Raw genomic sequence first — 115343 nt, 5'->3', positions numbered from 1 at the left:
GGCCCGTGCAAGTGCAGGCCGGCTCGTCCGAGGATGGCCGTGATTTCGCATCAAGGCACGCCGAAGCGATTTTCACCGCGCACCAGACCCTGCAAAGCGCGACCGAATTCGCCAACGATATCCGCGGGCGGGCGAGGGCAGTGGGGCGCGACCCGCGCCAGCTGAAAATTCTCCCGGGTATCAGCCCCTACATCGGCAGCACCGAAGCGGAAGCCCAGCGCAAGTTCGATGAACTCAATGACCTGGTACTGCCGCACGTTGCCCTGGGCCAATTGCGCCGACTGCTGGGTGTCGACCTGTCCGGTCAGGATCTGGATGCGCCTTTCCCTCGTCATTTGGTCAACTTTGAAGGCAGTGAGAGCCAGGCCAGTCGCTTCAAGCTGGTCATCGATATAGTCGACCGCGAGCAACCGACCTTGCGCCAACTGATCAACCGCCTGGCCGGTGCTCGCGGGCATTGGGTGCCGGTGGGCACACCGGTGCAAATCGCCGACCTGATCGAACAGTGGTTCCGCAGCGGCGCCGCCGATGGTTTCAACGTGATGCCGCCGGCATTTCCCGAGGGCTTTGAAGTGTTTCTCGATGAAGTGTTGCCGATCCTGCGCAAGCGCAGGCTGTTTCGCGAGGACTATACGGGTACCACGCTACGCGAGCATTACGGTCTGAGTCGCCCGGTTTCGCGGTTTGCGTTGAAGTCTGCCTGAGGGCGCGCAGCGATCGGGGGATTGTCTGAATGTACGCGTTGCCTCTGAGGGGGCAAAAGCCAAAACGAGGCGGCCTTAGAGCCGACCTGACTTTTACGGCTGTACCTGTGTGATCGTTCCCATGCTCTGCGTGGGAATGCCACCAGGGACGCTCCGCGTTCCGCTGACGACGCACGACGTGAGCCTTGCGCAACGGTGACGCGGAGCGTCACAGGCTGCATTCCCACGCAGAGCATGGGAACGATCACAAGTCAGGTCGGCTTTAAGGCCGCCTCGCTGATCGCGAGCGCCCCGTTAACCACGATTGCCAGTGGTCTAATAAAACCGCACACGCATTAGCCGAGTTGCTCCGCAAGCCCGACGATGATGCCCTCAGGCCCACGAATATAGGCGAGCCGGTACGATGTTTCGTACTGCATCTGGCCAATCAATTCGGCGCCATGGGCTTGCATCTGTGTCACGAGCGCATCGATGTCATCGACGGCAAACATGATGCGACGAAGACCCAGGGCGTTCATTGGTGTGTCCACGGGGCCAAACCGAACGGCCTCCGGGGTGTGGAACTTGTCCAGTTCAATGCCCTGTCCGTCGGCGGTGCGCAGCATCGCGAGGGTGGCTCGCACGTTGCCCAGTCCAATGAGGCTGCCGACAGCAGCCCCTTCAACGGTGGTTTGGCCTTCGAGCGTGAGACCCAACGCGATAAAGAATGCCTTCACCGCTTCGAGATCGTCGACAACGATCAGGACGTTGTCCATGCGCTTGATGGTCATGTCCTTCGCTCCCTGTTTTTAAACGAAGTCGCGTAGCCTGGCGCTAGCGACGATAGTAGCGGCGATCGTCGTCGTAGCGGTAGCGCGTGTCCCGGTCGCGGTGGCGCTCCCAATAGCGGTGGCGTTCGGCTTCCCGGCGGGCTTGCTCTCTGCGCCACTGGGCCCTGCGCCATTCGTCTCGACGCCATTCGTCCCGGCGATCGTGCCAACGACCGTCGTGCCAGTATCGATCGTCATGGGCAAGCAACGCTCCTGGCTGCTTGTCGGCCGTGCTGGCCAAGGTCGGCCAGGGGGTGTCGGCGGCCCGCACGGGCGCCTGGACGGCTGTGACTGGGGGGGCGGAAACAGGGGTTGAAGTCTTCATCTGTGTTGCTGATGCCGAGCCCATTGCCGCGAACGCGAACAGGCCGAGGAGCACCATCCGTGGGACATGGAATTTCATGAGCGAAGACAACCTCTGATTGGCAATTGGACGTGTGGCCATCTGGCTGCGCGAAGCCTGCGGGTTCGCGCCTACCGAGCGGATGAGCCTATCCAAATAGACCGACAATCAAGGAAAAGTTCTAGGCAGGCGTTGCAATTAGTGCAACGCCCGCCAGAGCGCCATGGCGTCGCTCAATCAGAATTGTTCAGCGCGCAGGCCATACAACGAGTCGCTACCTGCCCGAATGGATTGCTCAAGGCTCAAGGTGCGTGGAAGCAAGCGCTGGAAGTAAAAGTCGGCGGTGGCGATTTTCGCGTCGTAGAAATCTTCGTCTTCGCTGCGTTTTTGCCGCGCAACCTGAGCCATGCGCGACCAGAGCCAGGCGTAGGCGACGTAACCGAACAGGTGCAAATACTCCACCGACGCCGCGCCGACTTCGTTGCGGTTGCTTGCCGCTCTGTCGTGGAGCCAGTCGCTGATGTCCTCCAGCCGCTGCACGACATCCAGCAGTTGCGGGGCATAGGGGGCGTCAGGCTGTGCCGCGAAGCGGCGGATCTCGCCGGTGAACTGGCGCAGTGCGTGGCCTTTGTCGGCGAGCACTTTGCGCCCGAGCAAATCCAGTGCCTGGATGCCATTGGTGCCTTCGTAGATTTGCGCAATGCGCACATCACGGACCAATTGTTCCTGGCCCCATTCGCGAATGTAGCCGTGGCCGCCGAAAACCTGCTGGCCATTGATGCAGCTCTCCAGGCCGCTGTCGGTAAAAAATGCCTTGGCCACGGGCGTCAGCAGCGCCACCAGGACCTGCGCACTGTCGCGCTCGCCGGCATCAGCGGAAAACTTCGCCAGGTCCAGTTGTTGCCCGACATAGCTGGCGAACGCGCGGCCGCCTTCGGTCATGGCTTTCATGCCCAGCAGCATGCGCCGCACATCCGGGTGAACGATGATCGGGTCGGCCGGTTTGTCCGCCGCCACGGCGCCCGTGGGGGCTCGACTCTGAAGGCGTTCGCGCGCGTAGGCGACGGCACTCTGGTAGGACGCCTCGGCGCAGCCGATGCCCTGAATGCCGATGGACAGGCGTTCGTAATTCATCATGGTGAACATCGCCGCCAGGCCTTTGTTCTCTTCACCGATCAACCAGCCACTGGCACCGTCGAAGTTCATCACGCAGGTGGCTGAGGCCTTGATGCCCATCTTGTGTTCGATCGAACCGCAACTCACGGCGTTGGCAGTGCCAAGCGAGCCGTCGGCATTGACCAGCACTTTAGGCACGACGAACAGCGAAATGCCTTTCGGACCCGCCGGTGCATTCGGCAGTTTGGCCAGTACCAGATGAACGATGTTTTCGGTCAGGTCCTGGTCGCCCCCGGTGATGAAGATCTTGCTGCCGGTGATCTTGTAGCTGCCGTCAGCCTCAGGTTCGGCGCGGGTGCGGATCAGCCCAAGGTCGGTGCCTGCATGGGCTTCGGTCAGGCACATGGAGCCGGCCCAGCGGCCTTCATACATCGGTGGCAGATAGAGATTTTTCAGGGTGTCGCTGGCGTGGGCATCCAATGCCAGGCAGGCGCCAGCGCTCAAGGCCGAATACAGCGCAAAACTTGAGTTGGCGCCATAGAGCATCTCTTCGAATTGCACGGCCAGCATTTTTGGCATGCCCATGCCACCGAATTCGGCGTTGCCGGACAGTCCTACCCAGCCGCCTTTGATGTAGGTTGCGTAAGCCTGTTTGAAACCGCTGGGGGTGCTGACTCGCCCCTCATGCCACTGTGCGCCTTCTTCGTCGCCGCTACGATTGAGGGGCGCAATCAGGTGCTCGGTGACTTTTGCCGCCTCCTCAAGAATGGCATCCGCGGTGTCCGCGTCGATGCTGTCGGCCAAGGCGGGCAGGCGCGCCCACAGGGCCGGGGCCTCGAACACTTCGTGCAGCACAAAGCGCAAGTCACGCAGGGGGGCTTTGAATTCTGGCATAACGTAAACCTCGTTGGGACGGTTGTGTCACGGGCACAGCCGAATGTGGCCTGCACGACCCCCAAGCAGCAGGTGCAGACCTGCTGCTTGATGCAAGCATGGTAGAAGGGATTAGAGCGCCTTGGCCCGGTCGCGCAGCACGAACTTCTGGATCTTGCCAGTGGACGTCTTGGGCAAGAGCGTGAAGATCACGGTGCGCGGGACCTTGAACCCGGCCAGATGCTCACGGCAGAAAGCGATGATGTCAGCCTCTCGAACGTCCTGGTGATCCGCCTTCAAGGTGATGAAGGCGCAGGGCGTTTCGCCCCATTTCTCATCGGGACGGGCGACCACGGCGGCTTCCATCACAGCGGGATGGCGATAGAGCACGCCTTCGAGCTCAATGGTGGAGATGTTCTCGCCACCGGAGATGATGATGTCCTTGAGTCGGTCCTTGATTTCGACGTACCCGTCGGGATGCCAGACCGCCAGGTCACCGGTGTGGAACCAGCCACCTTCGAACGCTTCGGCAGTGGCGGTCGGGTTCTTCAGGTAGCCCTTCATCACCGTGTTGCCGCGCAGGAAAATCTCACCGATCGTCTGGCCATCGCGCGGGGTTGGCTCCAGCGTTGTGCAGTCGCCGACCATCACGCCTTCCAGTGTCGGGAAGCGCACACCCTGTCGCGACTTGATTTGCGCCCGCTGCTCCAGAGGTAACTCATCCCATTCGGCGTGCCAGGCGCAGACCGTCACCGGGCCATAGGTTTCGGTCAGGCCAAATACGTGCGTGACCTTGATGCCCATCTCTTCGACGGCACCGATCACTTTGGCCGGTGGCGCAGCGCCCGCGACCAAGGCATTGACCGGGTGATCGATGGCCGCTTTCGCCGACTCCGGCATATTGACCAATGCATTGAGCACGATCGGCGCACCGCACAGGTGAGTGACCTGATGCTCGCGGATCAACGTGAGGATTCTCTGCGGGTCGACCCGGCGCAGGAACACGTGCACGCCTGCCAGGGCCGTGATGGTCCACGGGTAGCACCAGCCGTTGCAATGGAACATCGGCAACGTCCAGAGGTACACCGGATGATTGCCGATGGCCCAGGTCATCTGGTTGCCCAGAGCACTCAGGTAAGCGCCGCGATGGTGGTAGACCACCCCCTTGGGATTGCCGGTGGTGCCTGACGTGTAGTTCAGCGAAATGGCCTGCCACTCGTCGAGCGGCCATTTCCAGTCAAACGCCGGGTCGCCTTCGGCCAACAGCGCTTCGTAGTCCAGGTCGCTCGCGGCCTGGCCTTCGCCGTATTCCGGGTCATTGACGTCGATCACCAGGGGTGGGTGATCGAGCATGCCAAGCGCCGCCTTGATCACGTCATGGAACTCGCGGTCGGTGATCAGCACTTTGGCTTCGCCATGCTGGAGCATGAATGCGATCGCTTCGGCATCCAGCCGGACGTTGAGCGGGTTGAGCACGGCACCGATCATCGGCACGCCGAAATGCACTTCCAGCATCTCGGGAATGTTGGGCAGCATCACCGCCACCGTGTCGTCCTTGCCGATGCCTCGACCGGCCAGCGCCGAGGCCAGGCGGCGGCAACGGGTGTAGGTCTGGGCCCAGGTACGGCGAATCGAACCGTGGATAACGGCAGGGTGGTTCGGGTAGGTACTGGCGGTGCGCTCGATGAAACTGAGCGGCGAGAGGGCAATGTGATTGACAGCCGAAGGGCCCAGGCCCTGGTCATAGATAGACATGTACGGATACTCGTTGGCTGATTGTTAGCTCTATGGCTGACCTGGCGGCGTAGTCGCCGAGGTCACCTTCTAAGTCCGGATGACGTTATATAATATTTTGTCTGTTATATGGAAGTACAACCTAAGCACTATAGTATATGTACTATATGTGATTCTTCTGATTCTGAGTCGACGCCACCGACCTTCCAAGTTGGTATAGGCTTGGTTTCCCTGACAAAGTGGGCGCGTAATGACCGTTACTCCCGTTCGATTGCACAGTTGGTTGCGCCTGCAGCGCGAGAGTGTGTCCCTGGCCGCCCGGGCTGATGCGTTGTGTCTGGCGCTGCAGGACTGTCCCGAAGTGCAGCGGGCGGTGTACCTGAGTTGGCAGCCGCCTTCGCGAATCTACCGCCATGAGGGCACGGCCCAGCAGTTTCCACCGGGACTTGGCGACCCTGCGCTGGCCAGCGACCAATTGCTCTTCGATCTTCTGGCAGACACAGGGCGCCTGGCCCTGGCTGAAGTGCGTCAACTCGATTGCTGGTTGTCCGGCCGGTTGCGCCGGGCCGCGATAAGCCATGGCCAGGTGTTCGACCTGGCCTTGACGCCCGGGCAGCCGGGCTTGTTGCTGGTGCAAGTGCGCGAGGGTGTGAGTCTCGATTGGCTGGGCTGGGTCCGGGATTTGCTGACGACGCTGCTGAGCAGTGTCAACGGCATGCTGCGCGGTTCGCCTCTGCTGGGCCTCGACCCGCAACCGAGCCTGTTGCTCGACGCGCAAGGTCGACCGCTGGAGTTCAACGCGACACTGATGGCGCTGCTCGCGGAAAAAACGCTGGGCGATGTGCTGGGTTTTTTACCGGTCAATCACCGAGAGCTGGTGCGTGCCTGCCTGACCCAGCAACGTGCTGTCGAAGGCGTCGAGGCTCAGTTTGAGAAACAGGTCCTGATCTGGACCTTCATCCCCGACCCACAGGAAAACCGGGTGCTCGCCCGTTGCCGCGACGCCACGGCGCAGGTGCTGGCAGAGCGTGAGGCGGCCACTGCACGACGGCTTTACCGGCTGATCATCGAAAACACCACCGACCTGATTTCCCGCCACACACCGGATGGGCGTGTGATCGATGCGTCACCGGCCTCCTGGACCTTGCTCGGCTATTGGCCCGAAGCACTGCGCGGGCAAATGGCCCAGGGCCTGTTCCATGGCCAGGACCTGGCCGGCCTCGTGCAGCGTGCACGCGATGCGCTGGAGCAGGATGGTTATCACACCATGACGTACCGCATCCGCCATCGCGACGGCCATTACCTGTGGTTCGAAACGGCCAGCCGGGCAATCCGGGAAACCTACACCGGCGCGGTGGTTGAAATCGTCTGCGTGTCCCGGGACGTTACGGCCCGCGTGCAGGCCGAGGAGAACAAGCGACGCCTGGCCGAAGTGGTCGAGGCCAACATCGATCCGGTGTTGTTCATCGCTCCCGGGGGCCTGGTCACTTACCTCAATCCAGCCGCACGCCGCATCCTCGGGATTGATGAGCAACAACCCATGCCGGCCCTGGCTACGTTGTTCGCCAGCGCTGACCTTGCGCGCCTGCAACGCGACGGTTGGCGTAGCGCCGAGCGCGACGGTGTCTGGAGCACCGATGCGCGCCTGCAACCACCGGACGGCGGCACATCGGTGCCGGTGTCGCTGGTGTTGCTGGCGCACCGTTCCGCCAGCGGCGAGCGCTATTACTCATTGGTCGCGCGTGACATGACCGAGCGCGAACTGCGCGAAGCGCAACAGCGGCGTCATCAGGACGAACTGGCGCACACCGCACGCCTGGTCACCCTGGGTGAACTGGCGTCGGGAATCGCCCACGAAATCAACCAGCCGCTGGCGGCCGTGGTCAATTATGCGAACGCGAGTCTGCGCTACCTGCAGACACTGGACTCCAATCCTCAAGCGGCAGCAAGAGTGACCCAGGGCCTGGAGCGCATTACCCATCACGCCACCCACGCCTCCGAAGTGATTCGGCGGCTACGCGCCTTTTTACGCAAGGGACAACGTCGCATGCAGGCGCTGAACCTGACTGACGTGGCCCGCGAAGCCGTGCGTTTATGTGCCTGGGAGGCGAGCAATTGCCAAGTGACAATCGAGGATCGACTGCCGGATAATCTGCCGCCCGTTTATGCCGACCGCGTGTTGCTGGAACAGGTGCTGCTCAACCTGTTGCGTAACGCCATCGACGCCAACCGTGAGCAACATCCCGGGCAGCCTTCGGTGATCGTGATGACCGTGGGGCAGGGCAGTGGCACGTGCGTGGAGATCCATGTGCAAGATCAGGGGCCGGGCGTCAGCGAACCGCAACTTCAGCAGATCTTTACCCCCTTCTACACCAGCAAGGCCGATGGCCTGGGGCTCGGTCTGTCCATGAGCCGCAGCATCATCGAAGGTTTCGGTGGCGAATTGAATGCCCGGCGCCAGCCTGTCGGGCTGCTGATGTGTTGCCGCTTGCCGCTGGCCGGCCTAACAAAACAACAATAGGAATCAGGTAATGGCAGGTGTAACGGAGCAGGTGGTGTACGTGGTCGATGATGACCAGGGCATGCTCGAGTCGACGGTCTGGCTCCTGGAGTCGGTCGGGCTCAAGGCCCTGCCGTTCACCAGTGGTGTCGCGTTCCTCGATGCCTGCGATGCGAGCCTCGACGCCTGCGTGCTGCTGGATGTGCGCATGCCCGGTATGGGCGGCTTGAACGTGCAGGAAGAAATGCGCGTGCGCCAACTGAACCTGCCGATCATCTTTGTCAGCGGGCACGCGGATGTGCCGATCGTGGTGCGCGCGTTCAAGGCCGGCGCCCATGACTTTATCGAGAAGCCTTACAACGAACAGCTGTTGCTGGACAGCGTGCAACAGGCACTCAGCAACTGTGCCACCCACCGTTCGGGTAACCAGGGCCACGAAGCCTTGCAGGCGCGCTTGCTGACCTTGACCCCGCGCGAGCGCGATATCCTGTTGCCGCTGGTGCAGGGTTACACCACCCGCGAAATCGCCGAGCAACTGGGCGTGAGTGCAAAAACCGTCGACCTGTATCGCGCGCGCGTCATGAAACGCATGCAGGCCAATACGTTGCCGGACTTGGTGGGCATGGCCATCGCGGCGCAGATGGTCGATCCGCTGAAGTTGCGTTGAGCCCTCGCCCTGGCCAGCATCTGCTTGATTGCGCTTATCGACACGCCGCTGAGCCTGCCAGTGTTTTTCCTGCAATGTAGCCGAACGTCATGCCCGGCCCGAGGGTAATGCCGCCGCTGGGGTAATGGCCGTTCATGATGCTGTTCATGTCATTGCCCACGGCGAACAGTCCTGGAATCGGCGCTTGATTGTCGTCCAGCACCCGGGCACAGGCGTCGGTGTGCAGCCCGGCGAAGGTGCCGAGGCTGCCAGGCACCAGCTTCACGGCGTAGAAGGGGGCTTGGCGCAGGCTGCCAAGGGACGGGTTGGGACCGTGGAGGATTTCCCCCTGGTTTTTGTTGTACAGCGACTCACCGCGACGAAATTGTGGATCGCAGCCTTTCTCGGCAAACTGATTGAACGTATCGACCGTGGCCTGCAGTTGCTGCGCATCGATCCCACACTGGCGTGCCAGTCCTGCCAGGGTCGAGTCCTTGAACAGATAGCCCATGCGCACATAGGACGCTGTCGGGAAGGGAAAGGGCCTGGACCAGCCCAGGCCATAGCGCCGCTGGGCGCGATGGTCGCAAATCAACCAGGACACTGGGGGTTCTCCCGGTCCGCAGGCATCGAACAGTGCGCACATGTAGTCATGGTAGGAGTCTGCTTCGTTGACGAAGCGTCGACCATCACGGCGCACGGCGAGAAAACCCGGTTTCGCCCGATCCATCAGATGGGGAAAGCCACTGAAACCGCCGTCCTCGCGCGGCACGCGAGACACCGGTGCCCACGCCGCGGCCTGCGCCAGGTCGCAGGCGACGCGGGCGCCGACGCTTTCAGCCAGGCGCAAGCCATCGCCGGTATTGCCCTTGGGCGCAGCGCTCAAGTGTGCGCTGCCATCAGGGGCGTGGGCGAACTGCTGGGCAATACGTTGCCGGTCGTGGGGGAAGCCGCCGCAGGCCATCACCACACCCCGTCGTGCACGAATCTCGAGCAGGCCTGCGCCGCGGTCGATACGCGCGCCGACCACATGTTGGTCCTCGCGCAGCAGCTCACCTACCTGTGTATCGGTCAGCAGGCGGACGTTGCGATCCAGGGCGCTTTTCAACAGCCGGGCGACCAGGGCATTGCCGTTCACCAAGTGCATGCCCCGGCCGTGGCACATCAGGTCCCGGGCATGGCGCAACAGGCGTTTGCCGACATACAGCAGTGAGCTTGCCGAGCGGGTCGCGTTGAGGAAGTGGTTGAGATCGGCGCCGCCGGCAATGCCCATTCCGGCGAGGCTGATGAGGTCCAGCGGACGCCGAAGCTTGTCGATCCACGTACCCAGTCGACGACCATCGAATGGCAGGGCGCAGAGCGAGCGGCCGCCTCGGGCATGACCTTCGCTGGCATGAAAGTCAGGCATCTTGCTGCCGGAGAAAAACTGCACTTCGGTATGGCGCTGAAAAAACTCGATCATCTTCGGGCCCTGCTCAAGGAACATCTCCATGCGCGGGTCGAGCACATCGCTGTGCAGCTCGTTGCGCAAATAGATTCGCGCCTGTTCGAGCTCTTCCACGACGCCTTCGGCGACTGCCAACGGGTTGCGTGGGACCCACAGCCAGCCGCCCGACCAGGCACTCGTGCCGCCGAGCACCGGCTCTTTTTCCACCACGATGACGTCGAGGCCGAGCTCGGCACAGGTGACGGCAGTCGCCAGGCCCGAGGCGCCGGAACCGATGACCAAGACATCACAGATAAGGTCGTCGACATTCATCGACGGCAAGACGCTCATGGCGACCTCCATATTTGGGCTTTTCACTGTAGGAGCATGCTCGCTCCTACAGGGGACGGTTATTGCAACGGTGAAAAGTCGGTCGGGCGCAGCAAGCGCGACTCCAGCGTCACCACGGCGTCGAGCGCCTTGTTCTGCCTGGCGAAGTCCTGCCAGCGCGGATCGGCGGCCATGGCGTTGCGGCGGTTCATGCGATCGTCGAGGCTGGTATAGGCCCAGATGTGCACCACCTGGTTGACCTCGCCGATTTCGGTGGTGAAGAAACCGACCAGGTTGCCCAGGTGCTCTTGTTGCACGGCCAGTGCCGCGGTTTTGTACAGGGCCAGCCAGTCGCCAAGGCGGGTCGGTTTAATCGTGTAGGTGCGCAGTTCGTAGTACATGCGGAGCTCCAGTTTGGGCGTGTGGGTGTGTGTTGTGCTCAAGACGGGCGGCGATATCACTGGCGGCGAGGTAGCCGAAGGTGATGCCCGGGCCGAGGGTGATGCCGGGGCCTGGGTAGGTGCCGTCCATGATCGAATTCATTTCATTGCCGGCGGCGTACAGGCCGGGGATCGGTGCACCGCTGCGGTCGAGCACGTTGGCCTGGCCGTTGGTGACCAATCCGCGGGCAGAGCCGAGGTCGCCGGTAAACAGGCGAATGGCGTAGAACGGCGCCTTGTGCAACGGCTTCAGGCACGGGTTGGGTCCATGGAGCGGGTCACCCATGTAGCGGTTGTAGGCGCTGCTGCCTTTGCCGAACTGCCGGTCGACGCCAAGCACTGCATCGGCGTTGAACTGCGTCAGGGTCTGCTCCAGGGCCGTGGCATCGATGCCCGCGATAAGGGCCAGTTCGGCGAGGCTGTCTGCGCGCAGCAGGTAACCGGCTTCGATCAATGCGCTGTTGTCGACCGGCCGCGGACGGGCCAGGCCCATGCCGTATCGGTTCAAGGCTTCGCTGTCACAGATCAGCCAGCAGGGCGCATTCGCGCCGCCGTTGGCGAACATGCCTTGGACGAAGCAGTGATAGGAGTCCGACTCGTTGACGAAACGTCGTCCGGCGCGGTTGACCGCGATCACACCGGGTTTGGCCCGATCGGTCACCAGGTGCGGAAAACGCTCGAGGCTGCCGTCGGCCTTGCGCAGGACCGAAACCGGCGCCCAGAAGAAGTTTGCCGACAGGTTGTCGCCAATGGCCGCGTTGACCGCAGCGGCCAGTCGTTGTCCGTCACCCACATTGGCCGCCGGGGACATGCTCCAGTGTTCCGAGTCGGTCGCTGGCCGCTGCGCCGCGGCTTGGGCGCCGGCGGCAAATCCGCCCATAGCCAATACCACACCGCCCTTGGCCAATACCTTGCGGGTTTGTCCCCGCCAGGTGATCTGCACGCCCTCTACGCGTCCCTGTTCGATCAGCAGCGCGTCGGGCGTCGCCTCGAGCCACAAGTCGACGCCGTTGGCGAAGGCGGTGGTCGCCAGCCGGGCGATCAAGGCATTGCCTACGGTCAGGCGCGTTCCGCGTGGATGGCTGAGGCGATCAATAGCATATCGGCCCATCAGTTTCAGGCAGTGCCAGAGCGATTGCGGCGAGCGCTTGAAGCTGAGGAAGTGCTGGATGTCGACACGATTGACCATCATGCCGCCGAACAGCAGCATGCCGTCCGGTGGCCGCTTCAGGTCTTTGAAGTGCTCACCGAGCTTACGCCCGTCGTACTCGTCGATTTCCAGGGCGCGACCGGTTTGCGTGCCACCGGGCAAGTCCGGGTAATAGTCGGGCGACAGTGGCCGCAGGCTGTATTTGAGTTCGCTGTGGGCCTGCAGAAAACTCAAGGCTTCGCGGCCATTGTCGATGAAGGCGTCGATCAGCGCCGGGTTGTAGCCAGCCCCGATCACCTCCTTGAGGTAGCGGCGCATTTCGTCGGCGCCCAGGTGATACCCGGCGGCCCGGGCCTGATCGGTGTCGTGCAGCCAGACCGCGCCACCGGAGATCGCCGAGGTGCCGCCGAAGGTTTCGGTCTTTTCCACCAGCAAGACCTGGAGGCCGCGGCAACTGGCGGTCACCGCCGCGGCGAAACCGGCGGCGCCGCTGCCCAGGACAATCACGTCGTAGACCCGGTCGGCACCGGCAGGGAGCTGGGTAGTCGTCATGTTCATCGTCTATCGCCTGTTAAGGACACGGCCGCAGATCAGATCTGCAGCGGTGTTACGCCCATGAAGTGGCCGAGGTTGCCCAGTTGCGCCAGGGCCATTTGCGGGCCGGTCTGGATCGCACAGCCACGCCCTTGGGCGAAGGCGAGAAACGGCGTCAGCGCTGGCGAAGTCACGACATCGGCAACCAGCGTCGACGCTTGCAAGCTTTGCATCAGGTCTTGCGGCAATGGCAGCGGACCTTCCTCGCTGGTGGCGCCCATGCCGACCGGCGAGGCGTTGACCACCAGATCGAAGTGCTCAAGCGAGGTGGGATTGGCGCTGATCACTGTCTCGGGAAACGTGTTGCGCAACAGTTCGCCGAGCATCTCGACGCGCTCCGCGCTCAAGTCGCTGATGACCAGATGACGGATCCCGGCCTGGCACAGTGAATAAGCAATCGCACTGCCGACACCGCCGGTGCCGATCACCAGCGCCTGTTTGTCTTGCGGATTGAAACCCTGCTGGCGCGCCGCACTGAGAAAACCTTCGCCGTCGACGATATCGCCCACCAGCCGGCCGTCGGCCTCGCGCCGGATCACGTTGACCGAACCCAGCGCCGCCGAGCGCGCACTGACACTGTCCAGGCGGCCGGCCAGTAGCTGTTTGTAGGGGACGGTGACCACGCAGCCGCGCAGGTTCTGCCAGCCACGCAAGGTCTCGACGAAGTTCTGCAGGGCGCTCGGCGCAAGGTCGATGGCCAGCATGGCAACGTTTTGCCGGTGCCCAGCGAACCATTGGTTGAAGTTTTCCGGTGATTTGACCTGTGTCACAGGCGAGCCGACGATGGCGACCAGTTCAGTCGAACCCTGAATCATTTGATGTACCCGCTTATTGGCTGTGTTGTGGGGCCGATAGTGCGAGCGGGGAGGGGAGCGGACAATCAGGCCGGCGGGCGTTTAAGTTGATAATCGCAGCATCAATGCGATAATCGCATTACTTGCCTGAATTAGAGTCGTCGCGATGAAGCAGCCCACCATCCATCAACGGGACCTGATCGTCGGCCTGCAAAAGGGCCTGGCGTTGTTGCAACTGTTTTCCCAGGAACATCCACGCCTGAGTGTGCCGGAGGTGGCACGCATGGCCGACATGACCCAGAGCGCCGCCCGACGTTTCCTGCTGACGCTGGTGCATGACGACTTCGCGCAGACCGATGGTCGTTTCTACTGGCTGACCGCCAAGACCCTGCGCATTGGCCAGGCCTATGTCGATTCGGCCGTGCTGCCGCGCATGCTGCGGCCGATCGTCGAACAGGTGGCGCGAACCACCCAGGAGCATGTGTCGGTGGGCATTCGCGACGGGGATGACATCGTGCATGTGGTGCGCAGCCGCTACAGCCACATCACCTCGATGTCGATTCGGCCTGGCTCACGGGTGCCCATGTATTGCACCGGCAGTGGCCGGCTCTGGCTGGCGAGTTTGTCTGGCGAAGCGCTGGACGGGTATTTCGCACGCAACCCGCCCCAAGCGATTACCCCCTACACGCTCACCGATGAAAAACAGATCCGCGCCGAAATCGCTTTGGCGGCGCAGCGTGGCTACGTCCTGGTGGATCAGGAATACGAAGTGGGCATGCGGGTGCTGAGCGTGCCATTGATTGATCGCGAAGGGCAGTTGCAGGCCACCTTGACGCTCACCACCCATGCATCGCGAATGACCGTGGAGCAAATGCGCGAACGTTATTTGTCTGCATTGTATGAGGGTCAGGCGTTGCTGCGGCCGATCATGACGTTGTAGGGCGATGGTGTTGCCTGTGGGGAGGGTTGCGATTGATCCGGCTTGGACGGTTGATAAGGGCAACAAGCGGCCAGAAGCGGAAGCTCGTTGCCAGCGTTAAACCCCAATAGACAGCGGGCCGCAATACATCAGGGTGTTGCACACCACCATCTGGGCGACCGTGAATCCCAATGCAGTTCCCAGAAAGCCAACGCCCGCGACGATCCAAGGCAAACTTGCTTTCACGCGGTACCTTAACAGCCAGGCCGACGCTGCTGCGCCAACCAACATGCCGGGCATGGAGAACACGTGCCCGAGCCCAAACAACCCTTCGGGGTGGTCGAGGCTGGCCATGATGTTCATGTAGATCAACAGCGTGGCCACCGCCGCGGCTGTCGTACCCGTCAGAAACAGGGCGGGCGTTCGGATAATCAAGCCCAGTACAAACACCGCCGCAGGTACTGCGACAAGGTACCCACTGCCTGTATACAGCGGGTTAGCACCTATGCTGGCGTAAAGGAGAACAGGAGTGATTAACAGGATGGAATAGGCAATATCATCTCTGCGACCAACTGTCATTCCTAGCCTCGCTTTCAGCATCGTGCTTGGTGGAATAGCGTAGCCGACGGGAACGTTCTTGCTCGGCGGGTCCACTTCGGGGCGACCGCGGTCCTTGCAATAGGCAGAAATCGGCCGATTCTGTTGAAAAAGTAGCTCCCCTGTCTGGCCTGCGGCAAAATCTCTACATTGGCCAGCAGGGAAGCACGCAGCATGATGGGACAGTTATCGAGTGGGCAGGAACGGCTGTTTGCCAGCGCTCGTGCCTTTGCCATTGACTGCCAGCGCTGGCAGCGCACTGATCTGTTAACGCATACCGCGCATCACTGCTGTTCTGTAAAGGGCGCTCGTTTGGCTAGCGGGCGCACTTTGTTTTTGGAAGCCCCCCGCTAGACCACCGCGCCAAACAAGTGCCCCACCAGGGCCGTAATGCCCATGGCCAGCGCCCCCCAGAAGGTCACCCGCCAGGCCCCGGTGATGACCTTGGCTCCGCCAGCCTTGGCGGCGATGGCGCCCAATGTCCCGAGAAACACCAATGACATGCCCGATATCCAGGGCACCACACTGTGCTCCGGCGCGACAAATGTCACCGCCAGCGGCAACGCGGCACCCACCACGAAACTGGCGGCGGAGGCGAGGGCGGCCTGCAACGGTTTGGCGGTGAGAGTGGCGCTGATGCCCAACTCGTCCCGGGCGTGAGAGCCCAGTGCGTCATGGGCCATCAACTGATCGGCCACTTGATGGGCCAGTTCGGGTGATACGCCGCGATGCATGTAGATGTTGGCGAGTTCAATGTGCTCGGCATTCGGGTCGCTGGCCAGTTCTGCCCGTTCGCGGGACAGGTCGGCCCGCTCGGTATCGGCTTGGGAGTGCACGGAAATGTACTCGCCAGCGGCCATGGACATGGCCCCGGCCATCAGCCCCGCCATTCCGGTGACCAGCAATGTGGCATGGCTGGCGTTGGCGGCCGCGACGCCGATCAGCAGGCTGGCGGTAGAGACAATCCCGTCGTTGGCCCCAAGGACGGCGGCGCGCAGCCAGCCGATACGATCGCTTCGGTGTGCCTCGGTGTGCCTGTGCATGAATTTCATTGTTTAACAGGACTCCCTGTCATTAGGCGGTTCACGTCGAACGGGTTCCGAGCGGGCCGGCAATCGGCGTCAGCGGGTTTCAATTTGCGCCTGCAACTGGCCGCCGACAATGGATATTTCTTTGAATTGTTCACCCTCGCGCAGCACGAACAACGCGTCCATCCCGCGTTCCTGAGCCAGACGTGGGCCCTCGGTTTCGCCCAGGACCATCAGCGCCGTGGCCCAGGCATCGGCGAGCATGCACGAGGCTGCCACCACGGTGACGGCGGCGAGCGGGTTGCACAGCGGCGCGCCAGTGGCCGGGTTCATGGTGTGAGTATAGGACTGACCCGCCACGTCGACCCAGTGTCGATAGTCCCCGGAGGTCGCGATTGCGGCATCGCTGAGTTCCATCACGCCCATGACTTCACGCACGCCCCGGTTGGGCTTCTCCAGGGCCACGGTCCAGCACTGGCCGTCAGGTTTGACGCCCCGGGCGCGCATCTCGCCATCGATGCCGACCAGGTAACGGGTGATGCCCAATCCCTCAAGGCAACGGGCCAGTTCATCCACGCCAAAACCTTTGGCGATGCCACTCAAGTCAAGGTTCAGCGGCACGCGTTTGCGCACCTGATTGCGTTGTGGCTCAACCACCAATGCGGCGCTGGCTAACAGCCGGGCCCGCGGCGCAATCGTGCCGATCGCCTGCTCTGTGACCGTCTGCTCCCCGGGGCCGAAGCCCCAGGCGTTCACCAGGTCACCGACAGCGATGTCGAAGGCGCCGCCGGATTGCTGACTGACGCGCAGTGCAGTAGACAGCACCGTGGCCAGTTCCTTGGGCACCGACACCCATTCCTGCTCGGGGGCGGCATTGAGGCGGTTGAGGTCCGAGTCGGGTTTCCAGGTGGACATTTGCTGGTCCACCCGGGCCACGGCGTGGGCCAGGCGCTGGCGAGCTTCGTCGGTATCGATCCCGGTCCCGGCATAAAACAGGGCGGTGTAGCGGGTGCCCATGGTTTCGCCGTTCAGGCTATAGCGCTGCAACTCAGTAGACATCTTCACGGTAGCGTCCTTGTGCCTTTAGGGTCAGCACACTCAGGTTGAGAGGCGCCAACACTTCATCAAGGGCCTGCATCACGCCTTTGGCCATCTCGCGACTGCCACACACCAGCACTTGGGCACCTTTTTCAATCAGCCGGCGCAAGGCCAGGGCATCGCTGATCAGCCGGTCTTGCACATAGCTGCGGTCCTGAGCCTGAGAGAAGGCGGCGCGCAATGCCGTGAGGCGGCGGTCCGACAAGTATTGGTTGAGCTCCGGCTCGTAGAGAAAATCCGAGGCCGGGTTGCGCCCGCCCCAATACAAGTGCATCGGGTGTCGGGCCTTGTTGTTACGGATAAACCCGGCCAGAGGACCGATGCCGGTGCCGGCACCGATCAGGATCACTGGGTGCGTGCCCGACGCCGGGCGAAATTGTGGGTTGGGTTGGATAAACGCTTCGATCGATGCGCCGATGTCCAGGTCATGAAGGAATTGCGAGCATATGCCACCGTTGTGTTTACGCACACAGATCTCCAGCACGCCGTCCTGGGAACCGCTGGCCAGCGAATAGAAACGCGGGATCGGGCTGCCCGGCGGCACAATCCCGACCAGGTCGCCGGCCAGAAAGGCCGGCAACTCGCCGCAGGCTTTGAAGCGCAATATGTGGGTTGGCGCATTTACCTGTTCACCATAGGCAATCCGCTCTGTCAGCTCCAATGGATGGGTGCGCGGATGCTGCGGGGTGTGAACCAGCGCCAGCTCCTGCCCCAACACGTCGCCCAATGCGTGGCCCCAGCGCGCAAACTCCTGAGGGGACTGACGGTTGACGGTTTCTAGCCCCAGCAGTGGCGAACCACCGGCCCGCAACATGGCGTCCTGCACTTGAAGGGCGTACTGACAGAACTGCGCAAACTGGCGGTCGCCCATGCCCAGCACCGCAAAGGGCAGGCCGGGCTTGAGGCCGGTTTTGGCCAGTCGCGCCAGGAACTGCGAAGCCGAGGACGGCGCATCGCCGTCACCGTGGGTCGCGGTGAGGATGAACACCCGTTGGGCATTGCGGTAATCGCCCACCCATTCATTCATCGCCGCGCTGTGCACCTGATGGCCACTCTGGTGCAAGGCGTCGTGCAAGGTTTTGGCAAAGCCCCAAGTGCTGTTATTTTCACTGCCCACCAGAATCACGCTGTCGGCGCAGTGGGCAGGGCTGTTGTGGCGAATGTTCGGGCCAGCCTTTCGGCGGCGCCACCACAACAGAATGCCGGTCACGCTCATCAACGGTATGCAGAGGGCGCAGAGCCCGAGCGGTAGGCCCAGCCACCAGAGGCCTTCGCCGGTGTGCAACTGATAGATCAATTCGTAGAGGTTGTGCATCGAGTCGTGGGCTTGATAGGACAGCAAGGCACCGCTGGCCTGATCCACGTAGCCGTCGCCCTGGGCCGTGCGCAGGGAAAACACATCGCGCGGGTTGCCGGGGCTCGGGTAGACCAGCTCGCGCAGGTCGTTGAGGTCGGTGGCCTGCAAGGCTTGCAGTGTAGCCACCGGCAAGGCCGGGCCGGCGCTGACGTGGGCGGGGAAGGCGGGTTCACTTTGACTGCCGTCGGCGATAAACCCAAAAGTGGTGGCGGACATGTAGAGCCCGCTCAATGCCGACAGCAGCAGCCCGGGCAAGGCCAGTCGCCCAACTTCAGCATGCCAGCGCTGGCTGACAGTGCCCCGTAGCGGCCGCAGCAGGTTGCGCCAGCCACCCAGGCGCCGGGCGAGCAATAGCGCGCCAGACACCGACAACATCAACATGAACAGCGCGCCGACACCCGATACTCCATGGCCTGGTGAGCCGAGGAACATCGAGCGGTGCAGCTCTTTCACCCAACGCGTGAACGCGGAGGGTGCATAGGGTGCCAGGCCTTCGCCGGTCAGTGGATCGACCGTTTCAACCCCGGCCTGACCGTTCTGGTTGTAGTAGACGATGACTGTCCCGGACGCTGTGCGCTGGATCTGCTCCACGCCCGGGAAGTGATTGGCCACACGTCCGGCCAATTGGCCGACGTTGAGTTGCCCGGTGGCGGTGCTGTGCAAGTGTTCCAGCGCCGGGTCGACCGACAGGATCGCACCACTGATGGCCAACAGCATGACCAACAGGGCCGCGATCAGGCCGGGCAGGGAATGGGACTGGCGAAGCATGTTCAGCCTCCAGAAATGGCAGGTGCTACAGATCGTAAGTAAAGGACTCGACATAGGTGCTACCGGTCACCGGCTGGCCTGCGCCCTTGGACGTGAGCGGCACGCTGACATCGGCGCGTGCGTCACGTTTGTCCTCAACGGCGCTGTCGATGCGGATCTGATACCCGGCATCAATCAGGGTGTCTGCCAGTTCGACGCTGACTTTGAGCGTGCGCCCACTGCCGACACTGGCGCCGCTGACCCCGTCAAACTCACTCGGGTTCATCCCGCTGCCACGGGCCCAGTCGCCCAGGTGTTTGTAATATTTGGCCTTCTTGCCGGCTACCCAGAGGGTTTTCTGGTATTGGCCATTGGTGTCGGTGACGTAGATCGCCAGGTAGGCATCATTGCCGCTGTAGTCCTTGAGCTGCGTGGTCAAGGTCACTTCACGGGCCTGGGCCAGCCCCGGCAGGGCAATGGCGCCGGCAAGGCAGGTGGCTGCGATGATCTTTTTCATGAGGGTGTCCCTTTGATCGTTAGGTCGAGAGCCTGGACCTGCTTGCTGACAGCAACCTGAAGCGCAGGAAAAACTCATCGACAGGTGAGGCGTCATTCGGTGAGCGGGCTGCCGAGGTAGTCCCTGACATCGCCGTCGTCGCGGAAATGGATCTCGAGTGTGCGCAAACGCAGCGAGGCCGGTGAGTAGCTGGCTTCGATGGCGTTGCCTTTTCGATCCAGCCCCTTGAGCTCATAACAACCGTCGTCGACCTTGATGCGTTGCACGCTCCAGCCGTATTGCCGCTCGACCTGCTGACGCAAGGTTTCGCGCGGTTGCCAGTCGCTCACCGGGTCGCTGCAATCGTCATCGGCCAGGGCGTAACCACTGAGCAGCAAGCTCAACAGCGTGGCATTGGCAATAAAACCTGTTTTCATGATCTGTCTCCTGCCGAGGTCGGCGCCTGTGGCATACCCTAAGGAGCATTCCTGACAACCAGCTGAATCTTCAGATTCACGTCAGGTAAGGCGATTAAGGTGCTGCACGACAACCATCACAGGAGGCGCCAGATGCGGGTCTTATTGGTCGAGGACGCTCAAGGCTTGGGGGAAGCGGTGCGCGAGCAGATTGCCGATGACGGCCACGCCGTCGATTGGGTGCAGCGTCTGGACCACGCGCGCAACAGCGTACGCACCACGCCTTACGACCTGATCCTGCTGGACCTGATGCTCCCGGACGGTCGCGGGCTGGATTTTTTGCGTCAGCAACGTTCGGCAGGGGACGTGACCCCGGTGATTATCCTGACTGCCCAGGATCAGATTTCCGATCGTATCGCTGGCCTCAACGCGGGCGCCGACGACTACCTGGTCAAACCGTTCGACCTGTTCGAGCTCTCGGCCCGTGTGGCGGCGGTGGCCCGGCGCTACAGCGGCAACCCCAATCCACAGATCAGACTCGGCGACTTGCAGGTCGACATGAGTGCCCGCACGGTGTTGCGGGCCGGTGCGACGGTGGACCTGACCGCGCGGGAGTGGGCGCTGTTCGAGGCGTTTGTGCAACGCCCCAGCGCGCTGCTTTCCAAGTCGCAGCTTGAAGAACGGCTGTATGCCTTCGGTGCCGAAATCGAGAGCAATACCATTGAGGTCTACATCAGCCGTCTGCGTAAAAAACTCGGGCGCGACCTGATTGAAACCGTGCGGGGCATGGGCTACCGGTTGATGTCCGCATGAAGCCGTCTTCGAGCCTGCAAAAACGCCTCGGCCTGGGGCTGACGTTGGGCACGACCTTACTGTGGCTGGCGGCGACCGTTGGCGCCTGGCTGGTGGTGCAGCATGAATTGAACGAGGCGTTCGACAGTGCGCTGGAAGAGACTGCGCAGCGCATCCTGCCTCTGGCCGTGCTGGAAATCAGCAACCGTGAAAGTCCTCGTGACGCCCAACACGTCGCCACCCTGAAAATGCACAAGGAATACCTGACGTACCTGGTGCGCGATGCCAAGGGGGAGATCCTGATGCAGTCCCACGACGCCAACCCGAAGATCTTCAACCAACAACCGGCCGAAGGCTTTTCAACCACAAAAAAATACCGTCTGTACGGCTCCAGTGCGCTACGTGAAACAGTGTTTATCGAGATTGCCGAACCTCTGGAACACCGCCGTGAAGCGGCACGTGAAGCGTTGCTTGCCTTGTTGTTGCCATTATTGGCGCTGATTCCCATCATTCTGTTGGGAACGTGGTTGTTTGTGCGCATCAGCTTGCGCAGTGTATTGGCCTATCGTCGTGCCGTGGAGACTCGTGGGGTGGGTGATCTGTCGCCGATCAGCGGGGCGCGATTGCCGGCGGAAATCGCACCACTGGCGGAGGCGGTCAATCATCTGCTGGAGCGCTTGCGCAAGGCCTTGGAGAGTGAACGCAGCTTTACTGCCAACAGCGCCCATGAACTGCGTACGCCACTGGCGGCGACCCTGGCGCAAATCCAGCGACTCCACCATGAGGCGCCCGAGGGCCCGTTGCGAGTACGTGCGGCGAAAATCGAAAACGCGTTGCGCGACCTGGCGCGGCTCTCGGAAAAACTCATGCAACTGGCCAAGGCCGAAGGCGGTGGCCTGTTGTCCGAAACGCCTCAGGACCTCATTCCGTTGCTTGCCCATGTGGTTGATGAGTGGAACAACCGCAGTGGGCACCGGATCAAGTTGCAGCTGCCAAACCAGTCCTGCTTGTACTCGACCATTGATCCGGACGCCTTTGGCATCCTGTTGCGGAACCTGATCGAAAATGCGCTGAAGTACGGGGCAGCGGATCAACCGATCGAAGTCAGCCTCACCGAACAGGCACAGCTACGGGTGGTCAATAGCGGCCCGGCGGTGCCGCAGTCGGTATTGCAGCACCTGACTGAGCGTTTTGTGCGCGGTCACAGTGAGATCAGTGGTTCAGGACTGGGCTTGGCGATTGCCAAAACCATAGTGCAGGGGGTAAACGCCAGAATGAAATTGTTCTCCCCGGCAACAGGTCGACAAGATGGGTTCGAAGTCTGCGTCTGGTTACCGCTTGCCCCATCATAAAAGACTGAGGGGCTCGCCAACGTTCTTTTATCGATGTGAATCTTGCAGCCATTACCTGGGCAGAATGGTGTTCAATGCACAGAATGCCGATGGTTTTGTTCTAAAGCATTGAGGGCGGTAGAAAAATACGCTGTCTCATGCATTTGATGACAATCTGCCTTAGTTGTGAATTTGATTGAATAGATTCAATGCAGTGACTGCTTTTGGCCGATTCTGTTGAAAGAGTAGGCTCTGATTTCCACGGTAGAAAAGTACGCGCTTGAGATTGAAATCTTTACATTGAGCAGAGGATTTCGGGGGCAGATTTCGTGTAGCGGCGCGCAAAAAAACGCATTTTCAGCGGTCAGTATGTGGGCGGTCTGTAAGAACCGACTTTTTCAACAGAATCGGCCGATTGCTGCCTGTCGCGATGGGCTGCAAGCAACCCCGAAGTCGACAGTCGGTAGTGCCACGACTTAGAGCCGGAGAGATGAAAAACCTATGTCATGGCATAAATGAGTGTGGGGCATATCCGGCTTTGCAACCTAACGCTAAAAGTGCACGAGTTCGATCGTCAGACGAGACCGTTTAGTTTTTTTTCTTGATTAGTTTATTGATGTAGTATTTTAGGCTCAAACGATCTTTAGGCCTTGGTTTGTAGTGGGTTTTGTTTCTTTGTGTGGGATCGATCGACATGGTTGCGGCGGTGTAATAGTAAAGCGCTATAGACCTGCGGCTGATGTGCTCTGGAGTAGTCAAAGGTTCTGGGTGCCCATGATTGCTGTCTTTGTCTGTGTTGAAAATGACGCAGCGATTGTAAACGGGTAGGACTTTCTTAAGGCAGATCCTCATGCCGGCATCCCAAAGTTCTAAGTTGCCGCCGTATTCTTCTCGCCAATCTTCATTCAGATAAATAATGACATTCAGTCTGCGCTCGACGTTCAGCTTTTTGTTGAGCCTGAAGTCCGAGTGCACGCCCAGAAAACCACCGCTTTTCGTTTCATGCAGGCCGCCACCGGTAAAGTAGGGGTCGGGTATCAAACCGTGAATGCCTGTGAGATTTTCAAGAAACTGCAACATGGGCGCCGAGTTAAAGGCGTTGAAAACAGTCTTCAAAAAGGGGGCACATTCGTTGGGGCTTATTTGACGTTTTAGTTGACCTTTATAGCCGCGCTCGTAGAGCATTTCATTGTTGGTCGGCTCGATTGGGAAGTGCGAGCAGATACTCGAAATCAGCTCTTCATGCAAGAAGTTGTCGATGACTATGTGCGGAAATGGCGCAGCCTGGACATAGTGACTGGTCAAAGAGTCGCCAAAGGTGCTGGCAGCGTTTTGGTCGAAATCAAGCTCCGGGGACAGGGTGAAAGGTAGTGCTTGAGTGATGGGTGCCATTACCGCTCCAATAACTTAATATAAGACTTGTGGGGCGCTTGAAGCAGCCTTGGGCAGGCTGCGTCTGCTCGTCGCTTAGCTTTTTCTGTCATCCTTGTTCAGGCGCTTAAGGATGTTGTTGTACATTTTGGTTCGTCTATGAGTCTTGTCATAGCCGCCAGCCGCTGCGACAGTGCCGGCTTGAATGTGATCCAGATAGCTGAAGATTTTACGCGGCGATAACATTTCTACGACATAGCCAAGCTCTGTCATGCGGTCTTGAAGAGTATATCCTGGTACGCGTTCATCCATGGAGAAATGCATGTTATTTTGCTTGATAAGTTTGCAGTTCCATAATGTGCAGAAACTTTTTAAGTAGACTTCTCTGTAAGGTTTTGGCTCTCTAGAGCGTAATCCCATAGAGATTTTCAGGTGTCTGTAATGATGTTTGAATAGTCGTGAGCTAAAGCGCCAAAGCGTTCTTGCGGTGCCACGGTTGATTTGCTCAACACAACCCACTGCCACGGCTTTCGGGTTATTCAAGCACTTATTCAACATCATTGGAAAAACATTTTTGTCGAAAACAAATGTATCTGTGTGCATCAGGAATAAATAATCAGTTTCAACTTGCTGCAAAACTAGATCCAGTGCCTTGCCATGTGCGATGTGGCCAGGTTCTGGTTCAGGGGCAGAGCGCTCGATCAAATTGATCCAATCGAGAGTTCGTAAGTAGTCAGTGCTTTCATCGGCAGAATTGTTGTCAACTACCCATATTGGGACGTTGTCGCTGCCTAGGTGTTGGTGTAATAAATCCAGGCATATCTTGGTGATTTCGGGTGTTTTGTAATTCACTATGACTATGCTGAAGGGTTTAAAACTTTCAGCTGGAAAACCCGGATTGATCATTGTTCATGTGCTCATGGTGTTGTATTTATTTTTATAAGTAACTTAACCTGCTTCCGGCTTGTGCTTGTTCTCCAAACCTGAAGGAGACTGAATCGGACTGCATCCTATAAGGATCTGCTCTACAGGTAAATATCCATGACTTGAATCGTTATATCAGTAGGCGGTAGGCGGTAGGCCGCATCAGTGAATGCAGCCTCAGTTGTAGACACTGGCAGGGTCAGCTCCTGGCCGTTTTCTGCCTGTCGCGTCCGGCTGAAAACGTCCCAAAGCTGACGTTGGTGACAGGCATAAATCGGCCAGTAGCGGCCGCATCCGGCCGTTTGTACTGAATGAGCTTTAGAGCACCAAGAACTATTCATTTACCAACTGGATTACCGTCTTGCCCTTGCCGCGACCTTCCGCGACCTGGCGAAACGCTTCGTTGACGTCTGGCAGCTCAAAGTGCCGTTGATCCACGCGGATAGTCAGTTGACCAGCGTTGGCCAGCGCGGCGGCCTCGCGAAGGATAGCGCCGTGGTGTTCGCGCCCCTTGCCGGTGAGCAATGGCGCTAGGGTGAATACGCCGGAATAGGTTGCACTTTTAAACGACAGCGGTGCCAGGCTGTGCTGCCCCCAACCCAGGCAGCTCAGCACGTGCCCTGTATAAGGCTTCACGGCCTTGAATGACGCATCCAACGTGCTGCCGCCTACGGTGTCGTAGACGATGTCGAAACCTTCACCAGCCGTATAATGCTCGACATAGTCCTCTACGCTCTGTGCCTGATAGTCGATGGCCGTAGCCCCCAGCGAGCGAATGAAGTCGAGACTCGCCGCCGAACCGGTGGCGTAGACATCGGCACCGCGAGCCTTGGCCAGTTGCACAGCCACTTGGCCGACCCCACCCGCGCCGCCATGAATCAGCACACGCTGACCGGCACGGACATTGGCACGATCTACCAAACCTTCCCATGCGGTAATGAATACCAAAGGCAATGCAGCTGCCTCACGCATGTCGAGAGTGTGCGGCTTTGGCGCGATGAGCCGGACATCCACGGCAATGTATTCGGCCATAGTACCCTGAGCACCGCCGATCCCGCCGGGCATACCGAAGACTTCCTGGCCTTGGGTGAAACTCTCAACCGCCTCGCCCAGTTCGATGACCGTGCCGGCGAGATCAAGGCCGAGCACTGCCGGCAGCGCCTGGCGGGCGTGAGCCCCTGCGCCGGCGGCGATCTTGGTATCGAGAGGGTTTACCCCTGCGGCGTGAACCCTGACCAGCACCTGTCCCTTGCCGGGAACGGGGCGATCGATTTGGCGGACAGCCAGAGGGGCCTGGGCGGACTCGGCGATAGCGGCGAGCATGAAGTGATTCATGGCGGGGAACCTTTGATTGAGTGGACGCTTACAGATTGCCGCGCTTTCATCATTCCGATAAGAAACTAAATTTGCATATAACTTATTCCACAAAGAGGTCTAATCGCAGATGGACTTGTTCGACAGCATGCACATCTTTGTACGCGTCGTGGAGCGCGGGTCGTTTTCTGCGGTTGCTCGCGAGCTGAACATGGGGCAGCCGGCAGTGAGCAAGCAGGTTCGCGCTTTGGAGCAGTATCTGGGCGGGCCATTGTTCGCCCGCAGCACCCGGTACCTGGCCCTGACCGACCAAGGGCAACGCTTCTACAGCCACTGCCAGGAAATTCTCGGCCACCTCGAAGCCGCCACGCGCAGCTTTACCAGCGGTCAGGAGCAGATCGCCGGCCCTCTGCGAGTCGCCGCACCGGTCAGCTATGGGAGGTTGTGCATAGCACCGCTGATAGGGCCTTTCTTGCAACGCCATCCAGAGGTCCGGATTGATCTGCGCCTGAGCGATCACAACGAAGACCTGCTCAAGGAAAATATAGACCTGGCTATCCGGATTGGCGTGGTGAAGAGCGAGGGATTGGTGGCAGTGCCACTGGGTACCAGCACGCGGCGGGTCTATGCCGCGCCCACCTATCTGGATCGACACGGCCTGCCATGCGAGCCCCATGAACTGACAGGCCACAACTGCATCGGTTTCACATTGCTGGAGCATTACGACAGTTGGCACTTCACTAACGGTGCGAAAGAGCTCGATGTGGCCATCAAAGGCAACGTCACCAGCAACAGCAGCGAGGCCATTCGCGAAATGGTCCTCTGCGGCGTGGGTATTTCCCTTTCTCCAGAATGGCTCTTCGCAGCTGACGTCGAACAGGGCAGCGTTCGTATCGTGCTCGACGATTATCAGACCACCGCGCTTCCTGTCAGCGCTGTGCTCAGTCGGGAGCGGCGACGTTCAGCGCGGACGATGGCCTTCATCGATTTTATCCGCGAGCGCTTAATGTAAAACCGCCTCGTCATCCACCGTCCGCTCTTGGTGGTCGCAGTTCGACCCAAAGCGGCCGGAGACAGGCCGCAAGATTCAGTCCGTAGAGGGCAGCATCAAACGCAGGCTGATAGTCACGAATGTTGAAAGAATCGTTCGGGTCGGCATGGGCCAAGGGAAGGAGAAAGGTTGTCGTCGATGATTTTCTCGCGGGTGATGAGCGTGAGAGCCGGGTCGTTCGCAGGGTGATGTAGCGGAAAACGCAGCGGCCAGTGCAGTTCGAGATTACTGAACGAACACGGTCATCAATGATCACGACTGGCCAGCCGTGCAACCCATGGATTGGCACTCAGACCATGTAATAGCACACTGAGTAAAACGGTACAGACAGCAGTAGCCACCAAGGTACGACTTGCTTGCAGGGGGTAGGCCAATATCATGACGGCGAAGACAATACTGGCCAGGCCTCGCGGGCCGAACCAACCGATGAAGAGGCGAGTTTCGAAATCGAAGCGGGTTCCGACCAGGCTGATCAGCACGGGCAGTATGCGAATCATGGTCAGGCTGAGCACCGAGTAAAGCCAGATGTTGAGGGTGAGGCTGCTCCAGGCCCAAGGGATCACCAGTGCGCCAAATACGACCCAGGTAATGACCGATAACAGACTGGCGAACTCTTCGCTGGCCTTGAGCATCTGGTGCTTTTGCTCGGTAAACAGAAAACTTGCAAGCAACCCACCGACGAACGCGGCGATAAACCCGCTACCGCCTAGTGTTTGCGCTGTGGCAAAGCACAGGATGGCGAGCCCGGGCAGGGTCAACTGTGACCACACTGGCGTTTGCCACTGGTGTTTTACGGAGTAGCGCTGCAACCGCCAGGCGATGAGCGTCAGGGTAATACCGATGAGTGCACCGATGCCCAGTTCCTCGATCACTAACTCTAATGCCAGTGAGATAGGGGACCGTGTCTGTTCTTCGACCAGCAATGCCAAAAACATAAGCAACACTGGAACGCAGATTCCATCATTCAGCCCGCTCTCAACGTTTAACCCTTCACGCACGGACGCGGGAACCTGAGGGTTGCTCACAACCGCCTTACCGAGCGCAGCATCGGTGGGCGCCAGAAGGGTTGCCAGTATTGCCAGTTCCAACGGTGGGACCTGTGGGAACAGCCAGACGCCGACTAGCCAACCACCCGCTATGGTCAGCGGTAGCCCTATCATCAACAAGCGCAGTGGAAGCCCTTCATTGGCCCGAAGGACCTTCAGATCAGCGTTGGCCGCATCGCTGAACAGAACAATCGCCAGCGTCAGCTCAGCCAAGAACTTTAGGCCCTCCCTGTCAATCCGGAGTTGCAGAACGCCCAGGAATGCCGGGCCGAGAAGCAGGCCGGCAAGCATGAACATAAGCGGGCCATTAAGCAGGCGTGACTCGAAGCGCCCCGCAAATAGGCTGTAGGTAAGGAGGAAGGCGGCAAGCAGCGCCAAGTTCTGATACATCGACGACCTGCCTGTTAAGGGTGGGCAGATGTAGCACGCGACCTTGAAGTAAACACCTTCAGGGTAGCCCCATTTGCAGTTTCGTGGAGAACACCGGAACAATCGCAATGGTTCAGGTACCGACCCCGGACGGGGCTATCGGCTATTCGGGCCAGGCACCGATTGAAGGAATGCCTGGCAGCGGTGCGCCAAAGGGAGCGCCTACCGGGACGCTCTACAAAGAAACTGACTTAAAGTCGATGTTTTCAGACGTTCAAATCGGCACGGCTAAAACCGTTGCGCTGATAAAAGCGCTCCAGCTCACGGGCTTCCGGCTCCCTGCCGGTGAAAATCTTCAGGTACTCGGGGATGTAGCGCATGCGCTGGGCCAGGGGCTCCCGGGTTTTCATGCTGATGTAGCCGATTTGCGTGAGGTAGATCGAACGGGCGCGGGTTATCGCCGCATCGTGTTCAAAGCCGAAACGGTCGAACATCTGCCGCAATGCCTCGACGCGCTGCTCGTCAGCCTCGCCGATTTCCTGCGCCACTTCCGGTGATTGCAACGCCCAACTGCGCATGGCGAACTCGAACTGCGAGTCGAACAAATCGCTGTTCAGCCAGCAGTCGAAGACGTTGAGGATCGCCTCGGTGATGGACTCGGCATAGGCCTGGGATTTGGTCACCAGGTTGAAGGTGTTCTTGTTTTTCCATTGCTCGATCAAGGCGACGAGCAGGGCATCGCGGTCTTCGAAAAACCAGTAGAAGCTGGTGCGCGACAAATTCAGTTTTTTCGCCAGCGGCATCACTCGCACGGCATCGACGCCTGACTCGGTCAGACTTTCGTAGGCCGCATTGAGCCAGGCTTCCAGGGAGCCTCGGCCTGCCGGTTCCGCCGTTGAGGTGGTTGCTTTCATGGGCATTTCTTCCCTGCTGAAATGTGCTTTTCGTGGTCAACTGTACACCAGTGTCAAGCCTATTGACACCTGTGTACACAGGGGCATATTGTCGGCGTGCCTGATGACCTGTTTGCGAGACCGATATGAAAAACGATCCGCTACTTCAGCCTTATCGCCTCAAGCATTTGACCCTGCGCAACCGCATCATGACCACCTCCCATGAACCGGCATACCCGGAAGACGGGATGCCGAAAAAGCTCTACCGGGCCTACCACGTTGAACGTGCCAAAGCCGGTGTAGCCATGACCATGACCGCGGGCTCCGCCGCGATCTCCCGTGACAGCCCGCCCGTGTTCAACAACATTCTGGCCTACAAGGACGAAGTGGTCGGCTGGATGAAAGACCTGACCGACGAGTGCCATGAACATGGTGCGGCGGTGATGATCCAGCTCACTCACCTGGGCCGGCGTACCCGCTGGGACAAAGGCGACTGGCTACCGGTGGTGTCGCCCTCCCATAATCAGGAACCCGCACACCGCGCCTTCCCCAAGCAGCTCGAACAGTGGGACATCGACCGCATCATTCGCGACTACGCCGATGCCGCCGAACGCATGAAAGCCGCCGGCCTGGACGGCATCGAGCTGCAAGCCTACGGTCACTTGATGGATCAGTTCTGGTCGCCGCTGACCAACGAACTGGAAGGGCCGTACGGCGGCTCGCTGCAAAACCGCCTGCGCTTTACCTTCGATGTGCTCACGGCCATTCGTAAACGCGTGGGCCCGGAATTTATCGTAGGCATTCGCTACACCGGGGACGAAGTCCTTGCCGGCGGCCTGCAAAAAGAGGAGGGGTTGCAGATCTCCCAACTGTTGAAAGACAGTGGCATGATCGACTTCCTCAATGTGATTCGCGGCAACATCGCCACCGACGCCGGGCTGACCGACATCATCCCGATCCAGGGCATGCGCAATGCGCCGCACCTGGATTTTGCCGGCGAAATCAAGGCGCTGACCGGCTTCCCGACCTTCCATGCAGCGAAAATTCCCGACGTGGCCACGGCGCGTCATGCCATTGCCTCGGGGCTGGTGGACATGGTCGGCATGACCCGCGCGCACATGACCGACCCGTACATCGTGCGCAAGATCATCGAAGGCCGTGAAGACGATATCCGCCCTTGCGTGGGCGCCAACTATTGCCTGGACCGCATTTACAACGCTGGCGCTGCCTACTGCATCCACAACGCCGCGACCGGGCGTGAAACCACCATGCCCCATGAAATACCCAAGGCTGCGCACAAGCGCAAAGTGGTGATTGTCGGCGCCGGCCCTGGTGGCCTGGAAGCGGCACGGGTGGCAGGAGAGCGCGGCCACGAGGTGGTGGTGTATGAGCTGGCGGACAAACCCGGCGGACAGATTCGCCTGACCGCGCAGTCCGAGCGGCGCAAGGAAATGATCAGCATCATCGATTGGCGCATGGCGCAATGCGAGCGCCTTGGCGTGACGTTTCACTTCAACACCTGGGCAGACACCGCGATTGTTCTCGATGAAAATGCCGACGTGGTGATCGTGGCGACCGGGGGCCTGCCGCACACCGAAGTGCTGGAACGCGGCAATCAATTCCTGGTTTCAAGCTGGGACATTATTTCCGGCGACGTGAAGCCTGGGCGCAATGTGCTGGTGTACGACGATGCGGGCGACCACGCCGGCCTGCAAGCCGCCGAATTCATCGCCCGCAGTGGCGCCAAGACTGAAATCATGACCCCCGACCGCTCGTTCGCGCCGGAAGTCATGGGCATGAACCTGGTTCCCTACATGCGCTCGTTGCAGCAACTGGACACCACCTTTACCGTCACCTACCGGCTCAAGGCTGTGGAGAAACAAGGCGACCAATTGCTGGCTACGATCGGCACCGATTACAGCGACCTGACCAAAACACGCCGGGTGGATCAGGTGGTGGTCAACCACGGCACCCGGCCGCTGGATGAGCTGTATTTCGAACTCAAGCCCTTGGCCAGCAACGAAGGCGCCGTGGAGTACATGGACCTGATTGTCGGCAAGCCGCAAACCGTTTCGAGCAACCCCGAAGGGCGCTTCCAGTTGTTCCGCATTGGTGATGCCGTGGCGTCGCGCAATACCCATGCGGCCATCTACGATGCCCTGCGGCTGGTCAAGGACCTCTAGCTGCCGTGTGTCGCCCACAACAATAAAGACAGCCGTCACCTGATTTAGAAGCCTTTAGTTACTGCCCCAACAGTTGGACTGATTGAATTTGATGAACATCAAACTCTTCCCAGCGGAGGTTGTTGCATGCATACGGGTTCTGATTCCATTGAGCTGCTCACGGCGTTAACCGAACGCGACCTGCGCTTTCGCAGCGATGCCAAGGTCACTGAACATGCCCTGGCGCCGGTCGACACGGCGTTACTCGATGCGTATTGCGCCATCGACCGCAAAGCCCTGCGTCATTACCGCCTGGAACGCATTCGCGAGCAACTGCGTGCCCAGGATTACGCCGGCATTCTGTTGGCCGATCCGATCAATATTCGCTATGCCACCGACACCAATAACCTCGGTTTGTGGGTGATGCACTCGCCCAGCCGCTATGTGTTCGTGGCCACCGACGGCCCGGTGGTGCTGTTCGAGTTCACCAGCAGCCGGCACAACAGCGAGCACGTGGAAACCATCGATGAAATTCGCCCGGCGATTCCCTGGCTGTATTTTCTTGCCGGCCCCCGCGTGCAGGAAAAAGCCGAGCGCTGGGCCCAGGAAGTGGCGGACCTGATGACCCGCCACGGTGGCGGCAATCGCCGCTTGGCAGTGGACCGTTGTGACCCATGGGGCGCGCAGCGCCTGACGCATAAGGGCATTGAGCTGTTCGATGCGCAGCCGTTGATGGAGCAGGCACGCTTGATCAAATCGGCGGAAGAGGTGGCCAGCCACCGGGTCTCCATGGGCGTGTGCGACCTGGCCATTGCCCGGATGCGCACAAGCCTGGTGCCGGGGGTTACTGAAAACCAGCTGTGGAGCATCATGCACGGGACTAATGTCGCGCACGGCGGGGAATGGGCCGAAAGCCGCTTGCTCAGCTCCGGGCCGCGCACCAACCCGTGGTTCCAGGACGCCACCGACAAGGTCATCAAGGCAGGCGAGATGGTCTGTTTTGACACCGACATGGTCGGGCCCGGTGGTTACCTTTCGGACATCTCTCGCAGCTTCGTCTGCCCCGGCAAGGCGCCGACAACGGCCCAGCGCGACTTGCTGGAAATCGCCTCGCAGCAGATCAATCACAACGTCGAACTGCTGCGCCCGGGCCTGTCCTTTCGCGAGTTTGCCGAACACTGTTGGCCTGTGCCCAAGCGCTTTGAGCACAACCGCTACATGATGATGCTGCACGGCGTCGGCCTGGTGGACGAGTACCCCAGCGTCGCCTACGCCGTGGATTTCGCCGAGTGGGGTTACGACGGCCTGTTCGAGGAAAACATGGTGGTGTCGGTGGAAAGTTACATCGGAGAACAAGGCGGTGGGGAAGGGGTGAAGCTCGAAGAACAGGTGCTGATCAGCGCCAACGGGCCGATAAAACTTTCGCGCACGCCCTTAGTCGACGGCGATCGATAGCTGGAGCAAAAACATGAGCAGTATGACCGTGATCGAATCCGCGCCCTCCTTGGCACCGCGCCCAGTGGCCAGCGCCGAACCGTTCTTGCGCCTGGAGGGAATTCATAAGCAGTTTGGCCCCTATCCCGTCCTGCACGACGTGTGTTTTGAAATGAGCAAGGGCGAGGTGGTGGCCATTATCGGGCCCAGTGGTTCGGGCAAGAGTACCTTGCTGCGCTGTATCAATCAGTTGGAGCCGCCGACCCAGGGCCGGGTCAGTATGGATGGCGTGCACATCGAAGCTGGCAAGGCGCTACCCCGTACAGAGCTGCTCAAGCTACGCCGGCGCATTGGCATGGTGTTCCAGTCGTTTAATCTTTTTCCGCACCTGACGGTACTGCGCAATGTCAGCCTGGCGCAAATCCGTACCTTGGGCCGCAGCGCCAAAGAGGCCGACGCCCGCTCCATGCAACTGCTCGAACGCGTGGGGTTGGCCGACAAGGCCCAGCACTATCCGGCGCGCTGCTCCGGTGGCCAGCAACAACGGATCGCCATCGCCCGTGCCCTGGCACTGGACCCTGAATTGATGCTGTTCGATGAGCCGACCTCGGCGCTGGACCCCGAGCTGGGCCTGGAGGTGCTGGCGGTGATGAAAGAGCTCGCCTGCGAAGGCATGTCGATGATCGTCGTGACCCACGAAATGCACTTCGCCGAAACCGTGTCCGACCGCGTGGTGGTGATGGCCGAGGGGCGAATCATCGAGCAGGGGCCGAGCCAGCAAGTGATGCGTCAGCCCGAGCATGAACGGGTGATCCAGTTCCTCCAGGCCGTGAGGAATCGCTGATGCAAGACATCCTGGTGATGCTGTTGAACGGTGTGCCGTGGACCATTGCTGTCACCGTGCTCGCCTTCTGCGTCGGCGTGGTGCTGGGGTTTCCGATCTGTGCCCTGCGCCTGTCCAGGGTCAAGCCCCTGCGTTTTCTGGCGGCCATGCTGGTGCTGACCCTGCGCTCCATTCCGCCGATTGTCTGGCTGTTTTTCATCTTCTTTGGCATCGGTGGCGGCTATATCAGCCTGTCGCCGTTTACCGCGGCAGTGGTCGGCCTGGGGCTGATTACGGCGGCGCACATGTCCGAGGTATACCGCGGTGCTTTCGCGGCGATTCCCACCGGGCAATTCGAAGCCGCCTATGTGCTTAACCTGTCGGCATCGCAACGGTTTTTCGATGTGGTGTTACCGCAGTTGGTGCGCATCGCCATTCCCACCTCGGCCACCTACGCCATTGGCCTGCTCAAGGATTCGGCCGTGGCCTCGACCATTGGCGTCGGCGATATCAGCTTCCAGGCCTATCAAGTTTCACAACAAACCTTTCAGGGCCTGAGCGTCTACAGCGCGGCGGCGGTGGTTTACCTGGTGCTCAGCGTGCCGGTGGCCTTGTTCTCCCGTTGGCTCTCGGCGACGTTGAAACAGAGGATTGCCCGATGAGCGAACTGCTGACGATGTGGGCCCAATGGCTGCCGGAGTTGTGGAAGGGCTTTGTGTTGTCGATGCAGGTCACGGCGGTGAGCCTGGGCCTGGGCATTGTACTGGGGCTGGTGCTGGCACTCGGTGTCTCGGCCCCGAGCCGCTGGTTGCGTTACCCGTCTCTGGTCATCGTGGAGTTGGGGCGCGGTGCGCCGGCGTTGATCCTGCTGCAGTATTTTTACTTTGGCCTGCCCAGCGTCAACCTGACCTTGACCTCGTTCTGGGCTGCCGCGCTGGCCATGGCGTACTGCACGGCGGCCTACACCAGTGAAATCATTCGCGGTGGCATCGAGGCCGTGGCCCCAGGGCAAACCGAGGCCGCTGAGGTGATCGGCCTCAACCGGTTCGACGCCCTGCGCTTTGTGATCCTGCCTCAGGCCTTGCGGGTAGCGCTGCCGTCGCTGCTGGGGTTCTCGATCATGATGTTCCAGGCCTCGTCGCTGTGTTTCACCATCGCCCTGCCAGAAATTGTCAGCCGGGCGTCCTCCATAGGTTCCTCCACGTTTGAGTACATGCCGGTGCTGATCCTGGCCGGTTTGATGTATGCCGCTGTCTGTGCTCCGGCAACCCTGGGCGTGGCGGCGTTGGAAAAAAGACTGGCACCCAGCCAGCCATAACAACAAATGCCACTCACGCCGTTTTCGGCTGCTGCTCTCTTATTGCAAAGGTGACGTCATGACTCGCTCATTCAAACATTTTACCCGTTGGATGTTCTTGTGTTCGACCCTGGCTGGCGCGCCATACGCCCTGGCCGAATGCACCCCGGCGAACCAGTTTGAAACCATTACGCCGGGTGTGCTGACCGTGGCGGCGTACGTCTTCCCGCCTTACTCGATACCGGGACCGAACAACCAGTTGAGCGGCGTGGATGGCGAGATCATCAAGCGCATCGCCGAGCGCGAATGCCTGAAGGTCAAGACCATGGTGGTGGACACCGCAGCGGTGGTGCAGGCGGTGGTGGCAAAGCGCGCCGATGTCGGCATCGGTGACTGGTACCGCACGGCAGAGCGCAGCAAGGCGTTGGGGTTGTCGGCACCGTTGTACCTGGACGTGATGGGCATTATTTCGGATGAGGGCTACACGAAGATTTCCGAACTGGACGGCAAGCGCATCGGCACCGTGCAGGGCTACCTGTGGGTGGACGATTTGAAGAAGACCTTTGGCGACAATCTGGTGCTCTACCCGAACCCGGTGGCCATGGCGCAGGACCTGGCGTCCAAGCGCATCCAGGTCGGTGCGGACAGCTTCGCGGTGGGGGTCTCTTCGCAGCAGAAGGGCGCGTACCCCGGCAAGAGCATCAAGGTGTCCGAGCCCGATCAACGGGTCAAGGCCACGCTTGAGCCTGGGCAGAGCGCCTTCCCGTACACCAAGTCCAACGCAGCCTTGGGCGAGGCGCTGGGCAAGAACATCCAGGCCTTGCATGCCTCGGGCGAAATCGCTGAAATCCTCGCCTCGTTTGGCCTGGACCGCGAGGCTGCGAAGGTGGGTGAACCGAGGATGATCCAGTAAAGATAATCAACTGGACGAGCAGGAGCGGCCAGCGCCGCTCCTGCAGGTTCTCAAGCTGCGGCACACCTACAATCCGAGAATATTGAAGCCACCATGGACGACGACAAACCCCACAAGCGCCTGTCTCTGGCCGAGGCCACCACCTTCGCACAACAGCTCTGCCTGGCCCACGGCACCAGCCACGCCGTGGCCTCGGCGCTTGCCAACGCCACGGTATCAGCCCAGGCCCATGGCCAACACGAGGTCGGTTTCGGTCATTTGCCTGACTACCTCAGCGGCTTTGCCACCGGCCGAATCGCCAGGGCTGCCGAGCCCTTCGTGTCCCAGGTCGCGCCGGCCATGATCCGCTGCGATGCGGCCCAAGGCATCGCGCAACTGGGCTTCGATCACGCTTTCCCAGTGCTGTGTAGCAATGCGCATCAACTGGGTATTGCCCTGTTCGCGCAGTTCAACGCTTTCACCTGTGGCGAATTGGGCTATTACACCCGTCGCCTGGCGCGCGAGGGGCTGGTCGCGTTGGCGTTCACCAATGGCTCACCGCTGCTCACCGTGGCGGGCCAGAGCCGGCCGCTGTACTCCACCAACCCCATCGCATTTGCCGCCGCCAGTGCTGCAGGTCGTTTACTGGCGATCGACCAAGCCAGCAGCGCCACGGCCTACGTAAACCTGCTTCGGGCCGCTGAAGCGGGGGAGGCGATACCGCCAGGCTGGGCGGTTGATGCACAAGGCAATGAAACGCGCAGCGCGCGGGAGGCACTGCGCGGGACGTTGCTGGCGTTCGGGGGCGGGCGCGGCGCCAACATCGCGTTGATGGTCGAGGTGCTCGCGGCGGGTTTGACGGGGGCCAATTGGTCGTTGGATGCAGCCGATTTCCGTTCCGGCAGCGAATCCCCAGGGGCAGGCATGCTGGTGATTGGCATTGCTCCCAGGTTGCTGGACGAGTGCTTTGCCTCACGTCTGGGCGAGCAGATGACGCGGCTTGAAACCTTGGGCGTTTACCTGCCGGGCAAGGCCAAAGAGCAAGCCTATGCCCGTGCGGTCCGCGAGGGCATCAGCCTGCCGTTATCGGCGTACGACGCGTTCAAGGCGCAGGTGGAATAGTCAAACCCTTCGCCACCGCCGGCCGCGGCAGAAAACTTTCAAGCGCAGCGGTCACGCTGGGCCGTGCTTGCCCAGCTGCTGTCACTGCGCTACCGGCCAGGCATTGCCACGGCCGATCATGAGGCTTTAAGCCCGGGAGCCTGCAACGCCCCCTGCAGGGCGCCCATGACCATGTCATGCAGCAGCTTGCGCCGTGTTCCCTTGCCGGCCGGCGACTCTGCAATCCAGGCCGGCAGTTGGTTGAGCAGGGACACGATGCCGCTCAAGGTAGAGCGCAGGGGGACGCTCGCCGGTTCACCGGTGAGCTGTTCAATCGTGGTCACCAGGTGTTCCTCGTAGCGCCTGCGCAACGCCAGGATCGAGCCAAGCTGTTCGCTGTCCAGGCAATGGAGGTCATGCTCGGCCAGGCGAAAATGCGCCGCCATGCGCTCGTGCAGCAGCAGGTGCGCCTCAAGCAAAGCCTGCAGTCGTGCCGCGGGGCTGGATTTGCGCCGGTTCACCAGGTTGGCGCCGTGCAGCAACTGTTCGTAGAGTTCCTCGATCAACTCGAACAGCAGTGCCTCCTTGCTGTCGATGTGGTTGTAGATGGAGCCGGCCTTGATCCCCAGATAAGCCGCCAGGTCGCGCATGCTGACCCGGCTGAAACCACATCGGGCAAACAGCTCGAGGGCTTTTTGCCGGGTTTCCAGGTAGCGGGAGTGGTGCACCTGGTCGATGGCCCCCGCAAACGAAGAGCCGGGGCGGGAGGCAATGGGTTGCGAGGCTGTCATCTAGGCGATACCTCCATCGTTGCTGATCCATTTCAAAGGCGAAACTGCCCCAATAGCCGATTGAGCTGGCCCGCCAACTGCCCCAGGTTCTGGCTGGCCTCGTTGGACTGGTCCGCCGCCAGGGCATTCTCGTGGGCCAGCGAGGCGGCGTGGGTGACATTCTGGTTGATGTCCTCGACCACGTGGGATTGCTCCAGGGTGGCACTGGCAATCGAGGCGTTCAGTTCCGTGAGATTGCGCAGCGCGGTGATGACCAGGTGCAGGCTTTCACCGGTTTCGCGGGCCTGTACCACGGTTTGGCGAGCGGCCTGGCTGCTGGCATTGATGACATCGACCGCCGCTTCGGAGTTGCCCTGCAGGCGTTCGATCATGCCCTGGATCTGCGCGGTGGACTGCTGGGTGCGCTGCGCCAGCAGGCGCACTTCGTCTGCCACCACGGCGAAGCCACGACCCTGTTCACCCGCGCGCGCGGCCTCGATGGCGGCGTTCAGCGCGAGCAGGTTGGTCTGTTCGGCGATGGCGCGGATCACCTCCAGCACGCTGCCGATCTGCGTGCTTTCCTGCGCCAGGCTCTGGATCACTTCGACAGCCTGGCCGATGGTCTCGGACAACTGGTCGATCTGGCGCAGGCTGCTGTCGATGTTGTGCTGGCCCTGGCGTGCCTGCTCATCGGCCTGGCGTACTTCATTGGCAGCGTGTTCGGCGTTCTTCGCCACGTCCTGCACGGCATAGGACACTTCGTGGATGGCGGCGGCCACCAGTTCCATTTGCTGGGATTGCTGTTGGCTGTGGCGCTGGCTGTTGCTGGCAATCTCGCCCAGCGATTGCGAGGCCTGGTCCAGGTTGCCAGCGGTCTGCATGGACTGGCCGATCACAGCGCGCAGCTTGTGGGTGAACGCGTTGAAGTGGCTGCTCAGAGCGGTCAGTTCATCGCGCCAGCGACTGTCCAGGTTGTGGGTCAGGTCGGCTTCGCCGCTGGCGATGTTCTCCATGGCATTGACCACCTGCGCCAGGGGCAAGGCGATGCTGCGGGCAATCAGCAGGATCAGCGCGCTGAGCAGCAGGGCGATGGTCAGTACGATGACGAAAGCCTGTATCAGCTGGCGGCGGAACTCCACTTGTACGTCGTCGATGTAGATGCCCGAGCCGACGATCCAGCCCCAGGGCTTGAACAGTTCGACGTAGGAAACCTTCTCCACCGGCGCGTCGGAGCCCGGCTTTGGCCATCGGTAGTGCACCAGGCCGGAGCCATCGCGGTTTGCCACGGCGACCATTTCGTCGAACAGTGCCTTGCCGTCAGGGTCGCGGGTGCCCGCCATGCGCTTGCCCTCGAGCTTGGCATTGGGGTGCATGACCATGCGAGTGTCGAGATCTTCGATCCAGAAGTAGTCGTCGTGGCCGTAGCGCAGGTTGCGTATGACCGCGCTGGCCTGTTGTTGCGCTTGCCCACGCTCGAGACCCTGGCCTTCCAGGGCCTGGAAATGACGCAGGATGCCGCTGACGGTCTCGACCACGTGACGGGTTTTCAGGGCCTTGGCCGCATAGAGATCGTCATGGTTCTGCTTGAGCATCAGGCCGGCGAGAATCAGCAGCATCAGGATGGACGTCAGCAAGATCAACCACAGGCGGCGGCTGATGGAAAAATTACGCAGGCCGAGCATGGGCAACTCCAGAAGGGGCAGGCAAGGGGGCAGCCGGCGCGCAGGGCGCGGCCGGCCAAGGGCTCAGAGCGCGTAGTGGGCCAGCTCGCGTGCGATCAGCAGGCGCTGCACCTCGCTGGTGCCTTCGTAGATCTGGGTGATGCGCGCATCGCGGTAGTAGCGCTCCACGGGGTAATCCTCCAGGTAGCCATAACCACCATGGATCTGCAGGGCGCTGGAGCACACGCGCTCAGCCATTTCCGAGGCGAACAGCTTGGCCTGGGACGCTTCTGACAAGCACGGTTGCCCGGCGCTTTTCAGGCGCGCGGCATGCAGCACCAGCAGGCGGGCAGCATTGAGCCGGGTGTGCATATCGGCGAGCAGGTTGGACACGCTCTGGTGTTCGATGATCGGCTTGGCGAACTGGATGCGTTCGCGGGCATACCCCAGCGCAGCCTCGAAGGCGGCGCGGGCGATGCCCAGGGACTGGGCGGCGATGCCGATGCGACCGCCTTCAAGGTTCGACAGGGCAATGGCCAGGCCCTTGCCGCGCTCGCCGAGCAAATGGTCCTGGGGGATCGTGCAGTTATCCAACGTCACCGCGCAGGTATCGGAGGCCTTGATCCCCATCTTGTGTTCGCTGCGATCGACCACGAAGCCGGGATTGTCGGTGGACACCAGGAACGCCGACAGGCCCTTCTTGCCCAGTTCCGGATCGGTGACGGCAAAGACAATGGCCAGCTTGGCACGCTTGCCGTTGCTGACGAATTGCTTGGCACCATTGAGTACCCACTGACCGTCGCGCAGTTCGGCGCGCGTGCGCAAGTTGTGGGCTTCGGTGCCCGCCTGTGGCTCGGTCAGGCAGAAGCAGCCAATGGCCTGGCCGCTGGCCAGGAGCGGCAGCCAGGTGTCTTGCTGGGAAGGGCTGCCATATTTGAGCAGCGGGCCGCAGCCCACTGAGTTGTGGATGCTCATCAAGGCGCCGAGGGCGCCGTCGCCGGCCGAGATTTCCTCCACGGCCAGGGCGTAGGCCACATAGTCGGTGTAACTGCCACCCCAGGTGTCCGGCACCACCATGCCCAGCAGGCCCAGTTCACCCATCTGCGCCACCACGGCATCATCGATCCAGCCGGCCTTTTCCCAGGCCTGTGCCTGCGGGCCGACTTCGCTGCGGGCGAAGTCGCGTGCCATGTCGCGGATCATGCGTTGTTCTTCGGTCAATTCGATATCGTGCATTGCGAGTCTCCTGCCGTTCAGGCGGTACGAAGGGGTTTGCCAGAGGCCGGGCGAAAGTCGCTGAAGAAAGCCTGCACCCGTGCAGGCACCAGTTCCGCCAGGGTTGGCGGGTTCCAGCGTGGGGTCTTGTCCTTGTCGATGATCAGTGCGCGCACACCCTCCATCAGGTCGCCTTTGTCGAACCACTGGTAGTCCAGGTGCAGCTCCAGGGCAAAGCAGTCGGCCAGGCTCAAGTATCGACCGCGGCGCAACAGTTCCAGGGTCGTAGCCATTGCCAGTGGCGAGCGGCTGTCGAGCAGCGCAACCGTCTGTTCGGCCCAGTCGCGCAGCTCGGGACGTTGCTCGCGCTGCAGCGCATTGCGAATCGCCGACACATCAGGCAGGGAGAAATAGTCATCGATCACCTGGCGGTAAGCCTTGAGTTCCGATCCGGCAATACGCTCGGCGGCCAGCCCCGCCAGCAGGTCTTGCAAGTCTTCTGCGGGCGCACGGGTCCAGTTCAAGTGATCCAGGGCGGCATCCAGTTCGACCAGGCGCTCGCTGGGCAGGTAGTAGTCGGCGAGGTCGGCATAGAGCGCATCGGCGGCCCGTACCTGGCAGCCGGTGACGCCCAGGTAGATACCCAGCTCACCGGGAAGCCGCGGCAGGAAATAGCTGCCACCGACATCGGGGAAAAAGCCGATGCCGACTTCCGGCATGCCCATGCGCGTGCGCTCGGTGATCACCCGCAGCGAGGCCGCCTGCGCCAGGCCCATGCCACCGCCCAGGACGAACCCGTCGAGCAGCGCCAGCACCGGTTTGGAGTAGCCATGCAGGTACTCGTCCAGGGCGTATTCCTCTTCGAGAAACAGCTCGTGCAGGTTGTCCCCGGCCTTGTGACTGTCGTACAGCATGCGGATGTCGCCACCGGCGCAGAAGGCTTTTTCCCCGGCACCACGCAGGGTGACGGCGACGATGTCCGGGTCTTGTTCCCAGATCCACAGGTACTGGCAAAGCAGCTTCACCGTCGGCAGGTCGAGGGTGTTCAGCGCGCTGGGCCGGTTCAGTGTCAGGTGGCCGATGCGGTTGCGCACACAGGCCAGCACCGGGGCTTGCTGCTCGCTCATGCCTGGGCTTCCCCTTGGAACAGTTTGATGATGGCGGAGAAGTCCAGGCCGCCATGACCTTGCAGGCTGAAGGTCTGGTACAGCTGCTGGGCGGCAGCACCGAGCACCACCGGCTGGCGCGCGTGTTTGGCTGCTTCGGTAGCGAGGCTGAGATCCTTGAGCATCAGGTCGGTGCCGAAGCCGCCACTGTAGCCACGGGAGGCCGGAGCATTTTCCAGCACGCCCGGGAACGGATTGTTGATCTCCGAACTCCAGCAGCGACCGGTGGAGGTGCCGATGACACCGGCCAGCACCTTGGCGTCCATGCCCAGGGCCACACCCAGGGCCATGGCCTCGGCGACGCCGACCATGGAGATGCCGAGCAGCATGTTGTTGGCGATCTTGGCCACTTGGCCGTTACCGGCTTCGCCGCAGCGCACGATGTTCCTGCCCATGGCCGAGAGGATCGGCAAGGCCTGGTCGAATACGCTGACGGGGCCGCCGACCATGAACGTCAGGGTGCCTGCCGTCGCACCGCCGGTGCCGCCGGAGACCGGCGCGTCGAGCATCGAGTTGCCTTGGGCGAGGGCGAGTCTGGAAACTTCGCGCGCACTCAGCGGGTCGATGGTCGAACTGTCTATCAACAGCACACCTGGGCCGATGTTGGCCAACAGGCCGTCCTTGGCGCAATAGACCTGTTTCACGTGGTGTGCGGTTGGCAGCATGGTGATGATCACTTCCACCCCGGCCTTGGCCACGCCTGCGGGTGAGTCGGCGGCGCTGGCGCCGGCCTCCACCAACGCGGCGACTGCCTGCGCGAAGGGATCGAAGACGGTCAGGCTGTGGCCCGCCTTGAGCAGGTTGCGGGCCATTGGGCCGCCCATGTTGCCGAGGCCGAGAAATCCGATATGCATGATGGCTACCTTTTGCGTGTGTGGTGGCGAGGGGATCTACCGAAACGTTGCACCGCCCCGTTGGGTCGCGAAGCGGCCCCAATCCAGACAACTCGGTCTGTTTGAACGGTCGCTGGGGCTGCTTCGCAGCCCCAGCGGGGATGAATCCCCTCGCCACAGATCATTTGAGGGTGATAGTGGTGTTCACCGCGCCAACGTCGTCGTCCTCGTCGAACCAGCGTTGGGTGATCGTCTTGGTCTGGGTGTAGAAGGTCACCACTTGCTTGCCGTAAGGGCCCAGGTCGCCGAGCTTGGAGGCGCGCGAACCGGAGAAGGAGAACAGCGGGACCGGTACCGGGATCGGCACGTTGATGCCCACCTGGCCAACGTCGATTTCCTCCTGGAAGTGACGGGCCGCCGCGCCGGAGCGGGTGAACAGGGCGGTACCGTTGCCATTCGGGTTGGCGTTGATGATCTCGATCGCCTCGCTCAGGCTGGCGGCCTGCATGACGCACAGCACCGGGCCGAAGATTTCTTCGCGGTACACGGACATTTGCGCAGTGACGTTGGAGAAGATGGTCGGGCCGACGAAGTTGCCGTCCTGGTAGCCAGGCACGCTCGGGTTGCGGCCATCCAGTTCGAGTTTGGCGCCTTCTTCGATGCCACTGGCGATCAGGCTGTTGACGCGATCCAGGGCAGCGCAGGAAATGACCGGGCCGATGTCGGTGCCAGGTTCGGTGCCGCCATTGATCTTGAGGGTTTTGGTCCGCTCGATCAGGTCCGGCAACCAGGTCTGCGCTTCACCTACCAGAATCACTACCGGCAGGGCCATGCAGCGCTGGCCAGCGGCGCCGAAGGAAGCGCCCAGCAGGTTGTTCAAGGTCTGCTGCTTGTTGGCATCGGGCAGGACGATGGCGTGGTTCTTCGCGCCCATCATGCACTGTGCGCGTTTGCCGTTTTGCGTGGCGCGGTTGTAGACGTGAGTGCCGACCTTGGTCGAACCCACGAAGGACACGGCCTTGATGTCCGGATGATCACAAATCAGGTTCACCGCATCGACGCCGCCGTGGATGACGTTGAGTACGCCCTTGGGTACACCGGCCTCCAGCGCCAGTTCGACGAGGCGCATGGTCACCAGTGGGTCTTGCTCGGACGGCTTGAGGACGAAGGTGTTGCCGGTGGCGATGGCCATCGGGAACATCCACAATGGGATCATCGCCGGGAAGTTGAACGGGGTGATGCCGGCGCACACGCCCAGCGGCTGCATCAAGGTGTAGGTGTCGACGCCGTTGGCGACGTTGTTGGCCAACTCGCCCATCTGCAGGTTACCTATGGAGGTGGCGTGCTCGACCACTTCCAGGCCGCGGAACACATCACCTTCGGCATCCGGCAGGGTCTTGCCCTGTTCGGCGGTGAGCAGGGCGGCGAGTTCCTTGATGTTCTCGCGGATCAGCTGCTGGTATTTGAAGAAGATCCGCGAGCGGGCGCCGATCGGGGTCTTGCGCCAGGTCTTGAAGGCTTCCTTGGCGCTGGCCACGGCGGCATCCATTTCCTCGGCGGTGGCGAATGGCACACGAGCGAGGACTTCCTGGGTGGCCGGGTTGACCACGTTACGCCACTCGGTACTGCGCGATTCGACGAACTCGCCGTTGATGAGGAGCTTGACGCTTGGAACGCTGGATGAGGTCATTTTCGGGTCCTGTCTGCTTTCTTTGAGTCGAGAGTGGCCCCTCGGCCTGGTTGGCCGAGTGGTCGGAGGTGAGTTCAGGAGGGCCGGCGCACCGGCCCGGATTCAGCCCTTGAGCTGAGGGAAGTCTTCTTCGAAGTACTCTTGTGCGCCGCGCGCGTCACTCTGCCGACGCTGCACTTCCATCTGGCGCAGCTCCACCCGACGGATTTTCCCGGAGATGGTCTTGGGCAGCTCGGTGACGAACTCGATGCGTCGCACTCGCTTGTACGGCGCCAGGTGCTCGCGGGCAAAGGCGAGGATATTGCCGGCGAGCTCGGCGCTGCCGGGTTCGTCATGGGCCAGGATCAGGAACGCCTTGGGCACGGCCAGGCGCAGCGGGTCGGGGCTGGGGACCACGGCGCATTCCATCACCGCCGGGTGCTCGATCAGAGCGCTCTCCAGTTCAAAGGGGCTGATGCGGTAGTCGGAGGCCTTGAACACGTCGTCGGCGCGACCGACAAAGGTGACGTAGCCATCATCGTCAATCTGCGCGGTGTCGCCGGTGCGGTAGTAACCGTCGCGCATCACCTCGGCGGTTTTTTCCGGACTGTCCTCATAGCACAGCATCAGGCCAAGTGGGCGCACGTCCAGCGGCAAGGCGACTTCGCCCTCATTGCCAGGTGCCCCGTCGGGGTCGAGCATGGTCACTCGGTAGCCCGGCAGCGGACGACCCATGGAACCGGGCTTGAGCAATTGGCCGGGCGTATTGCCGACCAGGGCGGTGGTTTCCGACTGGCCGAAACCGTCGCGCAATGGCAAGTCCCAGGCATGCAGGATCTGCTCGATGATTTCCGGGTTGAGCGGCTCACCGGCGCCCACCAGTTCGCGCAGGCACAGGCGCTCCTTGTAACTGGCCAGGTCCTCCTGGATCATCATGCGCCAGACCGTGGGCGGGGCGCACAGGCTGGTGACGCCATAGCGCTCCAGGGCACCCAGCAGGGCAGGGGCGCTGAAGCGCGCCACGTTATGGATGAAGATGCAGGCGCCGGCGTTCCAGGGGGCAAAGAGGCAACTCCAGGCGTGCTTGGCCCAGCCCGGTGACGAGATGTTCAAGTGCAGGTCGCCCGGCTGCAGGCCGATCCAGTACATGGTCGACAAGTGGCCGACCGGATAGCTCTGGTGGCTGTGCAACACCATCTTTGGCTTGGAGGTGGTGCCGGAGGTGAAGTACAGCAGCATCGGGTCGGTGGCCAGGGTGCGACCCTCGCTGTCGAACTGCTCGGAGTATTCGCTGGCGGCGCTGTGGGGTGTCCAGCCGGCGGGGGCCGGGCCGACGCAGACGCGGCTGCAGCCTTCACCCAGGCCGTCGAACTTGTCGACATGGGCGGCACCGACCACCAGATGGCGAACCTGGCCACGTTCGATACGATCGGCCAGGTCATCGCAAGTCAGCAGTGCGGTGGCAGGGATGACCACGGCGCCCAGCTTGAAGGCGGCCAACATGGTTTCCCACAGGGCTACGTCGTTGCCGAGCATCAGCAGGATGCGCTCGCCACGGCGCACGCCAAGGGCACGCAGGTGGTTGGCCACCTGGTTGGAGCGCGCGGCCAGTTGCTGGAAGCTGTAGCGCTGCTCGCTGCCGTCTTCTTCGACGATCCACAGGGCGTTGGCCTGGTTACCTTCGGCCATGGCATCGAAGTAATCCAGCGCCCAGTTGAATTCACTCAGTTGCGGCCACTGGAAGTCCCGTGTGGCAGTGGCGTAGTCGGTACGGTGGGCCAGCAGGAAATCACGAGCTTTGATGAAGGGTTGGCAGTTGCTGTTCATTGGAGTCTCCATCGATCGCGGGGGCGATCGGCGCGGTAACGGGTACGGGATGGTCAGGCGGCGAGGGGCGCTTCGCTGCGGGCGGCGATGCGTACGTGACGCGTGCGGGTACCTGAGAGCGGGGAGACGATGGCAAGCATGGATGTCTTCACGGTGTATGCCCTTGTTTGTTTTTGTTGGGTCTGGCCCGGATCATGACCGGTGCTTGAGTCCAGTATATGCATGCAAAAATGAATTAAAAATGCTCATAAAAGCCGGTGCGTTGTGCAGAAAAGTCATAGCTGTGGTGCGTTGGATGGCAGGCCGATCGCACTGTCAGGTAATGCGGGTCGCCCTTACTGTAGGAGTCAGGCTTGCCGGCGAAGGCGTCCAGGCGGCCAATGGAGATTTTGTGACTGAGTACATATCCATTGCTGCGGTAACGGCCACTTAGGGTTTCGCTTTTACTGTAGGAGCCAGGCTTGCCGGCGAAGGCGTCCTGGCAGACGATAGTTGTCTTTCAGGTGTACATATCCGTTGCTGCGGTAACGGCCACTTATGGTTTCGCTTTTACAGCGAGTCACTTTGAGAAGCGGAACGCCGCCCGGCGCAAAGTAACCAAACGCTCTTGCCCCTGGCGTTCGGTGCCTCGCTAATGCTCGGCATGCCCTCGCTCCGGCCCTGCTCCGTGGGTCGCCGCGATGGGCCGTCCCTGGCCCAGCGCGGCTAAACCGGCATCCTTGCCGGTTTACCCACTGCGCAGAACCTCCACTCGGCCTCTCGAGGGGGCAAGAAAATCAAAAGCCAGATCACAATCAAAAGCGAGGCGGCCGACCGGCCGGCCTGATCGGAAGCCATACGCATGCTCGCGATGAACCTGAGAGCGCCGCGGGCTGACAGGTGTCCCGCGTCATCGTTAACGACCATCGTCGGAACGCCGCCCGGAGCATGCTCGCTCCTACAGGGTATCCAGGTACACCCGTCAAAGTCAGGTCGGCTTTAAGGCCGCCTCGCTTTGCTGTTGATCGCGAGCGCCCCGTTAACCACGATGGCCGAACGCAGGCATTGCGCAGTGGGTAAACCGGCAGGACGCCGGTTTAGCCGCGCTGGGCCAGGGACGGCCCATCGCGGCGACCCACGGAGTAATGCCGGAGAGAGGGCATGCCGAGCCCGAGCGAGGCACCGAGTGGTGGGGCAAAGCCTTTTGCTTCCTTTTTGGCGTTTGAAAAAGGGAGTCGCTGTAAAAGCGAAACCATAAGTGGCCGTAACCGCAGCAATGGATATGTACGCAGGCAACCAATTTCACACAGGGCTTCTTGTGACGCCCCGTATCACCGTTGCGCACGGCTCAATTAACGCGTTGTCAGTGGAACGCAGAGCGTCCCTGGCGGCATTCCCACGCAGAGCGTGGGAACGATCAAAGCCGCCGTTATCGCGGCAATGGATATGTACGCAGGCAACCAATTTCACACAGGGCTTCCTGTGACGCCCCGTATCACCGTTGCGCACGGTTTAATTAACGCGTCGTCAGTGGAACGCAGAGCGTCCCTGGCGGCATTCCCACGCAGAGCGTGGGAACGATCAATCGAGGTACACCCGTCAAAGTCAGGTCGGCTTTAAGGCCGCCTCGCTTTGCTGTTGATCGCGGGCGCCCCATTAACCACGATGGCCGAACGCAGGCATTGCGCAGTGGGTAAACCGGCAGGACGCCGGTTTAGCCGCGCTGGGCCATGGATGGCCCAGCGCGGCGACCCACGGAGCAATGCCGGAGTGAGGGCATGCCGAGCCCGAGCGAGGCACCGAGTGGTGGGGCAAAGCCTTTTGCTTCCTTTTTGGCGTTTGAAAAAGGGAGTCGCTGTAAAAGCGAAACCATAAGTGGCCGTAACCGCAGCAATGGATATGTACGCAGGCAACCAATTTCACACAGGGCTTCTTGTGACGCCCCCGCATCACCGTTGCGCACGGCTCAATTAATACGTTGTCAGTGGAACGCGGAGCGTCCCTGGCGGCATTCCCACGCAGAGCGTGGGAACGATCAAACCATAAGCCGCCGTTACCGCAGCAATGGATATGTACGCAGGCAACCAATTTCACACAGGGCTTCTTGTGACGCCCCCGCATCAACGTTGCGCACGGCTCAATTAATACGTTGTCAGTGGAACGCGGAGCGTCCCTGGCGGCATTCCCACGCAGAGCGTGGGAACGATCAAAACACAGGCATCACCAAAAGCAGGTCGGCTGTCAGGCCGCCTCGCTTTGGCTGTTGATCGCGAGCGCCCCGTTAACCACGATGGCCGGAGAGAGGGCATGCCGAGCCCAAGCGAGGCACCGAGTGGCGGGGGGGATTTACCAGAGCGCCAGGGTATAGCTGAGGATCAGTCGATTCTCATCCAGGTCACTGCCGAAATGGGTCGAGCGCACCGTCGCGTTGCGCCACTTCACGCCGACATTTTTCAGCGGCCCGCTCTGTACGACGTAGCCAATGTCGGTATCCCGTTCCCATTCCTTGCCTTGCGGGCGATTTGCGCCCAGATCGATGTTGTCGCCGCTGAGGTAGCGGGTCATGAAGGTCAGGCCCGGTACGCCAATGGCCGCAAAGTTGTAGTCGTAGCGCGCCTGCCAGGACTGTTCGTCCTTGCTGGCGAAGTCGCCGATCTGCACAAAGTTCACCAGGAAAGCGTCGGTGCCGTTGACGTAGGCGTAGCCGGTGTCGCCGCTCATGCCTTGATAACCCACACCCAACGCATGTCCGCCGAGGTTATAGGTGAACATTGCGCCAATGGCGTTGTTATCGACGTTGCTGCCCCCATCGTCCGTTGAACGGGCGAAGCGCAGATCCGTCTTAAACGACTGGCCGGTCGTCACTGGCAACACGTAGGTCAGGTTGACCAGGTGCTGGCTGTAGAAGTTGTCGAGGTGACCGTAGCTATAGCCGGTGGCAAGGTTGCTGGTCCATTTGTAGTTCAGGCTGGCGAAATCGAAGCGGTCGCTGTCGATGTGACGTGTGGTGATGCCCTTGGCGCCCGTTCGGGTGATGCCCATGTCCTCGTAGTCCGAGGAGTCGCGCTGATTGACCTGCGTCAGGCGCCCGGCGTCCACGGTCAGGCCTTCGAGTTCCAGCGACGTCAACTGACCGCCCTTGAAGGTTTGCGGCAACAACCGTGAATCGTTAGCCAGTACCGTCGGCAGCTTCGGCAGCAACGTACCGAGTTTCAGTGTGCTTTTGGAGGCGCGCACTTTGGCGGTCAGGCCCAGTTCGCCGTACTCGTCCTGCGCACCCTTGCTCGTGTCGCGATGGCGTTTGAGCAGGCCGGAACCTGCGCGATCAGGGCTGGAGTCGAGCTTGACGCCGACCAGTCCGATGGCATCGAAACCGACACCGATCAACCCTTCGGTGAAGCCCGATTCATAGCGCAGCAGGAAGCCTTGGGCCCATTCCTCTTGTTTGGATTGGGCGGCGTTGGCCTGACGATAATCTCGGTTGAAGTAAAAATTGCGCAGCTCCAGGCTGGCCTTGCTGTCTTTGATGAAGTCCGCATGGGCCTGGGTGGCAAGGCTGGTGCCTGCGAGGAATAGACTGAAAAGGGTAGGTTTCATGTTTGTCTCTTGTTGTTATGGGCAAGCCGATCCCGCACTGGCCGTGGCCGGTGGAGGGAAGGCTGGTTGGCGGTGCCCTGGCCGGGCGGCGCAGGGCGGGCGTAAAAAAGCGCGAAGCCAAGGGGCGCACTCGCGCTCGAGGCATTGGCCCCGGAAACACTGCAGCGTCAGTGACTGCTGGCCATGGCAGCGCCCAGGCCGGTCTGGGCGCGCACGAACTGATCGGCATAGGCCGCGCGTTCACGATCGGCACGCTCGCTGCGGTCCAGCCTGGACACCACCACTATGACCAGGAAGGCCAGGGGCATGGAGAACAGTGCCGGCTGGTCGTAGGGGAAGATCGCCTGGGCATGGCCCAGTACACCGACCCACACCGACGGCGAACCGATGACCAACGCCAGGGCGCTGACCAGGCCGGTCAAGCCGCCGTAGAGGGCGCCGCGGGTGGTCAGGCCACCCCAGTACATGGCCATGATCAGTACCGGGAAATTTGCCGAGGCGGCGATGCCGAACGTCAGGCCGACCAGGAAGGCGATGTTTTGGCCTTCGAACAGAATCCCCAGGGAGATTGCGACAATGCCCAGGCCGACAGTGGCGATGCGCGACACGCGCATTTCCTGCTTCTCGTCCGCCTTGCCCTTCTTGAATACCGAGGCATACAGGTCGTGGGAGATCGCCGAGGCGCCGGCCAGGGCCAGGCCGGCTACCACTGCAAGGATGGTGGCGAAGGCAACGGCGGAAAGGAATCCCAGAAACAGGTTGCCGCCCACCGCTTTGGCCAGGTGCATGGCTACCATGTTGCCGCCGCCGATCATGGCACCACCGAGCTTACCGTCGACGTAGTACTGCGGGTCTGTGCCGACGATGACGATGGCGGTGTAGCCCAGGATGCAGACCACGAGGAAGAAAAAGCCGATGAACACCGTGGCAAACAACACCGATTTGCGCGCCTCCTTGGCATTGGGCACGGTGAAGAAGCGCATCAGGATGTGCGGCAGGCCGGCGATACCGAAGACGAGGCCCAGGGACAGTGACACCGCGTTGACCGGATCGGCCAGCAAGGTGCCCGGGCCCATGATCTGCACGCCGCTGGCATGCACCGCTACGGCCTGGGCCGACAGCGTCTCGAAGCTGAAACCGAAGCGGCTCAGGGCCATCAACATCAGGGTCGTGCCGCCCGCCAGCAGCAGGACCGCCTTGGTGATCTGCACCCAGGTGGTCGCCAGCATGCCGCCGAAGATCACATAGACCAGCATCAGCAGACCGACCACCACCACCGCCGTACGATAGTCGAGGCCGAACAGCAGCTTGATCAGTTGGCCGGCACCGACCATCTGCACCACCAGGTAGCAACACACCACCGTCAGCGAGCCGAGGGCGGCGAAGCTGCGCACGCGAGTCTGGTCCAGGCGCAGGGAGACGATGTCGGCGAAGGTGTAGCGGCCCAGGTTGCGCAGGCGCTCGGCCATCAGGAAGGTGACGATGGGCCAGCCGACGAAGAAGCCGATGATGTAGATGAAGCCGTCATAGCCCTTGGTGAACACAAGGCTCGAGAGCCCCAGCAACGTGGCGGCAGACATGTAGTCCCCGGCGATCGCCAGGCCATTCTGGAAGCCTGTGATACCGCCTCCGGCGCTGTAGAAGTCGGCAGCGGAACGCGTACGACGGGACGCCCACCAAGTGATCAGCAAAGTGGCGAGGACGAAGACGAAGAACATGCCGATGGCATGCACATTGAGCGGTTGTTTCTCGGCAGTGATGGGGGCGGCGGTGGCCAGCAAGGGGCTGAAGGCGAGCAGGGCGAGTAGGGGTTTCATGCGCGGGTCTCCTGCAGGATCTGCGCGCTGAGCGCGTCGAAGCGGGTGTTGGCGGTGTGCACATACCAGGCGGTCAACAACCAGGACAGCAGGATAATCGCCACGCCAATCGGCATCCCGAGGCTCAGGTGGCTGCCGTCGTACATTGGCAAGTGCAGCCAGGCGGGTGCAAAGGCCACGACCATGATGAAGCTGTAATAAACGGCCAGGACCACGGCGCTCAGGGACCAGGCCAGCAGCGAACGCTGGCGCGTAAGGCGTTGGAAGTTGGGATTGGCCCTGACCTGGGCGCAGATCTGGACATGGTTCGGATGGTCAGTCGTCATCGTGAGGCTCCGCTTTTTTAATTGTTGTTTGTCGGCCTTTTGAGGGGCGTACGGGTACCCGGGCGACGTTCCGAAACGGAGCGTCACCTGAATGCTGCTGGAGTCGTTGCTGCCCTGGCGATCTTCCGGAGGCGAGGGGATGTTGATGGCGAAATCGGGTGCCAACAGTGGGCCCGCCGCATGAACCCGCGGTGGGTACGAATGCGACAGATTGCACTGCCGCGCAGTTGCCTTTTTTCGCCTTGAAAACAGGCTTTTGAGCCTGCATTCAGGCCGTCAGCCCTGATTGAAATCAGGGCCTTTCCGCTTGCGAAATGCTGCTGGTAAAACCAGGCTGGATGCGAGTATATGTTGGCTAATTTCCAATAAGAATTGGCAGAAAAGCCTGATGAATATGCAAAATCGCACAACGCAAAACCAAGTGAATTGGGACGATATGCGTTTCTTTCTCGAGGTCGCCCGTGCGCGCACCGCCAGTGGCGCAGCACGCCGCCTGGGGGTCGACTACACCACGGTGTCGAGGCGCATCCGCGCCCTTGAGCAAAGCCTTGGCGCACTGCTTTTCGAGAAGTCCCGTGCGTCGGGTTTTGTCATGACGGTCGAGGGGCAACGCCTGATCAGTCACGCCGAATCATTGGAAAGTACATTGCTGGCAGCGTGCGAGCAGGTATCGGGAACCACCGCGGGGCTCGCCGGGCATTTGCGCATCGGCTGTACCGAAGCGTTCGGCTCCTGTTTCATCACCACGCAGATGAGCCATTTCATCATTCACTATCCGCACATCTCAGTGGACATCCTGCCGGTCCCGCACTTCGTCAACCTGTCGCGACGCGAGGCGGACATCGCCATCACCCTGGAGCGCCCTGAACGGGGTCCCTACGTGTGTTCGCGCCTGTGCGACTATCGCTTGCGCCTGTATGCGACACCGCAGTACCTGGCCGATCATCCACCGATTACCAGCAGCGAGGATTTGGCCAGTCACCCGTTCGTGACCTATGTCGAGGACCTGGCCTTCAGCTTCAAGCTGCTCTACCTGAACGACCTGCTGCCCGGCGCGCACAGCCGCCTGCGCAGCACCAGCGTAGTCTCCCAGTACCATGCGGCTTTGGAAGGCCGCGCGCTGGCCATTTTGCCCTGCTTCCTCGCCGGTCCCGACCCGCGCTTGTGTGAAGTGCTGCCGGATGAGGTCGAGGTCACTCGACAGTTCTGGATGTACTACAGCGAGGATCTGCGCAAGCTCAAGCGGATCACTCTGGTAGCCGACTATTTGCGTGCCTGCGCGGAACTCAATCAGCCGCTGCTGATGGGCGAGTCCCGTGTGATGGCGTACTTGCCGTCGCCCTGAATCCTGGGTTAACGCATTCAACCGTTCTTGACGATCAGGCGTGAGTTTCGTTCATTGCGAAAGGCCAGTTGTTCAATGGTCTGGGTCGCGTGCTCGGCCTCTTCGCGGGCCTTGAGGATCACGCCGTGATGAGGCGACTTGCTGCACACCGGGTCGGCGTTGCGCGCATCCCCCGTGAGCATGAAGGCCTGGCAGCGACAGCCGCCGAAGTCCTTTTCTTTCTCGTCGCAGGAGCGGCATGGCTCGGGCATCCAGTCGTAACCGCGAAAGCGGTTGAAGCCGAACGAGTCGTACCAGATGTGCTGCATGCTGTGCTCGCGCACGTTGGGAAACTGCACCGGCAGCTGTCGGGCGCCATGACAGGGCAGGGCGGTGCCGTCCGGTGTGACCGTCAGGAAGATACTGCCCCAGCCGTTCATGCAGGCTTTCGGGCGTTCTTCGTAGTAGTCCGGGGTGACGAAAATCAACTTGCACGGATGCCCTTCGGCTTCCAGTTTGGCGCGGTATTCGTTGGTAACGCGCTCCGCACGAACAAGCTGTTCCCGGGTCGGCAGCAGCCCCACCCGGTTGAGTTGCGCCCAGCCGTAGAACTGGCAGGTGGCGAGTTCGACGAAGTCGGCCTCCAGGGCAATGCACAGCTCGATGATGCGGTCGATCTTGTCGATGTTGTGCCGATGGGTGACGAAGTTCAGCACCATCGGGTAGCCATGGGCTTTCACGGCGCGGGCCATTTCCAGCTTTTGCGCGAAGGCTTTTTTCGAGCCCGCCAGCAGGTTGTTCACCTGCTCGTCGCTGGCCTGGAAACTGATCTGGATGTGATCGAGACCGGCCTTTTTGAAATCGCTGATTTTCTGCTCGGTCAGGCCGATGCCGGAGGTGATCAGGTTGGTGTAGAACCCCAGCTGGCGCGCTTCGCCAATCAGCTCGGCGAGGTCCTGGCGCACCAACGGCTCACCACCGGAAAAGCCCAACTGCGCCGCGCCAATCTCGCGGGCCTCGCGGAACACCTTGATCCACTGCTCGGTACTCAACTCCTGGCCTTGTTCGGCAAAATCCAGCGGATTGGAGCAGTACGGGCATTGCAGCGGGCAGCGATAAGTCAGTTCGGCCAGCAACCAAAGGGGCAGGCCGATCTCGGGCTTGGGCGGCACTTGCCTGGATGAATCAGGCAAGTTCGATCCAGTGCTGCGCACGGGCAACCTCCATGAATTGCTCGATGTCGTCACCGAGCTCAGGCACATCGGGGAACTGCTGGTTGAGTTCCTTGATAATCGCGGCGACATTGCGCTCGCCATCGATCAAGCCGCCAATCAGCGCGGCGCTTTCATTGAGTTTAATCATGCCTTCCGGGTACAGCAGCACGTGGCCTTTCTGTGCCGGTTCGTACTGGAAACGGTAGCCAGGACGCCATGACGGGGTCTTGCTGCGATCGAAACTCATAGGGGGATTCCTTTGTGCCAGACCCGTTCACTCGTCACCGTATGGTAGGGCGGGCGGTTCAACTCATAGGCCATGCTCATGGCATCGAGCATGCTCCAAAGTATGTCCAGTTTGAACTGGAGAATTTCCAGCATGCGCTCCTGGCCTTCCCGGGTCGTGTAGTGCTCGAGGGTGATGGCCAGGCCGTGCTCGACATCGCGCCGCGCCTGGCCCAGGCGGGTGCGGAAATACGCGTAGCCGGTGGGGTCGATCCACGGGTAGTGCTGCGGCCAGCTGTCCAGGCGCGATTGGTGGATCTGCGGGGCGAACAGCTCGGTCAGCGAGCTGCTGGCCGCTTCCTGCCAACGGGCGCGACGGGCGAAGTTGACGTAGGCGTCGACAGCAAAACGCACGCCGGGCAGTACCAGTTCCTGGGAGCGCAATTGGTCCGGGTCGAGACCGACGGCCTGGCCCAGGCGCAGCCAGGCTTCGATACCGCCGTCTTCGCCGGGGGCGCCGTCATGGTCGAGCAGGCGTTGAATCCATTCGCGACGGACCTCGCGGTCCGGGCAATTGGCCAGGATGGCCGCGTCCTTCAGGGGGATGTTCACCTGATAGTAAAAGCGGTTGGCAACCCAGCCCTGGATCTGCTCGCGGGTGGCCCGGCCTTCGTACATCGCCACGTGGTAGGGGTGGTGGATGTGGTAGTAGGCGCCCTTGGCGCGCAGGGCGGCTTCGAATTCGGCGGGGGACATGGGGGTGTCGGTCATTGCGGTTCTCCAACGAACAGCCGTAGAAATGAGGCGTTATTACCGGCCTCTTCGCGAGCAGGCTCGCTCCCACAGTAGATCGCCTTCCCCCTGTGGGAGCGAGCCTGCTCGCGAAGGGGCCATCGGTTACAGCACAAGACTCATGCCGTCACTACAGGGTCACCGGTTGGCGAAGTACATCGTGACTTCGAAGCCAATGCGCAGGTCGGTGTAGGCAGGTTTGGTCCACATGATCGAGTTCCTCATTGTTTTTGGGTTGGTTAGTTGCCCGGCAGGGTGGCGAGCGCGGTCATCCGGACTCGCCACTTTTACGCTACGTCTACGGCGTGGCCTTGGCCGCAACCGGTTGCTGTGCCTTGAGGTAAGCGGCGTACTCCTGGCTCATGACGTAGTGCTTGATCTTCTCGACATCGGCGGGCTCGAGGCTGTCCTTGAAGGAGGGCATGCCTAGCGGCCGCAGTACGCCGTCCAGGACAATCTGCTGGAACAAGTGGCGGCGCGATTCATCGGAATTGCGCAGATCGGGGATCAAGCCACCACTTTGCGCGCCCACACCGTGGCAGACGGAGCAGTAGGCGCCGTACAACTGCTGGCCGGCGGCGATATCCGCGGCGGGAGCGTCGACCGGTGTTGGCGTGCGGTTCACCGCCACCACGGCTTTTTCCGGCAGTGGCGGAAGGGAGGCCTTGCCATCGAGCTTGAACACCAGCAGGCGGCTGAGGTTACCGGCTCCCGGCGCGACGGCGGCATCGCCTCCGATCAGCGGGGCGACACCGCCCCAACCGGCCATCACGGCGATGTACTGCTCACCGTCCAGGCTGTAGGTGATGGGGGCTGCGACGATGCCGGTCTGTGCGCCGAACGACCAGAGTTTTTTTCCCTTGTCTGCGGAATAAGCGACGAAGTTGCCGTTGGCCGTACCCTGGAACACCAGGTTACCGGCGGTGCTGAGGGTGCCGCCGTTCCAGTAGTGATCGTAGGGTACGCGCCAGGATTCCTTTTGCTTGACCGGGTCCCAGGCCAGCAATGCACCGGAAACAGCCTCGCGGGGAATCTCGGTGGCGTCGGAGAAGCCCGCGCCGGTGTTGAAGCCCTTGCGCTTTATGAAGTCCTTGCCTTCGTTGCGATAGACACCCGGGATCTCCTGATAGGGAATATAAACCAGGCCGGTTTGCGGGTTGAATGACATCGAATGCCAGCCGTGCGCGCCGAAGGGGCTCGGCCACATGACGATAGGCTCTTTCTCGTAGCGCACACCGGGCGCCTCCACCGGCTTGCCGGTCGCCAGGTCGATCTTCTCGGCCCAGGTGACCTTGCCGAATTTTTCGGCAGAGAGCAGCTCGCCGGTCTGGCGGTCGATGACGTAGAAGAAGCCGTTTTTCGGCGCTTGCATCAGCACCTTGCGCGGCTTGCCGCCGATCTCCAGGGTCGCCAGGGTAATCTGCTGGGTGGCGGTGAAGTCCCAGGAGTCGCCCGGGGTCACCTGATAGTGCCAGGCCAGCCGACCGGTGTCCGGGTTGAGCGCGAGGATCGAGGACAGGTAGAGGTTGTCGCCGCCACCGGGGCTACGCAGCTCGCGGTTCCACGGCGAACCATTGCCGGTGCCGACGTACAGCAGGTCCAGCTCAGGGTCATAGGCCATGCCGTCCCATACCGTGCCGCCGCCCCCAAGCTTCCAGTACTCGTCACCCTTCCAGGTCTTGGCCGCTTCGGCCAGCTCTGGGTGTTCGTAGGGCTGGTTCGGGTCGCCGGGCACCGTGTAGAAGCGCCAAGCCATCTTGCCGGTCTCGGCATCATAGGCGGAGAAGTAGCCGCGCACGCCGTATTCGGCGCCGCCGTTGCCGATGATGACCTTGCCCTTCACCACACGTGGCGCGCCGGTAATGGTGTAGGGCTTGCTGTTGTCGGTGGTCTGCTGGCTCCACACCTCTTTGCCGGTTTTTGCATCGAGGGCAATCAGTCGCCCGTCCAGGGTGCCAATGAAGACCTTGCCGTTCCACAGCGCGACGCCGCGATTGACCGCGTCGCAGCAGGCGTCGCGGGCTTTTTCGCGGGCGATCTGCGGATCGAAGGTCCAGAGCGTCTTGCCGGTGCGCGCATCCACCGCCATCGCGCGGCTCCAGGACAGCGATGTGTAGAGCACGCCGTCGGCGAAGAGCGGCGTGGCTTCCAGGCCACGGTGGTTATCAAGGTCGAGGGACCAGGCCAGGCCCAGCTTGTCGGCGTTCTTCGCGGTGATCTGGTCCAGGGGGCTGAAGCGCTGTTCGTCGTAGGTGCGGCCATGGCTGAGCCATTGGCTACCGTCTTGCTTGCTGGCAATGATGGCGGCCTGGTCGACCTGTGCGGCGACGGCCAGCGGCGCCAGCAAGGCGAAGGCCAGGCCAGCGAGAATTCGGGATGCAGACTGCGTGTTCATAGACGCAGGACTCCTGTTATTGAAATTGGAATGAGACCCTGGCGAGCGGCGGTGGCTAGAACAGCTGCAGGATGCGCAAGTTGATGCGGCTGTCCTCCTCGAAGCCGTTGTCCACCGCGATGTCCTGCCCGTAATTGACCATCAACTGGGTGCTCGGGGTGACGAAGTACGACGTGCCGACCGTGAATTTGCTGGTGCCCGGCTTGTCGTCCATATCTATGTCACTGATGTTGCTTTCACCGCCCCAGAGCTTCGAAACGCCCGCGCGCACATCGAAACGCTCGGTGAAGTTGTAGCGTAGAAAAGCCTGGCCCTGATAGAGAGGGTCCTGCTTCTGGGTTTCGCTGGCTCTACCGAAGTCGTCGTTGTGGCCAAAGAGCGTCACGTCGCCGACCAGATCGAGGGTCAGCTTTTCGGTCAGGCCGGTGATATAGCCCGCTTGCAGGGCGAGCTTCCAGCGGTTCTCGCCGAGGTTGATCGCGCGGTCCTTGTCGTAGCTCCCAGTGGGTACGTAGAGGAACGGGGTGATGCCGAAGTAGCGGCGATTTTTCGGTTCATTCAGCAGCCAGACGGTGGCGGCAAGGATCAGGTCGCCAGTGCCGCTGTCGTTGCCCAGGTCTTGCAGATCATCCTTGGCTCGCAAGTTGCCGAACGGCAGGAGGAACTGCGGGTCGACGATGTAATCGCCAATTTTGGTGAAGTGCACGCCGCGCAAAATACCGATGTCGGAATCCAGGCCGGCATCGATCGGTACCTTGTGGCCGTCGGAGTAGAGGGCATTGCGTTCGGCATGCTGGTAATAGACCAGGCCCAGGTTGGTGCCTTCGGGAAGTGCGGTGTAATCGCCGGCATCGACGTCCACCGCCAGGGTGCTGCAAGAGAAACCGGCCAGCAGGCCGAAGAGCGAAGCGTGCAACAGATGGGCCAGGCGAAACTTGTGTGGTGGCCAGCCCGGGCTACGAGGAGCCGGCTCTGTGCTCATTTTCATGACATTACCTTTATTGTTTTTGTTTATGATCAACTTAGTGCCGGAGCGGTTATCCGGACTAACGTGAAGTCATTGAGCAGAGCTTGTGCCAGCTTTTTATGGCTTAATAAAAAAGCTTTTAAATCAATGGCTTGAGTAATAATAAGAAGTGTCGAAGGCAGTGCGGGAAGAGTCCCGCTGTATCGCTGGCTCAATTTGAGACAGTGGCTTGGGGTCGAGCTGGCCCACTTCGAGACATTCGGCCGCGAGACGCATGCCATGCCCAAATCCAGCAGCCCCGCGACACCCCCTTCGCGCAAGCGTTTCGTCGACTCACAAGTGATCGAGAGATCCTGGCAGCGCTCGCAGAATTACGGCCTGTGCCAGCGCGACAATCTGCTGTTTGACGCGCCGGTGGTTGCCAGTCGCGAGCAGATCGCTGAAAGCAATCGCCTGTTGCTGACCTGCGCCGCTCCGGAGATGGAGCAGCTGCACGCCGCCCTGTCGCCGAAAGACTGGGTGCTGGCCTGCCTCGATCTGGAAGGCGTGGTGCTCAGCAGCCTGGGCCGACTCAGCCCGGACAACCGCGAGTTGAATCAGGTGTTCCGCGTCGGTGCGCAGATCTCCGAACAAAACGTCGGCACCACCGCACCAAGTTGCGTCCTCACCGAGCGCGACTCGGTATTTTTTGTCGGCGAGGAGCATTACCTGGAGGAGGCTCGCCAGTTCTCCTGCCTGGCCACGCCGATCTTCGGCCTGGATGGCGGCATAGTCGGGGTACTGGACGCCAGCAGCAAACATGGCGTGCCCTCGGTGTACACCCTCGATTCCCTGGTGTTCGCCGCGCGTGCCATCGAAAACCGCATGTTCGCCCAGCTCGGCGATGTGCTGCTGGTGCACTTGCACCATCGCCTGGACATCCTCGGCACGCCACTGGAAGGCCTGCTGGCCTTCGATCCTGCCGGCAAACTGCGCTGCGCCAACCGCATCGCCGCACAGTTGTTGACGCTCGGCGAGATCCAGACCGGCCTGGACTTCGCCGAACTGTTCGACATGCCCTTCGTTCATGCCACCTGTTACTGCCGCCACGACCTCAGCGCGCCGTTGCGCCTGCGCAGTCACCACCGCGGCGAACTGCATGCTTGCATCACGCTCGGCCCCGGGCAGAAACCGATGCGGGGACAGCCTCCGGTACTCTCGCGTGCGAAAACCGCCGAGCCGCTGCCACCGCCGCAAGCCGGCCCCTGTCTGCAGGATCCGACCCTGCAGGAGGCTCTGGCCCGCGCACGCAAGGCCTTCGCCCGCGACATCCCGGTATTGATCAACGGCGAGACAGGCACTGGCAAGGAGGTCTTCGCCCGTCTGTTGCACGAAGGCAGCAGCCGCGCTGGCGAAGCCTTCATCGCGATCAACTGCTCGTCCATTCCGGCCAGCCTGATCGAGTCGGAATTGTTCGGCCACGCCGAAGGTGCCTTTACGGGCAGCCGCAAGGGCGGCGCCAGCGGCAAGATCGAACAGGCGCACAAGGGCACCCTGTTCCTCGACGAGATCGGCGACATGCCCCAGGAGCTGCAGGGTCGCCTGCTGCGCGTGTTGCAGGAGCGCAGCCTGACCCGCCTTGGCAGCAGCGAGGTGATCAAGGTGGACTGCGCGCTGATCTGCGCCACCCACCGCGACCTCAAGCAGCTCAGCGCCAACCATGGATTCCGCGAGGATCTCTACTACCGCATCAACGGCCTGCGCGTGGTGCTGCCAGCGTTGCGCGAACGGCACGATCTAGTGGAACTGATCCAGCACCTGTTGTGCGCCGAAAACACCGCACAGCAGGCGCCCAGGCTGAACAAGGCGGCGCTGCAGGCGCTGTTGGCCTATCGCTGGCCTGGCAATGTCCGCCAGCTTTACCAGACCCTGCGCCTGGCCGCCGCCCTGGCCGAGAATGAAGGCGAGATCGGCCTGCAGCACCTGCCGGACGACGTAATGGAGGTTGGTGATACCCCGGCCTCGCCAGCGGCAGGCAAGCCGCAGTCGCAGCCGCAGCCACAGGCGGGGGATACCCTGCTGGCCTCCAAACAGCGCGCAATCAAGGCGGCGGTGGAGGCGAGCGGCGGTAACCTCTCGGCTGCCGCGCGCAGCCTGGGGATCGGGCGCGCGACGCTGTACCGCAAGCTCAAGGGGATGCAGGAAGATTAACGCCACGGGCAAGACCGCGCTCCAAGAGGAGCGGCGGCCTTGCGCACGAGGTCCTAGCGGGCGGTGTTCGCGCCGATGATATCGAGCACTTCGGCCACGCTGTTGGCCGGGAAGCCGCCTTGCTCGGCATGTTCGCGGATCAACTGTTCGTTCGCCGCGATGTACAGGCAGTAGACCTTGTCGCCTGTCACATAACTGTGTAGCCATTGGATGTGAGGCCCCATGGTGCCAAGCACGGCACAGGACTTCTGCGAGATGGCCCGGAGTTCCTCGGCCGAGAGTTTTCCAGCCCCCGGGATTTCCCGTTCGATGACATATTGAGGCATGACAGTTCCTTCAAATGAGTGGTGAGCGATGACGCATCACCCGAGATGAAAAGGCTGAGACCGCGCAAGCCGGCCCCAGCCTGAGAAGGGATTACAGCTTGATCATTACCGTCTTCAGTTCGGTGTAGTGGTCGATCGCTGCCGCACCCAGTTCACGGCCGACGCCGGACAGCTTGTAGCCGCCGAAGGGCAGCACCGGGTCGAGGGCGCTGTGGCAGTTGACCCAGACCGAGCCGGACTTGATGCGCGGGATCATGCGGTGCACCGCGCTCATGTCATTGGACCAGATGCTGGCCCCCAGACCGTAGCTGTTGTCGTTGGCCAGGTGCACGGCCTGGTCGATGTCGTCGAAGGGCATGGCCACCAGCACCGGGCCGAAGATTTCTTCCTGCACCAGACGATGCTGCTGGTCGACGTCGACGATCACCGTGGGTTGGACGAAGTAGCCGGGGCCGAACTTCTCGCCGCCGCAGGCGATGGTGGCGCCCAGTTCGCGGCCCATCTCGATGTAGTTGTGCACCCGATCCTGTTGCTTGGCGGAGATCAGCGGCCCCATGGCCACGCTGGGGTCCAGGCCGTTACCGAGCTTCATGCCATTGGCGATATCGACGATGTCGCCCACCACCCGGTCGAAATGCTTGCGGTGCACATACAGGCGCGAACCGGCGCAGCACACCTGGCCCTGGTTGAAGAAGATAGCGCTGGCGGCACCGGCCGCGGCCACCTGCAGGTCGGCGTCCGCCAGGACGATGGTTGGCGATTTGCCGCCCAACTCCAGGGTCACGCGGGTCATGTTGTCCATGGCCGCCTTGCCGATCTGCTTGCCCACTTCGGTGGACCCGGTGAAGGTCAGCTTGTCTACTCCCGGGTGATTGCTCAGCGCCGCGCCAGCGTTAAGACCAGTGCCGGTGACCACGTTGAACACGCCGGTGGGGTAGCCGGCTTCCAGCACAAGCTCGGCCAGCTTGAGGGCACTCAGGGGGGTCTCGTCGGCAGGCTTGAGTACCAGGCTGCAACCGGTGGCCAAGGCCGGGCCGAGTTTCCAGCAAGCCAGCATGAAGGGAAAGTTCCAGGCAACGATGGCGCCAACCACCCCAACCGCCTCGCGGCGGATGAAGGCGTGGAATTGGCTGTCCGGCATCAGCGGCAGGGACGGGTCCACAGTAGTGCCCGAGAGCTTGGTGGCCCAGCCGGCCATGTAGCGCAGGGAGTCGATAGACAGTTGGACGTCCACCAGGCGTGCCATCTGCACGCTCTTGCCGTTGTTCAGGCATTCCAGCTCGGCGATCACCTGGGCGTCGCGCTCGATCAGGTCGGCCAGCCGCCACAGCAGGTTCTGCCGCTCGCGTGGGCGCATGTGGCTCCAGGCGGAGTCATCGAAAGCGCGTCGCGCGGCTTGCACGGCGCGATCCACATCGACATGGGTGGCGGACGGCACGTCCAGCAGCAGCTTGCCGGTGGCCGGATTGCGCACGGCCATCGTCGCGCCGCTGGCGGCGTCCATCCATTCGGCGCCGATCAGCATGCGCGATCGTCTGGAGAGGAATTCAACGGTCTTGGGATGCAGTGGAAGGTGTTCCATGGGCGAGGCCTCGTTGTTGTGATTTTTGTCCCAAGCCCCGGAGCAACGCCTGTGCCAGCCTGCTAAAAACGCCGTGGCGCCGGGCGTGATGCGTTGCCAATGAGCATTGCGCACAGGTATGACGAAGGCAGGGCTGTATCGAACCCGTACAACTGTTTCAGAACGGGACAGTCACCATCAAAAAGCTCTTTACGCAGGGGCACTGGCACCGGATGATCCCAGTCCAGCAAGAGCATTCACCCGACCCTAGAAAAATAAAAAACAGGTGTCTTCATGCTTCTCGACCATGCGTTGTTAACAGATGTCAGCGGCAAGCCGATACGCCAGCAGCACAAAGTTTTTTCAACCGAGTGGGATGAAATCAGCGCCTGGTCGGATCGCGTTTACATGCCCTATCGCGTCACCCCCAAAGGGCAAGCCATCAAGCCTCGCGCCACCATGCATTCATCCAGGATTGGCGAGTTGACGCTGACCCGTTTTGGTTATGGCGTGGCGGTGAGCGTCGATGATTTTTCGCCTGAGGCGGGGAATGCCTTGCTGCTCACGACCATTGGCGGCAATGCCCGGCATTGGACACAACGTTCAGACACTGAAGATACGGCAGTGGGTGAGTCCTTCATTGCCGATTGCAGTCGTGTCGAATACCGGGTTGACCTGGATCCGGATCACCTGCAACTGAATCTGACCCTTCCACATGCAGTGTTGGAGCAGATGGCGCAGCAGTGGTTTGGGTTCGTGCCCGACGATCGATTCTGGAGGCATAAGTGCATCATCGGTGGGGTCGGTTCGAGCTGGCTAAGTCTGCTGGAGTACACGGTTCGGTGTGTTGCCGAAGCTGGCGAACACATGACTGAGGGACGTATGGGGGCTCATCTGCAGCAAGCGCTGTGCGTTCATCTGTTGCGAGAGTGGGCTGGCCGCGCCGCACAAGCCGGACTTGATTTCAACAGTCCAAAGAACCGGATTGCGCCCCGCTACGTGAGGGCTGCCGAAGAATTCATGAGTGCCAATGCAGCGAGCCTGCCGACGATGGCAGAGGTTGCCAGTGCGGTCGGGACCAGCGTGCGGGCATTGAGCGGGGCCTTCTCGCGCTTTCGCGGTATGACGCCCGGTGCGTTCCTGCGCGAGCAGCGGCTACAGGGAGTGCACCGCGATTTATTAGTGGCAGATCCAGCGTCGGGCGCGACAGTTTCTGCCATTGCCTTTCGATGGGGTTATCTGAACCTGGGTGATTTCGCGGGGCTCTATCGCAAGCGTTTCAGTGAACTGCCGTCACAAACCTTGCAGCGCCGGTTGCGCTAGCGGCTTGATGAAAAAAAGGGCACCGAGAGTAACGTCAAAGCCACTCTCGGTGCCCACCAACCCAGCCAATCGCAGCGGGTCAGAACACCCACAGCAACCGTAGGTTAACCCGCTGTTCTTCCTTGAAACCATTGTCGACCGATACGTCCTGGCCGTAATTGAGCAGGGCCTGGAAGGTCGGGGTCATCCAGTAGGATCCTCCGACACGATACTTGCTGGTACCGGGTTCATCGTTCTGGTCCTGGCCATCGATGCGCGTCTCGCCGCCCCAGAGTTGAGACGCGCCGACGTGCACCGACAGCTTGGGTGTCACGGCGTACCTGAGGTAGGTCTGGGCTTGCCATAGCGGCTTCTGGCGCAACGTCAGGCCTTGACTCGTGAGGTCGTCATTCTTGCCGAACAGCGTGACGTCGGCGGTGAGGTCCAGGGACAATCTGTCAGTGAGGCCGGTCACATAACCGGTCTGCAAGGTCATCTTCCAACGGTTTTCACCGAGGTTGAGTGCATCGTTGCGGTCATAGCTACCGGTCGGCACGAACAGGTAGGGCGCAATGCCCCAGTAACGGTTCTTCGCCGGATCGTTCACGAGCCACAGGGTCGAGGCCAGAATCAGATCACCCGTGCCACTGGTTTGTCCCAACGCGTCGTTGTCGCGTGTTCCTTCCAGGCGACCGAAGGGCAACAGGAACTGCGTATTGATCGTGTAGTCACCCAGCTGCTGGTAATTGGCGACGCGCAGTATGCCGATATCCGAGTCGAGTCCAGCTTTGATCGCAACCTTGTGACCGTCACTGTAGAGCGACCGCCGCTCGGCATGCTGCAGGTAGAGCAAGCCGATATTGCTGCCGGCTGGAAGCGCAGCGGCGTATTCGCCGGCGTCCACATCGATGGCATGGGCGTTGCCGGCCAGGGTGGCCAGCAGCAATGCGGCACCGATCATTGAAGTATCCAATGCGCAAGCTGAGAAACGAGCGCGCGCAGGGGTACGCGTGGAGATCTCCATGAGTCACCTGTTTTTGTTTTTGTAGGTTTTAGAGAGGGGTGAATCAGGAACCGGCTCAGCGGCTCAGGTTGCGGTAGGCCGCCGTTTCGAAATCCAGATAACCCTGGGTCGATACAGGGTCTACGAATGGCAGTATCTGGGTGGCCCAAAAGCCACCGATGCCATTCTTGCGATCGATCCAATAGAAGAGATTGGCCAATCCAGCCCACGCCAAGGAGCCCGCAGGGCGACCGGTGGGAGCGTCTTGTTCGTTGATCATGAAACTCAACGCCCACGACTTTGGCATGCCGGGGAAGAATTCCGCAGTATGGGAAATACTCGGAATCACGCAGGGAAGGGCTTTTATCTTCAAGTTGTCGAGGCCGTTTTGCTCGGCGAAACGAATCGTCTCCGGCTTCAGGATCCGTCCGTGATCGCCTTGTCCATCGTTCAGCCAGGCGCGGATGAACAGGCAGTAATCCTTGACTGTCGAAAACAGGCCATGGCCTCCCATATGCACTTCGGGTTCCGGCGGGAGGAGGGAGCCTTCGACCGGGCTCAGCGATCCATCCTCTTCACGCTGGTGCATGCCAGCCCGTCGCTGGAGCATTGACGGGGTCATGGTGAAGGCCGTGTCGGTCATGCCCAGAGGCTCAAAAATACGCTGTTGCATGACTTCACCCAGGCGCTTGCCGGTAATGGCCTCGACCACCAGGCCGGCCCAGTCCATGTTGGAACCGTATTCCCACTGCTCACCAGGCTCGAACAGCAAGGGCGTTTTCAGGGCAGCCAACGATCCGCTGATGATGCTGGGTTGTCGTTGCTCCTGGACCAGCCTGTTGTAGTGTTCGTTGAAGAATTCGTAACCCAGGCCTGCGGTGTGAAGCAGGAGCATTCGGGTGGTGATGTGATTTTTCGCAGGGCGAAGCCGTGGGGTGCCGTCGCTATCAAACCCTTCGAGCACCTTGAGTTCGCCGATCATCGGCAGGTAGTCCCTGGCGGGCGCATCGAGATCCAGTCGGCCTTCCTCGACCAACTGAAGCACGGCCGTGGCGGTTATCGCCTTGGTCGTGGAAAACATCGCGAAAACACTGTCGGTCGTCATTGCCTCTGGTTGACCGAGCGTTCGTTGCCCTGAAGCACCCTCGTAGAGCAAACCGTCTCGCCCGGTGACGGCAGCAACGACGCCTGGGACGCGCTGCTGCCCAACGGTGACGGTTTCGAGTATCTGGTCGAATGCTGATGTAGAACCTGGATTCATTATTCTTATTCTCCTTAAACCCAACCCTGGTGCGCTTGGCTAGCGCCTGGAGCGGGATGTGCAGTGACAGGACTGATTGGGCCGACGTGAAGCGATGAACGTCGGGCCAGGGGAGATTAAGAAAATAAAACCGGAGCGTTTGTCGGCTGCCGGCAGAGGGTGTCGGAATCCGGCATTTATCCAATTACCTGCTTCGCCTAAGGGAAACCTTTAGCCGCACGGGAGATTTCCCCCCTTCGGATGCTGTTCATCTTGATACCGGCGCGGCGTCTACTCGCTTACCTTGCGCACACAGGAAGCGTGTCGTCGTAGCGGACTGTTCCATTGAGCTCGCCTTGCGCTTACCCCATAACAATAAGAATGGAGATATCAGGTGAAGCAATCTTGCCGTGGGCTCGGTATTGCCAGTGTGATCGGGGTTATCTGTTCGCCATTGGCAGCTCATGCCGATGTGATCGATGACAGTCATTTCAAAGTGGATACGCGTAACTTCTACTTGCACCGAAACTACACCAACACCCATGCACCGGTGTCTGAAGTGCACAGTTGGTCTCAGGGTTTCGATGCGCAATTTACCTCCGGCTACACCGACACGGCCTTGGCCATTGGCCTGGATGTGGATGCGCAATACGCCGTGCGTCTGGATTCCTCGGGCAACGACGGTTCGCTGCCGTACAGTGTGAGCGATCAACAGACTGCCAATGACTACAGTCGCGCCGGTGCGACCTTCAAGATGCGCTACAGCAAGACCGAGTTAAAGGTGGGTGACCTGCGCCCGCAATTGCCGGTGGCGTTCGATGACCCCAGTCGACAGCTGGATACCATCTATCAAGGGGCCGTGGTCGAGTCCAAGGAAATTGACGGATTGACCGTGACCGGTGGCCGCTTCTGGTCTGCCGTGACACGGGAGTCTTCCAATCACGAAAAGCTCTACAAGTTTGGCTCCACCGATAATCTCGACAGTGACGGCCTGGATTTTGGCGGCGTCACTTACGACATCAGCAAGACGTTGCAAGCCAGTTACTTCTACGGCGTCCTGCACGATATCTACCAGCAGCACTATTTCGGCCTGATGCACATGGCTGACCTGGGCAATGGCTACAAACTTAAAACCGACTTGCGCTACTTCAATAACAATGAAGACGGCAGTGCCTTGAACGGTGAAATTGACAACCGCTCCTACGGTGCCCTGTTCAGCTTGCTCAAGGGGGCGCACATGTTCGGCCTCAGTTACCAGCGCATGCTCGGTGACAGCGTGTTCCCGACCATGAACGGCTATATCCCGCAACCTTACCTGGTGCACTGGTCGTCCCTGGGTTTTGTCCGCCCCGATGAAAAGTCCTGGGGCGCGCGCTACAGCTATGACTTTGCCGGGATGGGCGTGCCGGGGCTGAAATTCTACACGCGCTACATCAAGGGCACGAACTGGGACCGCGGCGGCAACTTGAGCGACAACCAGGAAAGCGAACGCTACCTGGGGCTCAATTACGTGGTACAGAGCGGGGCGCTGCAAGGCCTTGGACTGGACCTGCGTAACATCGATGTGAAACAGAAGTACGGCTACGACTACAACGAGTTCCGTGTCGCCACGACCTACACGTGGAAGTTCTGGTAAGCGCATTGACTCCATAACAATACAAATAGGAGCAAAGACTAGTGAATATACAGGTCGATAACCCGGTCCTGCAGCGCAAGAAAACCTACGTCTACGAGTGGTACGTGGTGGCGCTGTGCATGATCGCCTACATCTTTTCGTTTGTGGATCGGCAGATCCTGGCGCTGATGATCGAACCGATCAAGGCCGACCTGCAGATCAGCGACACCCAGTTCAGCCTGCTGCACGGGCTGGCCTTTTCGTTGTTCTACGCCTTCATGGGCATGCCCATCGCCTATCTGGCTGACCGCTTCTCCAGGCCGAGGATCATCGCCGTCGGCGTGGTGTTCTGGAGCCTGGCGACCGCAGCCTGCGGCCTGAGCAAGAACTTCCTGCACATGTTCCTCGCGCGCATTGGCGTCGGCGTTGGCGAAGCGGCCCTGTCGCCCTCGGCCTACTCGATGTTCAGCGACATGTTCCCCAAGGAGAAACTCGGTCGCGCCGTGGGCATCTACTCGATCGGCTCGTTCGTCGGTGGCGGCCTGGCCTTCCTGGTGGGTGGCTATGTGATCGCCATGCTCAAGGACATGAACACCATCGAGGTCGCCTTTCTCGGCGCGATGAAAGCCTGGCAACTGGCGTTCTTCATTGTCGGCCTGCCCGGTATCGTGGTCGGCCTGTTGATCTGGCTGACCGTGCGCGACCCGGCGCGTAAAGGCCTGCAGGTCGATGCCCAGGGTCGAGCCAAGAAGGTCGCCATGAGCGATGGCTTGCGCTTCCTGGGTCGTCACCGTGCCACTTTCACCTGCCATTACCTGGGCTTTTCGTTCTACGCCATGGCGCTTTTTTGCATGATGAGCTGGAGCCCGGCGTTGTACATCCGAAAGTTCGGCCTGTCGCCGATGGAGGCCGGCTACATGCTCGGCACCGTGCTGTTGGTGGCCAATACCGCCGGCGTGCTGTTCGGTGGATGGCTCACCGACTACCTGGCCAAGAAGGGTCATCAGGACGCGGCGATGCGCACGGGTGTCATCGGTGCCCTGGGCATGGCTGTACCGGCCGTGCTGTTCCCGCAAGCCGATCAGCTGTGGCTGTCGGTGACCCTGCTGGTGCCAGCCATGTTCTTCGCCTCGTTCCCGATGCCGGCATCCACGGCGGCGATGCAGATCCTCGCGCCGAACCAGGTACGCGCACAGGTCTCGGCGGTGTTCCTGCTGATCAGCAACCTGCTGGGGTTGGGCCTGGGCACCACGCTGGTGGCGCTGTTGACCGACCGCTACTTCGGTTCGCCGGCAGCGGTGGGCTCGTCGATGTCGTTGGTGATCGCCGGTGCGTCGGTGTTGACCGTGTTGTTGCTCTGGCGTGGTTGCCGGCGTTTCCGCGAAAGCTATGCGCGGGAGTATCCGAGCCGCGCTTGATTGGTCATAGTTCATGATCGGTGCCTCGGCCCCGCTGCGTTTGTATGCAGCGGGGCTGAAGCACTTCCAGGCCAGGAGAATCCCGATGTTGAATGACGTACACCTACTGGAGCGGCATAGCCTGCTCAGCTCGGCCGATTACCGCGAGATCAAGGACAAGGTCAGTCATTACCTGTGTCCGCACAGTTTCAACGTGCTGCGTGACGAGCCGATCCATACCCGGCTCAACGGCGTATTCTTCGGTACTTCGGCGCTGCTCGACCTGCGCTATGGCGCGCCGGTGGAGATCAACATCGGCGACATTGCCGATCAGTACCTGTTTCGCATCACCTTGCAGGGGCATTGCGAAGTGGCCCACGGCCGGCGAAGTGCGGCGATGCAGTCGGGCTGCCTGAGCGTTTCCTCGCCGTTCGCGCAAAGCCGCATCGTCACCGATGGCGAGTGCCGCAACCTGATCCTGCGCGTCGACCGTGATGCCCTGCAGCTGCAACTGCAACGCCTGCTCGGGCGCAGCTTGCGGCAGTCGGTGATCTTCGATGTCAGCGTCGACCCGCTGGGCGCCGGTGTGGTCAGCCTTTATCACACCCTGGACTACATCTGCCGGCTGTACGGCAGTGGCGTGGACGGATCGCGGCTCGCCAGCGGCTTGTCCGATTACCTGATGCAACTGCTGCTCACCCAGCTGCCACATAACTACTCGACGGATCTGTTGATCGATTCGCGCGCGCCGCTGCCGCACCACGTGAAGAAGGCCCGTGACTACATCGAGGCGCACCTTGGCGAGTCGATCAGCCTGGCGACCCTGAGCGAGCTCTGTGGCGTCTCGGCTCGCACCTTGCAAAACGGCTTCAAACAGTTTCTGCAGCAGGCGCCGGTCGAGTACATCCGTGAGCGTCGCCTGGCGGTGATCCACGAATCGCTGCAACAGGGTAATACCTGCGAAAGCGTCACCGATATCCTGTTGCGCCACGGCATCAACAGCTTCGGGCATTTTTCCAGTGCCTATCGGCAACGCTATGGCTGCCTGCCGTCGGACACCCTGCGCCGACACAAGCATTAAGACTTCTGCGTAATCCGTCAGTCGGCTGCGCAATCGGGAAAGTCCGTGGCGGTGCAGCCCGATAGCATCGAGTCTCTTACAAGAGGAGCAACTCGATGAATATTACCGTGCTGGGTGGGGGACATGGCTGCTACGCCGCAGCTGTCGAGATGGCTGAAAAGGGGCATCAGGTCCGCCTGTGGCGGCGCGACTCGGCAGCGCTCAAAGAGTTGCTGGCCATCGGCAGCCTGACCATCAGGGACTATCGGGGTACCCGTCAGCTGTCCGTCGGCAAACCTGGCGACAAACTGTCGTTCACCGACGATTTGGCCGAAGCCCTGGGCGACGCGCAACTGGTGATCATCCCGCTGCCATCGACCTCCCACGAAGACCTGGCCAGGCATGTGGCGCCGCATCTGCGCGATGGCCAGGTGGTGTTCCTGCCACCGGGCACTTTCGGCAGCTACGTGTTTGCCAAGGCCATGGCTGATGCCGGTAACCTGGCCAAAGTCGCCTTCGCTGAAACCGGTACGCTGCCGTACCTCGTACGCAAGCATGGCGCCAGCGAGCTGGTGATCAGTTGCTACGCGACCCGCCTGCCGACTGGCGTGTTCCCCAGCAACCTGTCCGAGCACGCCTTCACGGTATTGCGCGAGGCCTACCCGAGCGTTGAACCGATCGAAGACGCCTTGAGCGGTGCGTTGATGAACGCAGGTCCCATCATCCACCCACCGCTGATCATGATGAACGCAGGTCCCCTGGAGCATTTCGAAGCCTGGGACATTCATAACGAAGGCACCCAGCCGTCGATTCGTCGCGTGACCAACCAGCTGGACGCCGAGCGCATGGCCGTGCGTGAAGCACTGACCTACGGCGCACCGCACTTTCCCCTGGCCGACCATTACAACACCAGCGAAGGCGAGGCGTGGATGTACGGTCGCGGTGCCCATGGCAAGCTGACCGACAGCGGTGACTGGCGCGAAGACATCGACCTGCAGACCCATCGCTACATGCTCGAAGACACCCGCCTGGGCCTGTCCTTCCTGGTGTCCGTTGGCCGTTGGGCCGGTGTGCCGACCCCGGTTGCCCAGGGCCTGCTGAGCATCGCTTCGGTCGTTGCCGAACGTGATCTCTACGCCGAAGGCCGCACCCTGGAAAACCTCGGTCTGGCCGGGCTCGACCGCGAACGGATGACCGAACTGCTGACCAAGGGCTTTCAATCATGAGCATTGAATTGCCTCAGGTCAGCGTGGTCGGCGCCGGCCGGATGGGCGAGGGCATTGCCCTGGCCTTCATCCATGCGGGCTTGCCGGTTACCCTCATTGACATCAAGGAGCGCGCCGAGGATGAGCGCGACGACTACTTCGAGCGCGTGCGCAATAACATCCGCGGCGAACTGCTCATGCTGGTTCGCCTCGGAGTGCTCCAGCCGGAACAGGCGGACATCGCGCTATCGCGCTTGACCCTGCAAACCCGGGACCGGGCCTGCGAGGCGTTGCGCCGATGCGAGCTGGTGTTCGAAGCCGTGCCGGAAGTCATCGAGGCCAAGCAACAGACGTTCGCCTGGGTCAGCGAGCATGTCCCGGCGTCGGCGATCATCGCGTCGACCACCTCGACTTTCCTAGTTACCGAGTTGAGTGAAATGGTCAGCACGCCGGCGCGCTTCGTCAACGCGCACTGGCTCAATCCCGCGCACCTGATGCCGCTGGTGGAAGTCAGCCGCAGCGCCGCGACCTGCCCACAGGTGGTCGAGCGGCTGCTGCAACTGCTCAAGCGCATCGGCAAGGTGCCGGTGGTGTGCAATCCGGTGGCGGGCTATATCGTGCCGCGCATCCAGGCACTGGCGATGAACGAAGCCGCACGGATGGTGGAAGAGGGCGTGGCCAGCGCAGAGGATATCGACACAGCCGTTCGCATTGGCTTCGGCTTGCGCTTCTCGGTACTGGGACTGCTCGAGTTCATCGACTGGGGTGGCGGCGACATTCTCTACTACGCCTCGCATTACCTCAGTGGCGCGCTGGCGCCGCGCTTCGAATCGCCACAGGTGATTGCCGACAACATGCACAACGGCCGCAACGGCCTGCGCGACGGCCAGGGTTTCTACGATTACCGTGAACTGGACGTGGAGGCCTACAAGCAGCAGCGGATGGGAGCCTTTGTGCAAAAGCTGGCGTCGTCGGGGTTGACGCCAGCGTTCGATGGCGCGTTGGCTCAGGCCTGAGCATCAGGGCCCGGATGCCGGGCCCTGACTACGCGACGTTTGAGTTGATGTCGTTGCCCACGACTTCGACGATGCGCCGGGCAATATGGTCGACGTGGGTCTCCAGGGCGAAGTGGCCGGTATCGAGCAACTCGACCACCGCATTGGGGTTGTCGCGCTGATAGGCCTCGGCGCCCGGTGGAATGAAGAAGGGGTCGCCTTTGCCCCAGATCGCCAGCGTTGGCACCTGGGTGTCGCGAAAGAACTGTTGGAATGCCGGATACAGCTCGAGGTTGTTCTGATAATCAAGGAACAGGTCGAGCTGGATGTCCTTGTTGCCGGGCCGCTCCAGCAGAAGCGCGTCCAGATGGTACGCCTCGGGTGCGATCACCTCGGGATGACTCACGCCCTCCACATACTGCCAGCGCGTGCCTTCCAGATGCAGGATGGCATCCTTGATCACCTGGCGATTGGCGGGCGACGGGTCGGCCCAGTACTGGCGGATCGGCGCCCACGCATCCCCCAGACCTTCGAGATACGCATTGCCGTTTTGCGAAACAATCGCGCTCACCCGATCCGGGTAAGCCAGCGCCAGGCGCAAGCCAGCGGGGGCGCCGTAGTCGAAGAAATACATCGCATAACGCTGGAGTCCCAGTACATCGACAAACTGGCGCAGCGTCTCGCCGATCGCATCGAAGGTGTAGACGTAGTGACGTTCAGCCGCCACTTCGGTGAAGCCGAATCCGGGCAGGTCCGGCGCGATGAGGCGGTATTTGTCCGCCAGCAGCGGGATCAGCTCGCGGAACTGGTGCGACGAGCTGGGAAAGCCGTGCAGCAGCAACAGTACCGGCGCGTCGACAGCGCCGGCTTCGCGATAGAACACCTTGACGCCGTCGGCTTCGACGAATTTGTAGGCAACGTTGGTGTGTCGGGAAGTGGTCATTGTTCATTGATCCTGTAACTGTATAAAAGTGTTTTTACGGGTTACTTGAATCTATTTTGCATGGATTATGTAACTGGTCAAACTATTTTTATGGGTTACAATCTGTCTGGTTATTCCCTGGAGATTTCCATGACTGACGACGTCACCCCCCTTGAACTGCCTGCGCCGTTGCTACTGGCCGATCACCCGGCGCTGGACCTGCTGAACACCCGCATGATGGTCGATGGTCAGCGGCAAGACTTGCTCGGCACCGATTCCGATGCGGCGTCGTGGCTGCAGCAGTCGGGGTTCGGGTGGGTGACAGGCGTGGAAGGGAGCGACGGGCATTTGCTCGCCCGATTGCGCAAGCTGCGCGACAGCATCGAGGGCCTGGTCGCAGCCCGCCGGGAAAATCGCCTGGCGGATCCGGCAGCGTTGAATGCATTTCTGTTGGCGGCGGTGCCGCAACTGGTGTGGGAGGAGGGCGGCGCGCCGGTACTGGATCGCTTCCGTCAGGGTGATGCCGCCAGCCAATGCCTGAGCCGGCTGGCTTATGCCGCTGCCGAGTTGTTGGCTGAAGGCGATTTCAATCTGGTGCGCAAATGCGAAAACGCGGAATGTTCATTGATGTTCTATGACCGCACCAAGGCGCACAAACGGCGCTGGTGCAGCATGGCGCTGTGCGGAAACCGGCATAAGGTCGCCGAGTTCCGCAAGCGGCGCCAGGGTGCAACTTAGGGTTAGGGCACCTGGCTGTGGACCTGTCAGTCAGCGCACCAGGCAAGGTTGCTTGTTGTTGAAGCGCCAGCCCGGAATCAGGAACTGCATCGCGACGCTGTCATCCCGCGCGCCAAGACCCATGCCTTTGTACAATTCGTGAGCCTTGGCCACCGCGTCCATGTCGATCTCTACGCCCAGGCCATGTCGGGTCGGAACCTTTACGTAGCCGCCTTCGATCTTCAGCGGTTCCCGGGTCAGGCGCTGGCCGTCCTGCCAGATCCAGTGCGTGTCGATCGCGGTGATCTCTCCCGGTGCGGCGGCTGCTACCTGGGTGAACATGGCCAGGGAGATATCGAAGTGGTTGTTGGAATGCGAGCCCCAGGTCAGGCCCCATTCGTGGCACATCTGGGCAACACGCACTGAGCCTTGCATCGTCCAGAAGTGCGGGTCGGCGAGCGGGATGTCGACCGATTGCAATTGAATGGCGTGGCCCATTTCGCGCCAGTCGGTCGCGATCATGTTGGTGGCGGTCTTCAGTCCGGTGGCCCGGCGGAATTCGGCCATGACCTCGCGGCCCGAGTAGCCGTTTTCTGCACCGCACGGGTCTTCGGCGTAGGCGAGGACGTGATGCTGATCGCGGCACAAACGGATGGCTTCTTTAAGCGACCATGCACCATTCGGGTCAAGGGTGATCCGTGCGTCAGGAAAGCGTTCAGCCAGCGCGGTGACCGCTTCGATTTCTTCATCGCCGCTCAACACACCGCCCTTGAGCTTGAAATCGTTGAAGCCATATTTTGCGCTCGCTGCTTCTGCCAGGCGCACGACGGCTTCGGCGGTCATGGCTTTCTCATGACGAATCCGGAACCAGTCGTCTTCAGCGTCGGCCTCGTTACGGTAAGCCAGGTCCGTGACATGGCGGTCGCCGATGTAGAACAGGTAGCCAAGCATCTTCACCGCATCGCGTTGCTGCCCTTCGCCGAGCAATGCAGCCACCGGCACCTCGAGGAACTGACCCAGCAGGTCGAGCAGCGCGGCTTCCATCGCAGTCACCGCATGAATGGTGATGCGCAGGTCGAAGGTTTGCAGGCCGCGACCGGCCGCATCCCGGGATGCAAAGGTGCTACGCATCTGGTTGAGGATGCGTTGGTACTGGCCGATGGGCTGGCCGATCACCAGGGCGCGAGCGTCTTCGAGGGTCTCACGGATGCGTTCGCCCCCCGGAACTTCGCCCACGCCAGTATTACCGCAACTGTCCTTGAGAATGACAATGTTGCGGGTGAAGAATGGTCCGTGGGCGCCGCTCAGGTTCAGCAGCATGCTGTCGTGGCCCGCGACGGGTATGACTTGAAAATGGGTGACGACAGGTGACTGGGTGGCGTTGGCAGAATGTTCAGCGTTCATGGCAAGTTCCTACGAGTATGGTCGTTCAACGAACAATGGAGTCAGTGCGCTTTGACTGTCGCATGCGTTGAAGCAGCGTTCGGTGGTGTCAGCACGGGTGATGGCTTGGGTGAGGTCCTGGCAAAAAACACCAGTATCGCGGCAAGAACCGAGGTGCCGGCCAAGCCATAGAGGCCGCCCTGGATCGACCCGGTCGTCTGTTCCAGGAAACCGAAGGTCGTGGGTGCCACGAAACCGCCCAGGTTGCCGATCGAGTTGATCAGTGCAATGACGGCGGCGGCGATGCGTGCATCCAGGTAGCCCTGGGGAATTGGCCAGAACAGCGATGACGCCGACTTGAAGCCGATGGCGGCAAAACAGATGGCAACGAACGCGAAGATCGGCCCGCCGGTGGTGGACAGGAACATGCCGGCAGCTGCAATCAACAAGGCAGTTGCAACCCAGGCTTGCTGAAACTTGAACCTGCCCGACAGCGCAGCGAAGCTGTACATGGCGATGATCGAGATCAACCATGGGATCGAGTTGAAGAAACCTACCTGTACATCACTCAGGTCACCCATCTTCTTGATGATGCTGGGCAGCCAGAAAGTCGCTGCATAGATCGTCAGCTGGATGCAGAAGTACAAGGTGCAGAACAGCAGGATCTGGCGATCTTTCAGGAGTTTGCCAATGGTCGGTTTTACGCTGGTCAGGGCTTCACGTTCGCGTTGCTCCTGATCGATGGCGCCGACCAGCGCATCCTGCTCCTCGCGTGTCATCCACTTGGCGTCATGGGGTTTGGAATCAAGCCAGAACCAGACGAAGAAACCGAGGAACACCGAGGCCAGGCCTTCTATGGCGAACATCCATTGCCAGCCGTGAAAGCCAAAGCCTTCGATTTGCAACAGGGCACCCGACAGCGGACCGGAAATCAGCGAGGCAACGGCTGAGCCGCTGAGGAAAATGGCGATGGCTTTGCCGCGCTCGACGCCTGGCAACCAGCGAGTGAAGTAGTAGATCACGCCTGGGAAGAAGCCCGCTTCGGCGACACCCAACAGAAAGCGCAGGATGTAGAAGTGGGTTTCGTTCTGGATGAACGCCATCAGCGTGGCGACGATGCCCCAGGTGAACATGATGCGGGTCAGCCAGATCCGGGCGCCGACCTTTTGCAGCAATATGTTGGAGGGCACTTCGAACAGTGCGTAGCCAATGAAGAAGAGGCCTGCGCCCAGGCCATAGGCGGCAGCGCCAATCCCGAGGTCATGTTCCATGTGCGTGCGCACGAAACCGATGTTGACCCGGTCGATGTAGTTGAGGATGAACATGATCACGAAAAGCGGGAGCACATGTCTCTTCACTTTGCTCACGGCGCGCGCGAGAACCGAATCATTTTCTGGAACGACAGATGCGTTGCTTGAATTGTTCACAATTCAAATCTCCCACTGATTATTTTTATGCGGGTTTGAGCGTGATAGCGGCGGCCTGGCTGCCGGTTATTGCTGTCGAGTTACCAGGCACCGAGCGCCTTGATCAGGGTCGCGTCGGGGTCGGTCAAAGGAAAAGGCAGGGAGGTCTTGCGAGAGGAGGGACTTGAGTACTTGAGGATTCATGGGATTCGCCTGCATCGATGGTTTTTGTTTAGATGTCTGGAGCGGGTTAAGTTGATAGACATCATACAAGTGGTTTTTTGAGGCTGCAATGCGGCGGATGGTGTTTTGTGTGCATAACGACGTGAAAAAATAATGTATTTGGTTATTTTATTCAGTATTTATAGGGGTTTAACTGCAGCATTGTGCCGGGTCTGAGAGGCTGGACCTGTCATTCAGCTGGAAGGTGTCCCGAATTAATCAGTTCTTTATAGATGTGTTGTCATACAAGTAGGAGTCTTTTCTAACCTGGTGTAGCGGGGGTGCATTCGCATTTCGCCAGAGAATCTCCGGTGGGGTGTTAAGCTCTGTGAAGCAAAATTCCGTGGACTCGAACCTATGCAAATTGAAAGCGGAACCCCTGTCCGCAGACGCTCCAATAATCTGGCTCAGGGCGTGGTCGAAGCACTGACCCAGCGCATTTTGCTCGGCCAATTGAAGCCAGGCGAAAAGCTGCCTTCGGAATCCACCATCGTTCTCGAACATGGCGTGAGCCGCACTGTTGTCCGGGAGGCTATCTCCAAGCTGCAAGCTTCGGGGCTAGTCGAGACACGACACGGAATCGGCACATTCGTGCTGGAGCAACCCTCCCAGCCAGGGCTGCGCCTGCATGTGGATACCGTTGCGAGTGTCCGCAGCATGCTGGAGCTGAGATTGGGCCTGGAGGTGCAGGCGGTTGCACTGGCCGCTATGCGCAGAACCGACGATCAGCTCGCGCGTATGCGTCAGGCCTTGAGTGATTACCAGGCTTCGCTGGCGAACAACGATAGTTGCGTCGAGCAAGACAAGCGCTTTCACCAGATCATTGCCGAGGCGACCGGTAATACGTTTTTCACGGAAATCATGCAGCACCTGGGCAATGCCATGATTCCTCGTACCCAGGTGAAGGCCGACGAACGTGGAGGCGCCGACTTTTCGCAATTGGGGCAGCTGGCGAATCTGGAGCATGAAGCGATTTTCAACGCGATCAAGCGACAGGATCCCGATGCGGCTCGAGCAGCGATGGTGCTGCACCTGACCAACAGTCGGGATCGGTTTTCGGGGAGTTGAAGGGGGGCTGAAACCGTGGCAAGGGAGCTTCCACTCCCTCACTGATGTCTTACCCCCGACACTCCACCAGGCTTTTCACCTGTCCAGAATCCGTCTGGTTCTCATCACTCAACCAGCGTTCGAACCCTGCGCCAATCGCCGGCCATTCCGAATCGATGATCGAATACCAGGCGGTGTCGCGGTTCTGCCCCTTGACGACCATGTGCTGGCGGAACACGCCTTCGAAACTGAACCCCAGGCGCTCGGCCGCGTACTTGGAGCGGGCGTTGGCGTTATTGCATTTCCACTCAAGGCGCCGGTAGCCGAGGGCGAAAGACTCCTTGGCCAGCAGATAGACGGCCTCGGTGCTCTTGGGTGAGCGTTGCATCGGCGCGCCGAAGGTCACGTGGCCGATTTCAATGCGGCCCTGGGCCGGGACGATCGACATCAGGCTGAGGATCCCTTGTACTTCGCCGCTGGCGCGGTCGATCACGCTGAAGAAGTAGGGATCGCTGCTGGCGGCGTGGTTGTTCAGCCAGTCGTTGAATACGCTGCGCTGCGGGAAAGGACCGTAAGGCAGGTAGTCCCACAGTTTCGGATCGGCACCCGGGCCTTGCAGGGCGTTGAACAAATCGTCGCCGTGGCGCGCCGGGTCGAGTCTTTCCAGGCGGATGAAACGCCCTTCGATCAGTTGGGCTGTCGGGGCCGGTACGCCTTTCCAGTCGGCGAGTGAAGTCGGCATGCTGTTCTCCTTGAACGTTAAATGGCTTTGCGAAACTGGATGAAACCCGGACGCTCAGCGATGCGCTCGTAGAGCTGGATCGCAGTGGCGTTGGTTTCGTGGGTCAACCAATGCACCTTGTTGCAGCCGTCGGCCTTGGCCGTGGCGTAGACGAATTCGATCAGCTGACGGCCAACGCCGGTGCCGCGGGATTCGGGTGTTACCAGCAGATCCTGCAGGTAGCAGGCGTTTTCAATGCTCCAATTGGAGCGATGGTAGATGAAGTGCACCATGCCCACCGCTTTGCCGTCTACCCAGGCGAGGGCGGCATGGGTGGGTTCGTTTGGGTCGAGCATGCGTTGCCAGGTGCTTTGGCTGACGGTTTCTGGCAGTTCCGTGTTGTAGAAACGCAGGTAGGCCTGCCACAGCGGCAGCCAGTCGGCGTGGTCGTCGGCGCTGACCTGGCGGATGTCGATCTGGTTCATGTTCATTCCTTTGGCATCAAGTGGGCGAGGGCCTGGTCGTGTGCGTCGGCGCTGGCGGCCAGCCCTTCGCGCACGCCGGCAATGTCGGCGGCGTTGCGGTTCTGGCTGAGCTTGCGTTTGCCTTCCAGGCGCTGGATCGGCAGGGCGAAGCCGACGATGGCCTTGAGCATGCCGTCGATGTAATCGGCCGGGGCATCGGCGACTTTCCACGGTTGCGCGCGACCGGCTTCATGGCGCTCGGTCAAGGCGCTGACCAGTGAGCGCAGGCGCTCGGCATCGGTGAACACCTCAGCGCTGCCATAGGCGTGCACAGCCACGTAGTTCCAGGTCGGCACGACTTTGCCGTCCTCGGCTTTGCTCGGGTAGAACCCGGGGCTGACATAAGCCTCGGCGCCGGCAAAAATGACCAGCGCTTCGGCGCCGTCCTGCAGTTCTTTCCACTGTGGGTTGGCCTTGGCGAAATGGCCATACAGGGTTCCGTTCGGACCCTCGTCGGTATTGAGCAGCAAAGGCAAATGACTGGCTTGCAGGCCTTGTTCGCCATGGGTAACCAGCAGGGCGAGGCGAGTGCCGAGCATCTGTTGCTGCAGCTCATGCAAATCGTTGAAGGCAAAGGCGCGGGGCGTATACATGGAAATATTCCTTGGCGAATGCCTGCATCCTAGGCAGGCTATTGGTCTGTTGTAAGAGCCATTAACGATAAATTTCATAGGTCCATTGTCATGAAGGATGCGCCGCTGTCCTTGTCCTTCAATCCGGCGGGTATCGAGCTCGACCGCCGCCAGGGCTTGAGTCGCCAGCTTTATCAGGCCTTGCGGGTTCGAGTGCTCGACGGGCGCCTGGCCAGCGGCACGCGATTGCCGGCGAGTCGGGACCTGGCGGCGGCCCTGGCGATTTCCCGCAACAGCGTGGTACGGGCCTACGACCAGCTCTACGCCGAAGGGTTTATCGAAGGGCGGGTGGGTGACGGAACCTATGTCGCACAATTACCCCAAGCACCGTTCCCCGGCAGCAAAACAGCGCCGAAAGCCCCGCCAGGCACCTCTCTCAAAGGCCTGGATGTGCCTGTGTTGGCGGCCGGTCAAGTCGCTCGCAGCGGCGCATTGGCGCGGGTGGAAAACAATCATTTGCCGACGCCTCCGAGCGGTCCGCCGCGCGCTTTTCGGGTCGGTGTGCCGGCATTCGATCTGTTTCCGTTCGAGGTGTGGGCCAAGCTGAATGCAGCATTCTGGCGCAAACCGGATCTCCAGCAGTTGTGTTACGGCGCACCGCAAGGTGATGCGCGATTGCGCGGGATGATCGCGGCGTATTTGCGCAGTTCCCGCGGCATGCAGTGCACGGCGGAGCAAATCGTCGTGACCAGCGGCGCGCAGCAAGGGATCAGCCTGTGTGCGCAGTTGCTGGTGGAACCGGGGGACGGGGTGGCGGTGGAAAACCCCGGGTATCGGGCGGCCGGTCATGCGTTTGCGGTGGCGGGTGGGCGATTGCACGGCATCGCCGTGGACAGCGAGGGCATCGATTGCAGCGAACTGGCGCGCCTGGGCGATTGTCGTCTGGCCTACGTGACGCCCTCGCATCAATACCCCTTGGGCGTGGTGATGAGCCTGGCGCGACGCCTCGAATTGCTGGCCTGGGCCGAGCGCAACCAGGGCTGGATCGTCGAGGACGATTATGACGGCGAGTACCGATACAGCGGCGCACCGCTGGCGCCGTTGGCCGCGCTCGATCGTCACGGGCGGGTGCTCTATGTCGGTACGTTCGGCAAAGTCGCCTTTCCCGCTCTGCGCCTGGGCTACCTGGTGTTGCCGCCAGCATTGGTCGAGGCATTTGCCCAGCGGCGTGCGGTGGATGTCCGGCATTCCGAGGTGAGCACACAGGCGGTGATGGCCGAGTTCATGGCCGCCGGGCATTTCCAGCGCCACGTGCGGCGCATGCGACGTGCCGCGTTGAGCCGCCGCAACACGCTATTGGCCAATTGGCCCGCGGATATTGCCGGTGTGGGTCACCTGCCAAGTGTGGCAGCCGGCTTGCACATGACGGTGATGGTCGACTCTCTGGCCCGTGAGCGTGAACTGATAGAGGCTGCGTCCAGCGTCGATGTCGAGATCAATGGCCTGAGCAGCTATTGGCTAGCGGATTCGAACAACACGCCCGATCAACGCGCCGGGTTGGTCCTGGGCTTTGCCGCGGTGCCGGAGGAGGCGATCAGCGCGGCACTCGAACGTTTGGAAAAGGTCTGGCGCAGGACTCGCTGAAAGCGCGAATCCTGGCGGGTGCGGGTTGTCTCTCAGGAACTCGAAGCGGCTTGCTTGATCTTTGACAAGAACAATTCATCCGCCAGTTTCGTACTGATTTCGCTGCGATAAACCGCGATCAGCTCGTTGTTGGAGGCCGATGTGCGCTTATCCAATGTACTGCCGAGCAGGCGTTGGGATTCGGTTTTCAGGTGGGCAGCGGTGTAGGTTTTGGGGGCGGTGTCCGGGCCTGAATAGTGAAAGTGGGCGTACCAGAGCACCTTTGCAGTGCCATGTTCGCGTATCTCGTATTCTTCGAGAAAGTCGTTTTTATGCCCTTTGAGTCGCCGCCGACCGGGTGTCTTGGCGATGGTTATCAGTTTTTTGCTCATCAGCCATTCAACGCGGGCGGCGGTGGGGGGCTGTTCCTTTGTCATGCGGATTCGGGTCCGGCGACCTTTATCAAAGAGCTCGGTCGCGCCCTCATTGAGCTGTTTGGCCAGCAGTACGGCTGACGCCGGCCCGCCGTCAGTCGCATTATTGTCGGTGAGGGCTTCTTCGATCGTATCGCTCGCTTCTTGCAGTCGCCTGGCGTACTGGTGAAACATTTCTTCTATTTCCGTGGGATTGCGTCCCGCTACCTTCGAGTGCCCTTCGGTGCGACGGATAAACGGCTGCAACTGATCCACCAGCGCCTGCCCCTTCTGGACGCTGATTTGCAGATCAGGTCGCACAGGGGCAGGTGCCTGCTCCGGCGCAGGTTCATGTTCCACCCAGACGCCCGGTGTTTTCTCATGGAATGTCGCGGTGACCTTGTTGGTCAATGGGGATATCACGTCGACCCATTCGGTGTTGTCCGCCGCCGTGCGCACACGTGGCTTGCCAACCACCGTGCCTTTGTAACGGGTCTTGATGATGCGTTTTGAGACAGGGGCGGGGCGAGAAGGACCCGGTGTCGGTTCGAGTGATTTGCGTTCTTGCAGAAGACCAGCGAGGTGCTTAACGCTGTGCTCCCTGAAGGTTTCGATGCGCTCGCGCATGAGGTCCAATGGGGGTTGCAGCAACTGCCGCGGAAACTCGTCAGGCAGGTCCTGTATCCGCAGGTCGAGGATGGCGAACTGTTCCACCAGCTCACTGAAACCGTCGATTCGCTCAGGCAGGGGCAGTGCATTGTCTTGTTCGGCAAGCTCCAGCGAAGACTGGACGGTCAGGCCCGTATCCTCGACAAGTCGTGTCATGGCTTGTCGGGCTGGCGCCGTATCCACGGAGGCGCTGTCACTCAAGCAAAGTTCCTGGGCAAGGCTGATCTGGAACAGTTTCAGATCCTGCAGCGCGTAACGGGGCAGCACTGCCTGACTCTCTCGCGCCACTTCGGCCGCTTCCTTGCCCAGTCGTTTCAACTCTTCGATGCGTGCCTGGGCAAACTCGATCTTGTCGATGAAGCCCTGGGTCAGATCGCTGGTGAGCTGGTGTGTCTGGCGCGGAGTCTGTGTGCCGTCCCCCGGCTCGTTATCCAGCAACGCCAGGGATTGGCGCATGTGTTCGCCAAACGCTCTGTTTTGCTGAATGAACCACTGCTGCGTGAGGGACAACTGATGATCCAGGCAGTCGACCAGGACCGCACGGTAGTTGGGGATCGATTCAATGCTGTTGTAGGACTTGAGCTGTTCGATGAAGGTGCCGAATTCCGCCACATGCGCATCCAGGGTTTCGATCAGGCGTTGCCGATTCGGGTCGACAATGTCCGTGGTAGGCGCTGGTACTGTCTTCTGCACGGCATCGAGCTCCTTTGTCAGCTGGGTTTTGCGACTTTCAAACGCGCTCAGTTGCAGTTTCAGCGTGGCCTTGCGTTGCTGGTTTTCCAGGGCTAGCGCTTTTCGGCTGCGGCCTCCGCCGCGCAATCGCAAGCGCGTATCGATGAACCATTGTCCCCCTGCGGAATGAATCAGCAGCGGACCCCGGCGTGACGGAGTGATGCGCGAGTCGATGATTTGCACATCGCCGTCGTCGTTGAGCCAGGCTTCGAACCAGCGCTGGCCCACCTGGGCATACCACTTTTGCTCGAGCGGGCTCAGATAGCGGTGAGGGCCGGGTTCGTTCGACGGCTTTTCGAGCCCGGTGGGCTTGGCGATAGCCAGCCGGTCCAGCACGGACGCCAGGCTCGCTTGCGACAAAATGCCGAAGGTATGCAGGGGTGTCGGGTGGTTGTCGGGCAGCAGGTGAGCGACGACATCGGGCATCTGCGTCACAGTGATGGCCGCGACCGGTTTTTCGAGTGGTGGGGTAGCGCTCTCAAGGTGTGGGGCACGTGGTTTGTTGCGCGTGGCGGCGTGGTGCGCCAGGACCATGCCCAGGGACAGGAACAGGTCGGTCAACGCAGTCCATTCATGCTCGGAATCATCCGCTTCCCGGGCTTCGCGCGCCTCGTCCAGATCGTCCATGATTTGCCAGATCCAGGCCGCAGTCGCCGCCGTACGCCCGAGAAAAGGCAACGTTACGTTGAACAGCATCCAGGCCGCTTGCTTGAGGGTAGCCCAACGGCTTTGCGCATTGGACACCGACTGCCGGTCGGCCAAGGTGACCAAGGCATTGGCGTTGGCGCTAAACAGTACCGGCAAGGCGGGTTGCAGCACCGGCGACGAACCCAGGGTCAAGGCGCCCATCATCCCCAGTATCGAAGTTGAATCAACCAGCAACTGGGACAACGTCCAGACGGAGGGCAACTCGCCTGGGAACACGTACTGCGAGTAGTTAAAGCGCACGTCATCCGCTAACCAGGCCAGCACCGATTGGCGCAACGCCCTGTTGTGCTTGATGGCGTAGAGCAGGCTCGCTTCGCCGGGGTATTGCAACAGTGGATGATCGAGCAGTGGCCGATACAGCAGGCACGGACCTTTTTCGCCTTGTCGCGGCCCGATCACGAACATGTTGGCGACTTCGTCAGCCTTGCCATCGTTGCGTCCGCCTGGAATAAAAGCCAGAGGGCGGATGATGATTTCCAGACCCTCGACATAACGATCCGCGGCCTTCTCCTGCAAGGCCGCGACGACATAGCGATAGCCCAGTTCATCGATCCCGGCCTCGCCACGGATCTTCGCTTGCAGCGTTTGCAGCGGTAGCTGGATGCGCAGGTCTTCGGCGTAGAGTTGCTGGCGCCGGGCCTTTTCCTGCGGGTCGTCGAGCAGTGTGCGCTTGATCAGCCTCGGGTAGTTTTCGCCGATGTTCACGGCGCTCACCAGGCTGTCCAGGTAGGTCGGCGTCAGCCATGGCGCAACCGCTGAACCGTCGCGGTATTGCACGGTTTTTTCACCCCAGGGCAGGGCTGTGAGGTTCTGCAACGCCAGATCGACGAGTGACAACGTGACGGTTTCGGTTTCGCCCGGCACCGCGAATGTCCCGAGGATCACAGGGTGAGTGCTGCTGATTTGAATGTCTTCCAGGTGCGGCAGGGACGCTTGCGGGTGATCCTTTGTCATCTGGTCTTGCAAGGCCTTCAGGGTAAATTCGCGTAACGCAGCAATGCCATCGTGAAACGATTTCCCGGCGTGCTGCTCGCGTACCAACGCCAGGTCCATCAAGTGCCGACCGTAGCGAGTAAGATCTACTGTCGAAGCATTCAGCAACCAGTCCGGTAAAAGACGCTGGATCTGGTTGAAACGGGTGGGGCGCTGTTGCACCCGCTTTTCGAATTGTCCAGCCGCTGCCGCGATCCGTGGGGCCAGCGTCGACACCGCCATCTCGTTGAGCGAGCCAATGGCCTGGATTTCCAAGGCGATCAACGCACAGGCCTGCTGGTCGAAAAAATCGCCCGTGGGTTCGTAGAGGCACCACTGCAACTGTTGAGCATTTTCCGATGGAGTGACGCGTCGGCGAAGAACTTCGCCCAATGCCGCCAACGAATCGTAGTGCCTGAATCCTTCGATGATCGAATGAGTAACGATCAGCGTGCGTTTCTCCAGCGTGCCGACAATGACGGCGGTGTCCATCAGCTGCCGGTGTTCGCTGTGTTGTTGATCGAGATGGTCGATGTCGATCAGGCAGGCGCGTGTCTGGTATTTGTCGTGGGCCTGACGATCGGCCTGTTGCGGGTAGTTGTAGACGGTCAGCGCCAGGGCCAGTTGGTCTTCGTCCCAGTCTTTGGGTTTGTCGTCGTTCCAGAGGCTGTGCAGGGCTTCGCTGATTTGATGCCAGCGGGGCTTGTTGGGGGCGATGGCTTCATTCCAGTAGTCCAGCTGTTGCTCCTGATAGGCCACGAACAACAAGCGCGCCAGGCGATTGAGCAGGCAGCCGATGGCATCGATCTTCACCGGCAGCTTGATGCCTGGCTCCACACCCGGTTGCCGGGTCAGGAAGTGTTCCCCGTCGATGTAGGTGGCTGTCGCGCCAGACAAGGTGAGCCGTACCAGCGCGTCAGTCAGGGATTCGAACCGGCTGTTGGCGGGCAAGACCTGGTTGTCGCTGATGGTCCAGGCGGGTGTAACCACCACGGTCAGGTTCGGATCGATGTGCAGTTGCGGATACTCGGTGTCGAGGGCGGTGCGGATCGAGGTCGAAGCGACTTCCCTGAGCGAAGGGCCGGTCACCAATTGAGTGAGTATGTCGTCGGGATTGTTGGAGGGTATGGCGGGCATGGCCGTTTCCTGTGTCCGGTGAAGCGCTTGGGACAGCGCGGGTTCGGGCACGGTAGAGGGCCGGTGGAAACAGGAGGTGGTAGATAGTTATCGCAGTAGGAGCGAGCATGCTCGCTCCTACAGGGGATTTCGTTTTATTCAGTTCCCTGCGCCGCGTTTCAAGTCCCCGACTTGATCTTGGTCCACGCCCGGGTCCGCGCACGTTCGGCATCGCGTGGCAGCGGTTGCAGGGTGTAGAGCGTGCCCATGGCCGCTTCAGTCGGGTACAGGTTCGGGTTGTTGCGAATCGCCGGGTCGACCAATTCCGTGGCGTCCTTGTTCGGGTTCGGATAGCCCACGAAGTCACTGACCGGCGCGATCACCTGGGGTTGCAGCAGGTAGTTGATGAAGGTGTAGGCGTCTTGCGGGTTCTTCGCGCCCTTGGGAATCGCGAGCATGTCGAACCAGATCGGCGCGCCTTCCTTGGGCAGGCGCATGTCTACGACCACACCGTTCTTGGCTTCCTTGGCGCGGTTGGCGGCCTGGGAGAAACTGCCGGAGTAACCGACGGCGACACAGATGTCACCGTTGGCGATGTCGGCCATGTACTTGGACGAGTGGAAGTAGGTGATGTGCGGACGGATCTTCATCAGCAGCGCTTCAGCCTTGTCGTAGTCCGCAGGCTTTTTGCTGTTGGGGTCCAGGCCAAGGTGTTGCAGGGCCAGGGGCAGGATCTCCGAAGGCGAGTCGAGCAGGGCGACGCCGCACTGCTTGAGCTTGCTGATGTTCTCTTCCTTGAAGATCAGGTCCCAGCTGTCCACCGGCGCATCGGCGCCCAACGCGGCCTTGACCTTGTCCGGGTTGAAGCCGATCAGGATGGTGCCGTACATGTACGGCACGGCGAATTTATTGCCCGGGTCGTTGGCTTCGATCAGCTTCATCAGCTTGGGATCGAGGTGGTTCCAGTTCGGTAGTTTGCTGCGGTCCAGAGGCTGGAACACACCGGCTTCGATCTGCTTGGCCAGGAACACGTTGGACGGCACCACCACGTCGTAGCCGGAGTTGCCGGTCAACAGCTTGGCTTCCAGCGCTTCATTGGTGTCGAAGATGTCGTAGACCAGTTTGGTCTCTGGGTTCTGGGCCTTGAAATCTTCCAGGGCCTTGGGGGTGATGTAGTCGAACCAGTTGTAGACGCGCAACGTTCGTTCTTCTGCATGTGCGCCGCCACCGAGCACCGTGGCGCAGAGGGCAGGAACAATCAGGCGCTTTAGATTTTTCATTGTCATGCGATTCCCCGTTAAGCGTTTTCAAAGCCTTCAAGCACGTTGACGGCGTTGATGCCGATTTCTTCCACCGCGTAACCGCCTTCCATCACGAACAGCGTCGGCACACCGAGCCTGGCGATGCGTTGACCCATGGCCAGGTAATCGGGGCTGTCGAGCTTGAACTGGGAGATCGGGTCGTCCTTGAACGTATCCACGCCCAGGGAGACGACGACGATGTCGGCGTCATAGGTCTCGATCTCGTTGCAGGCTTGCTCCAGCGCAGCGCTCCAGGTATCCCAGCCGCTGCCGGCGGGCAAAGGATAGTTGAAGTTGAAGCCTTCACCGGCGCCTTCGCCGCGCTCGTCCTCGTAACCGAGGAAGAACGGGAACTCGGCTTCCGGGTGGCCGTGGATCGAGGTGAACAGCACGTCGCTACGCTCGTAGAAAATCGACTGGGTGCCATTGCCGTGGTGGTAGTCGACGTCGAGAATCGCGACTTTTTTGTGGCCCTGATCGAGAAAGGCCTGGGCGGCGATGGCCGCGTTGTTGAGGTAGCAATAACCGCCCATCAAGTCGCTGGCGGCGTGGTGTCCCGGTGGGCGGCACAGGGCAAAGGCGCTGCGGGCACCGCGCTGGATCTCTGCTTGCGCGGTGAGTGCGACCTGCGCCGCGCTGTACGCTGCTTGCCAGGTGCCGGCGGTGATCGGCGCGCCGCCGTCGAAGCTGTAGTAGCCGAGCTGGCCGTGCAGGCTGGTGGGCTTGACGCGACGCAAGGTGCGGGCCGGCCAAGTGTAGGGCAGCAAGTCACCGTCGGTGTTGAATTCGGTCCAGCGCGCCCAGGCACCTTTGAAAAAGTCGAGGTAGTCGCGGCTGTGGATACGCTCGATTGGCCCCAGGCCAAAATCCTTCGGTGCTTCTACGGGACCCAGGTTCTGCTTTTGCACACATGACAGCACATGATCGGCACGCGAAGGCATTTCAAAGCAGGGCTTGAGTTGCCCGTCGATGAGTTCGCAACGGCCGTGGTGCAGGTGGTGATCATCCGAGTAGATCGTCAGCATTTTATTGTTCTCCGCAGGCGGTTTCGGTTGCACACAGTCTTGCGGCGCGGACGATTTCGGAGAACGGCAGGAAAGGCCAAAAGGGGATTAATGTGGCCAAAATAATTGACCGAAATTCGCCCCTTCCTGGATAAAAATCAAAAGCCAAAGCAAAAGTAAAAACGAGGTGGCTTGTCCGGGATGTGATCGTTCCCATGCGTAGCAAAGGAATGCCGCCAGGGACGCTCTGCGTTCCACTGACGACGCATGACGTGAGCCGTGCGCAATGGTGACGCGGAGCGTCACAGGATGCATTCCCACGCAGAGCGTGGGAACGATCGGCGTATTCACTTCAAGTCAGGTCGGCTGTCAGGCCGCCTTGCTTTGCTTTTGATCGCGAGCGCCCCGTTAAACCACGATGGCCGAACGCAGGCATTGCGCAGTAGGTAAACCGGCAGGAGGTGTTCTTCAGGGCCGGAACTGGCTAGGCGTCACACCACTCCAGCGCATAAACGCATGGCGGAAACTCGCGGTCTCGCTGAAACCCAATGCTTCGGCGATCCGGTAGATCGGCATCTGGTCTTCACAGAGTAAAAGCTTGGCCTGCTCGAACCTGAGCTCATCGAGCAATTCCTGATAGCTGCACCCCAGGTCCTTGAGGTGCCGGCGCAAGGTGCGTGCTGAACAATTCATCTGCTCGGCCAATCCCTCGAGTCCCGGTGCCGCATGCAATTGTGCCCTGAGCAGCTGGCGGATCCGCCCCAGCCAGGCCTGGCGCCCGGTGAACTCGGTATTCTGCTTGCGGCAACGCTCGGCCATGGCCTGGTGGGTGATGGCGTCGGCCAGGGGCAAGGGTTGATCCAGCCAGCGCTTGTCGAACGCGAAGGCGTTGTTGCGTGTGCCAAAGTGCAGCGGGCAATTATTGAAGTGTTCGGCGTAGTTAACCTGGTAATCGGGCGCGGCATGTTCGAAGCGTGCAGCCAGCAGCGGCAGGGCGTGCCCGAGCAGGTCATCGCAGATGACTTTCAACGACACCAGGCAGAACTCGGCGTTGAACACCGCCAGTGCCGGATTCTCCCGGTAATCGGCGGCGACAAACCAGACGCGCTCGTTGTCCTCTTCCAGGCTCAGCTCGAAAAGTGTTCCCAACAGCGCCGGATAACGCATCGCAAGGAGCAATGCGTCACCAAAGGTGGCACTGGTGAGCAGGGCGTAGCCGAGCAAGCCGTAGGACGAAACATGCATGCGTCGGCCCAGTTCCAGGCCGATATCGCGCTTGAGGGCGACGGCGTTGGCGCAGACCTGCATCTCTTGATTGGTGGTGATGCGCGTGTCCGCCCGGGCCAGATCCGCGGCACAGATGCCGCTGCCGGCGAGCAGGGGGGCGCTGGGCAGACCTTGGGCCTTGAAGGTGTCGAGCACCAGGGAAACGGCGTTAAGGGTGGTGAGGTGGGAGTGGAGCATGCTCGATTCCGGCGTGGGGGTGCCAGAACCGAGCAACTTGTGTGCCGGTTTGCGTCAGAAGGCCTTAATGACCGCTGAGCAAGGACGCAGCCCCGGCTCCACCGAACAGTCCGGCACTGACCCGGTTAAACCAGCTCTGGCCCTTGCCGCTGCGCAGATACCGCGCCGCGCCATGGGCACCCAGGCCGTAGGCCAGCTTGCATAGCAGGTCCAGTACGGTCCAGGTGGCGATCATCACCAGCAATTGCGGCAGGAACGGTTGCCCGGCGCTCAAGAATTGCGGCAGAAACGCGGCGAAGAACAGGATGTCCTTGGGGTTGCTCGCGCCCAGCATGAAAGCGCGCCCGAACAGTGCGCGAAAGCGTGGCACTGCGGCGGCCTGAGGCACTTGCGCACCGTGGGACGGTTGGCCCGACTGCTGCCAGCTCTGCCAGGCGAGGTAGAACAGGTACAGCGCGCCGACGATTTTCAGTGCGCTGAATAATTGTTCCGATGCCAGCAGCAGCGCGCCCAAGCCCAGCGCCGAAGCACTCAACAGGCAGATCGAGGCAATCACGCCGCCAAGAAACGCCGGGTAGGAACGGACCAGGCCGTAATTCAAACTGTTGCTGATCATCAGCAAAGACAGTGGCCCCGGGATCAGGATCACTACCAGCGCAGCGCCGCTGAACAGCAGCCAGGTTTCCAGACTCATCACTTTCCTCCATTTGCACAAAAGCCTCACCCGACGGGGTGAGGCTGGTTTAACGCGCGTACCGCCGAGATTTACAAGAAGATGAACTTGGCAATGAAAATTGCGCAGAGCACCCACAGACTGACGGAGATTTCCTTGTACTTGCCAGTGCCGGCCTTCAGCGCCACGTAGGTGATGAAGCCCAGCGCGATGCCGTCGGCGACCGAGAAGGTCAGGGGCATCATGATTGCCGTGACGATCGCCGGAATGCTGTCGGTCGCCTCGTCCCATTCGATGTGGGCCATGCCGCCCATCATCAACATGGCCACATAGATCAGCGCACCGGCCGTGGCATAGGCGGGGATCATCCCGGCCAGCGGCGCGAAGAACATGGCCGCAATAAATAGCACACCTACGGTCACTGCGGTAAGACCAGTCCGACCACCCGCCGCTACGCCCGCGGCACTTTCCACGTAGCTGGTGACCGGCGGAACGCCCACTACCGCACCAAAGACACTGGAGGCACTGTCGGCTTTCATGGCTCGCGAGAGGTTTTCGATGCGACCGTCAGCGCCCACCAGGTTGGCGCGCTGGGCCACCCCCATCAGGGTGCCGGCGGTGTCGAACATGTGCACGAAGAGGAAGGCCAGCACCACGCTGATCATGCTGACGTTGAACACGCCGGCAACGTTCATCGCCATCCAGGTCGGGGCCAGGCTCGGCGGGGCCGACATGATGCCCTCGTAGTGCACCAGGCCCAGGCCCCAACCGGCCAGGGTCACGGTGATGATGCTGATGAGGATCGCGCCGAACACCTTGTGGTAGCTGAGGATGGCGATCATCAAAAAGCACACGGCGGCGAGCAGCGGGCCAGGCTCGCGCAGGGAACCGAGCTTGATCAAGGTGGCCGGGCTATCGACGACGATGCCTGCGGTTTTCAAGCCGATCAGCCCGAGGAACAGGCCCACACCAGCGCCCATGGCGTAGCGCAAGCTGACGGGGATGCTGTTGAGCAGCCATTCGCGGATGCGCGAGAAGGTCAGGATCATGAACAGCACGCCGGAGACGAACACCGCGCCCAGTGCAGTTTCCCAGTTGTAGCCCATGGTGCCGACCACGGTGTAGGTGAAGAAAGCGTTCAGGCCCATGCCCGGTGCCAGGCCGACCGGCCAGTTGGCGTACAGGCCCATCAACAGGCAGCCCAGGGCGGCGGCAATGCAGGTGGCGACGAACGCCGCGCCATGGTCGATGCCGGCATCCGCCATGATGTTGGGGTTGACGAAGATGATGTAGGCCATGGTGATGAAGGTGGTCAGACCGGCAATCAACTCGGTCTTCACCGTGGTGCCATGCAAGCTGAGTTTAAAGATGCGCTCCAGCCAGCCATTGCGTAAAGGCGGCGAGAGATCCAGCGTCGATGCTTCGGATTTGCGGCTTTCCACAGCGAGGTACTCCTCAAGAGTTTTATTGTTATTTCCAGGGCCGGACCCATGAGGGTGGCAGCGGCCCTTTGAGGCACTTGCGAATTTGTTGACCAATAGGTCAGGAACTCGCACGAAGTGGATTATGCTTTTGTATACAAATAATGCAAATAATGTTTTTGATTTTGTAGACGAAAAGTTTGGCAATAGGGATATATCGCCCGCTCTGGTACCTTCGCGAGCAGGCTCGCTCCCACAAGGGACCGCATTCCCCTGTGGGAGCGAGCCTGCTCGTGAAGCTTTTGTGGTACTCAGATTTTTTGCTGGTTCTCACCAAGCGCCATATTCACCGCCAGCCACCCATTCACCGCCGTCTCACCCGCCTCGGCAAACACCCGCTCCAACAATTTCACCTGCTCACGACGCAGCGATTGTTCAAACCGCGCGCCGTCCTCGGTCAACTCCAGCAGCCGCTTACGCTTGTCGGTCTCGGACGCCACGCTGTTGACCAAATGCATCTCCAGCAGTTGGCGCAAGGGCATGTTCAACGCCTGTTTGCTCACGCCCAGCAATACCAATAACTCCTTGACGCTAAGGTTCGGGTAGCGGGCAATGAAAAACACAATGCGCTGATGCACCCGACTCAGGCCGCGGCGCTCGAGCATTTCATCGGCCTTGGCGGTGAAGGCCTGGTAGCCGAAGAAAAACGCTTCCATGGCCTGCTGTTGAGAAATCGGGCTTTTAAGGTCAATCATGTTGACGTATCCGTTGGTGATGCCGTAATTTCGGTCAATAAGTTTGACTCATTTTTCCCTGGCCTCGCTACTGGTGACCCCCATGGCTTTTTCCGAACGTGTCTCGCGCCTTAAAAGTTCCTTGATCCGTGAAATCCTCGCTGCCGCCCAGCGTCCGCAAGTGATGTCGTTCGCCGGGGGCTTGCCGGCCGAAGCCATGCTGCCGAAAGTCGAATGGGCGCGGATGCCGGTGTCCATGGGCCAATACGGCATGAGTGAAGGCGAACCGGCCTTGCGTGAAGCCCTGGCGCAACAGGCTCGAGTGCTGGGTGTGCCATGCGAGGCGAGTCAGGTGTTAGTGGTCAGTGGTTCACAGCAAACCCTCGATCTGGCCGCCAAGCTCTATATCGACAAAGGCACCGAAGTGCTGCTCGAAGCACCGACCTACCTGGCGGCACTGCAGATCTTCCAGCTGTTCGGCGCCGATTGCCTCACGGTGCCGCTGGAAGCCGACGGGCCGAACCTGGCGCAGCTGCGTTCGCGCCTGGAAACACATCGTCCGGCGTTCATCTACCTGATCCCGACCTTCCAGAATCCATCGGCGGTGCGTTACAGCGAAGCCAAACGCGAGGCGGTCGCCGGATTGCTGGATGAGTTCGGCGTGACCTTGATCGAAGACGAACCCTACCGTGAGCTGACGTTTGACGGCGGCAGCGCCAAACCGATTGCCGGACGCCTGAAAAAATCCAGCTGGATCTACACCGGCACGGTGTCGAAAACCTTGCTGCCGGGTCTACGCGTGGGTTATCTGATCGCCAGCCCGGATCTTTTCCCGCACTTATTGAAACTCAAGCAGTCGGCGGACTTGCACACCAATCGAGTCGGCCAGTGGCAAGCGTTGCAATGGATCGGCAGCGAGTCTTACCAGCAGCACCTGAGTGAGTTGCGTGGTTTTTACCGCGTGCGGCGCGATGCATTCCAGGCGGCGCTGCAAACGCACTTTGCCGATTTGGCGGATTGGAATGTGCCCCAGGGCGGGCTGTTTTTCTGGTTGACGCTCAAACAGCCGCTGGATACCCGTACGCTACTCGATGGGGCGTTGGCCCACGACGTGGCGTTCATGCCGGGCGAGCCGTTCTTCCCTGAGCCGGATAATCATCACGGGCACATGCGGTTGAATTTCAGCCACATTGACCCGGCGCGGCTGGAGGAGGGGATCAAGCGACTGGCGCAGGTGGTGCGACAGGTGCAGGCGGCGCAAGCGGCCTGAGGGCTGGGCAGAAATGAATAAACCGGCCATGGGGCCGGTTTATTTTTGTCTGGGATTTGCAGTGTTTGTGCCGGCCTCTTCGCGAGCAGGCTCGCTCCCACATTGAATCTGTGCAACCAGTTCCCTGTGGGAGCGAGCCTGCTCGCGAAAGCGTCAGTCAGAACACCACAAATAAATCAGGCTGCAGCGAAACGCTTATCCAGATAATCAATGATCACCTTGGACTCATACATCCAGGTCGTCTGGCCATTTTCTTCAATACGCAAGCACGGCACCTTGACCTTGCCGCCGTGCTCAAGCAGGGCCTGGCGATCCTGTTCGTTGTTTTTCGCGTCGCGCAGGGCCACCGGCACGTTCAGGCGGCGCAGGGTGCGGCGGGTTTTCACGCAGAACGGGCAGGCATGGAACTGATACAGGGTCAGGCCCCTGGCGGCAGCTTCGACCTGAGCCTGAGCGGCGGCAGGGCGCTGCTTCTTGCCTGGACGGGTGATGAAGTCGATGAAGATGATCAGTTGGCCAAGGCCGACACGAAGCGCTTTTACGAACACGTTGAAGCCTCACGGTGCTAATGAGAAAGGCGCGCAGCTTACCTGATTTTTTCAAGACGAAAAAAAACCGGCGATGAAAGCCGGTTCTCTTCGTACCGCCAATTACTTGATCAAGCTGAGAAACTCGCTGCGGGTCGCGGCGTTCTCACGGAACTCGCCAAGCATCACCGAGGTGATCATCGTCGAATTCTGTTTTTCCACACCGCGCATCATCATGCACATGTGCTTGGCCTCGATCACCACGGCAACGCCCAGGGCGCCGGTGACCTGCTGGACTGCATCGGCAATCTGGCGGCTGAGGTTTTCCTGGATCTGCAGGCGGCGGGCGTACATATCGACGATACGCGCGACTTTCGACAAACCCAGTACCTTGCCGCTCGGGATGTAGGCCACGTGGGCCTTGCCGATGAACGGCAGCAGATGGTGTTCGCACAACGAGTACAACTCGATGTCCTTGACCAGCACCATTTCGCTGTTGTCGGAGCTGAACAAGGCACCGTTGGTGACCTCTTCCAGTGTCTGTTCATAACCGCGGCAGAGGTACTGCATGGCTTTGGCGGCACGTTTTGGCGTGTCGAGCAGGCCCTCGCGGGAGGGATCCTCGCCCAGTTGGCCAAGGATCGCGGTGTAATTCTGTTCCAGGGACATGAAACTACCTGTGGGATTTTACGCAAAGGGCAAGGGTACGGTGGCAGACACGGCGCTGCAAGCGCGGCGCATCAGGTTTACTCGTCGCGACCTTCCATCATGGTGCGTTTGAGCATCACATAAACGGCTCCGGCACCGCCATGCCTGGCCTGGCACGAGGTGAAGCCAAGTACCTGTGGATGCTGGCGCAGCCAGGTGTTGACGTGGCTCTTGATCATCGGCCGCTTGCCGTCCAGGCGCACGGCTTTGCCGTGGGTGACACGTACGCAGCGGATTTCGAATTTTGTCGCTTCAGCCAGGAATGCCCAAAGGGTTTCCCGGGCTTTTTCCACGCTCATGCCGTGCAGGTCAAGGCTGCCCTCGAACGGGATCTGCCCGATCTTGAGCTTGCGCATCTGGCTTTCCTGCACGCCGTCGCGTGCCCACATCAGTTCGTCTTCCGGGCCGACGTCGATGACGAACTGATCGGACAGCCCGTCAACAGTGGTGGCATCGGTACGCACGGTGGCGGCTTGGCGCAACGTGGCGATGTGCGCGCGGTCCGCCTTGGGCTTGCCGGTTTCGGCGCGATCGTGCTTGATCGGCTTGACGCCTTGGATCGCACTTTTGAACAGGGAAAAATCGTCGTCTTGCATGTCAGCCTCCGCGAAGGGTGGCCAGTTTACCCAACTCGAAGCGAATCGGGCGCGAGAAAACGTGCGGCATCGCGCTGCAACTTGCGCTTAGTCGTGTTTTTTCATCAGGTGCGGGGAGATGTTCAGTGCGTTCGACTGACGCGAGCGGCGGCGGCAGCGGCGCCACAGCCAGATGCCGAGGTACAGCACGAACAGGCCTATCACCAGGATCACTGCCGCGCCCGCCCGGTTGGTGTTCAACTCGCCCAGGGCCGGAGCATGGCCGAACAGGCTGGCGGTGCCGGCCATCGCCAGCAGCACGCCGCAGGTCGCCAGCAAGGCAGCGAAGGCTGCGCCGATTCGAAAACGCCAGTTGCTTTGGCCTTTGGGCCGTAAACGGCGAGCGTCAAAACCATCGGATAACTTCATTCCGACCTTCCTCAATGGGTATCGGCCCTTCGACCGGAAGTTGACCGGGATGTTCCTGAGGCTAAGACATTTACGGCATATGAGAGGCTTTTGCGGATGAGCGGCGGCATGGACCGCTCATGAACCGCCGATCAGACCAGGTCGTTGGTCAGGGCGAGGGCGGCAAAGTTGTCCGCCATGATCGCCATTTCGGTCTGCTGCACATGCTCGGCACTCAGGACGCCGCCTTTGTACGGCAGGTCTCGGGTGGCGCAGGCGTCTTCCACCAGGGTGCAGCGGAAACCCAGGTTCTTTGCTGCCCGCACGGTGGTACTGACACTGGAATGGCTCATGAAGCCGCACACCACCAGATCCACCGAGCCCAGTTCTTCCAGGCGTTTTTTCAGGTCCGTGCCATGGAACGCACTGGGCAGGATTTTCTCGATCTTGATTTCCCCGGCCAGCGGTTCCAGCCCTGGAATGAACTGGCCGCGCTCGCCGCGTGGATCGAACAGCCCCCCAACGGTGCCGAGGTGGCTGACATGCACGATCGGCCGGCCGGCCGCGCGGGCGGCAGTCACCAATTTCTTGATGTTCGCGACCGCCGCATCCATGCCGCTCAGGGCCAGGGGACCGCTGAGGTATTCTTTCTGGGCATCGATGATGATCAGGGTCGCATGACTCAGTTTGGCTGCTGCATAACCGCGGCCGCTGAGTTGAAACATCGTTTGTGGAACGGACATTCTGGGGCTCCTTCGGGTGGGGCTTTTGCGACATTGTCCTCTGGCTGAGCGCTTCTGTGAATCGCTACCATCGTAGGCACCGTCGTTACTGGCTTACAGCGTTGTCAAGTATTGAGTTTTGTTCAATAGCCGGCGATAAAACCAGATAATTCCTACATTTGTCCCGGTGTATTTCCTGCGTCGTCGGGACGCCGTTTGACTGGTAGAATCGCCCGTCGATTTTTCTGGAGTTTACCGTCGTGATCACTTCCCGCCTTCGTACCCTGCGTGACCATATCCGTTGGGCCGTCAGCCGCTTCCATGGGGAGGATCTGTTTTTCGGCCATGGGACCGACAACGCCTGGGACGAAGCCCGTCAATTGGTGTTGGGTGCGCTGCACTTGCCGTGGGAAATCTCCGACAGTTACCTGGACTGCAATCTGGAAGAAGACGAAGTGGCGCACCTGCAGAACCTGCTCAAGCGCCGGATCGAAGACCGCGTGCCGACCGCCTATCTGTTGGGTGAAGCCTGGTTCTGTGGCATGTCGTTCATCGTCGATGAGCGCGTATTGATTCCTCGCTCACCGATTGGCGAACTGATCGAAAACCGGTTCACACCCTGGCTGGGCACCGAGCCTGCGCGAATTCTCGACCTGTGCACCGGCTCCGGCTGCATCGGTATCGCTTGCGCCTACGAGTTCCAGAACGCTGAAGTGGTGCTGGCCGACCTGTCCTTCGAAGCGCTGGAGGTGGCGAACCAGAACATCGAGCGCCACGGAGTCGACGAGCGTGTCTACACCGTGCAAGGCGATGGTTTCGATGGCTTGCCAGGGCAGCGCTTCGACCTGATCGTGTCGAACCCGCCGTACGTCGATGCCGAGGATTTCGCCGACATGCCGGACGAATACCAGCACGAACCGGAACTGGGCCTGGCCTGTGGCGATGACGGCTTGAACCTGGTGCGCCGCATGCTCGCCGAAGCGGCGGATCACCTGACCGAGAAGGGCTTGTTGATTGTCGAGGTAGGTAATAGCCAGGTGCACGTCGAGACGTTGTACCCGGAGGTCGACTTCGCCTGGCTGGACTTCGAGCGTGGCGGGCATGGCGTGTTCATGCTGACGGCTGAGCAGTGCCGCGATCATCAGGCCCTGTTCGCCTCCCGCGTCTGACCTGCACTCAGATCGTTCCCACGCTCTGCGTGGGAACGATCAGCCGCTACCGGTGCGTAGCAATCCAGATCAGTAACCCCGCCTGAAACACCGCAAACGCCACCAAACACGTAATGGTGAAGCGCAAACCGGCGTCTTCACGCTTGTATTTGCTGACCTTCTCCTCGTGTTTCTTGAGTTTGACTTCCTGCTCGGCCAGGTTCTGCTCGGCTTGCTGGAGCATCTGCGCCGCCTCGAGAATTTCCACGACTTGGACTTTCTCGGTGTTCCAGTCACTCAACAGGTCGCCGACCCTGACCTCCTTGACGCTGCCCTTCAAATGCTGGGCATCGGCATAGACCACGTCGAACCCGTGCACCCGCAAAAAGTGATCGCGGCGCAGGCGCGTGTCTTCGTTCAGTGCGTCCTTGTTGTTGAGGTCGGTGCCGTCGACGGTGTAGCCAGGCCATCTTTTCTTCGCCCAGTTGATGCCGTGGGCGGCCATGAAGCGGCCGATGCCGCGGTTCAGTGGTTCGATTTGCAGGCCGCTGTCGGGGCCGAAATGCACGCGTTTTTCCGCGTGGTCGACCCATACGTCCAAATGATTCTGTTCCTTGCGCACGCGCTGGCCGGGCAGGGAGATGCTCATGCGCATCAGGCTGCGCAGCTTGTCGTTGCGTTCGGCGTAGCCGAACTCGACAAAGCGCAGGGGCCGGCCACCGGTATTTCGGTCCGTCTGCAGCGGCGCCAGGCGGAGCATCTTGTGGTGCTCGACGTGGACGTCCGCCCAAGGCAGCTCGACCGCTGGCGGTACGTCTTTTTCAGCGGTGGTGTCGGGTGAAGTCTGGGTATCGGTCATAACGGCGAGATCCTGTCCAAGCTCGACTGCCGCCAGCCAGTACGCTGGCGACAAAGGCTTATCGGCCGTTTTCGACAAGACTGGAGAGCAAATTAGCTGGAGCGAAGCCCGTCAATGAATCCGAGGATGCGCGCGCCCAGCTCCGCCGCCAGTGGCAAATTCGGATCCTTGTAGGAGGCCAACTGGCGTTTGACGTCGTTGGGCACGATGCGCATCACGTGGTTCATGCCTTCGATCAGCGCCAGTTCGGCGTCCGGTTTGGCCGCCTTGAGCAGTTTGGCGTCATTGACTCCAACCTGGATGTCATTGCTGCCCTGGATGATCAGTGCCGGCATTTTCAACTTCGCGAATGCAGCGGCGGGGTCCTGGCGGAACAGCGAAATCAGGTACGGCTGCACGCTCGGACGGAATATCACTTGCAGTTGCGGTGGCACGTTGTCGTCGGTTTTCCCGGCCTTGAGACTGTCGAGCAGCTCATTGCTGCGCAACATCAGCAGAGGAGGCAGGCGATTGCCCAGTTGCTGGCGCAGGACCTGGTCGATCGGTCGGGCGCTGCCGGACACGGAAATCACCGCCGCCGCATCGACGCTGGGCGCCGCGAGGCTGGCGATCAAGGCCCCTTCGCTGTGGCCCAACAGGATCAGCTGGCCGAAGCGCGGATCGGTCTTGAGTTTTCGCCCCCAGGCTTCGGTGTCGGCCACATAGGCTTCCACCGACAAGTTGCGTTCGTCGGGGGTGGCCGCCAGGCTCGCCGCGACGCCGCGCTTGTCGTAGCGCACGCTGGCGATGTTGTGTTTGGCCAGCACCCAGGCCAGGCGCTTGAGGCTGTCATTGCGCCCGCCTTCGGGGTTGTTGCCGTCACGATCGGTCGGGCCGGAACCGGAAATGATCAGGACAACAGGCACCGGGGTGTCGGATTTAGGCAGCAGCAGCGAGCCGAAAAGCTCGCCGGTGCCGGTGTCCAGGGAGATTGGCCGCTGCAGGACAGTGGCCTGGGCGAAGCCGGAAATCAGGGTAAGGCTCAAGGCAAGAACTCGCAGCATTGTCGGGCCATCATCAAAGGGTGCCGGTTGGACTCGCAGGCAACCATAAGGTTCGAGGATGAACTAGTTGGATAGCCTGCGTATACTGGCGCGCATTACGTATTCAGGTTCATTTCACGGAGCGTCCTGCATGTCCGGCAATACCTACGGCAAGCTATTCACTGTCACCACCGCTGGCGAAAGCCATGGCCCGGCGTTGGTCGCCATTGTCGATGGCTGCCCGCCGGGGCTGGAGATTTCCCTGGAGGACCTGCAGCGCGACCTGGATCGCCGCAAGCCCGGCACCAGCCGTCACACCACCCAGCGCCAGGAAGCCGACGAAGTCGAAATCCTCTCGGGGGTATTCGAAGGTCGCACCACCGGCTGCGCCATTGGCCTGCTGATCCGCAACACCGATCAGAAGTCCAAGGACTACTCGGCGATCAAGGACTTGTTCCGTCCGGCCCATGCCGACTACACCTACCACCACAAATACGGCGAACGCGACTATCGCGGCGGCGGCCGCAGTTCGGCCCGGGAAACCGCGATGCGCGTGGCTGCGGGTGCGATTGCCAAGAAGTACCTGGCGACCCAGGGCATCGTCATTCGCGGCTACATGAGCCAGCTTGGCCCGATTGAAATTCCGTTCAAGACCTGGGACTCGGTGGAGCAGAACGCGTTTTTCAGTGCCGATCCGGACAAAGTGCCGGAACTGGAAGCCTATATGGACCAGTTGCGCCGCGACCAGGATTCGGTCGGCGCGAAGATCACCGTGGTCGCCGAAGGCGTGATGCCAGGCCTGGGCGAGCCGATTTTCGACCGTCTCGATGCGGAGCTGGCCCATGCGCTGATGAGCATCAACGCGGTCAAGGGCGTGGAAATCGGCGCCGGTTTCGCCAGCGTCGCCCAGCGTGGCACCGAGCACCGCGATGAAATGACCCCGCAAGGTTTCCTCAGCAATAACGCGGGCGGCATTCTCGGCGGCATCTCGTCCGGCCAACCGATCGTCGCGCACCTGGCGTTGAAGCCAACGTCCAGCATCACCACGCCGGGCCGTTCCATCGATATCCATGGCAACCCGGTGGACGTCATCACCAAAGGCCGCCACGATCCCTGCGTCGGCATCCGTGCCACGCCGATCGCCGAAGCCATGATGGCCATCGTGCTCATGGACCACCTGCTGCGTCACCGTGGCCAGAACGCCGATGTACGTGTGAGCACGCCGGTGTTGGGCCAGATCTAAGCCAGCGGTGACGGCGCTCCCGTACTGGCGGCTGTCCAGCTTCTATCTGTTTTACTTCGCCCTGCTCGGTTCGACAGCGCCTTTTCTGGCGCTGTACTTCGATCACCTGGGATTCTCCGCGGCGCGCATCGGCGAACTGGTGGCCATCCCGATGCTGATGCGTTGCGTAGCGCCGAACATCTGGGGCTGGCTCGGCGACTACACCGGGCGGCGCCTGGCCATCGTGCGCTTCGGCGCCGTGTGCACGTTGCTGACGTTTTCGCTGATTTTCGTCAGCCAGACTTACGCCTGGCTGGCGATGGTCATGGCCTTGCACGCGTTCTTCTGGCACGCGGTGCTGCCGCAGTTCGAAGTCATCACGCTAGCGCACCTGCAAGGCCAGACCTCCCGCTACAGCCAGATTCGCCTGTGGGGCTCGGTTGGTTTCATCATTACCGTGGTCGCGCTGGGGCGCTTGTTCGAATGGCTCAGCCTGGACATTTACCCGGCGGCGCTGGTGCTGGTCATGGCCGGGATCGTGCTCAGCAGCCTGTGGGTGCCGAACGCCCAGCCGGTCCAGGGCGAGCGATTGAGCGGCGACGGTTTCCTCGCGCAACTGCGCAGCCCCGGGGTGTTGGCGTTTTACGCCTGCGTAGCGTTGATGCAGATGAGCCACGGGCCCTATTACACTTTTCTCACGCTACACCTCGAACGACTGGGCTACAGCCGGGGCGTTATCGGCATGCTCTGGGCCGTCGGCGTGGTCGCTGAAGTGCTGATGTTCATGGCGATGAGCCGCATTCTTGCGCGTTTCTCGGTACGGCGCGTGCTGCTGGCGAGTTTTCTGCTGGCGGCGTTGCGTTGGCTATTGCTCGGTTCGCTGGCCGAATTTCTCTGGGTGCTGTTGTTTGCCCAGGTGCTGCACGCGGCGACGTTCGGCAGCTTTCATGCCGCGGCCATCCAGTTCGTGCAGCGCAGCTTCGGCCCACGCCAGCAAGGGCAGGGCCAAGCGCGGTACGCCGCATTGGCCGGCACCGGTGGCGCAATGGGCGCGCTGTATTCCGGTTACAGCTGGACGGCCCTTGGCGCCCCCTTAACCTTTAGTATTGCCAGCCTCGCCGCGTTGGCCGCAGCCGTTATCATTGCCACACGAATGCAAGAGGACACGCGTTCCCTCTTGAACCCTTAAGGAGTTGTCCTGATGAGCAGCCTGTCCGTTTATCACGTTTCCAGTCCCGACGTACCCAACAAGGTGCTGACTCATTTCGAAGACATTGCCTCGACCCTCGCCGAGCAGGGCGTACGCTTCGACCATTGGCAAGCCACGGCGAAAATCCGCCCCGGTGCCAGCCACGAAGATGTCATCAGCGCCTGCCAGGCGCCCATCGATACACTGATGACCCAACACGGGCTGCGCGCGATCGATGTGATCAGCCTCGACCGCGATCACCCGCAAAAAGAGTCGATACGCGCGAGTTTCTTCGCCGAGCACCGCCAGAACGAAACCGAAGTCATGCTGTTCAGCGCGGGTAGTGCACTGTTGTCTGTATGCATCGAGGACTATGTCTACGCCGTGCTGTGCGAGAAAGGCGACCTGATTGTGCTGCCGGCCGGCACCCGGCAGTGGCTGGACATCGGCGAACAGCCCTATGTGGTGGCGATTCGTCTGTCCAGCAGCCAACCCTGGGTGGCCAATTTCACCGACGTCGACAACGCGGGGCGATTTCCGCGAATGGATGATTGAAAGCTGTTGGCTGCCCACACAACTCAGGCCGTGAAGCGAAAGCTTGCACGGCCTGTTGGTTTACCGCGGCGCGACCTTACAGCGAATGATAGGTCGGCAGGGCAAAGCGCTGCTGGCTTTGCAGCAGGGAGATTTGTGGCAACTCGCTAGCCTGTTCGGCCAGGTCGCGGCGAATGGCGCTGATGACCCACGAAAGTTGATCGCCATTGTGCAGTTGCTGGTAGGAGATCGAGCGTTTGAATTCCCTACCCTCGCAGCGCAGGGTCAGCAGGATGCCGCCATCAGGACGGTCCTGGGTGGTGACGTCGAAGTTGGAGAACAAGGAGGAAAATTTTTCTTGGATGAGGCTCATGTCTGTCAGCTCCGTTAGCTCTTGAATGGCAAGCATGGGGAGACTGTTGCAGTGATTGTGCCAGTATGTCGCTTTCTAAAATAATCATATAAAACAATGACATATAAAAGATGATGATTTTTGGTTTCGTGCAATCTGCATGAATGGCTATCGTGCATCCTGCATTTTGCGTGGTCGTCGGCGCTTCAATGGAACCATTTGCCTTATGCGCGCTCACGATTTCAAACGTGGGTGTCGCGGATACAAAACATTTCAAAAACCGCGTGTACAGCCGCAGAACCGTTGACGTATTTTCGGGGTCAATCAATGCCGCCCGACAATAAGAAGAGCCAACGGGATCAGCCATGAGCCGCACGCAGCACGACACGATCACCTGGGGCATGATGCTCCGCAAGCTGCCTTCCATTGCCAAAGCGATTCCTCGCGTGGTCAAGGGCATGAAGGTCGCCAACGTCAAGGATCCGACCCAAGCGTGTGGCCTGGGCTGGAGCTTCGAGCAGGCTACCCTGCGTAACCCCGAAGGCCCGGCCTTGCTGTACGGCGAGGTGCAGCTGACATATGCCCAGGTCAACCGTTGGGCCAATCGCATCGCCCACCACCTGATTGCCCAAGGCATTGGCAAGGGTGACGTGGTGGCGGTCTTCATCGAGAACCGCCCGGAATTGCTGGTGACCATCCTGGCGGTGGCCAAGGTCGGTGCCATCAGTGCTTTGCTCAATACCTCGCAAACCCGCGATGCCCTGGTCCATAGCCTGCACCTGGTGACACCGGCGGCCATCGTTGTCGGTGCGGAACTGGTGCCGGCCTACCTGGCGGTCCGAGAGCGGGTGCCGATCGAGATGGCGCGTACCTGGTTCGTCGCCGACCAGGACACCTACAGCCATCCCGGCATCGCGCCCGACGGGTTCGTCAACCTGATGACAGCCAGCGTCGATGCCTGCAGCGACAATCCCGCCAGTAGCCAGCAGATCTTTTTCGACGATCCTTGTTTCTACATCTATACCTCGGGCACCACCGGGCTGCCCAAGGCCGGGGTTTTCAAGCACGGGCGCTGGATGCGCAGTTGCGCAAGCTTCGGCATGATCGCATTGGATATGCACCCTGAAGACATCGTCTACTGCACGTTACCGCTGTATCACGCCACCGGCCTGTGCGTATGTTGGGGCTCGGCCATCAGCGGGGCGTCGGGGTTTGCCATCCGCCGCAAGTTCAGCGCCAGCCAGTTCTGGAACGATGTGCGCAAGTACCGGGCGACCACCCTGGGCTACGTGGGGGAGCTGTGCCGCTACCTGGTCGACCAGCCTGCCAGTGCCGACGACGGCAAACACGGCGTGACCAAGATGATCGGCAATGGATTGCGTCCCGGCGCATGGGGCGAATTCAAGACGCGCTTCGCGGTCGGGCACATCTGCGAGTTGTATGCCGCCAGTGACGGCAACATCGGCTTCACCAACATCCTCAATTTCGACAATACCGTGGGCTTTTCCCTGATGTCCTGGGAACTGGCCGAGTATGACCACGACAGCGGTGTGCCGATCCGTGGCGCCAATGGGTTCATGCGCAAGGTCGGCAAAGGCGGGCAGGGGTTGCTGCTGGCCAGGATCGACGACAAGGCGCCGCTCGATGGTTACACCGATCCGCATAACACCGAAAAAGTCGTGCTGCATGACGTGTTCGCCAAGGGCGATCGATACCTCAACACCGGCGACCTGTTGCGCAACATCGGTTTCGGTCACGCACAGTTTGTCGATCGCCTGGGCGACACTTACCGCTGGAAGGGGGAAAACGTGTCGACCACCGAGGTCGAGAACATCCTGCTGCAGCACCCGAACATTTCCGAGGCCGTTGCCTATGGCGTGGAGGTGCGCAACACCAATGGCCGGGCCGGGATGGCGGCGATCACGCCAGCGGAATCCCTGGCAACCCTGGACTTCGGCGAGCTGCTGGCGTTCGCCCGACAGCACCTGCCGGCCTACGCGGTGCCGCTGTTCCTGCGGGTGAAGGTGAAAATGGAAATCACCGGGACCTTCAAATACCAGAAGACTCGGCTCAAGGACGAAGCCTTCGACCCTGGCAGGACCGGCGATGACCCGATCTACGCCTGGTTGCCGGGCACCGAGACATATGTGCAGGTCACCGGGCAGGTGCTGGCGGACATCCAGGGTGGCAAGCATCGTTATTGAAAGAAGCGTTATTGAATTGGGCTATGGCCGCGCAACAGAAAAAACAAGTGACAGTGGCGAGCACCGTCGGGAAACTATCGGCTTTGCGAAAAACTGAAAGTGGAGCGTTCAATGTCTGACAAAAGCCGCCAGATGACCCCCGAAGAAGCCGCCGAGTTTGCCGAACAGGTCTTCAACAAGGCGCGCGAGGGTGATGCGGCCATGATGGCTGCGCTGCTGAGCAAGGGCCTGCCGCCGAACCTGCGCAATCACAAGGGCGACACCTTGCTGATGCTGGCCGCTTACCACGGCCACGTGGACACGGTAAAAGTCTTGCTTGAGCACAAGGCTGATCCGGAAATCCGCAACGACAACGGCCAGAGCCCGATTGCCGGCGCGGCATTCAAGGGCGACCTGGCCGTGATCAAGGCCCTGGTCGAAGGCGGTGCCCAGGTCGAGGGCTCGTCATTCGACGGCCGCACCGCGTTGATGATGGCCGCGATGTTCAACCGTGTCGAAGTCGTCGACTACCTGATCAGCAAAGGCGCCGACCCGAAAGCCAAGGACGCCAATGGCATTACCGCGCTGGATGCTGCCAAAACCATGGGCGCCGTCGATACCGTGGCGCAACTGGAGAAATTGCTCGGCTGATGGCGTTTCGGGCCAGGTTCGATTTGCGCGAGGACCTGGCCTGGCAGCCTTAGTAGACCCAGACCTCGACCCGCCGATTCCTGATCCGTCCTTCATCCTCGCTATTGGCCGCCACCGGCATTTCGGCGCCAAAACCGCGAATGTCCCGCAGTACCACGCCGCTTTTCACCAGTTCGCGGCGCACCGCCATGGCCCGCAGCTTGGACAGCAGGTCGGCGCGTGCCGGATCGAGCTTGGCATCGCCGAACCCGACCAGCGTTACCCGGCGATCGGTCTTTTCGTGCTGCTTCATATAGTCGAGGACCCGTGACAGGTCCTGTCGGGCCTTGTTGTCCAGGCTGGCGCTGCCTTCCTCAAAGCGAAAGTTCACTGTCAGGCGCATGGCGTGGCGGCTCAGTGCCTGGTAGCCCTCGGGCATCAACGCATTCGGCGTGACGCTCATGGCCTGGATCGTCTGGGCGACGAAACCGTTGGCCGCGACGATCGCCTGGCCTTTCTGACTTTGCGCGAAGGCCACCAGTGCTTCGGCCCAAGGGTTGTAGCGCTTGGGTGGCAGGTAAAAAAACAAGCGTCGGGACAGCGGGTAGTCTTCCGTGGCAATCAGGCTGTTGAGTGGCAGCATGGCCATGGACTGGCCGTCGGCAATCGCCACGGCCTTGGCCGAGCGCACGTACGGCAGGCCGATAAAGCCGATGCCGTGCGGGTCCTGGCTGACTGCGTCGGACAATTGTTCGCTGGACTCGAATCGTTTTGCGCTTCCGCTCAGGGTTTTGCCATGACCACTGAGCACCAGTTCCCTGAACGTATCGTAGGTGCCGGACTGATCGTCGCGCGCATAGAGATGGATGGCCCCGCCGTGGCCTCCGAGCTCCTCCCAGGTTTTCACCTCACCGCTGAAAATGCGCGCCAGTTGCTCGGTGGCGAGGGTGTTCAACGGGTTTTGCGGATGGAGGATGATTGCCAGCCCGTCGATGGCGATGACTTGTTCGGCGTTGGCGCTTTTCAGGTCGCCCAAGGGTTGCAGGTTGACCAGTTCGCTGTCCTTGATCGGCCTGGAAGAGGCGGCGAGATCGGCACTGGCCGCTTTCAACGCGCTGAATCCGGTACTGGAGCCATGGGCCGCCAGTTGCACTTCAACCCGGCGGCCTTGTTCGGTTTCACCGACGATACGTGATTCATTGGGCCGGTCCGTCGGTTCGCTGTGCACCTTGAGCAGACCCTGCTCACGCATCAGGCCCTCGACCAGCGCCGGCCCCAGTGCCGCGCCAATGGTGTTGGAGCCCTGGATACGCAACACCGGACCTTGCCCAGGAATCGGCAAGGTGCTGGCCGCCACCGACAGCGGCAGCCAGGTGCAGAGGATCAACAGGAGCAAACCGCGTAGCGACATGCCGGCACCTTTCAAGACCAAGGGAAGTGCCGGGAGAATAAGTCAGAAAGATTTCCGAAAGATGACAGCTCTGTCTGCCCCCCATGCTTTGATCGTTCCCACGCAGAGCGTGGGAACGATCAAACAGGCAGCGGTTTTTAACTCAACTCCAACCAGATCGGCGCGTGATCCGAAGGTTTTTCCATGCCGCGCAGTTCATAGTCCACGCCTGCGTCCTTGATCCGTGGCAGCAGCCCGTGGGACGCCAGGATCAGGTCGATGCGCAGCCCGCGCTTGGGCTCGTCTTCAAAGCCGCGGCTGCGGTAGTCGAACCAGCTGAAGCGATCGGCAACATCCGGGTTGAGGTGGCGGAAGCTGTCCACCAGGCCCCAGTTTTTCAGCCTGAGCATCCACTCGCGCTCTTCCGGCAGGAAGCTGCACTTACCGGTTTTCAGCCAGCGTTTCATGTTGTCCGGGCCGATGCCGATGTCGCAGTCTTCCGGGGAAATATTCACGTCGCCCATCACCACCAGTGGCTGGTCGTTCTTGAACTGGCTTTCCAGCAGCGCCTGCAGGTCGCTGTAGAAACGCTGCTTGGCCGGGAACTTGGTCGGGTGGTCGCGGCTTTCTCCTTGTGGGAAGTAACCGTTCATGATGGTCACGGGCACGCCATTGGCGTCGGCAAAGGTGCCCCAGATAAAGCGTCGCTGAGCATCGTCTTCATCAGTGGCAAAGCCCTTGTACAGTGCCAGTGGTTCCTGACGGGAGAGCAGGGCGACGCCGTAGTGACCCTTCTGCCCATGGAAATACACGTGGTAGCCCAGAGCCTTGATTTCTTCGAGTGGAAACTGATCATCATGGACCTTGGTTTCCTGCAACCCGATCACATCGGGCTGATGCTTTTCGATCAGCGCCGCCAGCTGATGCGGGCGAGCGCGCAGCCCGTTGATGTTGAAGGAGACGATCTTCATGCTCGGCAGTCCTGGCAAAAAGGCGATGCTAGCTGACATGTGCAACGGGAGCCAGTGCGCGGTGGGACGAACGGGATTTCATTGCCTACACTGATTTGCGATCAGCAAGGAACTGCGTCAGCCCAAATGAGCTCGTAACATCAAGAGCGCAGCCGTGCGAGCTGCGCCAGGGAGAACGACCGTCATGCCTGAAACCTCGACCGCCATTGCCGATATCCACATGCTCGACAGTGGTTACTCCCGTGAAGCCCGCTCGCTGCTATACCAGGCCTATCGCCACGAGCCGACGTTCAGCTATCTGTTCGAAGCCGAGCGTCCCGGCTATGAACAACGGGTGCGTGCCACCGTGCGCGAGTTGGTCAAGCAGCATTTTTTCCAGGAGTTGCCGGCCATCGGCCTGTTGGTCAATGACCGGCTGATCGGCATTGCCCTGATCGCGCCACCGCAACGGCGCCTGGGTGTGACTGAAAGTTGGGCCTGGCGCCTGCGCATGGTGCTCAGTACCGGTTTTCGCTGCACCCGCCGCTACCTTGAGTACCACGACGCCGTCGCTGCCTGCGTGCCGAACGACTCGGTGCACGTGCTGCCGTTGCTGGGGGTTCACCCACAGTTCCAGGGCAAGCACTTTGGCGAGCAACTGCTGCAGGCGGTGCATAACTGGTGCGCGGTGGATGAAAATTCCCAGGGCGTGATTCTCGACACCGGCAACCCTCGTTACCTGGACTTCTATAAGCGCCAGGGCTATGAAGAAATCGGCGAGGTGGCCGTGGGGCCGATTCGCGAGCACGTGTTTTTTCACGCCAATCCGCAGGTATTACATTCCGCAACAGCTTGAGGTCGAACTTTCCGTGCACGCCAGGCTCTATCACGCTCCACGCTCGTGATAGCATCCGCGCCTATGAAGTTTCCAGGAAGAATTACCAGTGGCGTGCTGATGCTGATTACCAGCTGCGCGGCGCTGGCGCAAAGTGAATTGGATGTGCGGATCAAACCGTCCAACGATGCACTGAAGGCCAATATAGAGGGCTATATCGGCAGTCTCGGCGATCGTGACGAAGAGGCCTTGCTGCGCTTCAGTCGTGGCGCCGAGGAACAGGCGCGCAAGGCTGCCCAGGCCTTGGGTTACTACCAGCCGCAAATCGACAGCGAAGTGAAGGCGGGCAAGACACCGCGCCTGGTGCTGACCATCGAGCCCGGCGAGCCGGTGCATTTGCGCAACGTCACGATCCGCGTCGACGGCCCGGCGGCCAGCCTCAAGGCCTTTCGCGTGCCCAAGAGCCATGCCCTGCAAACCGGTGCGGTCCTCAACCACGGACAGTACGAGGACGCCAAGCGCCTGATCCAGAACCAGGCCTCGCGCTATGGCTTTTTCAGCGGCCACTTCACCCGTCAGAAGTTGTCGGTCGACCCGCGCGCTGGCGTGGCCGATATCGAGCTGGTCTACGACAGTGGCCCGCGCTACTCGCTGGGCAAGGTCAGTTTCGAAGGCGACACACCATTCGACGAAGACCTGCTGCAGCGCATGGTGCCCTTCAAGGCGGGTACGCCGTATGACTCCGAACTGATCGCCGAACTCAACCAGGCGCTGCAATCGAGCGGCTATTTCGAAGGCGTGCGGGTCGACGCGGCGCCGACCGCGTCCAAGGACGAAGTGATCCCGGTGGACGTCAAGCTCGAAACCCGCAAGCCACGCACCATGGGCCTGGGCCTTGGCTACTCCACCGACGTCGGTCCACGGGTGAAGGCCAACTGGACTCGGCACTGGGTCAACCCCCAGGGTCACAGTTATGGCTGGGAGACCGAAATCTCGGCGCCGCGGCAAAACGTCGGGGTGTTCTACGACATTCCCCTGGACCCTCCGCTGACCGACAAACTGCGCTTCGCCGGTGGTTATCAGAACGAAGAAATCGCTGACAAGGACAGCCTCAGCAAATTGCTGACTGTGGGGCCTGAGTGGCACAGCAAGTTGCCCAGCGGCTGGCAACGGGTGGTTTCGCTCAAGTGGCAGCGCGAGGAATACCGACTCGGCGACGATTCCGGCCTCAGTACGCTACTGATGCCCGGTGTGAGCTACTCGTACCTCAAAAGCGACAACCGCATCGACCCGCACAACGGTTATCGCCTGCAGTTCGAAAGCAAGGTCGCCAAGGAAGGCCTGGGTTCGGATAACAACTTGCTGTACGGCACCGCGCTGGTCAAAGGCCTGACCACGGTGTTCGACAAGCACCGCTTGCTCGGCCGGGTGCAGGTCGGCGGCAGTGCCACCAACGGCTACAAGTCGATCCCGCCTTCATTGCGCTTTTTCGCCGGTGGCGATCAGAGCGTGCGGGGGTACGACTATCAAAGCCTGTCCCCGGAGAACAATCAGGGTGATCGCATTGGTGGGCGCTACATGGTCACCGCCAGCGCCGAATACCAGTATTCCGTTGCGGAAAAATGGCGCGTGGCGACCTTCGTCGATCAGGGCAACTCCTTTAATACACTTGAGCTGCCAAACCTCAAGACCGGGGTCGGCATCGGCGTGCGCTGGATCTCTCCGGTGGGGCCGATCCGCCTCGACCTGGCCCATGCGCTGGACGACGATGGCGGCATTCGATTGCACTTTTCCATGGGGCCCGAGCTGTGAAGCGTGGCTTGAAAATAACGCTGCTGGCCGTTCTGGCGATGCTGATGCTGGTGGTTTTGACAGTGGCCACGGTGCTGGGCACTGCGACGGGCAGTCGCTGGGCGCTCGGGTTCGTGCCAGGTTTGAGCCTGGACAATTTCCAGGGTCGCCTGGGTGGGCAATGGAGCGCCGATCATGTGTTGTGGCAGCAAGACACCAGCCGGGTCGAACTGGATAAGGTCATCTTCGCCTGGTCGCCGCTGTGCCTGACGCGCATGACCTTGTGCATCGGGCAATTAAAGGCTGATCGGGTCAGCCTGCAATTGCCGCCCGACGCGCAAGAGGAGAGCAGTGGGCCGATCAGTCTTCCTGACTTGAAACTGCCCCTGGCGCTCGAACTGGGGGATATCCAGGTTGGCAGTCTGCTGTTCAACGGCAGCGAACAACTCAAGGGCTTGCAACTGGCGGCACACTGGACAGCCAACGGCTTGCAGATCGACTCGGTGCAATTGCAGCGCGATGAGCTGAGCCTGCACTTGTCTGGCCTGCTGCAACCGACCGGCAACTGGCCGCTCAAGGCCGAGGGCAAGCTCACCCTGCCCGCACCCGGCAGCGGACCCTGGGCGCTGGCGCTGAAGATTGACGGTGACCTGCTCAAGACCCTTAACCTGAAAGCCGACAGCAGCGGCTATCTCAGTGGCCAACTGACCGGCCAACTGCAACCCTTGGTGGAAAACCTGCCGGCCACCTTGCGTATCTCCGCTGACGGCTTCAAACCCAGCGCTGACTTGCCAGACACCCTGCAACTCAATCAGCTTGAACTGACCGGCGCCGGTGACCTGAAAAACGGTTATCAATTAGTCGGCAAGGCCACGTTGCCTGCCGAGCAAGGTCCGGTCGGGCTGGCGCTGCAAGGCAAGGTCGACGCCAACGGCGCGCAAATCGCCGCGCTGGACCTGACCGCCAACGACAAGCAAAGTCTCAAGCTTACCGGCCAGTTGGACTGGAGCAAGGGCCTGAGCGCTGATGCCAAAGTCGCCTGGCTGGATTTCCCGTGGCACCGTCTTTACCCGCTGATCGACGAACCCCAAGTGGCCCTGCGCAGCTTCAACGGTGACGTCTCCTACACCGACGGCAACTACCTGGGGCACTTCGATGCGGCCCTGGATGGCCCGGCCGGGGCCTTCAGCCTGACCAGCCCGTTTGCCGGCGACCTGACGAAAGTCTACCTGCAACAGATCCAGCTCGTCGCCGGGCAGGGCAAGGCCGAAGGGCACCTGAACCTGCAGTTCGCCGACGGCATCGCCTGGGATACCGCGCTGGATCTTTCCGCGATCGACCCGGCGTACTGGGTCGCGGAACTGCCGGGCACCCTGGCCGGACCGTTGCGCAGCAAAGGCGAGATGAAGAACGAAACGCTCAGCCTGAGCGCCGACCTGGACCTGAAGGGCAAGCTGCGCGGCCAGCCAGCCGTCCTGCAAGCCAAGGCCGATGGCAGTGGCGAGCAATGGAACCTCAAGGCCCTGCAGATTCGCCTCGGCGACAACAGCATCAACGGCAAGGGCAGCCTGCAGCAGAAACTCACCGGGCAGATCGACATCAAGCTGGCGCGACTGGCCCAGCTCTGGCCGCAATTGCGTGGCCAGATCAATGGCCGGGTCGATGTCGCCGGCACGCTCAAGGCGCCGCAAGGCAAGCTCGGGCTGCAAGGCACGCAATTGGCTTTCCAGGACAACCGCCTGCAAAGCCTGAACCTCGATGCGACACTCGACAGCGCGCAACGGGCGAAAATCGACCTCAAGGGCAGCGGCATCCAGGCGGGCGATACCTCGCTGGGCACGCTGACTGCCAGCGGGCAGGGCGACATCAAGAACCAGAAACTGAGCCTCGACCTGCAAGGGCCCAAGCTCAAGCTCGCCCTTGGCCTCGACGGTGCACTGGACAAAGGCAACTGGCGCGGACGCCTGGCCAGCGGCGATATCCAGGCCGGTGGCCAGGACTGGAGGTTGCAAGGTCCGGCCAAGCTGGAGCGGCTAGCGGACGGCAAAATCAGTTTCGGCGCTCATTGCTGGGCGTCCGGCCCGGCCAGTTTGTGTGGTGAAGACCAGCGCTTGATGCCCGAGCCGAAGTTGCGTTACCACCTCAAGCAATTCCCCATCGACAGCCTCGCCCAGTGGCTGCCCAAGGATTTCGCATGGCAAGGCCGGCTCAACGCCGACGTGCAACTGGACCTGCCGGCCAGCGGCCCGAACGGCGTGATCAGCATCGATGCCAGCGGTGGTACGTTGCGTATGCGCGAGAAAGATCAGTGGCTGGACTTCCCCTACCAGACGCTGAAACTCACCAGCCAGCTGACGCCCAAGCGCATTGATACCGAGCTGGATTTTGTCGGTGGCAAGCTCGGAGAATTGAGGGTGCAGGCGCAGATCAACCCGTTGCCGAAGAACAAGCCAATGACTGGCACGTTCCGCTTGAATGGCCTGGACGTGTCGGTGGCGCGACCCTTTGTGCCCATGGTCGAGAAACTGTCCGGTCGCTTGAATGGCAGCGGCACGATTGCCGGTGGCCTGCTGGCGCCGCAGGTCAATGGCAATCTGTTGCTCAGCGACGGTGAGGTTTCCGGCGCCGAATTGCCGATGGAGATTCAAGCGTTGCAACTGCAGGCGCTGATCGCGGGCGAATCCGTGCAGCTCAACGGCAACTGGAAAAGCGGCAAGGCCGGGCAGGGCAGCCTGAATGGCAATGTCGCCTGGGGCCAGGCGCTGGTGGTGGACCTGGCGCTCAAGGGCTCGCAGTTGCCGGTCAGCGTCGAACCCTACGCCAAAGTCGAAGTGGCCCCGGACCTGAAAATCTCGATGAAGGGGGATGAACTGGCCATCGCCGGCAAAGTGCGGGTGCCCAAGGGTGACATCACCATTCGAGAATTGCCGCCATCGACGGTCAAGGTGTCCGATGACACGGTGATCATCGGGCAGCAGACCGAAGAGGGCAAACCACCCCTCGCGATGAAAATGGACATCGATGTGGTGGTCGGCGAAGACAAGCTGAGCTTTGCAGGGTTTGGCCTGACTGCCAATGTGCAGGGGCATGTGCACATCGGTGACAACATGGACACCCGTGGTGAGCTATGGCTCAACGACGGCCGTTACCGCGCCTACGGCCAGCGGCTTACGGTGCGTCGGGCGCGGTTGCTGTTCGCAGGTCCGATCGACCAGCCGTACCTGGACATCGAGGCGATCCGCCAGACCGACGATGTGATCGCCGGCATCCGCTTGAGCGGCAGCGCCGAGCAACCGACCACGCAGATTTTCTCGGAACCGGCCCTGGCCCAGGAACAGGCGCTGTCCTACCTGGTGCTGGGGCGTCCACTGAGCAGCAACGGTGAGGACAACAACATGCTCGCCCAGGCTGCGCTCGGCCTGGGCCTGATGGGCAGCTCCGGGGTGACCGGCGGCCTGGCGAAGAATCTGGGCATCGAGGATTTCCAGCTCGACACCGAGGGCAGTGGCAACGCCACCAGCGTGGTCGCCAGCGGCAACCTTTCCGAGAAGCTCAGCCTGCGTTATGGCGTCGGTGTGTTCGAACCGGCCAACACCATTGCCTTGCGCTACAAGTTGAGCAAGAAGGTCTACCTTGAGGCCGCGGGTGGCGTGGCCAGTTCGTTGGATATCTTTTATAAGCGCGATTTCTGATCCGTGCGACGGCTCCTGCAGGGCGCGTATCCCTGTGGGGAATTCTATGGTTGAGTGCATGCCCTCAACTGGCTCTTGATCGTTCCCACGCTCTGCGTGGGAATGCCGCCAGGGACGCTCCGCGTTCCACTGACGACGCGTTAATTGAGCCGTGCGCAACGGTGATGCGAAGCGTCACAGGAAGCTATATGTGAGATTTATTGTCGGAGTACATATCCATTGCTGCGGTAACGGCCACTTATGGTTTCGCTTTTACAGCGACTCCCTTTTTCAAACACCAAAAAGGAAGCAAAAGGCTTTGCCCCACCACTCGGTGCCTCGCTTGGGCTCGGCATGCCCTCTCTCCGGCATTGCTCCGTGGGTCGCCGCGATGGGCCGTCCCTGGCCCAGCGCGGCTAAACCGG

General features: G+C 60.9%; 96 protein-coding genes and 1 pseudogene (1 of these 97 running past the window's edge). 35 read left to right on the top strand and 62 right to left on the bottom strand.

Annotation, left to right across the window (positions count from 1 at the left end; all coding sequences use genetic code 11):
* A protein-coding gene (locus PSUM_RS28870; RefSeq protein WP_083348662.1) for an LLM class flavin-dependent oxidoreductase crosses the window boundary here: on the top strand, positions 1 to 704 show its 3' portion. The gene continues 628 nt to the left of window position 1, outside the view; only the last 704 of its 1332 coding nucleotides appear in the window; its start codon lies off the left edge, out of view; its stop codon occupies positions 702 to 704.
* Between the two features lie 335 nt (positions 705 to 1039).
* On the opposite strand, the gene PSUM_RS28865 is transcribed toward PSUM_RS28870, so the two are convergent.
* From PSUM_RS28865 to PSUM_RS28850, 4 genes are all read right to left on the bottom strand, one after another.
* Positions 1040 to 1474 (bottom strand): VOC family protein, encoded by a 435-nt coding sequence (locus PSUM_RS28865; RefSeq protein WP_083348663.1) that lies wholly within the window; start codon positions 1472 to 1474, stop codon positions 1040 to 1042.
* A 43-nt stretch (positions 1475 to 1517) separates the two neighbouring features.
* A complete protein-coding gene (locus tag PSUM_RS28860; protein ID WP_080725400.1) occupies positions 1518 to 1916 on the bottom strand; it encodes a hypothetical protein in 399 nt (132 codons plus the stop codon).
* A 177-nt stretch (positions 1917 to 2093) separates the two neighbouring features.
* Positions 2094 to 3866 carry an acyl-CoA dehydrogenase C-terminal domain-containing protein gene (locus PSUM_RS28855; protein WP_083348664.1) on the bottom strand — a complete coding sequence of 591 codons (1773 nt, stop codon included), beginning with the start codon at positions 3864 to 3866 and terminating at the stop codon, positions 2094 to 2096.
* 111 nt (positions 3867 to 3977) lie between these two features.
* Positions 3978 to 5600, bottom strand: a complete 1623-nt coding sequence (locus PSUM_RS28850) for an acyl-CoA synthetase (RefSeq protein ID WP_020800473.1) — start codon at positions 5598 to 5600, stop codon at positions 3978 to 3980.
* A gap of 229 nt (positions 5601 to 5829) precedes the next feature.
* On the opposite strand from PSUM_RS28850, the gene PSUM_RS28845 reads away from it, so the two are divergent.
* Both PSUM_RS28845 and PSUM_RS28840 read left to right on the top strand, forming a co-directional pair.
* On the top strand, positions 5830 to 8100 hold the full coding sequence (locus PSUM_RS28845; protein WP_083348665.1) for a PAS domain-containing sensor histidine kinase: 2271 nt from the start codon (positions 5830 to 5832) through the stop codon (positions 8098 to 8100).
* Between the two features lie 10 nt (positions 8101 to 8110).
* Positions 8111 to 8746 (top strand): response regulator transcription factor, encoded by a 636-nt coding sequence (locus tag PSUM_RS28840; RefSeq protein ID WP_020800475.1) that lies wholly within the window; start codon positions 8111 to 8113, stop codon positions 8744 to 8746.
* A gap of 34 nt (positions 8747 to 8780) precedes the next feature.
* Here the strand turns inward: PSUM_RS28840 and PSUM_RS28835 are convergent, their stop codons facing one another.
* From PSUM_RS28835 to PSUM_RS28820, 4 genes are read right to left on the bottom strand one after another with little or no spacing between them, the layout of a single operon-like run.
* Positions 8781 to 10502 (bottom strand): FAD-dependent oxidoreductase, encoded by a 1722-nt coding sequence (locus tag PSUM_RS28835; RefSeq protein WP_093935836.1) that lies wholly within the window; start codon positions 10500 to 10502, stop codon positions 8781 to 8783.
* A gap of 59 nt (positions 10503 to 10561) precedes the next feature.
* Complete coding sequence (locus PSUM_RS28830; protein ID WP_020800477.1) at positions 10562 to 10882, bottom strand: NIPSNAP family protein; 321 nt, start codon at positions 10880 to 10882, stop codon at positions 10562 to 10564.
* Entirely contained in the window at positions 10851 to 12629 is a 1779-nt protein-coding gene (locus PSUM_RS28825) for an FAD-dependent oxidoreductase (protein WP_083348666.1), read from the bottom strand. The genes PSUM_RS28830 and PSUM_RS28825 overlap by 32 nt, the downstream gene beginning before the upstream one ends.
* 32 nt (positions 12630 to 12661) lie before the next feature.
* Positions 12662 to 13480, bottom strand: a complete 819-nt coding sequence (locus PSUM_RS28820) for a shikimate dehydrogenase family protein (protein ID WP_083348667.1) — start codon at positions 13478 to 13480, stop codon at positions 12662 to 12664.
* Between the two features lie 145 nt (positions 13481 to 13625).
* Between PSUM_RS28820 and PSUM_RS28815 the strand changes: the two genes are divergently transcribed.
* Positions 13626 to 14399 (top strand): IclR family transcriptional regulator domain-containing protein, encoded by a 774-nt coding sequence (locus PSUM_RS28815; RefSeq protein WP_020800480.1) that lies wholly within the window; start codon positions 13626 to 13628, stop codon positions 14397 to 14399.
* Between the two features lie 96 nt (positions 14400 to 14495).
* On the opposite strand, the gene PSUM_RS28810 is transcribed toward PSUM_RS28815, so the two are convergent.
* From PSUM_RS28810 to PSUM_RS28785, 6 genes are all read right to left on the bottom strand, one after another.
* Positions 14496 to 14957, bottom strand: a complete 462-nt coding sequence (locus PSUM_RS28810; RefSeq protein WP_141195525.1) for a hypothetical protein — start codon at positions 14955 to 14957, stop codon at positions 14496 to 14498.
* 368 nt (positions 14958 to 15325) lie between these two features.
* A complete protein-coding gene (locus PSUM_RS28805) occupies positions 15326 to 16027 on the bottom strand; it encodes a VIT1/CCC1 transporter family protein (RefSeq protein ID WP_083348669.1) in 702 nt (233 codons plus the stop codon).
* Positions 16028 to 16096: 69 nt separating this feature from the next.
* Positions 16097 to 17062, bottom strand: a complete 966-nt coding sequence (locus PSUM_RS28800; protein WP_083348670.1) for an FAD:protein FMN transferase — start codon at positions 17060 to 17062, stop codon at positions 16097 to 16099.
* Positions 17052 to 19226 carry a PepSY domain-containing protein gene (locus PSUM_RS28795; RefSeq protein ID WP_083348671.1) on the bottom strand — a complete coding sequence of 725 codons (2175 nt, stop codon included), beginning with the start codon at positions 19224 to 19226 and terminating at the stop codon, positions 17052 to 17054. Before PSUM_RS28795 ends, PSUM_RS28800 begins: the two co-directional genes overlap by 11 nt.
* Positions 19227 to 19251: 25 nt before the next feature.
* A complete protein-coding gene (locus PSUM_RS28790) occupies positions 19252 to 19722 on the bottom strand; it encodes a DUF2271 domain-containing protein (RefSeq protein WP_083348672.1) in 471 nt (156 codons plus the stop codon).
* Positions 19723 to 19814: 92 nt separating this feature from the next.
* Positions 19815 to 20138 carry a PepSY domain-containing protein gene (locus PSUM_RS28785; RefSeq protein ID WP_083348673.1) on the bottom strand — a complete coding sequence of 108 codons (324 nt, stop codon included), beginning with the start codon at positions 20136 to 20138 and terminating at the stop codon, positions 19815 to 19817.
* A 132-nt stretch (positions 20139 to 20270) separates the two neighbouring features.
* On the opposite strand from PSUM_RS28785, the gene PSUM_RS28780 reads away from it, so the two are divergent.
* Both PSUM_RS28780 and PSUM_RS28775 read left to right on the top strand, forming a co-directional pair.
* A complete protein-coding gene (locus PSUM_RS28780) occupies positions 20271 to 20930 on the top strand; it encodes a response regulator transcription factor (protein ID WP_083348674.1) in 660 nt (219 codons plus the stop codon).
* Positions 20927 to 22261: a HAMP domain-containing sensor histidine kinase gene (locus tag PSUM_RS28775; protein WP_083348675.1), complete on the top strand. Its 1335-nt coding sequence runs from the start codon at positions 20927 to 20929 to the stop codon at positions 22259 to 22261. Before PSUM_RS28780 ends, PSUM_RS28775 begins: the two co-directional genes overlap by 4 nt.
* 567 nt (positions 22262 to 22828) lie before the next feature.
* Here PSUM_RS28775 and PSUM_RS28770 read toward each other — a convergent pair.
* The 3 genes from PSUM_RS28770 to PSUM_RS28760 form a co-directional block, all read right to left on the bottom strand.
* Positions 22829 to 23632 carry a 2OG-Fe(II) oxygenase gene (locus tag PSUM_RS28770; protein WP_083348676.1) on the bottom strand — a complete coding sequence of 268 codons (804 nt, stop codon included), beginning with the start codon at positions 23630 to 23632 and terminating at the stop codon, positions 22829 to 22831.
* 75 nt (positions 23633 to 23707) lie between these two features.
* Positions 23708 to 24517, bottom strand: a complete 810-nt coding sequence (locus PSUM_RS28765; protein WP_083348677.1) for a glycosyltransferase — start codon at positions 24515 to 24517, stop codon at positions 23708 to 23710.
* Positions 24518 to 24868: 351 nt separating this feature from the next.
* A complete protein-coding gene (locus PSUM_RS28760) occupies positions 24869 to 25870 on the bottom strand; it encodes a zinc-dependent alcohol dehydrogenase family protein (protein ID WP_033044893.1) in 1002 nt (333 codons plus the stop codon).
* A 109-nt stretch (positions 25871 to 25979) separates the two neighbouring features.
* Between PSUM_RS28760 and PSUM_RS28755 the strand changes: the two genes are divergently transcribed.
* Positions 25980 to 26861, top strand: coding sequence for a LysR family transcriptional regulator (locus PSUM_RS28755; RefSeq protein ID WP_083348678.1), 882 nt, complete (start codon positions 25980 to 25982; stop codon positions 26859 to 26861).
* A gap of 284 nt (positions 26862 to 27145) precedes the next feature.
* On the opposite strand, the gene PSUM_RS28750 is transcribed toward PSUM_RS28755, so the two are convergent.
* Together PSUM_RS28750 and PSUM_RS28745 are read right to left on the bottom strand one after the other, a co-directional pair.
* Positions 27146 to 28336 (bottom strand): cation:proton antiporter, encoded by a 1191-nt coding sequence (locus PSUM_RS28750; protein WP_042955806.1) that lies wholly within the window; start codon positions 28334 to 28336, stop codon positions 27146 to 27148.
* A gap of 245 nt (positions 28337 to 28581) precedes the next feature.
* On the bottom strand, positions 28582 to 29229 hold the full coding sequence (locus PSUM_RS28745; protein ID WP_020800486.1) for a TetR/AcrR family transcriptional regulator: 648 nt from the start codon (positions 29227 to 29229) through the stop codon (positions 28582 to 28584).
* Between the two features lie 125 nt (positions 29230 to 29354).
* On the opposite strand from PSUM_RS28745, the gene PSUM_RS28740 reads away from it, so the two are divergent.
* The 7 genes from PSUM_RS28740 to PSUM_RS28710 all read left to right on the top strand — a co-directional run bounded on the left by PSUM_RS28740 (position 29355) and on the right by PSUM_RS28710 (position 36938).
* The gene (locus PSUM_RS28740) at positions 29355 to 31391 is read left to right on the top strand and encodes an NADH:flavin oxidoreductase (protein WP_083348679.1); all 2037 of its coding nucleotides are present in this window, start codon (positions 29355 to 29357) and stop codon (positions 31389 to 31391) included.
* A gap of 126 nt (positions 31392 to 31517) precedes the next feature.
* On the top strand, positions 31518 to 32825 hold the full coding sequence (locus PSUM_RS28735; protein ID WP_020800488.1) for a M24 family metallopeptidase: 1308 nt from the start codon (positions 31518 to 31520) through the stop codon (positions 32823 to 32825).
* Between the two features lie 13 nt (positions 32826 to 32838).
* Positions 32839 to 33648, top strand: coding sequence for an amino acid ABC transporter ATP-binding protein (locus PSUM_RS28730; RefSeq protein ID WP_020800489.1), 810 nt, complete (start codon positions 32839 to 32841; stop codon positions 33646 to 33648).
* Positions 33648 to 34289 (top strand): amino acid ABC transporter permease, encoded by a 642-nt coding sequence (locus tag PSUM_RS28725; RefSeq protein ID WP_083348680.1) that lies wholly within the window; start codon positions 33648 to 33650, stop codon positions 34287 to 34289. The genes PSUM_RS28730 and PSUM_RS28725 overlap by 1 nt, the downstream gene beginning before the upstream one ends.
* Positions 34286 to 34945 carry an amino acid ABC transporter permease gene (locus tag PSUM_RS28720; RefSeq protein ID WP_008059832.1) on the top strand — a complete coding sequence of 220 codons (660 nt, stop codon included), beginning with the start codon at positions 34286 to 34288 and terminating at the stop codon, positions 34943 to 34945. The genes PSUM_RS28725 and PSUM_RS28720 overlap by 4 nt, the downstream gene beginning before the upstream one ends.
* A 58-nt stretch (positions 34946 to 35003) precedes the next feature.
* Positions 35004 to 35837, top strand: coding sequence for a substrate-binding periplasmic protein (locus tag PSUM_RS28715; RefSeq protein ID WP_020800492.1), 834 nt, complete (start codon positions 35004 to 35006; stop codon positions 35835 to 35837).
* Between the two features lie 93 nt (positions 35838 to 35930).
* Complete coding sequence (locus tag PSUM_RS28710) at positions 35931 to 36938, top strand: Ldh family oxidoreductase (RefSeq protein ID WP_020800493.1); 1008 nt, start codon at positions 35931 to 35933, stop codon at positions 36936 to 36938.
* A gap of 116 nt (positions 36939 to 37054) precedes the next feature.
* Here PSUM_RS28710 and PSUM_RS28705 read toward each other — a convergent pair whose 3' ends face one another.
* The 10 genes from PSUM_RS28705 to PSUM_RS28640 form a co-directional block, all read right to left on the bottom strand.
* Positions 37055 to 37708 (bottom strand): TetR/AcrR family transcriptional regulator, encoded by a 654-nt coding sequence (locus tag PSUM_RS28705; RefSeq protein WP_083348681.1) that lies wholly within the window; start codon positions 37706 to 37708, stop codon positions 37055 to 37057.
* 32 nt (positions 37709 to 37740) lie between these two features.
* Entirely contained in the window at positions 37741 to 39369 is a 1629-nt protein-coding gene (locus PSUM_RS28700) for a methyl-accepting chemotaxis protein (protein WP_033044903.1), read from the bottom strand.
* A 63-nt stretch (positions 39370 to 39432) separates the two neighbouring features.
* Entirely contained in the window at positions 39433 to 40584 is a 1152-nt protein-coding gene (locus PSUM_RS28695) for an acyl-CoA dehydrogenase family protein (RefSeq protein WP_033044904.1), read from the bottom strand.
* A 17-nt stretch (positions 40585 to 40601) separates the two neighbouring features.
* A complete protein-coding gene (locus tag PSUM_RS28690) occupies positions 40602 to 41690 on the bottom strand; it encodes an enoyl-CoA hydratase/isomerase family protein (RefSeq protein ID WP_083348682.1) in 1089 nt (362 codons plus the stop codon).
* Complete coding sequence (gene mmsB / locus PSUM_RS28685) at positions 41687 to 42583, bottom strand: 3-hydroxyisobutyrate dehydrogenase (protein ID WP_020800498.1); 897 nt, start codon at positions 42581 to 42583, stop codon at positions 41687 to 41689. The genes PSUM_RS28690 and mmsB overlap by 4 nt, the downstream gene beginning before the upstream one ends.
* 160 nt (positions 42584 to 42743) lie before the next feature.
* Entirely contained in the window at positions 42744 to 44252 is a 1509-nt protein-coding gene (locus PSUM_RS28680) for a CoA-acylating methylmalonate-semialdehyde dehydrogenase (protein ID WP_033044906.1), read from the bottom strand.
* 102 nt (positions 44253 to 44354) lie between these two features.
* Positions 44355 to 46058, bottom strand: a complete 1704-nt coding sequence (locus PSUM_RS28675; RefSeq protein ID WP_033044907.1) for an AMP-binding protein — start codon at positions 46056 to 46058, stop codon at positions 44355 to 44357.
* Positions 46059 to 48383: 2325 nt separating this feature from the next.
* Positions 48384 to 49634 carry an OprD family porin gene (locus PSUM_RS28650; protein WP_083348686.1) on the bottom strand — a complete coding sequence of 417 codons (1251 nt, stop codon included), beginning with the start codon at positions 49632 to 49634 and terminating at the stop codon, positions 48384 to 48386.
* Between the two features lie 167 nt (positions 49635 to 49801).
* A complete protein-coding gene (locus PSUM_RS28645) occupies positions 49802 to 51451 on the bottom strand; it encodes a cation acetate symporter (protein WP_033045241.1) in 1650 nt (549 codons plus the stop codon).
* Positions 51448 to 51777, bottom strand: coding sequence for a DUF485 domain-containing protein (locus PSUM_RS28640; protein ID WP_020800907.1), 330 nt, complete (start codon positions 51775 to 51777; stop codon positions 51448 to 51450). Before PSUM_RS28640 ends, PSUM_RS28645 begins: the two co-directional genes overlap by 4 nt.
* Before the next feature lie 388 nt (positions 51778 to 52165).
* Here PSUM_RS28640 and PSUM_RS28635 point away from each other — a divergent pair, with 388 nt between their 5' ends.
* Positions 52166 to 53122 carry a LysR family transcriptional regulator gene (locus tag PSUM_RS28635; protein WP_080725407.1) on the top strand — a complete coding sequence of 319 codons (957 nt, stop codon included), beginning with the start codon at positions 52166 to 52168 and terminating at the stop codon, positions 53120 to 53122.
* A 17-nt stretch (positions 53123 to 53139) separates the two neighbouring features.
* Here the strand turns inward: PSUM_RS28635 and pqqE are convergent, their stop codons facing one another.
* The 6 genes from pqqE to PSUM_RS28605 all read right to left on the bottom strand — a co-directional run bounded on the left by pqqE (position 53140) and on the right by PSUM_RS28605 (position 58715).
* Complete coding sequence (gene pqqE / locus PSUM_RS28630) at positions 53140 to 54315, bottom strand: pyrroloquinoline quinone biosynthesis protein PqqE (protein WP_083348687.1); 1176 nt, start codon at positions 54313 to 54315, stop codon at positions 53140 to 53142.
* On the bottom strand, positions 54287 to 54562 hold the full coding sequence (gene pqqD / locus PSUM_RS28625) for a pyrroloquinoline quinone biosynthesis peptide chaperone PqqD (RefSeq protein WP_083348688.1): 276 nt from the start codon (positions 54560 to 54562) through the stop codon (positions 54287 to 54289). The genes pqqE and pqqD overlap by 29 nt, the downstream gene beginning before the upstream one ends.
* Positions 54559 to 55311: a pyrroloquinoline-quinone synthase PqqC gene (gene pqqC / locus PSUM_RS28620; protein WP_033043061.1), complete on the bottom strand. Its 753-nt coding sequence runs from the start codon at positions 55309 to 55311 to the stop codon at positions 54559 to 54561. Before pqqC ends, pqqD begins: the two co-directional genes overlap by 4 nt.
* A gap of 159 nt (positions 55312 to 55470) precedes the next feature.
* Positions 55471 to 55542, bottom strand: a complete 72-nt coding sequence (pqqA, locus tag PSUM_RS28615; RefSeq protein ID WP_003243383.1) for a pyrroloquinoline quinone precursor peptide PqqA — start codon at positions 55540 to 55542, stop codon at positions 55471 to 55473.
* 88 nt (positions 55543 to 55630) lie between these two features.
* The gene (locus PSUM_RS28610) at positions 55631 to 57727 is read right to left on the bottom strand and encodes a PQQ-dependent dehydrogenase, methanol/ethanol family (protein ID WP_083348689.1); all 2097 of its coding nucleotides are present in this window, start codon (positions 57725 to 57727) and stop codon (positions 55631 to 55633) included.
* A 55-nt stretch (positions 57728 to 57782) separates the two neighbouring features.
* Positions 57783 to 58715 (bottom strand): transporter, encoded by a 933-nt coding sequence (locus PSUM_RS28605; RefSeq protein WP_020801127.1) that lies wholly within the window; start codon positions 58713 to 58715, stop codon positions 57783 to 57785.
* A gap of 258 nt (positions 58716 to 58973) precedes the next feature.
* Here PSUM_RS28605 and PSUM_RS28600 point away from each other — a divergent pair, with 258 nt between their 5' ends.
* Complete coding sequence (locus PSUM_RS28600; protein WP_083348690.1) at positions 58974 to 60884, top strand: sigma-54-dependent Fis family transcriptional regulator; 1911 nt, start codon at positions 58974 to 58976, stop codon at positions 60882 to 60884.
* Between the two features lie 53 nt (positions 60885 to 60937).
* On the opposite strand, the gene PSUM_RS28595 is transcribed toward PSUM_RS28600, so the two are convergent.
* Positions 60938 to 61210, bottom strand: a complete 273-nt coding sequence (locus PSUM_RS28595; RefSeq protein WP_083348691.1) for a DUF4242 domain-containing protein — start codon at positions 61208 to 61210, stop codon at positions 60938 to 60940.
* A 91-nt stretch (positions 61211 to 61301) separates the two neighbouring features.
* Positions 61302 to 62792: an aldehyde dehydrogenase family protein gene (locus tag PSUM_RS28590; RefSeq protein ID WP_033044822.1), complete on the bottom strand. Its 1491-nt coding sequence runs from the start codon at positions 62790 to 62792 to the stop codon at positions 61302 to 61304.
* 273 nt (positions 62793 to 63065) lie between these two features.
* On the opposite strand from PSUM_RS28590, the gene PSUM_RS28585 reads away from it, so the two are divergent.
* Positions 63066 to 64094 carry an AraC family transcriptional regulator gene (locus tag PSUM_RS28585; RefSeq protein ID WP_083348692.1) on the top strand — a complete coding sequence of 343 codons (1029 nt, stop codon included), beginning with the start codon at positions 63066 to 63068 and terminating at the stop codon, positions 64092 to 64094.
* A 79-nt stretch (positions 64095 to 64173) separates the two neighbouring features.
* Here PSUM_RS28585 and PSUM_RS28580 read toward each other — a convergent pair whose 3' ends face one another.
* Both PSUM_RS28580 and acmB read right to left on the bottom strand, forming a co-directional pair.
* The gene (locus PSUM_RS28580) at positions 64174 to 65097 is read right to left on the bottom strand and encodes a transporter (protein ID WP_033044824.1); all 924 of its coding nucleotides are present in this window, start codon (positions 65095 to 65097) and stop codon (positions 64174 to 64176) included.
* A gap of 55 nt (positions 65098 to 65152) precedes the next feature.
* Positions 65153 to 66337 (bottom strand): methyl acetate hydrolase AcmB, encoded by a 1185-nt coding sequence (gene acmB, locus PSUM_RS28575; protein WP_020801121.1) that lies wholly within the window; start codon positions 66335 to 66337, stop codon positions 65153 to 65155.
* 373 nt (positions 66338 to 66710) lie between these two features.
* Here acmB and PSUM_RS28570 point away from each other — a divergent pair, with 373 nt between their 5' ends.
* From PSUM_RS28570 to PSUM_RS28550, 5 genes are all read left to right on the top strand, one after another.
* The gene (locus PSUM_RS28570; protein ID WP_020801120.1) at positions 66711 to 67952 is read left to right on the top strand and encodes an OprD family outer membrane porin; all 1242 of its coding nucleotides are present in this window, start codon (positions 66711 to 66713) and stop codon (positions 67950 to 67952) included.
* A gap of 41 nt (positions 67953 to 67993) precedes the next feature.
* Positions 67994 to 69349 carry a spinster family MFS transporter gene (locus PSUM_RS28565; protein WP_033044825.1) on the top strand — a complete coding sequence of 452 codons (1356 nt, stop codon included), beginning with the start codon at positions 67994 to 67996 and terminating at the stop codon, positions 69347 to 69349.
* An 85-nt stretch (positions 69350 to 69434) separates the two neighbouring features.
* Positions 69435 to 70409 carry an AraC family transcriptional regulator gene (locus PSUM_RS28560; protein WP_083348693.1) on the top strand — a complete coding sequence of 325 codons (975 nt, stop codon included), beginning with the start codon at positions 69435 to 69437 and terminating at the stop codon, positions 70407 to 70409.
* 95 nt (positions 70410 to 70504) lie between these two features.
* Positions 70505 to 71614 carry an NAD/NADP-dependent octopine/nopaline dehydrogenase family protein gene (locus PSUM_RS28555; protein WP_020801117.1) on the top strand — a complete coding sequence of 370 codons (1110 nt, stop codon included), beginning with the start codon at positions 70505 to 70507 and terminating at the stop codon, positions 71612 to 71614.
* A complete protein-coding gene (locus PSUM_RS28550) occupies positions 71611 to 72609 on the top strand; it encodes a 3-hydroxybutyryl-CoA dehydrogenase (protein WP_083348694.1) in 999 nt (332 codons plus the stop codon). Before PSUM_RS28555 ends, PSUM_RS28550 begins: the two co-directional genes overlap by 4 nt.
* 28 nt (positions 72610 to 72637) lie before the next feature.
* On the opposite strand, the gene PSUM_RS28545 is transcribed toward PSUM_RS28550, so the two are convergent.
* Complete coding sequence (locus PSUM_RS28545) at positions 72638 to 73531, bottom strand: alpha/beta fold hydrolase (RefSeq protein WP_033044830.1); 894 nt, start codon at positions 73529 to 73531, stop codon at positions 72638 to 72640.
* Positions 73532 to 73660: 129 nt separating this feature from the next.
* Between PSUM_RS28545 and PSUM_RS28540 the strand changes: the two genes are divergently transcribed.
* Positions 73661 to 74248 carry a CGNR zinc finger domain-containing protein gene (locus PSUM_RS28540; RefSeq protein WP_083350138.1) on the top strand — a complete coding sequence of 196 codons (588 nt, stop codon included), beginning with the start codon at positions 73661 to 73663 and terminating at the stop codon, positions 74246 to 74248.
* A 30-nt stretch (positions 74249 to 74278) separates the two neighbouring features.
* On the opposite strand, the gene gudD is transcribed toward PSUM_RS28540, so the two are convergent.
* Entirely contained in the window at positions 74279 to 75631 is a 1353-nt protein-coding gene (gudD, locus tag PSUM_RS28535) for a glucarate dehydratase (RefSeq protein ID WP_083348695.1), read from the bottom strand.
* A gap of 41 nt (positions 75632 to 75672) precedes the next feature.
* Entirely contained in the window at positions 75673 to 77037 is a 1365-nt protein-coding gene (locus tag PSUM_RS28530) for an MFS transporter (RefSeq protein WP_083348696.1), read from the bottom strand.
* Positions 77038 to 77595: 558 nt separating this feature from the next.
* Between PSUM_RS28530 and PSUM_RS28525 the strand changes: the two genes are divergently transcribed.
* Complete coding sequence (locus PSUM_RS28525) at positions 77596 to 78306, top strand: FadR/GntR family transcriptional regulator (protein WP_033044833.1); 711 nt, start codon at positions 77596 to 77598, stop codon at positions 78304 to 78306.
* A 49-nt stretch (positions 78307 to 78355) separates the two neighbouring features.
* On the opposite strand, the gene PSUM_RS28520 is transcribed toward PSUM_RS28525, so the two are convergent.
* Genes PSUM_RS28520 through PSUM_RS28510 form a run of 3 tightly spaced genes read right to left on the bottom strand, consistent with a single transcriptional unit; the run spans position 78356 to position 80123 of the window.
* Positions 78356 to 79027: a GNAT family N-acetyltransferase gene (locus PSUM_RS28520; RefSeq protein ID WP_020801111.1), complete on the bottom strand. Its 672-nt coding sequence runs from the start codon at positions 79025 to 79027 to the stop codon at positions 78356 to 78358.
* 17 nt (positions 79028 to 79044) lie between these two features.
* Positions 79045 to 79491, bottom strand: coding sequence for a GNAT family N-acetyltransferase (locus tag PSUM_RS28515; protein ID WP_020801110.1), 447 nt, complete (start codon positions 79489 to 79491; stop codon positions 79045 to 79047).
* A gap of 2 nt (positions 79492 to 79493) precedes the next feature.
* Entirely contained in the window at positions 79494 to 80123 is a 630-nt protein-coding gene (locus PSUM_RS28510; protein ID WP_020801109.1) for an FMN-binding negative transcriptional regulator, read from the bottom strand.
* A 90-nt stretch (positions 80124 to 80213) separates the two neighbouring features.
* On the opposite strand from PSUM_RS28510, the gene pdxR reads away from it, so the two are divergent.
* The gene (gene pdxR / locus PSUM_RS28505) at positions 80214 to 81746 is read left to right on the top strand and encodes a MocR-like pyridoxine biosynthesis transcription factor PdxR (protein WP_033044835.1); all 1533 of its coding nucleotides are present in this window, start codon (positions 80214 to 80216) and stop codon (positions 81744 to 81746) included.
* 32 nt (positions 81747 to 81778) lie between these two features.
* Here the strand turns inward: pdxR and PSUM_RS28500 are convergent, their stop codons facing one another.
* From PSUM_RS28500 to PSUM_RS28470, 7 genes are all read right to left on the bottom strand, one after another.
* Entirely contained in the window at positions 81779 to 86356 is a 4578-nt protein-coding gene (locus tag PSUM_RS28500) for a hypothetical protein (RefSeq protein ID WP_083348697.1), read from the bottom strand.
* Positions 86357 to 86514: 158 nt separating this feature from the next.
* Complete coding sequence (locus PSUM_RS28495; protein ID WP_083348698.1) at positions 86515 to 87615, bottom strand: polyamine ABC transporter substrate-binding protein; 1101 nt, start codon at positions 87613 to 87615, stop codon at positions 86515 to 86517.
* Positions 87616 to 87632: 17 nt separating this feature from the next.
* A complete protein-coding gene (locus tag PSUM_RS28490; protein WP_083348699.1) occupies positions 87633 to 88661 on the bottom strand; it encodes a histone deacetylase family protein in 1029 nt (342 codons plus the stop codon).
* Between the two features lie 447 nt (positions 88662 to 89108).
* A complete protein-coding gene (locus tag PSUM_RS28485; RefSeq protein ID WP_083348700.1) occupies positions 89109 to 90104 on the bottom strand; it encodes an AraC family transcriptional regulator in 996 nt (331 codons plus the stop codon).
* Positions 90105 to 90168: 64 nt separating this feature from the next.
* Positions 90169 to 90798, bottom strand: a complete 630-nt coding sequence (locus tag PSUM_RS28480) for a LysE family translocator (RefSeq protein ID WP_020801374.1) — start codon at positions 90796 to 90798, stop codon at positions 90169 to 90171.
* A 71-nt stretch (positions 90799 to 90869) separates the two neighbouring features.
* The gene (locus PSUM_RS28475; protein ID WP_033044696.1) at positions 90870 to 92219 is read right to left on the bottom strand and encodes an NCS2 family permease; all 1350 of its coding nucleotides are present in this window, start codon (positions 92217 to 92219) and stop codon (positions 90870 to 90872) included.
* A 290-nt stretch (positions 92220 to 92509) separates the two neighbouring features.
* The gene (locus PSUM_RS28470) at positions 92510 to 92953 is read right to left on the bottom strand and encodes a MarR family transcriptional regulator (RefSeq protein ID WP_020800029.1); all 444 of its coding nucleotides are present in this window, start codon (positions 92951 to 92953) and stop codon (positions 92510 to 92512) included.
* An 82-nt stretch (positions 92954 to 93035) separates the two neighbouring features.
* Here PSUM_RS28470 and PSUM_RS28465 point away from each other — a divergent pair, with 82 nt between their 5' ends.
* Positions 93036 to 94202 (top strand): aminotransferase-like domain-containing protein, encoded by a 1167-nt coding sequence (locus tag PSUM_RS28465; RefSeq protein WP_020800030.1) that lies wholly within the window; start codon positions 93036 to 93038, stop codon positions 94200 to 94202.
* 176 nt (positions 94203 to 94378) lie between these two features.
* Here the strand turns inward: PSUM_RS28465 and PSUM_RS28460 are convergent, their stop codons facing one another.
* The 5 genes from PSUM_RS28460 to PSUM_RS28440 all read right to left on the bottom strand — a co-directional run bounded on the left by PSUM_RS28460 (position 94379) and on the right by PSUM_RS28440 (position 97163).
* Positions 94379 to 94750, bottom strand: a complete 372-nt coding sequence (locus tag PSUM_RS28460; protein WP_020800031.1) for a glutathione S-transferase N-terminal domain-containing protein — start codon at positions 94748 to 94750, stop codon at positions 94379 to 94381.
* Positions 94751 to 94852: 102 nt separating this feature from the next.
* On the bottom strand, positions 94853 to 95398 hold the full coding sequence (gene folE / locus PSUM_RS28455; protein WP_020800032.1) for a GTP cyclohydrolase I FolE: 546 nt from the start codon (positions 95396 to 95398) through the stop codon (positions 94853 to 94855).
* Between the two features lie 77 nt (positions 95399 to 95475).
* A complete protein-coding gene (locus tag PSUM_RS28450; RefSeq protein ID WP_020800033.1) occupies positions 95476 to 96033 on the bottom strand; it encodes a Smr/MutS family protein in 558 nt (185 codons plus the stop codon).
* 87 nt (positions 96034 to 96120) lie between these two features.
* Positions 96121 to 96441 (bottom strand): hypothetical protein, encoded by a 321-nt coding sequence (locus PSUM_RS28445; protein ID WP_020800034.1) that lies wholly within the window; start codon positions 96439 to 96441, stop codon positions 96121 to 96123.
* A gap of 131 nt (positions 96442 to 96572) precedes the next feature.
* Positions 96573 to 97163, bottom strand: coding sequence for a cysteine hydrolase family protein (locus tag PSUM_RS28440; protein ID WP_020800035.1), 591 nt, complete (start codon positions 97161 to 97163; stop codon positions 96573 to 96575).
* A gap of 239 nt (positions 97164 to 97402) precedes the next feature.
* Between PSUM_RS28440 and prmB the strand changes: the two genes are divergently transcribed.
* A complete protein-coding gene (gene prmB, locus PSUM_RS28435; RefSeq protein WP_020800036.1) occupies positions 97403 to 98311 on the top strand; it encodes a 50S ribosomal protein L3 N(5)-glutamine methyltransferase in 909 nt (302 codons plus the stop codon).
* Positions 98312 to 98357: 46 nt separating this feature from the next.
* On the opposite strand, the gene PSUM_RS28430 is transcribed toward prmB, so the two are convergent.
* Together PSUM_RS28430 and PSUM_RS28425 are read right to left on the bottom strand one after the other, a co-directional pair.
* Entirely contained in the window at positions 98358 to 99149 is a 792-nt protein-coding gene (locus PSUM_RS28430; protein WP_020800037.1) for a hypothetical protein, read from the bottom strand.
* Positions 99150 to 99241: 92 nt separating this feature from the next.
* Positions 99242 to 100239 (bottom strand): annotated as a pseudogene (locus PSUM_RS28425) (alpha/beta hydrolase).
* A gap of 83 nt (positions 100240 to 100322) precedes the next feature.
* Here PSUM_RS28425 and aroC point away from each other — a divergent pair.
* From aroC to PSUM_RS28410, 3 genes are read left to right on the top strand one after another with little or no spacing between them, the layout of a single operon-like run.
* Positions 100323 to 101414, top strand: a complete 1092-nt coding sequence (gene aroC, locus PSUM_RS28420; RefSeq protein WP_020800039.1) for a chorismate synthase — start codon at positions 100323 to 100325, stop codon at positions 101412 to 101414.
* Positions 101415 to 101421: 7 nt separating this feature from the next.
* The gene (locus tag PSUM_RS28415) at positions 101422 to 102582 is read left to right on the top strand and encodes an MFS transporter (RefSeq protein WP_083348701.1); all 1161 of its coding nucleotides are present in this window, start codon (positions 101422 to 101424) and stop codon (positions 102580 to 102582) included.
* A 12-nt stretch (positions 102583 to 102594) separates the two neighbouring features.
* Positions 102595 to 103137, top strand: a complete 543-nt coding sequence (locus PSUM_RS28410) for an acireductone dioxygenase (protein WP_083348702.1) — start codon at positions 102595 to 102597, stop codon at positions 103135 to 103137.
* Positions 103138 to 103213: 76 nt separating this feature from the next.
* On the opposite strand, the gene PSUM_RS28405 is transcribed toward PSUM_RS28410, so the two are convergent.
* The gene (locus tag PSUM_RS28405) at positions 103214 to 103489 is read right to left on the bottom strand and encodes a DUF3509 domain-containing protein (protein ID WP_020800042.1); all 276 of its coding nucleotides are present in this window, start codon (positions 103487 to 103489) and stop codon (positions 103214 to 103216) included.
* Positions 103490 to 103833: 344 nt separating this feature from the next.
* Here PSUM_RS28405 and PSUM_RS28400 point away from each other — a divergent pair, with 344 nt between their 5' ends.
* Both PSUM_RS28400 and PSUM_RS28395 read left to right on the top strand, forming a co-directional pair.
* Positions 103834 to 105672, top strand: coding sequence for a long-chain-acyl-CoA synthetase (locus PSUM_RS28400; RefSeq protein WP_020800043.1), 1839 nt, complete (start codon positions 103834 to 103836; stop codon positions 105670 to 105672).
* A 111-nt stretch (positions 105673 to 105783) separates the two neighbouring features.
* Positions 105784 to 106302, top strand: a complete 519-nt coding sequence (locus PSUM_RS28395) for an ankyrin repeat domain-containing protein (RefSeq protein WP_020800044.1) — start codon at positions 105784 to 105786, stop codon at positions 106300 to 106302.
* Positions 106303 to 106351: 49 nt separating this feature from the next.
* Here the strand turns inward: PSUM_RS28395 and PSUM_RS28390 are convergent, their stop codons facing one another.
* Complete coding sequence (locus PSUM_RS28390) at positions 106352 to 107692, bottom strand: phosphate ABC transporter substrate-binding/OmpA family protein (RefSeq protein ID WP_083348703.1); 1341 nt, start codon at positions 107690 to 107692, stop codon at positions 106352 to 106354.
* A gap of 137 nt (positions 107693 to 107829) precedes the next feature.
* Positions 107830 to 108642: an exodeoxyribonuclease III gene (gene xthA / locus PSUM_RS28385; protein WP_020800046.1), complete on the bottom strand. Its 813-nt coding sequence runs from the start codon at positions 108640 to 108642 to the stop codon at positions 107830 to 107832.
* 184 nt (positions 108643 to 108826) lie between these two features.
* On the opposite strand from xthA, the gene PSUM_RS28380 reads away from it, so the two are divergent.
* From PSUM_RS28380 to PSUM_RS28370, 3 genes are all read left to right on the top strand, one after another.
* Complete coding sequence (locus PSUM_RS28380; protein WP_020800047.1) at positions 108827 to 109477, top strand: GNAT family N-acetyltransferase; 651 nt, start codon at positions 108827 to 108829, stop codon at positions 109475 to 109477.
* 63 nt (positions 109478 to 109540) lie between these two features.
* Positions 109541 to 111268 (top strand): autotransporter assembly complex protein TamA, encoded by a 1728-nt coding sequence (locus PSUM_RS28375; protein ID WP_083348704.1) that lies wholly within the window; start codon positions 109541 to 109543, stop codon positions 111266 to 111268.
* Positions 111265 to 114939, top strand: coding sequence for a translocation/assembly module TamB domain-containing protein (locus tag PSUM_RS28370; RefSeq protein WP_083348705.1), 3675 nt, complete (start codon positions 111265 to 111267; stop codon positions 114937 to 114939). The genes PSUM_RS28375 and PSUM_RS28370 overlap by 4 nt, the downstream gene beginning before the upstream one ends.
* The last annotated feature ends 404 nt before the right edge of the window (positions 114940 to 115343 follow it).

It is taken from the genome of Pseudomonas umsongensis (assembly GCF_002236105.1).
GTDB lineage: Bacteria > Pseudomonadota > Gammaproteobacteria > Pseudomonadales > Pseudomonadaceae > Aquipseudomonas > Aquipseudomonas umsongensis.
This window is presented reverse-complemented; position numbering and strand designations above follow the sequence as displayed.

Bases quoted from the DNA above. Each gene is read 5' to 3' on its own strand.
- PSUM_RS28865 (WP_083348663.1), bottom strand. From the start codon at position 1,474: ATGACCATCAAGCGCATGGACAACGTCCTGATCGTTGTCGACGATCTC.
- PSUM_RS28860 (WP_080725400.1), bottom strand. From the start codon at position 1,916: ATGAAATTCCATGTCCCACGGATGGTGCTCCTCGGCCTGTTCGCGTTC.
- PSUM_RS28855 (WP_083348664.1), bottom strand. From the start codon at position 3,866: ATGCCAGAATTCAAAGCCCCCCTGCGTGACTTGCGCTTTGTGCTGCAC.
- PSUM_RS28850 (WP_020800473.1), bottom strand. From the start codon at position 5,600: ATGTCTATCTATGACCAGGGCCTGGGCCCTTCGGCTGTCAATCACATT.
- PSUM_RS28845 (WP_083348665.1), top strand. From the start codon at position 5,830: ATGACCGTTACTCCCGTTCGATTGCACAGTTGGTTGCGCCTGCAGCGC.
- PSUM_RS28840 (WP_020800475.1), top strand. From the start codon at position 8,111: ATGGCAGGTGTAACGGAGCAGGTGGTGTACGTGGTCGATGATGACCAG.
- PSUM_RS28835 (WP_093935836.1), bottom strand. From the start codon at position 10,502: ATGAGCGTCTTGCCGTCGATGAATGTCGACGACCTTATCTGTGATGTC.
- PSUM_RS28830 (WP_020800477.1), bottom strand. From the start codon at position 10,882: ATGTACTACGAACTGCGCACCTACACGATTAAACCGACCCGCCTTGGC.
- PSUM_RS28825 (WP_083348666.1), bottom strand. From the start codon at position 12,629: ATGAACATGACGACTACCCAGCTCCCTGCCGGTGCCGACCGGGTCTAC.
- PSUM_RS28820 (WP_083348667.1), bottom strand. From the start codon at position 13,480: ATGATTCAGGGTTCGACTGAACTGGTCGCCATCGTCGGCTCGCCTGTG.
- PSUM_RS28815 (WP_020800480.1), top strand. From the start codon at position 13,626: ATGAAGCAGCCCACCATCCATCAACGGGACCTGATCGTCGGCCTGCAA.
- PSUM_RS28810 (WP_141195525.1), bottom strand. From the start codon at position 14,957: ATGACAGTTGGTCGCAGAGATGATATTGCCTATTCCATCCTGTTAATC.
- PSUM_RS28805 (WP_083348669.1), bottom strand. From the start codon at position 16,027: ATGAAATTCATGCACAGGCACACCGAGGCACACCGAAGCGATCGTATC.
- PSUM_RS28800 (WP_083348670.1), bottom strand. From the start codon at position 17,062: ATGTCTACTGAGTTGCAGCGCTATAGCCTGAACGGCGAAACCATGGGC.
- PSUM_RS28795 (WP_083348671.1), bottom strand. From the start codon at position 19,226: ATGCTTCGCCAGTCCCATTCCCTGCCCGGCCTGATCGCGGCCCTGTTG.
- PSUM_RS28790 (WP_083348672.1), bottom strand. From the start codon at position 19,722: ATGAAAAAGATCATCGCAGCCACCTGCCTTGCCGGCGCCATTGCCCTG.
- PSUM_RS28785 (WP_083348673.1), bottom strand. From the start codon at position 20,138: ATGAAAACAGGTTTTATTGCCAATGCCACGCTGTTGAGCTTGCTGCTC.
- PSUM_RS28780 (WP_083348674.1), top strand. From the start codon at position 20,271: ATGCGGGTCTTATTGGTCGAGGACGCTCAAGGCTTGGGGGAAGCGGTG.
- PSUM_RS28775 (WP_083348675.1), top strand. From the start codon at position 20,927: ATGAAGCCGTCTTCGAGCCTGCAAAAACGCCTCGGCCTGGGGCTGACG.
- PSUM_RS28770 (WP_083348676.1), bottom strand. From the start codon at position 23,632: ATGGCACCCATCACTCAAGCACTACCTTTCACCCTGTCCCCGGAGCTT.
- PSUM_RS28765 (WP_083348677.1), bottom strand. From the start codon at position 24,517: ATGATCAATCCGGGTTTTCCAGCTGAAAGTTTTAAACCCTTCAGCATA.
- PSUM_RS28760 (WP_033044893.1), bottom strand. From the start codon at position 25,870: ATGAATCACTTCATGCTCGCCGCTATCGCCGAGTCCGCCCAGGCCCCT.
- PSUM_RS28755 (WP_083348678.1), top strand. From the start codon at position 25,980: ATGGACTTGTTCGACAGCATGCACATCTTTGTACGCGTCGTGGAGCGC.
- PSUM_RS28750 (WP_042955806.1), bottom strand. From the start codon at position 28,336: ATGTATCAGAACTTGGCGCTGCTTGCCGCCTTCCTCCTTACCTACAGC.
- PSUM_RS28745 (WP_020800486.1), bottom strand. From the start codon at position 29,229: ATGAAAGCAACCACCTCAACGGCGGAACCGGCAGGCCGAGGCTCCCTG.
- PSUM_RS28740 (WP_083348679.1), top strand. From the start codon at position 29,355: ATGAAAAACGATCCGCTACTTCAGCCTTATCGCCTCAAGCATTTGACC.
- PSUM_RS28735 (WP_020800488.1), top strand. From the start codon at position 31,518: ATGCATACGGGTTCTGATTCCATTGAGCTGCTCACGGCGTTAACCGAA.
- PSUM_RS28730 (WP_020800489.1), top strand. From the start codon at position 32,839: ATGAGCAGTATGACCGTGATCGAATCCGCGCCCTCCTTGGCACCGCGC.
- PSUM_RS28725 (WP_083348680.1), top strand. From the start codon at position 33,648: ATGCAAGACATCCTGGTGATGCTGTTGAACGGTGTGCCGTGGACCATT.
- PSUM_RS28720 (WP_008059832.1), top strand. From the start codon at position 34,286: ATGAGCGAACTGCTGACGATGTGGGCCCAATGGCTGCCGGAGTTGTGG.
- PSUM_RS28715 (WP_020800492.1), top strand. From the start codon at position 35,004: ATGACTCGCTCATTCAAACATTTTACCCGTTGGATGTTCTTGTGTTCG.
- PSUM_RS28710 (WP_020800493.1), top strand. From the start codon at position 35,931: ATGGACGACGACAAACCCCACAAGCGCCTGTCTCTGGCCGAGGCCACC.
- PSUM_RS28705 (WP_083348681.1), bottom strand. From the start codon at position 37,708: ATGACAGCCTCGCAACCCATTGCCTCCCGCCCCGGCTCTTCGTTTGCG.
- PSUM_RS28700 (WP_033044903.1), bottom strand. From the start codon at position 39,369: ATGCTCGGCCTGCGTAATTTTTCCATCAGCCGCCGCCTGTGGTTGATC.
- PSUM_RS28695 (WP_033044904.1), bottom strand. From the start codon at position 40,584: ATGCACGATATCGAATTGACCGAAGAACAACGCATGATCCGCGACATG.
- PSUM_RS28690 (WP_083348682.1), bottom strand. From the start codon at position 41,690: ATGAGCGAGCAGCAAGCCCCGGTGCTGGCCTGTGTGCGCAACCGCATC.
- mmsB (WP_020800498.1), bottom strand. From the start codon at position 42,583: ATGCATATCGGATTTCTCGGCCTCGGCAACATGGGCGGCCCAATGGCC.
- PSUM_RS28680 (WP_033044906.1), bottom strand. From the start codon at position 44,252: ATGACCTCATCCAGCGTTCCAAGCGTCAAGCTCCTCATCAACGGCGAG.
- PSUM_RS28675 (WP_033044907.1), bottom strand. From the start codon at position 46,058: ATGAACAGCAACTGCCAACCCTTCATCAAAGCTCGTGATTTCCTGCTG.
- PSUM_RS28650 (WP_083348686.1), bottom strand. From the start codon at position 49,634: ATGAAACCTACCCTTTTCAGTCTATTCCTCGCAGGCACCAGCCTTGCC.
- PSUM_RS28645 (WP_033045241.1), bottom strand. From the start codon at position 51,451: ATGAAACCCCTACTCGCCCTGCTCGCCTTCAGCCCCTTGCTGGCCACC.
- PSUM_RS28640 (WP_020800907.1), bottom strand. From the start codon at position 51,777: ATGACGACTGACCATCCGAACCATGTCCAGATCTGCGCCCAGGTCAGG.
- PSUM_RS28635 (WP_080725407.1), top strand. From the start codon at position 52,166: ATGAATATGCAAAATCGCACAACGCAAAACCAAGTGAATTGGGACGAT.
- pqqD (WP_083348688.1), bottom strand. From the start codon at position 54,562: ATGAGTTTCGATCGCAGCAAGACCCCGTCATGGCGTCCTGGCTACCGT.
- pqqC (WP_033043061.1), bottom strand. From the start codon at position 55,311: ATGACCGACACCCCCATGTCCCCCGCCGAATTCGAAGCCGCCCTGCGC.
- PSUM_RS28610 (WP_083348689.1), bottom strand. From the start codon at position 57,727: ATGAACACGCAGTCTGCATCCCGAATTCTCGCTGGCCTGGCCTTCGCC.
- PSUM_RS28605 (WP_020801127.1), bottom strand. From the start codon at position 58,715: ATGAAAATGAGCACAGAGCCGGCTCCTCGTAGCCCGGGCTGGCCACCA.
- PSUM_RS28600 (WP_083348690.1), top strand. From the start codon at position 58,974: ATGCCCAAATCCAGCAGCCCCGCGACACCCCCTTCGCGCAAGCGTTTC.
- PSUM_RS28595 (WP_083348691.1), bottom strand. From the start codon at position 61,210: ATGCCTCAATATGTCATCGAACGGGAAATCCCGGGGGCTGGAAAACTC.
- PSUM_RS28590 (WP_033044822.1), bottom strand. From the start codon at position 62,792: ATGGAACACCTTCCACTGCATCCCAAGACCGTTGAATTCCTCTCCAGA.
- PSUM_RS28585 (WP_083348692.1), top strand. From the start codon at position 63,066: ATGCTTCTCGACCATGCGTTGTTAACAGATGTCAGCGGCAAGCCGATA.
- PSUM_RS28580 (WP_033044824.1), bottom strand. From the start codon at position 65,097: ATGGAGATCTCCACGCGTACCCCTGCGCGCGCTCGTTTCTCAGCTTGC.
- acmB (WP_020801121.1), bottom strand. From the start codon at position 66,337: ATGAATCCAGGTTCTACATCAGCATTCGACCAGATACTCGAAACCGTC.
- PSUM_RS28560 (WP_083348693.1), top strand. From the start codon at position 69,435: ATGTTGAATGACGTACACCTACTGGAGCGGCATAGCCTGCTCAGCTCG.
- PSUM_RS28555 (WP_020801117.1), top strand. From the start codon at position 70,505: ATGAATATTACCGTGCTGGGTGGGGGACATGGCTGCTACGCCGCAGCT.
- PSUM_RS28550 (WP_083348694.1), top strand. From the start codon at position 71,611: ATGAGCATTGAATTGCCTCAGGTCAGCGTGGTCGGCGCCGGCCGGATG.
- PSUM_RS28545 (WP_033044830.1), bottom strand. From the start codon at position 73,531: ATGACCACTTCCCGACACACCAACGTTGCCTACAAATTCGTCGAAGCC.
- PSUM_RS28540 (WP_083350138.1), top strand. From the start codon at position 73,661: ATGACTGACGACGTCACCCCCCTTGAACTGCCTGCGCCGTTGCTACTG.
- gudD (WP_083348695.1), bottom strand. From the start codon at position 75,631: ATGAACGCTGAACATTCTGCCAACGCCACCCAGTCACCTGTCGTCACC.
- PSUM_RS28525 (WP_033044833.1), top strand. From the start codon at position 77,596: ATGCAAATTGAAAGCGGAACCCCTGTCCGCAGACGCTCCAATAATCTG.
- PSUM_RS28520 (WP_020801111.1), bottom strand. From the start codon at position 79,027: ATGCCGACTTCACTCGCCGACTGGAAAGGCGTACCGGCCCCGACAGCC.
- PSUM_RS28515 (WP_020801110.1), bottom strand. From the start codon at position 79,491: ATGAACCAGATCGACATCCGCCAGGTCAGCGCCGACGACCACGCCGAC.
- PSUM_RS28510 (WP_020801109.1), bottom strand. From the start codon at position 80,123: ATGTATACGCCCCGCGCCTTTGCCTTCAACGATTTGCATGAGCTGCAG.
- pdxR (WP_033044835.1), top strand. From the start codon at position 80,214: ATGAAGGATGCGCCGCTGTCCTTGTCCTTCAATCCGGCGGGTATCGAG.
- PSUM_RS28500 (WP_083348697.1), bottom strand. From the start codon at position 86,356: ATGCCCGCCATACCCTCCAACAATCCCGACGACATACTCACTCAATTG.
- PSUM_RS28495 (WP_083348698.1), bottom strand. From the start codon at position 87,615: ATGAAAAATCTAAAGCGCCTGATTGTTCCTGCCCTCTGCGCCACGGTG.
- PSUM_RS28490 (WP_083348699.1), bottom strand. From the start codon at position 88,661: ATGCTGACGATCTACTCGGATGATCACCACCTGCACCACGGCCGTTGC.
- PSUM_RS28485 (WP_083348700.1), bottom strand. From the start codon at position 90,104: ATGCTCCACTCCCACCTCACCACCCTTAACGCCGTTTCCCTGGTGCTC.
- PSUM_RS28480 (WP_020801374.1), bottom strand. From the start codon at position 90,798: ATGAGTCTGGAAACCTGGCTGCTGTTCAGCGGCGCTGCGCTGGTAGTG.
- PSUM_RS28470 (WP_020800029.1), bottom strand. From the start codon at position 92,953: ATGATTGACCTTAAAAGCCCGATTTCTCAACAGCAGGCCATGGAAGCG.
- PSUM_RS28465 (WP_020800030.1), top strand. From the start codon at position 93,036: ATGGCTTTTTCCGAACGTGTCTCGCGCCTTAAAAGTTCCTTGATCCGT.
- folE (WP_020800032.1), bottom strand. From the start codon at position 95,398: ATGTCCCTGGAACAGAATTACACCGCGATCCTTGGCCAACTGGGCGAG.
- PSUM_RS28450 (WP_020800033.1), bottom strand. From the start codon at position 96,033: ATGCAAGACGACGATTTTTCCCTGTTCAAAAGTGCGATCCAAGGCGTC.
- PSUM_RS28445 (WP_020800034.1), bottom strand. From the start codon at position 96,441: ATGAAGTTATCCGATGGTTTTGACGCTCGCCGTTTACGGCCCAAAGGC.
- PSUM_RS28440 (WP_020800035.1), bottom strand. From the start codon at position 97,163: ATGTCCGTTCCACAAACGATGTTTCAACTCAGCGGCCGCGGTTATGCA.
- PSUM_RS28430 (WP_020800037.1), bottom strand. From the start codon at position 99,149: ATGACCGATACCCAGACTTCACCCGACACCACCGCTGAAAAAGACGTA.
- aroC (WP_020800039.1), top strand. From the start codon at position 100,323: ATGTCCGGCAATACCTACGGCAAGCTATTCACTGTCACCACCGCTGGC.
- PSUM_RS28410 (WP_083348702.1), top strand. From the start codon at position 102,595: ATGAGCAGCCTGTCCGTTTATCACGTTTCCAGTCCCGACGTACCCAAC.
- PSUM_RS28405 (WP_020800042.1), bottom strand. From the start codon at position 103,489: ATGAGCCTCATCCAAGAAAAATTTTCCTCCTTGTTCTCCAACTTCGAC.
- PSUM_RS28400 (WP_020800043.1), top strand. From the start codon at position 103,834: ATGAGCCGCACGCAGCACGACACGATCACCTGGGGCATGATGCTCCGC.
- PSUM_RS28395 (WP_020800044.1), top strand. From the start codon at position 105,784: ATGTCTGACAAAAGCCGCCAGATGACCCCCGAAGAAGCCGCCGAGTTT.
- PSUM_RS28390 (WP_083348703.1), bottom strand. From the start codon at position 107,692: ATGTCGCTACGCGGTTTGCTCCTGTTGATCCTCTGCACCTGGCTGCCG.
- xthA (WP_020800046.1), bottom strand. From the start codon at position 108,642: ATGAAGATCGTCTCCTTCAACATCAACGGGCTGCGCGCTCGCCCGCAT.
- PSUM_RS28380 (WP_020800047.1), top strand. From the start codon at position 108,827: ATGCCTGAAACCTCGACCGCCATTGCCGATATCCACATGCTCGACAGT.
- PSUM_RS28375 (WP_083348704.1), top strand. From the start codon at position 109,541: ATGAAGTTTCCAGGAAGAATTACCAGTGGCGTGCTGATGCTGATTACC.